The sequence below is a fragment of the Streptomyces sp. NPDC005496 genome, assembly GCF_042872045.1.
Classification (GTDB): Bacteria; Actinomycetota; Actinomycetes; order Streptomycetales; family Streptomycetaceae; genus Streptomyces.
The window spans coordinates 116,042-230,511 of the sequence record NZ_JBIAJQ010000014.1 but is presented as its reverse complement, the minus strand read 5'-3'; the positions used below and the strand labels follow the sequence as shown (position 1 = coordinate 230,511).

101 protein-coding genes, 2 pseudogenes and 1 riboswitch (1 of these 104 cut by a window edge) are annotated in these 114,470 nt (G+C 72.6%); of the genes and pseudogenes, 62 read left to right on the top strand and 41 right to left on the bottom strand.

Annotated elements, in window-relative coordinates; genetic code table 11:
* On the top strand, positions 1-95 hold the 3' portion of the coding sequence (locus ACFYQQ_RS35275; protein WP_388906623.1) for a PLP-dependent aminotransferase family protein. 1,120 nt of this gene lie to the left of the window's left edge; 95 of the gene's 1,215 nt are visible here — the last part of the coding sequence; the start codon falls outside the window, past its left edge; the stop codon is at positions 93-95.
* Positions 96-142: 47 nt separating this feature from the next.
* Here the strand turns inward: ACFYQQ_RS35275 and ACFYQQ_RS35270 are convergent, their stop codons facing one another.
* Positions 143-1,027, bottom strand: a complete 885-nt coding sequence (locus ACFYQQ_RS35270) for a DUF4253 domain-containing protein (protein ID WP_355793548.1) — start codon at positions 1,025-1,027, stop codon at positions 143-145.
* A 179-nt stretch (positions 1,028-1,206) separates the two neighbouring features.
* Here ACFYQQ_RS35270 and ACFYQQ_RS35265 point away from each other — a divergent pair, with 179 nt between their 5' ends.
* On the top strand, positions 1,207-2,154 hold the full coding sequence (locus ACFYQQ_RS35265; protein ID WP_355793546.1) for a hypothetical protein: 948 nt from the start codon (positions 1,207-1,209) through the stop codon (positions 2,152-2,154).
* 93 nt (positions 2,155-2,247) lie between these two features.
* On the opposite strand, the gene argS is transcribed toward ACFYQQ_RS35265, so the two are convergent.
* The gene (argS, locus tag ACFYQQ_RS35260) at positions 2,248-4,017 is read right to left on the bottom strand and encodes an arginine--tRNA ligase (protein ID WP_355779349.1); all 1,770 of its coding nucleotides are present in this window, start codon (positions 4,015-4,017) and stop codon (positions 2,248-2,250) included.
* A gap of 146 nt (positions 4,018-4,163) precedes the next feature.
* On the opposite strand from argS, the gene lysS reads away from it, so the two are divergent.
* Positions 4,164-5,909: a lysine--tRNA ligase gene (lysS, locus tag ACFYQQ_RS35255; RefSeq protein ID WP_355779347.1), complete on the top strand. Its 1,746-nt coding sequence runs from the start codon at positions 4,164-4,166 to the stop codon at positions 5,907-5,909.
* A gap of 63 nt (positions 5,910-5,972) precedes the next feature.
* On the opposite strand, the gene ACFYQQ_RS35250 is transcribed toward lysS, so the two are convergent.
* From ACFYQQ_RS35250 to ACFYQQ_RS35240, 3 genes are all read right to left on the bottom strand, one after another.
* Positions 5,973-7,310 carry a DUF2637 domain-containing protein gene (locus ACFYQQ_RS35250; protein ID WP_355779344.1) on the bottom strand — a complete coding sequence of 446 codons (1,338 nt, stop codon included), beginning with the start codon at positions 7,308-7,310 and terminating at the stop codon, positions 5,973-5,975.
* 190 nt (positions 7,311-7,500) lie between these two features.
* Positions 7,501-8,373 carry a DUF3558 domain-containing protein gene (locus ACFYQQ_RS35245; RefSeq protein ID WP_356175554.1) on the bottom strand — a complete coding sequence of 291 codons (873 nt, stop codon included), beginning with the start codon at positions 8,371-8,373 and terminating at the stop codon, positions 7,501-7,503.
* Positions 8,374-8,518: 145 nt separating this feature from the next.
* Positions 8,519-9,397 carry a DUF3558 domain-containing protein gene (locus tag ACFYQQ_RS35240; RefSeq protein ID WP_355779338.1) on the bottom strand — a complete coding sequence of 293 codons (879 nt, stop codon included), beginning with the start codon at positions 9,395-9,397 and terminating at the stop codon, positions 8,519-8,521.
* A 203-nt stretch (positions 9,398-9,600) separates the two neighbouring features.
* Here ACFYQQ_RS35240 and ACFYQQ_RS35235 point away from each other — a divergent pair, with 203 nt between their 5' ends.
* Complete coding sequence (locus ACFYQQ_RS35235) at positions 9,601-10,794, top strand: RtcB family protein (protein ID WP_355779335.1); 1,194 nt, start codon at positions 9,601-9,603, stop codon at positions 10,792-10,794.
* A 44-nt stretch (positions 10,795-10,838) separates the two neighbouring features.
* On the opposite strand, the gene ACFYQQ_RS35230 is transcribed toward ACFYQQ_RS35235, so the two are convergent.
* The 5 genes from ACFYQQ_RS35230 to ACFYQQ_RS35210 form a co-directional block, all read right to left on the bottom strand.
* Positions 10,839-11,714 (bottom strand): hypothetical protein, encoded by an 876-nt coding sequence (locus ACFYQQ_RS35230; RefSeq protein WP_388906616.1) that lies wholly within the window; start codon positions 11,712-11,714, stop codon positions 10,839-10,841.
* 276 nt (positions 11,715-11,990) lie between these two features.
* Complete coding sequence (locus tag ACFYQQ_RS35225; RefSeq protein ID WP_355779332.1) at positions 11,991-12,743, bottom strand: tyrosine-protein phosphatase; 753 nt, start codon at positions 12,741-12,743, stop codon at positions 11,991-11,993.
* Between the two features lie 60 nt (positions 12,744-12,803).
* Positions 12,804-13,076, bottom strand: a complete 273-nt coding sequence (locus ACFYQQ_RS35220; protein ID WP_355779330.1) for a hypothetical protein — start codon at positions 13,074-13,076, stop codon at positions 12,804-12,806.
* Positions 13,076-13,843 carry an SDR family NAD(P)-dependent oxidoreductase gene (locus ACFYQQ_RS35215; protein WP_355779327.1) on the bottom strand — a complete coding sequence of 256 codons (768 nt, stop codon included), beginning with the start codon at positions 13,841-13,843 and terminating at the stop codon, positions 13,076-13,078. Before ACFYQQ_RS35215 ends, ACFYQQ_RS35220 begins: the two co-directional genes overlap by 1 nt.
* A 134-nt stretch (positions 13,844-13,977) precedes the next feature.
* On the bottom strand, positions 13,978-14,316 hold the full coding sequence (locus ACFYQQ_RS35210) for a YnfA family protein (protein WP_355779324.1): 339 nt from the start codon (positions 14,314-14,316) through the stop codon (positions 13,978-13,980).
* A gap of 218 nt (positions 14,317-14,534) precedes the next feature.
* Here ACFYQQ_RS35210 and ACFYQQ_RS35205 point away from each other — a divergent pair, with 218 nt between their 5' ends.
* Positions 14,535-14,921: a hypothetical protein gene (locus tag ACFYQQ_RS35205; RefSeq protein WP_355779321.1), complete on the top strand. Its 387-nt coding sequence runs from the start codon at positions 14,535-14,537 to the stop codon at positions 14,919-14,921.
* A 622-nt stretch (positions 14,922-15,543) separates the two neighbouring features.
* The gene (locus ACFYQQ_RS35200; protein ID WP_355795541.1) at positions 15,544-16,026 is read left to right on the top strand and encodes a MarR family winged helix-turn-helix transcriptional regulator; all 483 of its coding nucleotides are present in this window, start codon (positions 15,544-15,546) and stop codon (positions 16,024-16,026) included.
* Between the two features lie 6 nt (positions 16,027-16,032).
* Here ACFYQQ_RS35200 and ACFYQQ_RS35195 read toward each other — a convergent pair whose 3' ends face one another.
* Positions 16,033-17,451 (bottom strand): MFS transporter, encoded by a 1,419-nt coding sequence (locus ACFYQQ_RS35195; protein WP_388906611.1) that lies wholly within the window; start codon positions 17,449-17,451, stop codon positions 16,033-16,035.
* Between the two features lie 252 nt (positions 17,452-17,703).
* Positions 17,704-18,510 (bottom strand): helix-turn-helix domain-containing protein, encoded by an 807-nt coding sequence (locus ACFYQQ_RS35190; protein WP_355786865.1) that lies wholly within the window; start codon positions 18,508-18,510, stop codon positions 17,704-17,706.
* A 124-nt stretch (positions 18,511-18,634) separates the two neighbouring features.
* On the opposite strand from ACFYQQ_RS35190, the gene ACFYQQ_RS35185 reads away from it, so the two are divergent.
* The gene (locus tag ACFYQQ_RS35185) at positions 18,635-19,732 is read left to right on the top strand and encodes an LLM class flavin-dependent oxidoreductase (protein ID WP_355786868.1); all 1,098 of its coding nucleotides are present in this window, start codon (positions 18,635-18,637) and stop codon (positions 19,730-19,732) included.
* A complete protein-coding gene (locus ACFYQQ_RS35180) occupies positions 19,729-20,385 on the top strand; it encodes an FMN reductase (RefSeq protein WP_355786871.1) in 657 nt (218 codons plus the stop codon). Before ACFYQQ_RS35185 ends, ACFYQQ_RS35180 begins: the two co-directional genes overlap by 4 nt.
* Before the next feature lie 45 nt (positions 20,386-20,430).
* On the opposite strand, the gene ACFYQQ_RS35175 is transcribed toward ACFYQQ_RS35180, so the two are convergent.
* A complete protein-coding gene (locus ACFYQQ_RS35175) occupies positions 20,431-21,723 on the bottom strand; it encodes a glycosyltransferase family 4 protein (protein WP_355786877.1) in 1,293 nt (430 codons plus the stop codon).
* Between the two features lie 207 nt (positions 21,724-21,930).
* Here ACFYQQ_RS35175 and ACFYQQ_RS35170 point away from each other — a divergent pair, with 207 nt between their 5' ends.
* Both ACFYQQ_RS35170 and ACFYQQ_RS35165 read left to right on the top strand, forming a co-directional pair.
* Positions 21,931-22,650 carry a response regulator transcription factor gene (locus ACFYQQ_RS35170; protein WP_355786874.1) on the top strand — a complete coding sequence of 240 codons (720 nt, stop codon included), beginning with the start codon at positions 21,931-21,933 and terminating at the stop codon, positions 22,648-22,650.
* On the top strand, positions 22,651-24,147 hold the full coding sequence (locus ACFYQQ_RS35165) for a HAMP domain-containing sensor histidine kinase (RefSeq protein ID WP_356242397.1): 1,497 nt from the start codon (positions 22,651-22,653) through the stop codon (positions 24,145-24,147).
* 29 nt (positions 24,148-24,176) lie between these two features.
* On the opposite strand, the gene ACFYQQ_RS35160 is transcribed toward ACFYQQ_RS35165, so the two are convergent.
* Positions 24,177-24,515 carry a MerR family transcriptional regulator gene (locus ACFYQQ_RS35160; protein WP_355795253.1) on the bottom strand — a complete coding sequence of 113 codons (339 nt, stop codon included), beginning with the start codon at positions 24,513-24,515 and terminating at the stop codon, positions 24,177-24,179.
* Positions 24,516-24,999: 484 nt separating this feature from the next.
* Here ACFYQQ_RS35160 and ACFYQQ_RS35155 point away from each other — a divergent pair, with 484 nt between their 5' ends.
* Positions 25,000-25,374, top strand: a complete 375-nt coding sequence (locus ACFYQQ_RS35155; RefSeq protein ID WP_355795252.1) for a hypothetical protein — start codon at positions 25,000-25,002, stop codon at positions 25,372-25,374.
* Positions 25,375-25,453: 79 nt separating this feature from the next.
* Here ACFYQQ_RS35155 and ACFYQQ_RS35150 read toward each other — a convergent pair whose 3' ends face one another.
* The 5 genes from ACFYQQ_RS35150 to ACFYQQ_RS35130 all read right to left on the bottom strand — a co-directional run bounded on the left by ACFYQQ_RS35150 (position 25,454) and on the right by ACFYQQ_RS35130 (position 28,992).
* Entirely contained in the window at positions 25,454-25,765 is a 312-nt protein-coding gene (locus ACFYQQ_RS35150) for an SCO5918 family protein (protein ID WP_356167005.1), read from the bottom strand.
* Between the two features lie 6 nt (positions 25,766-25,771).
* Positions 25,772-26,062 carry a CBS domain-containing protein gene (locus tag ACFYQQ_RS35145; protein WP_388906603.1) on the bottom strand — a complete coding sequence of 97 codons (291 nt, stop codon included), beginning with the start codon at positions 26,060-26,062 and terminating at the stop codon, positions 25,772-25,774.
* Positions 26,063-26,213: 151 nt separating this feature from the next.
* Positions 26,214-27,758, bottom strand: coding sequence for a DEAD/DEAH box helicase (locus ACFYQQ_RS35140; protein WP_388906600.1), 1,545 nt, complete (start codon positions 27,756-27,758; stop codon positions 26,214-26,216).
* 284 nt (positions 27,759-28,042) lie between these two features.
* Positions 28,043-28,246, bottom strand: a complete 204-nt coding sequence (locus tag ACFYQQ_RS35135) for a cold-shock protein (protein ID WP_003974279.1) — start codon at positions 28,244-28,246, stop codon at positions 28,043-28,045.
* Positions 28,247-28,554: 308 nt separating this feature from the next.
* On the bottom strand, positions 28,555-28,992 hold the full coding sequence (locus ACFYQQ_RS35130) for a hypothetical protein (RefSeq protein ID WP_003974483.1): 438 nt from the start codon (positions 28,990-28,992) through the stop codon (positions 28,555-28,557).
* A gap of 364 nt (positions 28,993-29,356) precedes the next feature.
* Here ACFYQQ_RS35130 and hemL point away from each other — a divergent pair, with 364 nt between their 5' ends.
* The 8 genes from hemL to ACFYQQ_RS35090 all read left to right on the top strand — a co-directional run bounded on the left by hemL (position 29,357) and on the right by ACFYQQ_RS35090 (position 37,829).
* Positions 29,357-30,673 (top strand): glutamate-1-semialdehyde 2,1-aminomutase, encoded by a 1,317-nt coding sequence (gene hemL / locus ACFYQQ_RS35125; RefSeq protein WP_356167011.1) that lies wholly within the window; start codon positions 29,357-29,359, stop codon positions 30,671-30,673.
* Entirely contained in the window at positions 30,670-31,383 is a 714-nt protein-coding gene (locus ACFYQQ_RS35120; protein ID WP_355791993.1) for a histidine phosphatase family protein, read from the top strand. The genes hemL and ACFYQQ_RS35120 overlap by 4 nt, the downstream gene beginning before the upstream one ends.
* 202 nt (positions 31,384-31,585) lie before the next feature.
* A complete protein-coding gene (locus tag ACFYQQ_RS35115; protein ID WP_355791990.1) occupies positions 31,586-32,875 on the top strand; it encodes a hypothetical protein in 1,290 nt (429 codons plus the stop codon).
* Positions 32,876-32,941: 66 nt separating this feature from the next.
* Positions 32,942-33,574 carry a TlpA disulfide reductase family protein gene (locus ACFYQQ_RS35110; RefSeq protein WP_355791987.1) on the top strand — a complete coding sequence of 211 codons (633 nt, stop codon included), beginning with the start codon at positions 32,942-32,944 and terminating at the stop codon, positions 33,572-33,574.
* 1 nt (position 33,575) lies between these two features.
* Complete coding sequence (locus ACFYQQ_RS35105) at positions 33,576-34,367, top strand: cytochrome c biogenesis CcdA family protein (protein ID WP_388906595.1); 792 nt, start codon at positions 33,576-33,578, stop codon at positions 34,365-34,367.
* 45 nt (positions 34,368-34,412) lie between these two features.
* Entirely contained in the window at positions 34,413-36,239 is a 1,827-nt protein-coding gene (locus ACFYQQ_RS35100) for a cytochrome c biogenesis protein ResB (RefSeq protein WP_388906592.1), read from the top strand.
* Entirely contained in the window at positions 36,236-37,312 is a 1,077-nt protein-coding gene (gene ccsB / locus ACFYQQ_RS35095) for a c-type cytochrome biogenesis protein CcsB (protein ID WP_356167018.1), read from the top strand. Before ACFYQQ_RS35100 ends, ccsB begins: the two co-directional genes overlap by 4 nt.
* Positions 37,313-37,433: 121 nt before the next feature.
* A complete protein-coding gene (locus ACFYQQ_RS35090; RefSeq protein WP_355795600.1) occupies positions 37,434-37,829 on the top strand; it encodes an SRPBCC domain-containing protein in 396 nt (131 codons plus the stop codon).
* An 18-nt stretch (positions 37,830-37,847) separates the two neighbouring features.
* On the opposite strand, the gene ACFYQQ_RS35085 is transcribed toward ACFYQQ_RS35090, so the two are convergent.
* From ACFYQQ_RS35085 to ACFYQQ_RS35070, 4 genes are all read right to left on the bottom strand, one after another.
* On the bottom strand, positions 37,848-39,992 hold the full coding sequence (locus tag ACFYQQ_RS35085) for a hypothetical protein (protein ID WP_388906588.1): 2,145 nt from the start codon (positions 39,990-39,992) through the stop codon (positions 37,848-37,850).
* A gap of 97 nt (positions 39,993-40,089) precedes the next feature.
* Entirely contained in the window at positions 40,090-41,040 is a 951-nt protein-coding gene (locus ACFYQQ_RS35080; protein WP_356167254.1) for a 2-oxoglutarate and iron-dependent oxygenase domain-containing protein, read from the bottom strand.
* A gap of 85 nt (positions 41,041-41,125) precedes the next feature.
* Positions 41,126-41,584 carry a nucleoside deaminase gene (locus tag ACFYQQ_RS35075; protein ID WP_355783991.1) on the bottom strand — a complete coding sequence of 153 codons (459 nt, stop codon included), beginning with the start codon at positions 41,582-41,584 and terminating at the stop codon, positions 41,126-41,128.
* A gap of 148 nt (positions 41,585-41,732) precedes the next feature.
* Positions 41,733-42,125: a PLD nuclease N-terminal domain-containing protein gene (locus ACFYQQ_RS35070; RefSeq protein ID WP_355783989.1), complete on the bottom strand. Its 393-nt coding sequence runs from the start codon at positions 42,123-42,125 to the stop codon at positions 41,733-41,735.
* Positions 42,126-42,303: 178 nt separating this feature from the next.
* Between ACFYQQ_RS35070 and ACFYQQ_RS35065 the strand changes: the two genes are divergently transcribed.
* From ACFYQQ_RS35065 to ACFYQQ_RS35025, 9 genes and pseudogenes are all read left to right on the top strand, one after another.
* Positions 42,304-43,758 (top strand): menaquinone biosynthesis decarboxylase, encoded by a 1,455-nt coding sequence (locus ACFYQQ_RS35065; protein WP_355783986.1) that lies wholly within the window; start codon positions 42,304-42,306, stop codon positions 43,756-43,758.
* Positions 43,755-44,657: a menaquinone biosynthesis prenyltransferase MqnP gene (gene mqnP, locus ACFYQQ_RS35060; protein WP_355783983.1), complete on the top strand. Its 903-nt coding sequence runs from the start codon at positions 43,755-43,757 to the stop codon at positions 44,655-44,657. Before ACFYQQ_RS35065 ends, mqnP begins: the two co-directional genes overlap by 4 nt.
* Before the next feature lie 27 nt (positions 44,658-44,684).
* A complete protein-coding gene (locus ACFYQQ_RS35055) occupies positions 44,685-44,981 on the top strand; it encodes a Uma2 family endonuclease (RefSeq protein ID WP_355783980.1) in 297 nt (98 codons plus the stop codon).
* Between the two features lie 31 nt (positions 44,982-45,012).
* Positions 45,013-45,699, top strand: a complete 687-nt coding sequence (locus ACFYQQ_RS35050; RefSeq protein WP_355783977.1) for a UbiX family flavin prenyltransferase — start codon at positions 45,013-45,015, stop codon at positions 45,697-45,699.
* A 53-nt stretch (positions 45,700-45,752) separates the two neighbouring features.
* On the top strand, positions 45,753-46,208 hold the full coding sequence (locus ACFYQQ_RS35045; RefSeq protein ID WP_121405402.1) for an Lrp/AsnC family transcriptional regulator: 456 nt from the start codon (positions 45,753-45,755) through the stop codon (positions 46,206-46,208).
* Between the two features lie 88 nt (positions 46,209-46,296).
* Complete coding sequence (gene mqnE / locus ACFYQQ_RS35040; RefSeq protein WP_355783973.1) at positions 46,297-47,460, top strand: aminofutalosine synthase MqnE; 1,164 nt, start codon at positions 46,297-46,299, stop codon at positions 47,458-47,460.
* Between the two features lie 7 nt (positions 47,461-47,467).
* Positions 47,468-47,986, top strand: a pseudogene (locus tag ACFYQQ_RS35035) (GNAT family N-acetyltransferase); the annotation flags it as partial.
* Positions 47,987-48,123: 137 nt separating this feature from the next.
* Positions 48,124-48,426: a DUF4229 domain-containing protein gene (locus ACFYQQ_RS35030; RefSeq protein ID WP_355783970.1), complete on the top strand. Its 303-nt coding sequence runs from the start codon at positions 48,124-48,126 to the stop codon at positions 48,424-48,426.
* Between the two features lie 49 nt (positions 48,427-48,475).
* The gene (locus ACFYQQ_RS35025; protein WP_355783967.1) at positions 48,476-49,123 is read left to right on the top strand and encodes a TetR/AcrR family transcriptional regulator; all 648 of its coding nucleotides are present in this window, start codon (positions 48,476-48,478) and stop codon (positions 49,121-49,123) included.
* Here ACFYQQ_RS35025 and ACFYQQ_RS35020 read toward each other — a convergent pair.
* Positions 49,120-50,022 carry a MaoC/PaaZ C-terminal domain-containing protein gene (locus ACFYQQ_RS35020; RefSeq protein ID WP_355783964.1) on the bottom strand — a complete coding sequence of 301 codons (903 nt, stop codon included), beginning with the start codon at positions 50,020-50,022 and terminating at the stop codon, positions 49,120-49,122. The two genes, ACFYQQ_RS35025 and ACFYQQ_RS35020, sit on opposite strands and share 4 nt — an antisense overlap.
* 756 nt (positions 50,023-50,778) lie before the next feature.
* The gene (locus tag ACFYQQ_RS35015; protein WP_356167039.1) at positions 50,779-52,095 is read right to left on the bottom strand and encodes a 3-oxoacyl-ACP reductase; all 1,317 of its coding nucleotides are present in this window, start codon (positions 52,093-52,095) and stop codon (positions 50,779-50,781) included.
* An 85-nt stretch (positions 52,096-52,180) separates the two neighbouring features.
* Here ACFYQQ_RS35015 and ACFYQQ_RS35010 point away from each other — a divergent pair, with 85 nt between their 5' ends.
* Positions 52,181-53,488 carry an acetyl-CoA C-acetyltransferase gene (locus tag ACFYQQ_RS35010; protein ID WP_388906578.1) on the top strand — a complete coding sequence of 436 codons (1,308 nt, stop codon included), beginning with the start codon at positions 52,181-52,183 and terminating at the stop codon, positions 53,486-53,488.
* A 221-nt stretch (positions 53,489-53,709) separates the two neighbouring features.
* Entirely contained in the window at positions 53,710-55,605 is a 1,896-nt protein-coding gene (locus tag ACFYQQ_RS35005) for an AMP-dependent synthetase/ligase (protein WP_356167044.1), read from the top strand.
* A gap of 96 nt (positions 55,606-55,701) precedes the next feature.
* On the opposite strand, the gene ACFYQQ_RS35000 is transcribed toward ACFYQQ_RS35005, so the two are convergent.
* Positions 55,702-55,905 (bottom strand): cold-shock protein, encoded by a 204-nt coding sequence (locus ACFYQQ_RS35000; RefSeq protein ID WP_010986243.1) that lies wholly within the window; start codon positions 55,903-55,905, stop codon positions 55,702-55,704.
* A 355-nt stretch (positions 55,906-56,260) separates the two neighbouring features.
* Here ACFYQQ_RS35000 and ACFYQQ_RS34995 point away from each other — a divergent pair, with 355 nt between their 5' ends.
* From ACFYQQ_RS34995 to ACFYQQ_RS34960, 8 genes and pseudogenes are all read left to right on the top strand, one after another.
* The gene (locus ACFYQQ_RS34995) at positions 56,261-57,109 is read left to right on the top strand and encodes a menaquinone biosynthesis protein (protein ID WP_355786412.1); all 849 of its coding nucleotides are present in this window, start codon (positions 56,261-56,263) and stop codon (positions 57,107-57,109) included.
* Between the two features lie 66 nt (positions 57,110-57,175).
* On the top strand, positions 57,176-58,969 hold the full coding sequence (locus tag ACFYQQ_RS34990) for a serine/threonine-protein kinase (protein WP_388906574.1): 1,794 nt from the start codon (positions 57,176-57,178) through the stop codon (positions 58,967-58,969).
* Positions 58,970-59,027: 58 nt separating this feature from the next.
* Entirely contained in the window at positions 59,028-59,765 is a 738-nt protein-coding gene (locus ACFYQQ_RS34985) for an A24 family peptidase (RefSeq protein ID WP_355785333.1), read from the top strand.
* Between the two features lie 71 nt (positions 59,766-59,836).
* The gene (gene mqnC / locus ACFYQQ_RS34980) at positions 59,837-61,036 is read left to right on the top strand and encodes a cyclic dehypoxanthinyl futalosine synthase (RefSeq protein WP_355785336.1); all 1,200 of its coding nucleotides are present in this window, start codon (positions 59,837-59,839) and stop codon (positions 61,034-61,036) included.
* 7 nt (positions 61,037-61,043) lie between these two features.
* Positions 61,044-61,643, top strand: coding sequence for a hypothetical protein (locus tag ACFYQQ_RS34975; RefSeq protein WP_355785339.1), 600 nt, complete (start codon positions 61,044-61,046; stop codon positions 61,641-61,643).
* Positions 61,644-61,683: 40 nt separating this feature from the next.
* Positions 61,684-62,163, top strand: a pseudogene (locus ACFYQQ_RS34970) (acyltransferase); the annotation flags it as partial.
* Positions 62,164-62,235: 72 nt separating this feature from the next.
* Positions 62,236-62,931 (top strand): demethylmenaquinone methyltransferase, encoded by a 696-nt coding sequence (locus ACFYQQ_RS34965; RefSeq protein WP_355785342.1) that lies wholly within the window; start codon positions 62,236-62,238, stop codon positions 62,929-62,931.
* Positions 62,932-63,076: 145 nt separating this feature from the next.
* Positions 63,077-65,599 carry a zinc ribbon domain-containing protein gene (locus ACFYQQ_RS34960; protein ID WP_388906568.1) on the top strand — a complete coding sequence of 841 codons (2,523 nt, stop codon included), beginning with the start codon at positions 63,077-63,079 and terminating at the stop codon, positions 65,597-65,599.
* Here ACFYQQ_RS34960 and ACFYQQ_RS34955 read toward each other — a convergent pair.
* Together ACFYQQ_RS34955 and ACFYQQ_RS34950 are read right to left on the bottom strand one after the other, a co-directional pair.
* A complete protein-coding gene (locus ACFYQQ_RS34955) occupies positions 65,592-65,930 on the bottom strand; it encodes a PASTA domain-containing protein (protein WP_356242372.1) in 339 nt (112 codons plus the stop codon). The genes ACFYQQ_RS34960 and ACFYQQ_RS34955 overlap by 8 nt on opposite strands.
* A 104-nt stretch (positions 65,931-66,034) precedes the next feature.
* Positions 66,035-66,541, bottom strand: a complete 507-nt coding sequence (locus ACFYQQ_RS34950) for a GNAT family N-acetyltransferase (protein ID WP_355792547.1) — start codon at positions 66,539-66,541, stop codon at positions 66,035-66,037.
* 47 nt (positions 66,542-66,588) lie between these two features.
* On the opposite strand from ACFYQQ_RS34950, the gene ACFYQQ_RS34945 reads away from it, so the two are divergent.
* Both ACFYQQ_RS34945 and ACFYQQ_RS34940 read left to right on the top strand, forming a co-directional pair.
* Positions 66,589-67,923, top strand: coding sequence for a geranylgeranyl reductase family protein (locus ACFYQQ_RS34945; RefSeq protein ID WP_355792544.1), 1,335 nt, complete (start codon positions 66,589-66,591; stop codon positions 67,921-67,923).
* A 123-nt stretch (positions 67,924-68,046) separates the two neighbouring features.
* On the top strand, positions 68,047-68,607 hold the full coding sequence (locus ACFYQQ_RS34940) for a hypothetical protein (protein ID WP_388906563.1): 561 nt from the start codon (positions 68,047-68,049) through the stop codon (positions 68,605-68,607).
* Between the two features lie 307 nt (positions 68,608-68,914).
* Here the strand turns inward: ACFYQQ_RS34940 and ACFYQQ_RS34935 are convergent, their stop codons facing one another.
* Complete coding sequence (locus ACFYQQ_RS34935; protein WP_121405424.1) at positions 68,915-69,742, bottom strand: C40 family peptidase; 828 nt, start codon at positions 69,740-69,742, stop codon at positions 68,915-68,917.
* 713 nt (positions 69,743-70,455) lie between these two features.
* On the opposite strand from ACFYQQ_RS34935, the gene ACFYQQ_RS34930 reads away from it, so the two are divergent.
* From ACFYQQ_RS34930 to recQ, 15 genes are all read left to right on the top strand, one after another.
* The gene (locus ACFYQQ_RS34930; RefSeq protein ID WP_007383963.1) at positions 70,456-70,815 is read left to right on the top strand and encodes an NADH-quinone oxidoreductase subunit A; all 360 of its coding nucleotides are present in this window, start codon (positions 70,456-70,458) and stop codon (positions 70,813-70,815) included.
* Positions 70,816-70,828: 13 nt separating this feature from the next.
* Complete coding sequence (locus ACFYQQ_RS34925) at positions 70,829-71,383, top strand: NADH-quinone oxidoreductase subunit B family protein (protein WP_355779461.1); 555 nt, start codon at positions 70,829-70,831, stop codon at positions 71,381-71,383.
* The gene (locus ACFYQQ_RS34920) at positions 71,380-72,120 is read left to right on the top strand and encodes an NADH-quinone oxidoreductase subunit C (RefSeq protein WP_355779458.1); all 741 of its coding nucleotides are present in this window, start codon (positions 71,380-71,382) and stop codon (positions 72,118-72,120) included. Before ACFYQQ_RS34925 ends, ACFYQQ_RS34920 begins: the two co-directional genes overlap by 4 nt.
* A complete protein-coding gene (locus ACFYQQ_RS34915; RefSeq protein WP_355779456.1) occupies positions 72,117-73,457 on the top strand; it encodes an NADH-quinone oxidoreductase subunit D in 1,341 nt (446 codons plus the stop codon). The genes ACFYQQ_RS34920 and ACFYQQ_RS34915 overlap by 4 nt, the downstream gene beginning before the upstream one ends.
* A gap of 29 nt (positions 73,458-73,486) precedes the next feature.
* Positions 73,487-74,308, top strand: a complete 822-nt coding sequence (nuoE, locus tag ACFYQQ_RS34910) for an NADH-quinone oxidoreductase subunit NuoE (RefSeq protein ID WP_355779494.1) — start codon at positions 73,487-73,489, stop codon at positions 74,306-74,308.
* Complete coding sequence (gene nuoF / locus ACFYQQ_RS34905; RefSeq protein ID WP_355779453.1) at positions 74,308-75,684, top strand: NADH-quinone oxidoreductase subunit NuoF; 1,377 nt, start codon at positions 74,308-74,310, stop codon at positions 75,682-75,684. Before nuoE ends, nuoF begins: the two co-directional genes overlap by 1 nt.
* Entirely contained in the window at positions 75,681-78,185 is a 2,505-nt protein-coding gene (locus ACFYQQ_RS34900; RefSeq protein ID WP_356167074.1) for an NADH-quinone oxidoreductase subunit G, read from the top strand. The genes nuoF and ACFYQQ_RS34900 overlap by 4 nt, the downstream gene beginning before the upstream one ends.
* Positions 78,182-79,558 carry an NADH-quinone oxidoreductase subunit NuoH gene (gene nuoH / locus ACFYQQ_RS34895; protein ID WP_388906557.1) on the top strand — a complete coding sequence of 459 codons (1,377 nt, stop codon included), beginning with the start codon at positions 78,182-78,184 and terminating at the stop codon, positions 79,556-79,558. The genes ACFYQQ_RS34900 and nuoH overlap by 4 nt, the downstream gene beginning before the upstream one ends.
* Positions 79,551-80,201 (top strand): NADH-quinone oxidoreductase subunit NuoI, encoded by a 651-nt coding sequence (nuoI, locus tag ACFYQQ_RS34890; RefSeq protein WP_355786322.1) that lies wholly within the window; start codon positions 79,551-79,553, stop codon positions 80,199-80,201. Before nuoH ends, nuoI begins: the two co-directional genes overlap by 8 nt.
* Positions 80,198-81,013 (top strand): NADH-quinone oxidoreductase subunit J, encoded by an 816-nt coding sequence (locus ACFYQQ_RS34885; RefSeq protein WP_355786325.1) that lies wholly within the window; start codon positions 80,198-80,200, stop codon positions 81,011-81,013. The genes nuoI and ACFYQQ_RS34885 overlap by 4 nt, the downstream gene beginning before the upstream one ends.
* Positions 81,010-81,309, top strand: a complete 300-nt coding sequence (gene nuoK / locus ACFYQQ_RS34880) for an NADH-quinone oxidoreductase subunit NuoK (RefSeq protein WP_006133113.1) — start codon at positions 81,010-81,012, stop codon at positions 81,307-81,309. Before ACFYQQ_RS34885 ends, nuoK begins: the two co-directional genes overlap by 4 nt.
* A 14-nt stretch (positions 81,310-81,323) precedes the next feature.
* Positions 81,324-83,270 (top strand): NADH-quinone oxidoreductase subunit L, encoded by a 1,947-nt coding sequence (nuoL, locus tag ACFYQQ_RS34875; protein WP_355786329.1) that lies wholly within the window; start codon positions 81,324-81,326, stop codon positions 83,268-83,270.
* Between the two features lie 5 nt (positions 83,271-83,275).
* Entirely contained in the window at positions 83,276-84,847 is a 1,572-nt protein-coding gene (locus tag ACFYQQ_RS34870; protein WP_355786332.1) for an NADH-quinone oxidoreductase subunit M, read from the top strand.
* A complete protein-coding gene (gene nuoN / locus ACFYQQ_RS34865; RefSeq protein WP_356167088.1) occupies positions 84,844-86,493 on the top strand; it encodes an NADH-quinone oxidoreductase subunit NuoN in 1,650 nt (549 codons plus the stop codon). Before ACFYQQ_RS34870 ends, nuoN begins: the two co-directional genes overlap by 4 nt.
* 237 nt (positions 86,494-86,730) lie before the next feature.
* Positions 86,731-88,983 (top strand): DNA helicase RecQ, encoded by a 2,253-nt coding sequence (gene recQ, locus ACFYQQ_RS34860; protein WP_388906551.1) that lies wholly within the window; start codon positions 86,731-86,733, stop codon positions 88,981-88,983.
* A 36-nt stretch (positions 88,984-89,019) separates the two neighbouring features.
* Here recQ and ACFYQQ_RS34855 read toward each other — a convergent pair whose 3' ends face one another.
* The 7 genes from ACFYQQ_RS34855 to fahA form a co-directional block, all read right to left on the bottom strand.
* Positions 89,020-91,872, bottom strand: coding sequence for a fumarate reductase/succinate dehydrogenase flavoprotein subunit (locus ACFYQQ_RS34855; RefSeq protein WP_388906548.1), 2,853 nt, complete (start codon positions 91,870-91,872; stop codon positions 89,020-89,022).
* Between the two features lie 11 nt (positions 91,873-91,883).
* Entirely contained in the window at positions 91,884-92,882 is a 999-nt protein-coding gene (locus ACFYQQ_RS34850) for an ABC transporter ATP-binding protein (protein ID WP_355791373.1), read from the bottom strand.
* A complete protein-coding gene (locus ACFYQQ_RS34845; protein WP_355791371.1) occupies positions 92,866-93,777 on the bottom strand; it encodes an ABC transporter permease in 912 nt (303 codons plus the stop codon). The genes ACFYQQ_RS34850 and ACFYQQ_RS34845 overlap by 17 nt, the downstream gene beginning before the upstream one ends.
* The gene (locus ACFYQQ_RS34840; protein ID WP_388906638.1) at positions 93,774-95,120 is read right to left on the bottom strand and encodes an ABC transporter substrate-binding protein; all 1,347 of its coding nucleotides are present in this window, start codon (positions 95,118-95,120) and stop codon (positions 93,774-93,776) included. Before ACFYQQ_RS34840 ends, ACFYQQ_RS34845 begins: the two co-directional genes overlap by 4 nt.
* Positions 95,121-95,168: 48 nt before the next feature.
* Positions 95,169-95,396 carry a ferredoxin family protein gene (locus ACFYQQ_RS34835; protein ID WP_010986276.1) on the bottom strand — a complete coding sequence of 76 codons (228 nt, stop codon included), beginning with the start codon at positions 95,394-95,396 and terminating at the stop codon, positions 95,169-95,171.
* A gap of 96 nt (positions 95,397-95,492) precedes the next feature.
* Entirely contained in the window at positions 95,493-96,272 is a 780-nt protein-coding gene (locus tag ACFYQQ_RS34830) for a GntR family transcriptional regulator (RefSeq protein WP_355786557.1), read from the bottom strand.
* 311 nt (positions 96,273-96,583) lie between these two features.
* Positions 96,584-97,816: a fumarylacetoacetase gene (gene fahA / locus ACFYQQ_RS34825; protein ID WP_355786554.1), complete on the bottom strand. Its 1,233-nt coding sequence runs from the start codon at positions 97,814-97,816 to the stop codon at positions 96,584-96,586.
* A 275-nt stretch (positions 97,817-98,091) separates the two neighbouring features.
* On the opposite strand from fahA, the gene ACFYQQ_RS34820 reads away from it, so the two are divergent.
* Positions 98,092-98,967 carry an HAD family hydrolase gene (locus ACFYQQ_RS34820; RefSeq protein WP_355786551.1) on the top strand — a complete coding sequence of 292 codons (876 nt, stop codon included), beginning with the start codon at positions 98,092-98,094 and terminating at the stop codon, positions 98,965-98,967.
* Here ACFYQQ_RS34820 and ACFYQQ_RS34815 read toward each other — a convergent pair.
* Together ACFYQQ_RS34815 and ACFYQQ_RS34810 are read right to left on the bottom strand one after the other, a co-directional pair.
* Positions 98,961-99,695, bottom strand: coding sequence for a LysM peptidoglycan-binding domain-containing protein (locus ACFYQQ_RS34815; protein WP_355786548.1), 735 nt, complete (start codon positions 99,693-99,695; stop codon positions 98,961-98,963). The genes ACFYQQ_RS34820 and ACFYQQ_RS34815 overlap by 7 nt on opposite strands.
* Positions 99,696-99,702: 7 nt before the next feature.
* Positions 99,703-99,862: riboswitch (cyclic di-AMP (ydaO/yuaA leader) on the bottom strand.
* 561 nt (positions 99,863-100,423) lie between these two features.
* Complete coding sequence (locus ACFYQQ_RS34810; RefSeq protein WP_388906636.1) at positions 100,424-102,448, bottom strand: CocE/NonD family hydrolase; 2,025 nt, start codon at positions 102,446-102,448, stop codon at positions 100,424-100,426.
* 532 nt (positions 102,449-102,980) lie between these two features.
* Here ACFYQQ_RS34810 and ACFYQQ_RS34805 point away from each other — a divergent pair.
* From ACFYQQ_RS34805 to ACFYQQ_RS34785, 5 genes are all read left to right on the top strand, one after another.
* Positions 102,981-103,991 carry a polyprenyl synthetase family protein gene (locus tag ACFYQQ_RS34805; RefSeq protein ID WP_356167110.1) on the top strand — a complete coding sequence of 337 codons (1,011 nt, stop codon included), beginning with the start codon at positions 102,981-102,983 and terminating at the stop codon, positions 103,989-103,991.
* Between the two features lie 191 nt (positions 103,992-104,182).
* A complete protein-coding gene (locus tag ACFYQQ_RS34800) occupies positions 104,183-105,124 on the top strand; it encodes a CHRD domain-containing protein (protein ID WP_355788658.1) in 942 nt (313 codons plus the stop codon).
* 245 nt (positions 105,125-105,369) lie between these two features.
* Positions 105,370-106,602, top strand: coding sequence for a DUF2092 domain-containing protein (locus tag ACFYQQ_RS34795; RefSeq protein ID WP_355788655.1), 1,233 nt, complete (start codon positions 105,370-105,372; stop codon positions 106,600-106,602).
* A gap of 37 nt (positions 106,603-106,639) precedes the next feature.
* Positions 106,640-107,596 (top strand): ABC transporter ATP-binding protein, encoded by a 957-nt coding sequence (locus ACFYQQ_RS34790; RefSeq protein WP_355788652.1) that lies wholly within the window; start codon positions 106,640-106,642, stop codon positions 107,594-107,596.
* Entirely contained in the window at positions 107,583-108,473 is an 891-nt protein-coding gene (locus tag ACFYQQ_RS34785; RefSeq protein ID WP_355788649.1) for an ABC transporter permease, read from the top strand. The genes ACFYQQ_RS34790 and ACFYQQ_RS34785 overlap by 14 nt, the downstream gene beginning before the upstream one ends.
* 9 nt (positions 108,474-108,482) lie before the next feature.
* On the opposite strand, the gene ACFYQQ_RS34780 is transcribed toward ACFYQQ_RS34785, so the two are convergent.
* The 3 genes from ACFYQQ_RS34780 to ACFYQQ_RS34770 all read right to left on the bottom strand — a co-directional run bounded on the left by ACFYQQ_RS34780 (position 108,483) and on the right by ACFYQQ_RS34770 (position 111,209).
* Positions 108,483-109,082, bottom strand: coding sequence for an NAD(P)H-dependent oxidoreductase (locus ACFYQQ_RS34780; RefSeq protein WP_355788647.1), 600 nt, complete (start codon positions 109,080-109,082; stop codon positions 108,483-108,485).
* A 148-nt stretch (positions 109,083-109,230) separates the two neighbouring features.
* On the bottom strand, positions 109,231-110,577 hold the full coding sequence (locus tag ACFYQQ_RS34775; protein WP_388906537.1) for an amidase family protein: 1,347 nt from the start codon (positions 110,575-110,577) through the stop codon (positions 109,231-109,233).
* Positions 110,578-110,660: 83 nt separating this feature from the next.
* On the bottom strand, positions 110,661-111,209 hold the full coding sequence (locus ACFYQQ_RS34770; protein ID WP_356167121.1) for a DUF6668 family protein: 549 nt from the start codon (positions 111,207-111,209) through the stop codon (positions 110,661-110,663).
* A gap of 2,002 nt (positions 111,210-113,211) precedes the next feature.
* Here ACFYQQ_RS34770 and ACFYQQ_RS34765 point away from each other — a divergent pair.
* Entirely contained in the window at positions 113,212-114,270 is a 1,059-nt protein-coding gene (locus ACFYQQ_RS34765; RefSeq protein ID WP_356242349.1) for a hypothetical protein, read from the top strand.
* The last annotated feature ends 200 nt before the right edge of the window (positions 114,271-114,470 follow it).

Genomic DNA, 114,470 nt, shown 5'->3' with positions numbered 1-114,470 from the left:
CGGACCGGGCGACGCTGCGGCTGTGCTTCGTCACGCAGACCCCGCAGGAGATCGCCGAGGGGCTGCGCAGGCTGGGACGCGCACTGCGGGACTGAGCGGCCGGCGGAAGCGACCGGGGAGGCGCGTCCGCCGGCCGGGCCCGTCAGTCCCACCAGAAGGACCAGACCCGCTTGCCGAGCACCTCGTGCCGCGCGTACGCGCGCAGCGTCTCGTGGCTGCCCTGGGTGATGTTGTCCGGGCAGAAGGCGAGGTGCTCGGCGGCGACCGCCTCGGCCGCGGCCGGGGTGGCGGGCGGGGCGGCCACCGACAGGACCAGCTGGTCGAAGGCGAGCGCGACCACCCGTATGCCGAAGCGGTCCTCCCAGGACCGCAGGACCGACGACAGCCGCGCCACGTCGTCCTCGTGGTTCACCGCTCCCGACCAGCCGACGGCCGCCGGGAGGTCCGCGCTGCGGCGGGCCGGGACCAGGGCGAGGCGGGGCTCCCCGAGCCAGGAGCCGCCGTCGGTCAGGGAGTCGGCGACCTCGGCCGCCCGCGCGTCCGGATCGGCGTCCAGCGGGGCGGCCGGCGCGAGACCGGGCCACAGCGGGCCGAAGGGGGCGACCCGCTCGTCGTACGTCGCGGGGGGACCGAAGACCTCCTCGACCCCGGCCCGGCCGGGGTGGTCGGCGCCCTCGGCGAGTTCGTCCGCCGCGTACTCCTCCCAGGCGTCCGCCAGTACGTCCTCGGCGTCGTGGTCGCCCGCGTACGACGTCCTGCCCGGGCCCAGGTCCCAGTCGGCGGGCCCGTCTCCGTCCTTCTCGCCGGAGGCGATGAGCACGGGGTGCAGTCCCGCCGTCCGCCGCGCGAGCGACAGCCGCAGCCAGTCGCCGGGGGCGGCCGGGCCGTCGGCGCACCACAGCAGCGGTTCGTGCCAGGGGCCGTCGACCGTCGCGTCGACCAGGGTCCCGGGCGGGAGTGCGAGCCCGAGCGCGCCGCCGCTCGGGTCGTCCATCAGCTTCGGCAGCGGGTTCGGAAGTGTCGCCATGCGCAGACTGTAGGGCGAGCCACTGACAGTGAGCCGAGCGCGGTCACGGCACCCCCTCAACGGCGCCTGCGCTGACCGGAGTTGGCTCGATTCCGGCAGTCGGTGGGCGGTGCCGGGAGTTACAACAGGGGAACGGGTGTCCAGCCGGGGCGCCCGTTCTCACGGAGGGGGACACATCCGTGCGCAGCAGCACAGGATGGCGGCGTTTTCTGACCGGCGGTACGGCCGCCCTGACCGCGACGATCGGGCTCGTCACGGCACTGGCCGCACCCGCGCAGGCGGTCACGGGCGTACCGACGCCGGTGACCAGGTACAGCCACACCAGCGAGGCCGGGGACTCCGTCGGACAGGGCGGCAGCGTCGTCTTCACGCCGAGGACGGCCACCATCACCGTGCAGGGGACGGCGGAGTCGGTCCGCGTGCGCGTGTCCGGCGACGCCGGCCGGTGGGAGGTCGAACTCGCCGCGCCCATCGGCGAGAAGCTGCGCCCCGGTGTCTACCGCGACGCCGAGCGGGCCGCGTTCCGCACCGGCCGCGCGCCCGGTCTCGACGTGTCCGGCGACGGGCGCGGCTGCAACGAGGTCCACGGGCAGTTCTCGGTCAACCAGATCGAGACGGACGCGTCGGGCGCCGTCACCGTCCTGGACGCCGGCTACACCCAGCGGTGCGAGCGTGTTGACGCCCCCGCGCTCAAGGGCGTCGTCAAGTACCGTGCCCTGCCGCTGTCCTACGCCTGGACCAGCGATCCCGGTGATTACATCGGCCAGGGAGCGCACCTCACGCACACCGGCGCCAGGAGCACCTTCGCCCTGCGCCCGTGGGGCGACGGCGTCCAGTACGACGTGTCCGGCAGGCGCGAGTACGCCACGGCGCTGCTCACCCCGCCCACCGGCGAGCGGCTGGAGGCGGGCCGCACCTACCGGGCCGAACGCGGCAGCGGGGAGGGCGTCGCCGGACTCGACGTGTACGGCAACGGGCGCGGCTGCAACACCACCACCGGTGAGTTCACCGTCACGAGGCTCGCGCGCGACGACGACGGCACCGTGACGGCGCTCGCGGCGACCTTCGTCCAGCACTGCGAGGGCGCCGAACCCGCCCTGCGGGGGACCATCCACTACTACGCCTGACGCGAAGGCACCCGGCAGGCAAAGACGGCCCCGGCGGGACGGTCATGCCGGCCTGCCGGGGCCGTCACCGTGCGGTGGCCGGGCCCGGGTTGGTCAGAGGCGCTCGGGCGTCCGGATGCCCAGCAGGTCCATGCCCTGGTGCAGCGTGCGGGCCGTGACGGCGCAGTAGAACAGACGGTTCTCCACCTGCGCCGGGGTGTCCGCCTTCAGGACCGGGCACTTGTCGTAGAACGCCGTGTAGAGCGACGCCAGTTGGTACAGGTACGCCGCCAGCTTGTGCGGGGCGTACTCGGCGGCGGCCTCGGCGACCGTCTCCGCGAACCGGTCCACGTGCAGGCCCAGCTCGCGCTCGGCCGGGGCCAGTTCGAGCTCCGGGTGCGCCACCGGGGCGACGTCGCCCGCCTTGCGGATGATCGACTGGATCCGGGCGTACGCGTACTGCAGGTAGACGCTGGTGTCGCCGTTCAGCGAGACCATCTGGTCCAGGTCGAACTTGTAGTCGCGGTTCGCGGACGTCGACAGGTCCGCGTACTTCACCGCGCCGATGCCGACCTGCGTGCCCCGCTCGGCGATGTCCTCCTCGGACAGCTGCCCCAGGGTGTCCTTCTCGCGCACGACGGCCGTCGCCCGCTCGATCGCCTCGTCCAGCAGGTCGACGAGGCGGACCGTCTCGCCCTCACGGGTCTTGAACGGCTTGCCGTCCTTGCCCAGCACGGTGCCGAACGCGAGCTGGTGCGCCTTCACGTCGTCGTTGAGCCAGCCCGCCCTGCGCGCCGTCTCGAAGACCATCTTGAAGTGCAGGGACTGCCGGGCGTCCACCACGTAGATCAGCGTCGACGCCTTCAGGTTGAAGACGCGGTCGCGGATCGCGGACAGGTCGGTCGCCGCGTAGCCGTAGCCGCCGTCCGACTTCTTCACGATCAGCGGCACCGGGTTGCCGTCCGGGCCCTTCACGTCGTCGAAGAACACGCACAGCGCGCCCTCGGAGCGCACGGCGACGCCCGACTCCTCCAGGAGGCGGCACGTCTCGTCCAGCATGTCGTTGTAGCCGGACTCGCCGACCACGTCCGCGTCCTGGATCTCCATGTCGAGCTTGTCGAACACCGAGTAGAAGTAGATCTTCGACTCGTCCACGAACCGCTGCCACAGGGCCAGCGTCTCCGGCTCGCCCGCCTGGAGGTCCACCACCCGGCGCCGCGCCCGCGTCTTGAACTCCTCGTCGGAGTCGAAGAGCGCCCGCGAGGCCTTGTAGAGCCGGTTCAGGTTCGACATGGCCTCCTCGCCGGAGACCTCGCCGCCCTCGTGGTCCAGCTCGTGGGGGTGCTCGATCAGGTACTGGATGAGCATGCCGAACTGCGTGCCCCAGTCGCCGATGTGGTGCCGCCGCACGACGGACTCGCCGGTGAACTCCAGCATCCGCACGACCGCGTCGCCGATCACCGCGGACCGCAGGTGACCGACGTGCATCTCCTTGGCCACGTTCGGCTGCGCGTAGTCGATGACCGTGGTGCCCGGGTGCTCGGCCCGCGGCACGCCGAGGCGGCCCTCGGTGTCGGCGGCCCGCTCCGCGAGGTTCCCGGTGATCGCCGCGTCGGTGACCGTGACGTTCAGGAAGCCGGGTCCGGAGACCTCGATGTCCTTGATCACGGAACCGGACTCGACCCGCGCCACGACCTGCGTCGCCAGCTCGCGCGGGTTGGCCTTCGCCTTCTTCGCGAGCGCCAGGATGCCGTTGGCCTGGAAGTCGGCCCGGTCGCTTCGTCGCAGCAGCGGGTCCGCGGAACCGGCCTCCGGCAGTGCTGCCGAGAGGGCGTCCGCGAGGCGCTGGTGGACGGAAGCGGTGAGGGACGTGACCGAGGCCATGGAGTGATGCCGTTCTGCTCGGGTTCCAGGAGTTGCTGAGGACAGGGAACCCAGTATCCCACGCGGTGAAAAGCCGTTTTCGCGGTTCAGGCCCGAGCTGGGAGAATGGTGCCCGTCAGCCGTACTGGCGTATGAGAAAGAAGGACGTGCCGATCGTGGCTCAGAGCACCGAGACCACCGACTGGGTCTCCCGTTTCGCGGACGAGGTCATCGAGGAGTCGGAGCGCCGGGCCCCGGGCAAACCTGTCGTCGTCGCGTCCGGGCTCTCCCCCTCCGGCCCGATCCACCTCGGCAACCTCCGCGAGGTCATGACCCCGCACCTCGTCGCCGACGAGATCCGCCGCCGCGGGTACACCGTGCGCCACCTGATCTCCTGGGACGACTACGACCGGTACCGCAAGGTCCCGCTCGGCATCCCCGGCGTCGACGACTCGTGGAACGAGCACATCGGCAAGCCGCTGACCTCCGTGCCCGCGCCCGCCGGCTCGCCGTACCCGAACTGGGCCGAGCACTTCAAGGCCGCGATGACCGAGTCGCTGGCCGCGCTCGGCGTCGAGTACGACGGGATCAGCCAGACCGAGCAGTACACCTCGGGCGTCTACCGCGAGCAGGTCCTCTTCGCGATGAAGCACCGCGGGGACATCGACGCGATCCTGGAGCAGTACCGCACCAAGAAGGCCCCGCCGAAGAAGCAGCAGTCGCAGAAGCCCCTCGACGAGGCCGAGCTGGAGGCCGCCGAGGGCTCCGGCGCCGCCGACGAGGACGACGGCAGCGGTTCCGCCGCCGGGTACTTCCCGTACAAGCCCTACTGCGGGCGGTGCGAGAAGGACCTGACCACCGTCACGTCCTACGACGACGACACCACCGAGCTGGCCTACACCTGCTCGGCCTGCGGCTTCTCCGAGACGGTCCGGCTGAACGAGTTCGACCGCGGCAAGCTGGTCTGGAAGGTCGACTGGCCGATGCGCTGGGCGTACGAGGGCGTCGTCTTCGAGCCCAGCGGCGTGGACCACTCCTCCCCGGGGTCCAGCTTCCAGGTCGGCGGGCAGATCGTCGGGATCTTCGGCGGCAAGCAGCCGATCGGCCCGATGTACGCGTTCGTCGGCATCAGCGGCATGGCCAAGATGTCGTCGTCCAAGGGCGGCGTGCCGACCCCGGCCGACGCGCTGCAGATCATGGAACCGCAGCTGCTGCGCTGGCTCTACGCCCGCCGCCGCCCCAACCAGTCCTTCAAGATCGCCTTCGACCAGGAGATCCAGCGGCTCTACGACGAGTGGGACAAGCTGGAGGCCAAGGTCGCGGACGGCTCCGCGCTGCCTGCCGACGCCGCCGCGCACGCCCGGGCCGTCGGCACCGCCGCCGGGGAACTGCCCCGGACCCCGCGCCCGATGCCGTACCGCACCCTCGCTTCCGTCGCCGACATCACCGCCGGCGCCGAGGACCAGACCCTGCGCATCCTCAGCGAGCTCGACCCGCAGAACCCGCTTGCGTCCCTGGACGAGGTCCGGCCCCGGCTCGACCGCGCCGAGGCGTGGATCAACACCCAGGTGCCCGCCGAGCAGCGCACCGTCGTCCGCGCCGAGCCCGACGCCGAACTGCTCGCCTCCCTCGACGACGAGGGCCGCGAGTCCCTGCGGCTGCTCCTGGAGGGCCTCGACGACCACTGGTCGCTGGACGGGCTGACCCACCTCGTCTACGGCGTCCCGAAGGTCCGCGCCGGCTTCTCCGCCGACGCGACCCCGAAGGAACTCCCGCCGGAGATCAAGGTCGCCCAGCGCACCTTCTTCGCGCTCCTGTACCACCTGCTGGTCGGCCGGGACACCGGCCCGCGGCTGCCCACGCTGCTCCTCGCGGTGGGCCAGGACCGGGTGCGCAAGCTGCTCGGGGCCTGACGGCCGGTACGACGAGAGGGGGTGCCCGGTGACCACCGGGCACCCCCTCTCGTCGTAGAGCCTCTAGGCGATGTGGTCCTCCTCCAGCTCCGTGTTGAAACGGTTCTGGAAGCGGTTCATGTAGCGCTTCAGCTCGCTGTCCGTCAGCGTCACGCCGTACGTGGCCTCGACGTTGCCGCCGAACTCGCCCTTCGTCGGCAGCCCCTGGCCCGGCATGATCGACTGCCGGAACACCTGGTAGAAGCTCTCCTCGCGGGACTTCTCGTCGGCGAGCGGCGACTGCTCCTCACGGGGACCGGGGATCGGCAGCTGCTCCGGCTCCGGGGCGCCGCCCTCACCCAGCTGACGGGTGCGGCCCGGGCCCGCCGGGATCGGGAAGCTGCCCGTCTCCTCGGGGCCGGGCTCGTACCGCTGCGACTGCTGCTCCTCGTACCACTGCTCGTACTGCTCCTCGGGGACGTACGTGGGGTCGTAGCCGCCCTCGTAGACGATCTCCGTGGGAGGAGGCGCGGCGAACCACGGGCTCTCCTCGGGCTGGAACTCCTCCTGCCCGTACTCCGGCTCCTCCTCGTACCGGCCGTCCCCGGACTGCCGCTGCGGTCCCGCCCCGGGCCCGTCCTGTCGCGGTGCGGGCGGGGCGACGGCGGGCCGGTGGTCCGCGGCCGGCGCGTCCAGCTGCGGCTGGCGCGGTACCGGCGGCAGCAGCACCGGCTCGATGCCGGCGGCGGCGAGGCCGGCGGGCGCGGTCTCGGCGAGCGGGACGCCGTAGCGCGCCAGGCGCAGCGGCATCAGCGACTCGACGGGGGCCTTGCGGCGCCAGGCGCGGCCGAAGCGGGAGCGCAGGCGGGCCTGGTAGACGAGACGTTCCTGCTCCAGCTTGATCACCTGCTCGTAGGAGCGCAGCTCCCACAGCTTCATCCGCCGCCACAGCAGGAAGGTCGGCAGCGGGGAGAGCAGCCAGCGGGTGAGGCGGACGCCCTCCATGTGCTTGTCGGCGGTGATGTCCGCGATCCGGCCGATGGCGTGCCGGGCCGCCTCCACCGACACGACGAACAGGATCGGGATGACCGCGTGCATGCCGGTGCCCAGCGGGTCCGGCCAGGCCGCGGCGCCGTTGAACGCGATCGTCGCCGCCGTCAGCAGCCATGCCGTCTGGCGCAGCAGCGGGAAGGGGATGCGGATCCAGGTCAGCAGCAGGTCGAGGGCGAGCAGCACGCAGATGCCCGCGTCGATTCCGACCGGGAAGACGTAACTGAAGTTCCCGAAGCCCTTCTGAAGGGCGAGCTCACGGACGGCCGCGTACGAACCGGCGAAGCCGATACCGGCGATGACCACCGCTCCGGCGACGACCACGCCGATGAGAATGCGGTGCATCCGTGTGAGCTGCAGTGGGCCAGCCACCCGTAATCCCCTCCCCTTGCGTGTTGTTGCGCGCAACAGGGTGGCACATGTGTACGCCGGACGGGTGAGCGGTACGGCTGGAGGCCGGCTCGCGCGAGGACCGGACTCCTCCGGCCGGCCGGGCCGGGCGGCGCGCCGGCAGGCGGATCCTCGCTCCGCCGGCCCGGGGCCGCCCGTCCGTCGCGGTGCGTCAGCTCTTCCTGGCGGCGGCCTTGCTCGCGGACTTGGTCGGGGTCTTCGACGCCGTCTTGTCCGGGGTCTTCGACGCGGACTTCGACGGCGACTTGGACGGCGACTTCGACGGGGAGGCGCCCCCGCCGTCCCCGTTCGCGGCGGCCACCGCGGCCACCGCCTCCTTGGCCGCCTTCCGCGCGTCCTTCATCAGGTCACCGGCGTCCGGCGCCTTGTCACCGGCGAGACCCGCGCCGTTGAAGTCGACCGTGACGACGACGTTCTCCACGCGCGTCACGACCGTCTGCTGCCTGAACGAGCCTTCCTTCTTCTTCAGTTCGTACCGCACGGCCGTCGCCTCGTCGCCCGTCCCGGACACCGGCTCCGACTTCGTGTTCTTCGCGCCGGTCACCGCCTGCGCGCCCGCGACCTGCTTCTCGTAGTAGTCGTGCGCGAGCTTGTCGCCCCCGCCCCGCGCGTCCGACTCGAAGCGCAGCATCGCCACGTTCAGCCAGCGGTACTGCGAGCCCTTCACACCGTTGCTGTCGAGGCTGTCCCAGTAGCAGTTGCCACGGATCGACAGATCGTCCGACTTGCCCTCGTTGCCCGACTTCTTCGCCTTCGGGACCAGGTCGCCCAGCGTTTTCTTCGACACCACCGAACACGGTTCGGGCAGCTTCGCGTACGCGGCCGGCTCGATCGCCTCGGCCGTGGCGCTCGCGGACGCCTTCGGGCTCTGCTCGGCGCTCTTCTTCGCGTCGTCGCCGGAGCCGGAGTCCGAGGAACAGCCGGCGGCGACGAGCATCACCGGGACGGCGGCGGCGCACACAAGGATGCGGGGAAGTCGCAGTACTCGCCGGTCTCGCGGGGCTCGCTGTACGGGTCGGTGCATGGTTCCTTCACTCATGACGCTCGTGGTGCGGACGCACATGGGGCGTGCGACCGTCCGGTCCGAGGGGCCACGGTACGCGGTGAGCGCGAGGCACGGTCGGCTTCCGGGGGGACGGCCGGACGGGCCCCGAGCCCCGCGCGGTCCGCTACGAGTTGAGCGATTCGGCGAGGTCCTCCGCCAGATTCCGGGCCCTGTCCTGCATTTCCTCGCTGTCCGGGACCACGCCGACCCGGGCCGGCTGCTCCTCGTACCGGATCGTCACGATCACGTTGGACGTGCGGAACACCACAGTCACCGTGCGCCGCCGGGCCGTCGAACCGGACGCGCTCAGCTCGTCGTCGAGGAACGCCTCGTCGCCGAGCCCGTCGAGCGTACGGGGCTGGAGGGCGGCCGGGGTCCCGCTCTCGCCGGCCGAGCCGGAGGGGCTGACCGCGTCGCCGCCGCCCGCGCCCTCGGCGGAACCCGAGGGGGTCTCCTCGTCGCCCGAACCGGAGTCCTCCGACGGGGAGTCACCGGAGGAGGAACCGTCCGACGGGGAGTCGTCGGACGAGCCGGACGCCTGGTCGCCGGACGGCTCGGGAAGGTCCGCCGCCTCCTCCTGGGTGCCGTAGACGGTCGCCGCCCTGCTGTCGTCGCTGACACCGCCGTCGTAGGACACCACCCGCTCGAAGTCGACCAGGAGGTGGTCCGTCGCGTCCGCCGACTCCACCTTCCAGCGGCAGCCGACCTTGCGGTCCGTGTCGTACGTCAGCGTCGCCTCACCCGCGTACGCCTTCTCACGCTGCCGCTCGTCGGTGATCCCCTCGATCCCCGGGAGCAGTGCGTCGAGGGAGTCCTGGCCGATCGCGCCGCACGGCTCCGGAAGGGTGCGGTACTTGCCGGGACGGGCCGCCGCGGCCGACGTCGTGGAGTTGCCCGGCTTCGAGTCGGGCGGTGTGTCGCCGCCGTCCGAGCTGCCCGTGCAGCCGGCCAGCAGTGCCGCGAGGAGCACGGCGGCGCCCGGTACGTACGCCTTCCGCTGCACGGTCAGACTCCTCTCGACGGGGCCCCGGGTCGGTCCTGGGCGGGTGTCCTGTGGTTATTCGGTTGCCGCCCGGGGGCGGCCGCTGGGAACAATGTGTATCGCACGCAACGCCGTGGACGCCGGTCCGTTGTCTCATACGTCGATCTTGGCGCCGGTTTTGCGATTAAAGACTTCTGTTGGTTTTCCGGGGGAATGAGGACGATATGTCGTACGTGGAAGTGCCGGGCGCGAAGGTTCCGATCCGTATGTGGACCGACCCGGCCTCGGTCGAGGACGTCGCGCTGCGCCAGCTCCAGAACGTGGCGACGCTGCCGTGGATCAAGGGCCTCGCCGTCATGCCGGACGTGCACTACGGCAAGGGGGCGACGGTCGGTTCCGTCATCGCCATGCGGGACGCGGTGTGTCCGGCGGCGGTCGGGGTCGACATCGGCTGCGGGATGTCGGCGGTCCGCACCTCGCTCACCGCCAACGACCTGCCGGGCGACCTCTTCAGGCTCCGCTCGAAGATCGAGCAGGCCATCCCGGTGGGCCGCGGGATGCACGACTCCCCGGTCGAGCCCGGCGGCTTCCACGGCATGGCCACGGCCGGGTGGGACGCGTTCTGGGGCCGGTTCGATGGAGTGGCGGACGCGGTGAAGTTCCGTCAGGACCGGGCGACGAAGCAGATGGGCACGCTCGGCTCCGGCAACCACATGATCGAGACCTGTCTGGACGAGTCGGGCGCGGTCTGGCTGATGCTGCATTCCGGTTCGAGGAACATCGGCAAGGAACTGGCCGAGCACCACATCGGTGTCGCGCAGAAGCTTCCGCACAACCAGGGCCTGGTCGACCGCGACCTTGCCGTGTTCGTCTCCGACACGCCGCAGATGGCCGCCTACCGGAACGACCTCTACTGGGCGCAGGAGTACGCCAGGTACAACCGCGCCCTCATGATGGCGCTCCTGAAGGACGTCATCCGCAAGGAGTTCAAGAAGGCGAAGCCGACCTTCGAGCAGGAGATCTCCTGCCACCACAACTACGTGGCGGAGGAGCGGTACGAGGGTATGGATCTGCTCGTCACGCGGAAGGGCGCCATCCGCGCGGGCAACGGGGAGTTCGGGATCATTCCCGGTTCCATGGGCACCAGTTCGTACATCGTCAAGGGTCTCGGGAACGAGAAGGCCTTCAACTCCGCTTCGCACGGGGCGGGTCGGCGCATGAGCCGGAACGCCGCGAAGCGCCGGTTCACGACGAAGGACCTGGAGGAGCAGACGCGGGGCGTGGAGTGCCGTAAGGACTCGGGCATCGTGGACGAGATCCCGGGTGCGTACAAGCCGATCGAGCAGGTCATGGAGCAGCAGCGTGACCTCGTGGAGGTCGTTGCGAAGCTGAAGCAGTTCATCTGTGTGAAGGGCTGACGCCGCGAGGCCCCGACATGCGGTGGCCTCGCGCGTGTCGTCGGTCAGATGCCGGAGGGCGGGGGCGTCCTGCCGGTGCGCAGTCGCCACAGACGGATGGCGCAACTCTTCTCGGTCCTGCCGAGTCGCTTCGCCGCCGCGGTGACGTCGTCGCCCCACGCCAGCAGCATCCGGTCCTCGGATTCGGTCCAGCGGCGGCGGTCGGGCGCGACGCGCATGCCGACGGGACGTGACCAGGAGCGGAGGGACGCGGCGGCATCTCGCTTGCGGTCCAGCGCGAGACATCCCGGGTAGTACAGGTGGGCTGCCAGTTCCCGGGCGGCTTCCTTCGTGTAAATGAGGTTGTAGATGCCGTCGCGGGCGTTGCGCCTCATCGACCGTTCGGCGCCTGTGAGCTTTCTGACGTAGAAGCACAGATAGGCGCCGATGGCAGTGCTGGCGGTGGTCAGGGAGACGAAGGGGAGACCGTTGCCCGCGAACCCCACCGACCCGTCGGCGTCGATCACACCCCGGAGGTAGTCGCGCCGTGAGAACGCGCCGCGCGGCGGCTTGATGACGGACGACTTGCGTCCATAGGGCAGACCGAGTTCGGCCAGCCGGGTCCGCGCCTCCAGGGCACACAGATTCCAGCTCACCGAATGGTGTGAAGCCGAGAAGTTCGTCGCACGAGTGCGTCCGGTGATGTTGCTGCTGTACGGAGTCAGCCGTTGGAACTCCCGGAGGATCCCGACGTCACGGGCGCTGATCTCGACCGTCAGACGGCCCTTCTGCCCCGTGCCCGCGGCGAGGTGTCCGTCGGCCTGCAGGAAGCCGAACATGTAGGCGTACTGAGGGTTTCGCAAGTCCATGAACTGTGAGGTGCGCACGCCCGCAGCGTCCGCCAGGGCGTCGCTCAGCGTGTCAGGTTCGGGTTCGTCCATGCGTGCGCCGGCCTTTCTGGTCGGTCGGGCCCTCGTGCGGGCGGACGCCCCGGGCGAAGGCGGTCCGTTCCTGTGTGGCGCGAGCCTAGGTCGCCTGTTCTGTGCTTGTCCTGGTGATCGAATCCGTTCACGCGTGTGGGTGACGAGGACGACCTTGCTCGCGGTCCGGCCGGTCACCGATCCGAGGGATCACCCGTTGTGACAACGCCGTCCGGCCGGTCACCGATCTGAGGGATCACCCGTTGTGACAACGCCGTCCGGCGATGGAGCGGGCGTTCAGTCCAGGAGTGTCGCCCGGAGTGACTCCGTGAGGGTGGGGTCCAGGTGCAGGGTGTGGGTGGCGTACGAACGCACCGAGCCGTAGCGGGCGTTCAGGGATGCCAGGAACAGCGTCATCACCTCGGCGGGTGCCCTGCCGTAGCCCGGCCAGGTCAGTGCCCGGTCGGGGTTCGCCGCCCGCCAGTCCGCGATCAGCCGGTCCGTCGCGAGTTCCGTCAGGGCGAAGTCCTCGACGACTGTCTTCTCCGGGACTCCCAGGAGGGACAGGACCAGGGCCGCCACCAGCCCCGTGCGGTCCTTTCCGGACGCGCAGTGGAAGACCAGCGGGGCCTCCGACTCGCCCGCCTCCGCGATCAGTTGGAGCACCTCGCGGAGTTCCCGCGTGCCGTCCTCGGCGACCTCCGCGTAGCGCTCCGCGAGGTACGGGCCGGGGTCGACGGACGCCGCCAGGGACGGCTGGTCGTACGGCCGGTGCTCGATGCTCAGGTTGTGGTAGGTGAGGGACGGGTGCTCCGGGACGCGGCCCTTCGCCTCGATCTCCCAGGGGTAGCGCAGGTCCACGACCGTGCGGATGCCCAGGGAGAGGAAGCGCTCCCGGTCGGCCCGGGTCTCCTCGCCGTCGCCGGCCAGCTTGCCCAGCGAGTCGGCCCGGAAGAGGATGCCGCTGCGTACCGTCCTGCCGTCGGCGGTCGTGTACCCGCCCAGGTCGCGGAAGTTGTGCAGGCGGGCGAAGGGTATGTGTCTGTTCACAACGCGCCAGCGTAGAACGGGGGTTCGCCGTGCCGCGCGGCGATTACCGGCGTGGCGTGCCTACTTGGCGTGCATCACGGCGTAGATCATCACGAACGCGACGATGTGGATGCCGAAGAGGAAGTAGGCGAGGTACCACCAGACGTAGCGCTCGTTCTTCGTCTCCTCGGCCAGGCGGCGCTGTTCGGGGTTGGGTGGGGGCCCCGGGATCGGGTTGGACGTTGGACCCGGGGCCGTGCCGGGCGGTGGACCCGTGGCCGGGTCGGGCGGTGGCCCCGGAGCCGGGGCGTGTGGTGCGCCCGGTTCCGGGGTGGGCCGGTGCTCGTCCGGCATCACGCTTCCCGGTGGACCTTCGTGTTCGACGCCTGGGCCCGGGGGCGGACGACGAGCAGGTCGATGTTCACGTGGCTCGGGCGGGTCACCGCCCAGGTGATGGTCTCCGCCACGTCGTCCGCCGTCAGCGGTTCGGCGACGCCCGCGTACACCTTCGCCGCCTTCTCCGCGTCCCCGCCGAACCGCGTCAGCGCGAACTCGTCCGTCTTCACCATGCCGGGCGCCACCTCGATGACCCGGACCGGCGTGCCGAGGATCTCCAGGCGGAGGGTCTCGGCCAGCACGTGCTCCGCGTGCTTCGCGGCGACGTAGCCGCCGCCGCCCTCGTACGTGCCGTGGCCGGCCGTCGAGGAGAGCACCACGACCGTGCCGTCGCCGCTCGCGGTGAGCGCGGGCAGCAGGGCCTGGGTGACGTTCAGCGTGCCGATCACGTTCGTCTCGTACATCCGGCGCCAGTCCGCGGGGTCGGCGGTGGCCACCGGGTCCGCGCCGAGGGCGCCGCCCGCGTTGTTGACGAGCACGCCGATCGTCTGGAAGGCCGACGCGAACTCGTCGACCGCGGCACGGTCCGTGACGTCCAGCGCGTACGCCGTCGCCTGGCCGCCGGCCGCGCCGATCTCCTCCGCCAGCGCCTCGATGCGGTCCTTGCGGCGGGCGGTCAGCACGACGCGGTAGCCGGCCGCGGCGAGCTGCCGTGCCGTGGCGGCGCCGATGCCGCTGCTCGCACCGGTGACTACGGCGATACGGGATGCGGCGGCGGGGGTCATACGGCTGCTCCTCGGTGCGGTGCGGTGGTCCGCGGTCCTGTGGGCCGCGGTGCGGTGCGTCTGGTGGTGTGCGGGGTGTGCTGGGGTCTGGCGCCAGGATAGGTGGGGGGTGTGGGCGGGCGGCGGGGGCGGGGTCAGTTGCCGCCTCGGGGGGCGTACATGATGATCGCCATGCCGGCGAGGCAGACCAGGGCGCCCGTGATGTCCCAGCGGTCGGGGCGGTAGCCGTCCGCCACCGCGCCCCAGGCCAGCGAGCCGGCGACGAACACGCCGCCGTACGCCGCGAGGATCCTGCCGAACTCCGCGTCCGGCTGGAGCGTGGCGACGAACCCGTAGGCGCCGAGGGCGATCACGCCGGCGCCGATCCACAGGGCGCCGCGGTGCTCCCGTACGCCCTGCCAGACCAGCCAGGCGCCGCCGATCTCGAAGAGCGCGGCGAGGACGAAGAGGGCGGCGGAGCGGAGCACGGACATGCGGTCACTCTGGCATGCGGGGGCTCACCTGATGGGCGGCGTCTCGTTCGGGGGTGCGGGTGGGATGTATGCGGGGGTGCCGAGGTGAGGCGCGCGGGCGAGGTGAGGAGAGTCGGATGCGCGGGGTGCGTGCGTTGTCGTTGGGGTTGGGGCTGGCCTTGGGGGCTCTGCCGGTGGTCGGGGGTGCGGGTGGGTCTGCGGCGGCTGCGGTCCGTGGGGTGCCGGAGGCCGACCTGGCCTATCACGGGTACGTGGAGATGGCGGGCGGGCGCGTCGACGTGCGGATGACTCCGCGGAACCACGGGCCGGCGGATGTCGAGGACGCGACGGTGCGGTTGCGGTGGTCGGTGCCGTTGACGGACCGGCAGGTGCTGCCGGAGGGGTGTGCGCGGGCCGGGGTCCGGGCGGTGGTGTGCCGGACGGGGGCGTTGGCGGCGGACGGGGTGGGGGAGGAGATCCGGCTGGGGGTGCTGCTGAAGGGGGCGCCGACCGAGGTGACGATGGTGATCGACACGGTGTGGAGCGGGGGAGCGGTGGACCGGAACCACCAGAACGACCGCCAACAGGTGCTGGCGTTGGACACGGGGGACTCTTACGTCTTCTGAGGTGTGGGTCCGGTGGGCGTCGGGCGCTTTCGGTCCGGTGGGTGGGTCGGGGCCGTGCCGGTACATCCGGCCGTCGGTAGTGGGTGTCGGCGTCCGTCACCAGCGTTCCTCGGTCGGGTACGTCCCCGTCTCGACGGCCATTTGATGTACCGGCACGGCCCCTTCGGTGCCATGGCGACTTGCGGTCGTGGGTGGCTGAGCTGCGGAGGTCTCGGGCCCGGTGGCCCTAGCTGCGGGCAATCGTGCCGCTCGGGGCGATGGGGGTCCCCCCGCTCGAGCGGAGCCGAGAGTGGGGGAGGGTGGGCGCAGGCGGCAACCCGCTGGCGCCGGGTTCGCCGTCCCACCTCGACGCCGGCCCGAGTGCTGGGTGCTGATGCAGGTGAGGGGGAGTGGGCCCGCCCGGGCGGCACCCCCGTTAGCGCCGGGTTCGCCGTCCCGCGCCGGCCCAGCTCAGGCAGCGGGTGCTGATGTGACCGAGGGGAGTGGGCCCAGCCGGGCCGTACTCCCTGGTGCCGGGGGCTGGTGTGCGTAGGGGAGTGGGCGTCCGCTGCCAGGGGTTCCTTGGGCCGGGGGAGGTGCGGGGCGGGCGCGTAGCATGGGGGTTTTGCGGGAGGTGGGTGTGATGGCCGGGGACGGGCGGGAGCGGCTGACGGCGGAGCTGTCGGTCGAGTCACGGCGCTACATGGCCTCGTACGCCCTGTTCAACCAGGCCGTCGCCGACCACCTGAACCTGCACCCCACGGACCTCCAGTGCCTCAACCTGCTGAGCCTGGAGGAGGCCCCCGTCACGACGGGCCGTATCGCGGAGCTGACGGGGCTGACCACCGGTTCGGCGACGCGGCTCGTGGACCGCCTGGAGCGCGCGGGCTACGTCGTACGGGAGCGGGACGCCGTCGACCGGCGGCGCGTCCTCGTGGTGACGGTGCCCGAGAAGCTCGCGGAGTTCGGGCGGATGTGGGACCGGCTGGGCGCCGGCTGGTACACCCTCTTCGAGGGACTGGACGACGCCGAACTCGCCCTGATCATCGGCCACATGCGCCGTACCGTCGATTTCACGGGCAAGCAGATCGCCCGCCTCAGGGACGGCGCGCTCGACGGCCCGTAGGGGCGCTCAGTGCCGCTGCTCAGGCGCGTTGCGCGGCAGCAGCCGTACGAGGGGGCAGCAGACGAGCGTGACGGCGGCGACCGCGGCGAGGCTCACCACGGTGGCGTGTGCCCGTGTGCCGTCCGTGCCGAAGTAGACGGCGGTGACGGCCGCTGCCCCTGCCGCGTTGGCGAGCTGCTGGACGGCGCCGAGCGAACCGCCCGCGCTGCCCGCCTCGTCGGGGGCGACGTCGCCGATCGCGACGTCGTACACCGTGCCGAAGCAGGTGCCCATGCCGAGCCCCACGACGAGCAGCGGCGGGACGAGCGCCCAGCCGGCGGTGTCCGTGCCGCGGGCGGCGATCAGCGCGAGCAGCCAGGACGTCCCGGTCAGGGTGATCAGCAGTCCGGCGAGGACGAGCCGGCGTCCGAACCTGCCGATCAGGCGGTAGCAGGCGATGGAGGCGACGACGATGCCCGCGGACAGCGGCAGCAGGCCGAGGGCGGCGCCCGTCGGGGAGCGGCCGAGGCCCTGCTGGAGGAAGAGGGAGACGACGTAGAGGAGCCCCGCGACGGCGGCGAAGAAGACGGCGCCGACGACGAGTCCCGAGGTGAAGCCGCGGTTGCGCAGCAGTGAGGGTCGGATCAGCGGGTCGTCGGCGGTGCGCTGACGGTGGCAGAACGCGGCGAAGAGGACGGTGCCGGCGAGGAGCAGCAGGGCGGGGCCCAGGGTCCAGCCGCCGGCCGACCCCTCGATGAGGCCGCCGAGCAGGCCGAGCATCGCGCCGCCGAGGAGTGCGGAGCCCGGTCCGTCGACGGTGACCGTGCGGTCTCCCGTGTCGCGGGGCAGCAGGCGGACGGCGGCGAGGAGGGCGGCGCCGCCGAGCAGCAGGTTGATGAGGAACATCGGCCGCCAGCCGAGCCCGGCGAGGTCGGCGTCGATCAGGAACCCGGCGAGCACCGGGCCGCCGACCGCGGAGAGTCCCATGACCGGTCCGAAGAGGCTGAACGCCTTGCCGATCTGGTCGCGGGGCCAGACGGCGCCGAGGATTCCGAAGCCCTGCGGGATGACGAGCGCCCCGAAGGCTCCCTGCGCGAGCCGGGCGGCGACGAGGACCCCGGGGCTGCCCGCGAGGCCGCAGGCCACGGAGGCGGCGGTGAATCCCGCGAGCCCGGTGAGGAAGAGGCGCCGGCGCCCGTACGCGTCGCCGAGCCGCCCGCCGAGGACGAGCAGGACGCCGAGCGCGAGGGCGTAGGAGGCGCCGAGCCACTGGACGAGGGCCGGGCCGCCGCCGAGGTCCCGGGCGATGGACGGGGCCGCGACGGTGGTGATCGTGGCGTCGAGGAGGTCCAGGACGTCGGCGGCGAGGACGACGGCGAGGATCGCCCACCGGACGCGGGCGGGTGGATGCGCCGACTTGTTTGTGTCATGCAGTATCTGTGTCACGCAGATAAATGTGAAGCATGAGGGCAGGCTCCGTCAACCGGATTGGGAGATGGGGGCAAGAGGGGGCGGGCGCGTCAATCGGATGCGGCGGGCGGGGCGGTGGGCGTCGACCGGATTCGAGGTGAGGGGGGCGGGGGTGTCGGTTGGATTCGGGGCAGGGGGGGGGCGGGCGTGTCGGCCGGTTCTGCGGGTGAGGCCCGCCGCCCGTGCGCCCTCAGCGGGACCCCGGCCGAGATCGGCCGGTTCGGTGGGTCAGCCCCGCCGTGCGTACGCCGTCGGCGGGACCCCGACCGTCGCCGTGAAGTCCCTGACCAGGTGGGCCTGGTCGGCGTAGCCGAGGTCGGCCGCCAGGGTGGCCCAGTCCACCTTCCCCGCGGCCTCCGCGTGCTCCAGGGCCTCGTGGATGCGGTGGCGCAGGATGATCCACTTGGGGCCGACGCCCACGTGGGACGAGAAGAGGCGTTGCAGCGCGCGGACCGACAGACCCTCCGTGCGGGCGAAGTCCGCGACCCGGCGGATGGAGCGGTCGCGCCGGATGCGGTCGGCCAGGGCCATGGCCAGGTCGGCCTGCGGGTCCGGGTGCGGGCCCACGCCCAGGAGGAACGCGTCGAGCGCGGCCACCCGTGCCCGCTCGTCCTCCGGTCCGAGTACCGCCTCGGTGGCGCCCTCCGTCGAGGGGAACACCGCGTCGAGCGCGAGCCGCCGGCCCGTCAGCGAGGTCAGGGAACGGCCGGGCGCGAAGGGGCGGAAGCCGCCGGGCCTGAACTTGATCCCGCAAACCCGCCCGCGCCCCTCCAGCTTCTGTGTGAACAGGTCGAGCCCGATGCCGGAGACCTCGCCGAAGGGCTCCCGGCCCTCGAAGCGCTGGAAGACGACGTTGACCGAGGGGTGCGGGACGACGTGCGAGGCGTACGGCTCGGGGAGGTCCCAGTCGATCAGCCAGTAGTGCTCCAGGTAGGGGCGCAGCGGCTCGGCGGGTTCGTGGCGGCGGAAGCGGACGCGGGCGAGGAGCTCCGCCGCGTCGACGATGCCGCGGGTGTCACGGCGTGGGGCGGCCATGGCGCGATGGTAGGGCGCGGCACCGACAGGCGCCGGTCGGCGGCGCGGGCGTGGAATAGGTGAGGGGGCCCCGTCGTTTGCCGGTATAGTTGAATTATAAACAACCTGTGGAGGGTGAGCGACCATGCAGTTCGGGATCTTCAGCGTCGGCGACGTCACACCGGACCCCACGACCGGGCGGACGCCGAGCGAGCACGAGCGCATCAAGGCCATGGTCGCCATCGCGCAGAAGGCCGAGGAGGTCGGCCTGGACGTCTTCGCGACCGGTGAGCACCACAACCCGCCGTTCGTGCCCTCGTCGCCGACCACGATGCTCGGCTACATCGCGGCGCGCACCGAGAAGCTGGTGCTGTCCACCTCCACCACCCTGATCACCACCAACGACCCGGTGAAGATCGCCGAGGACTTCGCGATGCTCCAGCACCTCGCGGACGGGCGGATGGACCTCATGATGGGGCGCGGCAACACCGGCCCGGTCTACCCCTGGTTCGGCAAGGACATCCGCGAGGGCATCAACCTCGCCGTGGAGAACTACGCGCTGCTGCACCGCCTGTGGCGCGAGGACGTAGTGACCTGGGAGGGCAGGTTCCGCACGCCGCTCCAGTCGTTCACCGCGACCCCGCGCCCGCTGGACGGCATACCGCCGTTCGTCTGGCACGGCTCGATCCGCTCCCCGGAGATCGCCGAGCAGGCCGCGTACTACGGCGACGGTTTCTTCCACAACAACATCTTCTCGCCGGCCGACCACACCAAGCGGATGGTCGAGCTCTACCGGGAGCGGTACGCGCACTACGGGCACGGCACGCCGGAACAGGCGATCGTCGGGCTCGGCGGCCAGGTGTTCATGCGGCACAACTCGCAGGACGCGGTACGGGAGTTCCGCCCGTACTTCGACAACGCGCCGGTGTACGGGCACGGGCCGTCCCTGGAGGACTTCACCGACCAGACGCCGCTGACCGTCGGCTCGCCGCAGCAGGTGATCGAGAAGACGCTGGCCTTCCGCGAGTACGCGGGCGACTACCAGCGCCAGCTGTTCCTGATGGACCACGCCGGGCTGCCGCTCAAGACCGTCCTGGAGCAGCTCGACCTGCTCGGCGAGGAGGTCGTCCCGGTGCTCCGTGAGGAGTTCGCCAAGGGCCGCCCGGCCGACGTGCCGGACGCGCCGACCCACGCCGCGCGTCTCGCCGCGGCCCGCACCCAGGAGGAGGTGCCGAGCGCATGAAGCTCGTCGTCGTCTCGGCGGGACTGAGCGTCCCGTCGTCCACGCGGCTGCTGGCCGACCGGCTGGCCGCCGCGACCGCCGGGCGGACCTCGGCGGAGGTCGAGTTCGTCGAACTGCGCGACCTGGCCGTGGAGATCGCCCACAACTTCACCAACGGCTTCCCCGGCCCGGCGCTCGGCGCCGCCGTCGAAGCGGTGAAGGGGGCGGACGGACTGATCGTCGTCACGCCCGTCTTCTCGGCCTCCTACAGCGGACTGTTCAAGTCCTTCTTCGACGTGCTGAGCGCCGGCGACGCGGAGGCGGTCGCCGGGAAGCCGGTCCTCGTCGCGGCGACCGGCGGCACGGCCCGGCACTCGCTGGTGCTGGACCACGCCCTGCGCCCGCTCTTCGCGTATCTGCGGGCCGTGGTCGTCCCCACCGGGGTCTACGCCGCCTCCGAGGACTGGGGCGCCGAAGGACTGGCCGAGCGGATCGAGCGGGCCGCCGGGGAACTGGCGAGGCTCATGGGCGCGGCCGGCGCGCGCGAGGACGCCGTGCCGGAGTCCGCGGGCCGCGACGGGCACCCGGACGTCGTGCCGGCGACCGGGGCCGTCACCGGGAGGGCGACCGTGATCCCCTTCGAGGAGCGCCTCGCCGCGCTGCGCACCCGGTAGCCCTCCACGTCCGGGGCGGCGGTGGAGCCCTTGGGGGGCGGGGTCTCAGGTCTCCCGGGCCGTGGGCCTGATTCCCGTGCGGGCCGGACTCCGCGGACGTCCGGCCCAGGGCGCGCGCATCCTGTGGCCGGCCGCGCGGAACCGGCGCCGGACCGCGCCCGCGACCCGGGCGCGATTGCGGTCCCAGGCCCGCCGGTGCCGGGTGGCGCGCAGCTCGGCGAAGAGGAGTTCGTAGCGTGCGACGATCCCGGCGGCGTCGTAGCGGCGGGCGCTGCCCAGCGCGGCCCGTCCCATCGCGCGGCGTCGGGGCGCGTCCGCGATCAGGTCCAGCATCGCCTCGGCGAGGGCGCGGGCGTCGCCGACGGGCACCAGCAGCCCGTCCACGCCGTCCGTGACGATCGCGGCCGGGCCCAGCGGGCAGTCCGTGCTGATCACCGGCACCCCGCACCGCATCGCCTCGGCCAGCGTCATCCCGAACGACTCCGCGTCCGAGGCGCTGACCACCAGTGACGCCCGGGCGAACTCCGCCTCGATGGGCGTGACGGGCCCCATCAGAGTGGCCCGCCCGGTCAGCGCGAGCCGGTCGGCCAGGCGGCGCAGGTTCTCCCGCTCGGCCCCGCCGCCGTAGATCCGCAGCCGCCACTCGGGCTCCTTCGCGGCGACCGTCGAGAACGCCTCCAGGAGCAGGTCGAACCGCTTGCCCGCGACGAGCCGTCCGGCCGCCGCGACGACCTTCGCCGAGCCGTCCGACGGCGCGAGTCCCGCGTCCGGCACGATGTTCGGCACCGGCTCCACGCGCACCCCGGGCAGCGCCATCCGCGTCCGGTACACCTCCGCGTCCGCCGCGGTCACCGTCACCAGCGCGTCCAGCCTGCGGTAGTGGCGGGCGAGCACGGCCCGCAGCCGCTTGCCGTGGGCGTCGTGGCGCAGGTGCTCCTGGCCGACGCGCAGGGCCCCGCGCGGGGCGAACCGGGAGACGTAGACGTTGAGGCCGGGGCGGGTGCCGACGACCACGTCCGCGTCGCGGCGCGCGAGCAGGTCGCGGACCCGCAGGTCGTGCAGCCGCGTGTACTGCGGGTGGCGCCGGTCCTCGGCCGGGAAGTCCTCGGCCGGCCGCGCGAACGCCGGGTCGAGCCGGTCCGCACTGCCCTCGCGGGTGTCGACCAGCGGTACGAGCCTGATCCGCGGGTCGACGCCGAAGCGCGGGGTGTCCCGGTGGCGGAACAGGGAGACGACCTCCACGTCGTGCCGGGCGGCCAGCGCCGACGCGAGGTTCAGCGTCGTACGGACCGTGCCTCCGATGGCGTACGCGTTGTGCAGCAGGAACACGATCCTCAGCTGCCGCCCTCGCCCCTCACCCGTCCAGTTCCGCATGTGCTGCCTTTCCCGGCGCGGCACCGGCACGGCCGCCCGTCCCTCACTGACCGCCCACAGTCGTCCGGCGAGGTAAGCCACCGGACCGGCCGGGGTGAGAGGCCGGTAAGAACAGCGCCCGCGCGGGTCACGGCGGGTGGTGGGCGGGCGCGGCCTTGGCAGACTGGGCGGGTGCCCCACACCGTGCTGCTCGCCGAGGACGACCGCGCCATCCGCCACGCCCTGGAACGCGCGCTGACGCTGGAGGGCTACGAGGTGACGGCGGTCGCCGACGGCGTGGCGGCCCTGGCCCAGGCCCACCGCAGGGCCCCGGACGTGCTGGTCCTGGACGTGATGATGCCCGGCATCGACGGCCTCCAGGTGTGCCGTGTGCTGCGCGCCGAGGGCGACCGCACGCCGGTCCTCATGCTCACCGCGCTGGTCGAGACGGCGGACCGCATCGCGGGCCTGGACGCGGGCGCCGACGACTACGTGGTCAAGCCCTTCGACGTCGAGGAGGTCTTCGCCCGGCTCCGCGCCCTGCTGCGCCGCACCGGCTCCGGGGCCCCCGCCGCGCCCGGGGCCGCCGGTGACGTACCGGCGGGGCCGAGGGGGCAGGTGGCGGCGGCCGGGCTGCGCATCGACGCGCAGGCGCGCCGCGCATGGCGCGGGGACCGTGAGCTGGAACTGACCCGCACCGAGTTCGAGCTCCTCGAACTCCTCGTCCGCAACGCGGGCATCGTCCTGGACCACGCCACCATCTACGACCGCATCTGGGGCTACGACTTCGGGCCCGGCTCCAAGAACCTCGCCGTGTACGTGGGCTACCTGCGGCGCAAGCTCGACGAGCCGGGTTCGCCGGCGTTGATCCACACGGTCCGGGGCGTGGGATACGTCCTGAGGGAGGACTGAGTGGCGGGCGCCGCCCCGCGCCGGCCCCGCGGGCGGCCCCTCTCGTCGCTGCGCGCGACCTTCACCGTGTCCTTCGCGGCCGTGGCCGCCGTCGTCACCGTCCTCGTCGGCTTCCTCAGCTACGACGCCGCCGCCCGGCTGGTCCGGGTGGACGAGCAGACCGTGTACACGCAGGTCGTCCAGAACCTGCGCGAGCAGGTGCGGCAGCGGCAGCTGACGGTGGCGGACTTCGCGACCACGGACCCCGACCACGACGGCCCGCGCGACGACCTCATCCGGGCCGGCCGCACGGACGTGCAGGTGCTGGGCCCCGGCGGCACGGTCGCCGACCGGGGCAGCCCGCCGCTGCCCGTGGGACCCGGCGACCGGCTGACCGCCGACGCGGACGCCGCCGGCACCCTGCGCGAGCACCGGGAGGTCGAGGTCGCCGACGACCGCTACCGGCTGGCCACCGTCGCGCTGGGCGGCGGGCGCGGCGCGGTGCAGGTCGCCCAGGAGTTCAGCGACACCGAGGACCTGCTGCGCGAGCTCCAGCAGCGGACCGTACTGCTGGTGTCGGCGGTGGTGGTCGCGGCCGGGGTGTTCGGCTGGTGGCTGGCCCGGCGGATCACCCGGCGGCTGGTGCGGCTCGCGGGGGCCGCCGAGGACGTGGCGCGCACCGGGCGGCTCGGCATCCAGGTGCCGGTCACCGGGCACGACGAGGTGGCCCGGCTCGGGCGCTCCTTCGACCGCATGCTCGGCAGGCTCGCCCGCTCCGAGGAGGACCAGCGCCGTCTGGTCCAGGACGCGGGCCACGAACTGCGTACGCCGCTGACCTCGCTGCGTACGAACATCTCCATGCTCCGCCGCATCGACGAGCTGCCGCCCGCGGCCCGCGAGGAGCTGGTCGCGGACCTGGCGCTGGAGTCACGCGAGCTGACCGACCTGGTCAACGAGCTGGTGGAGCTCGCGGCGGGCCAGTCCGACACCGAGCCGGTACGCGCGCTGGACCTCGCCGAGACGGCCGAGGACGTGGCGGTCCTCGCCCGTCGGCGCACGGGTCGCGACGTCACCGTCCACGCGAGCGGTGACACCCGGATCGGCGGGCGGCCCGCCGCGCTCCAGCGGGCGCTGTCGAATCTGGTCGAGAACGCGGCGAAGTTCGATCCGGACGGCGAGGGGACGATCGAGATCGTGGTGGAGGGGCGCCCGGTCGAGGCGGGCGGCGGTCCGGGAGAGGGGCCCTGGGACTCCGGTGCTCCGCACGGCACGGTGCGGGTGGAGGTGCGGGACCGGGGGCCGGGGATCGCGGAGGGCGACCGGACCCGGGTCTTCGACCGTTTCTACCGCGCCGCGGACGCCCGCAGCCGCCCGGGCTCCGGGCTGGGGCTTTCCATCGTGCGGGAGGTCGCCGCGTCCCACGGCGGTGCGCCCTTCGCCTTCCCGCGGGACGGGGGCGGGGCGGTGATCGGGTTCACGGTGGACGCCGGTGGCTCCGAGGACGACGGCCGTGGCTGAAGCGCCCGCTTCGGCCGGCGGCCCCGGAGTCAGCGTGCGCCGTGCGGCGAGTCGGCCGCGGCGCGGCGGAACTCGGCGTTGATGCGCTGTGCCTCCTCGAGCTGGTCCTCGAGGATGACGATGCGGCAGGCGGCCTCGATCGGCGTGCCCTGGTCGACCAGTTCACGGGCGCGGGCGGCAATCCGCAGCTGGTAGCGCGAGTACCGGCGGTGGCCGCCCTCGGAGCGCAGCGGCGTGATCAGACGGGCCTCCCCGATGGCACGCAGGAAGCCGGGCGTCGTACCGAGCATCTCGGCGGCCCGTCCCATGGTGTACGCGGGATAGTCGTCGTCGTCCAGACGATTGCTGAGCGGGTTATCTGCTGTCATCTCACCTCGTAGTACAACGCCTCGAGGGGCCCTGGTGCCGTACGGCACCAGGGCCCCGAAGGAAATTCAACACCATCTGCCGGCCCTATCGGAGTGCCGACCTTCTGTTTCCGCGGTCCGGCCCGGGAGAGGGGCGGAGCTGCGGGGATCGCGGATGCGTGACCGGGGACCACCTTCCGTTCCGGGGTCTTGCGGTACCCGGGCCGAATCCCTCTCGTGCCCGGGCGATCCTGATGGCGTCAGCTCCTCCGTCCGTCCGCTGGATCCTTCACGTGCTGAAAACCGGTACTACTCCCCGCCAGTTCGTGTCTGGCGGGTCCTGCTCGACTGTGACTACGCGAGAAATCGTAGCCACGCAGCCCGGCAATGTCTACTCCGGCCAGAGTAGATTTTGGAGAGCTCGCGGCCACGGTTTCTTGTCGCGTGCACGTTTTCCCCGGTCCAGGGTGGGGCGCGGCCGGGTCGCTGCATAGAATCCGCACTCATGTCGAACCCTGACGAACTGCTCATCGGCATCGCCGCCCTGGTGGAGGCCGAGAAAAGCACGCAGATGTCCCTGACCGTGGTCGCCGGCGGCACTGTCATCACCGGCCGGCTGGCTCCCGAGGACGTGTGGCGACAGCGGGTCGCCGAGGTGCTGGTGGACTCCGACCAGCTGGGCCCCTTCTCCGGCATCTTCACCGGAAGCCGGGAGCAGGGCCGCTCCGGCGACGGCGGGGCACCCACCCATCTGCACTTCCATGTCGCCCGCATCCTCCAGGGCAGCATGGGGATCCCGGAGACGGGGGGGATGTACCGCGTCGCGATCCAGGACGTCACCGCCTGGACCGTGGGCGACTTCAGCTACTCCGACCACTGAGGCCGAACGGGCCGAACACAGCGAAGAGGGCCCTGCCGGCGCGCGCCGGCAGGGCCCTCTTCGCTGTCGTGGTCCCGGTCTACACCGCCGCGGGGGCGCCCAGCAGCACCGACGCGTTCTCGAACGGGGAGAGGGCCTGGTGGGGCGTGGCCTCGGGGAGGTGGGGACGGCAGGTGAAGCCGAGCTGGGTCATCGCCCGGGTGACCTCGGCGGCGGTGAAGTCGCGGCGGTCCTGCCGGGTGACGACCTGGCCCACCTGCTTGACGGGGTAGTGGCGACGGCCGATGATCACCGATTCACCCGTGATCGGCTCGGGCTTGACGCCCTTCATCGTTTCCAGCACGCCGGCCTTGGTCAGGTCGAACGGGAAGCGGGCGATGATGCAGCGCATGGTGCCTCACAGGGAGTGGGAGAGGGAGAACGGTCCGGCCGGGCGGTGCCGGACGGCCGGGGGCGCCGAGAGCACTCCGCGCTCCGCGCGGTCTCCCTGGCACGTGCGGGCCGAGGGGCCCGCGTCTTCTTCGCAGACGTCCCGCAGACGGACCCGGTCCGTGTAACCGGGGCTGTCGCGGACGGCGGTGAGCCGGGCCCGGGTGACCCGGCCGGTGAGCTGGTCGTCCTCGTCGCAGATCAGCAGATGGCAGGTACGCGCGCTCGCCATGACGGACAGGGCGACCTCTACGGTCATGTCGTCACGGACGTGCGGCGCGGACGCCTCCGGGGAGGCGGCCGTCGGCCTGCCGGCGGGATCCGCCGGCCGCGACTGTGTCTGAACCAGCGTCAAAGGTGCCTCCTGCGAAGAGGGGATGGGGACGACTGCTCCTGCCGGACGGGGACCGTCAGGCCGCCGCGTCGAAGGCGGACGGCGGCCGCTGGGCCGACGTCCGGCGCGGGGCCGAGGCACCGCGGCTCTGGGCGCCGCGGCCGTCCTGGCCGGGGCGGCCACGGCGGCCGCGGGGCGAGGACGAGGTGCCGCGCCGGGAGCGCTCCGACGGCGGCGCCGTGATGGTGACCGGGATGCCGGAGGGGGCCTGGGCGCCGGTGATCCGGCTCAGCTCCTCCTCGCCCGAGCTCACCTGCGCGGTGTGGGCGACGATGCCCGCGGCGGCCACGAGGCGGCTCATCTCGCGGCGCTGGTTGGGCGTCACCAGGGTGACCACGCTGCCGGACTCCCCGGCGCGGGCGGTACGGCCGCCGCGGTGCAGGTAGTCCTTGGGGTCGCTCGGCGGGTCCACGTTCACCACGAGGTCGAGGTCGTCGACGTGGATGCCGCGGGCCGCGACGTTGGTCGCCACCAGCACCGTCACATGCCCGGACTTGAACTGGGCGAGGGTGCGGGTGCGCTGGGGCTGGGACTTGCCGCCGTGCAGGGCCGCGGCGCGGACGCCGTTCTCCAGCAGGTGCCCGGTCAGCCGGTCCACCGCGTGCTTGGTGTCCAGGAACATGATCACCCGGCCGTCGCGGGCGGCGATCTCGGTGGTGGTGCGCTGCTTGTCCGCGCCCTGCACGTGCAGGACGTAGTGCTCCATGGTGGTCACGGCGCCCGCGGAGGGGTCGACGGAGTGGACCACCGGGTCGGACAGGTACTGCCGGACCAGCAGGTCGACGTTGCGGTCCAGGGTCGCCGAGAACAGCATCCGCTGCCCACCGGGACTCACCTGGTCCAGCAGGTCGGTCACCTGCGGCATGAAGCCCATGTCGGTCATCTGGTCGGCCTCGTCGAGGACGGTGACGGCGACCTGGTCCAGGGTGCAGTGCCCGCGGTCGACCATGTCCTTGAGCCGTCCCGGGGTGGCCACGACGATCTCCGCGCCGGAGCGCAGCGCGCCTGCCTGCCGGCCGATCGACATGCCGCCGACGATCGTCGTCAGCCGCAGCCGCACGGCGCGGGCGTACGGGGTCAGGGCGTCGGTCACCTGCTGCGCGAGCTCGCGGGTCGGTACGAGGACCAGGGCCAGCGGGCGGCGGGGCTCGGCGCGCTGTCCGGCGGTGCGGGCCAGCATGGCGAGACCGAAGGCGAGCGTCTTGCCGGAGCCGGTGCGGCCACGGCCGAGCACGTCACGGCCGGCGAGGGAGTTCGGCAGGGTCGCCCCCTGGATGGGGAACGGGGTGGTGACGCCCTCCGCGGTCAGCGCGGCCAGCAGCGCCGCCGGCATGTCGAGGTCGGCGAACGCCTCGACGGCGGGCAGCGCGGGGGTGACGGTGACCGGCAGGGCGAACTCGCCCTGCGGAGCGGAACGCCGTCCGTAGCCGCCGGAGCGGCTGGGAGCGCCCGAGCGGCCGGCGTAGGCCGAGCCGAAGCGCGCACCGCCGCGGCCCGCACCGGAGGCGCCGGCGCGATTGCGGGAGGTGGTGGAGCGGGTGTTCGTACGTGTGCGGTTCAAAGGGGAACCTTCCTCGACGCGGCACGCATCAAGGAATTCCCGGCATGAGAAACAGCACGGAGAATCGCAGGGACGCGCCCAGTGAATACGGAGGCGAATCCAGCCGCGGAGAAAAACCGGGGCCTGCGCCTTTTTGATAACAGTCCTCGGGCCGGGCCGTTGCGGAAAAACTCAGGGCCGGACGGAGGAATCGTGCACGAGCTGTGCCCGCCGGGGGCGAGCGGCAACGAGCTGGGGCCCGCACCCCAAGGTGCGGGCCCCAGCTGCGAAGTTAAGGCGTCGCGTCAGGCGAGAACGATGTTCTCGGCCGTCGGGCCCTTCTGGCCCTGCGCGATGTCGAAGTTCACCTTCTGGCCTTCGAGCAGCTCGCGGAAGCCCTGGGCGGCGATGTTCGAGTAGTGGGCGAAGACGTCGGCGCCGCCGCCGTCCTGCTCGATGAAGCCGAAGCCCTTTTCCGCGTTGAACCACTTCACGGTGCCAGTAGCCATGTCTAATCTCCTTCGGGGGCATTCCCCGGAATCCGCACTGTGCCGATTCCGCGTCGTCGCGATGATCGCCCCGTCCGGAAATGACCGGAAATACACAAGCACTCCCACCCGGCACAGGAGCCGCCGGGGGCGCTTGAAGTTTTGGGAATCACAACTGCAACTTTGACTGACAGTAGCACGCCCGGCCCGGGCGTGCACGGTAAGTAATTCCGTTCAGCCGGGCGGGCGTGAAATTCTCATGGCGTGTTACGGCCATTTCTTATTTCGCGAGCACAGATATTGTCGCGGCGAAGTGCGGCCTTCGCGGCTCAGGGCCAGACCAGGCAGTACGGCTGGTGCCCCGCCTCGTGCAGGCGGTGGGAGAAGTCCTGCCACTCGTGCAGCAGCTGGTAGACGTTGAACGCGTCACGCGGGCCGCCGCGGTCCGGGACCGTCGACCAGATGAAGGCGGCGGCGCCCACCGCTTCCTCTCCTATGCCGCGCAGCGGGTCCACGACCGTCATGGGGAGCTTGACGACCGCGTAGTCGGGGTGCAGGACGACGAGCTCCAGCGGGGGAACCTTGTGCAGCGGGACGCCCTCGATGCCGGTGAGGACCATCGCGGCCATCGTCTCCGGCTTGATCTTGGTGAACATGCCGTTCATCCCGAGCTCGTCGCCGCCGAGCTCCTCGGGGCGCATCGAGATCGGGACCCGCGCTGCCGTCGCGCCGTCGGGCGCGCCGAAGTATTTGTACGTCACCCCCACCCGGCCACCATTCCCGCTCCCTGCCCTGAGCCGGTCTGCTCCACGGTCCGTGTAGTCCATACCGTCCATACGGGCCGACTGCTCGATCCGCTCAGGCTCACCCTGTGAACCCTGCGCCTGCCGTGCCTCTGCGGCTTCCTCCGCCTCGCGTCGGTGCCTCCCCCGCCGGGCACGCCGAGGACCGAGGTCATCGGTCCCCTCGCCCAGTCCGCCACCGCGATGCATATCTCCACCCGACTGCTTTTCTAGGCCGCGCGACCCCCGCCGCGCAACCCGATCATCGTGTCAGTGACCTCCCCCACGGCCGCTCGGCGAAACGTGGGCTGAAACACCTGTCCGCAGGATCTTCGCGGCCTCTGACACCATGGCTTGTGTGAGCTATCCGTACGAAGCCCCAGTTTCGCAGACTCTTTTCGACCGTGCGGCTGCCGTCACACCGGGCGGTGTGAACTCGCCCGTGCGCGCGTTCCGCGCCGTGGGCGGTACGCCCCGTTTCATGGTGTCCGGCAGCGGTCCCTATCTGACCGACGCCGACGGGAGGGAGTACGTCGACCTCGTGTGTTCCTGGGGGCCGATGATCCTCGGGCACTCCCGCCCCGAGGTCATCGCCGCCGTCCAGGAGGCCGTCGGGCGCGGCACGTCCTTCGGCACCCCGGGCGAGGGCGAGGTCGCGCTGGCCGAGGAGATCGTCGCGCGCGTCGAGCCCGTCGAGCAGGTGCGCCTCGTCTCCAGCGGGACCGAGGCGACCATGTCCGCCATCCGTCTGGCGCGCGGCTTCACCCGCCGCGCCAAGGTGATCAAGTTCGCCGGCTGCTACCACGGGCACGTCGACTCCCTGCTGGCCGCCGCGGGCAGCGGGCTGGCGACCTTCGCCCTGCCGGACACCCCCGGCGTCACCGGTGCGCAGGCGGGGGACACCATCGTCCTGCCGTACAACGACCTGGACGCCGTGCACGCCGCGTTCCGGGCGCACCCCGGTGAGATCGCCTGCGTCATCACGGAGGCCTCGCCCGGGAACATGGGTGTCGTGCCGCCGCGGCCCGGGTTCAACCAGGGTCTGAAGGACGCCTGCGCGCAGAACGGCGCGCTGTTCATCTCGGACGAGGTCATGACCGGCTTCCGGACCAGCAGGTCCGGCTGGTACGGGGTGGACGGCGTCCGTCCCGACCTGATGACCTTCGGCAAGGTCATGGGCGGCGGCTTCCCGGCCGCCGCCTTCGGTGGACGGGCCGACGTGATGGGCCACCTCGCGCCCGCGGGGCCGGTCTACCAGGCGGGCACGCTGTCGGGGAACCCGGTGGCGACCGCCGCCGGGCTCGCGCAGCTGCGGCTGCTGGACGACGCCGCGTACGAGACGGTCGACGCGGTGTCCCTGCAGATCCGCACGCTGGTGACCGAGGCGCTCGCCAAGGAGGGCGTGGCGCACCGGCTGCAGAACGCGTCCAACATGTTCTCGGTCTTCTTCACCGAGCGGGAGGTGCGCGACTACGAGGACGCGAAGACGCAGGAGTCCTTCCGGTACACCGCGTTCTTCCACTCGTTGCTCGCGCAGGGCGTCTATCTGCCGCCCTCGTCGTTCGAGTCGTGGTTCGTGTCCACGGCGCACGACGAGCGGGCGGTTCAGCGGATCGCCGACGCCCTTCCGGCGGCGGCACGGGCAGCGGCGGAGGCCACGGCATGACCGGCACGGGAGCCGAGAAGGCACCTGAGAAGAGGGACGACGATCTGACGGTCGTCCATGTGATGCGGCACGGCGAGGTCGAGAACCCGGACGGCGTCCTGTACGGGCGGCTGGCCGGCTATCACCTCTCCGAGCTGGGGCGGCAGATGGCCGACCGGGTCGCGGAGAAGCTGTCCTCACGGGACGTCACGTACGTCGTCGCCTCGCCCCTGGAGCGGGCGCAGGAGACGGCGACGCCCATCGCCAAGGCGCACGGGCTGGACCTCGCGACCGACGGCCGGCTGATCGAGGCGGAGAACGTCTTCCAGGGCAAGACCTTCGGGGTCGGGGACGGCGCGCTGCGCCGCCCGGAGAACTGGAAGCACCTGGTCAACCCGTTCAAGCCGTCCTGGGGCGAGCCGTACGTGGAGCAGGTCGTGCGGATGATGGGGGCGCTGGACGCCGCCAAGGACGCGGCGCGCGGGCACGAAGCGGTGTGCGTGTCCCACCAGTTGCCGATCTGGATCCTACGGTCCTTCGTGGAGCGGCGGCGGCTGTGGCACGACCCGCGCAAGCGGCAGTGCACCCTGGCCTCGCTGACGAGCTTCACCTACCGCGGCGACAAGATCGTCTCGGTGGGCTACAGCGAGCCCGCCCGGGATCTGGTGCCCGCTCATCTCCTCGCCGGTGCCAAGCCGGTGCAAGGCCAGGGCAAGGCGTTCGGGGCCTGATCGAGAGCGGATGGCCTGTGCCCGGGAGGTGTGCGCCGGGCGTACGCATCGTCACAAAGCGTGCACATCCGGGCCATTCGAGCGCATCTTCGTAAAATAATATGAATATGTGCGAGTGAGACGGAACCCCCGTCCTCGTCGCGCCCTCTCATGGGATGCCGGCCGATAGCCGGCTGAGAGGGCGCGACGAAATGGGGACGACATGCGGGACGTCAGCCGACGCGGAGTGATCGGGATGGGGGCGGGCGCCGCCACCGCGCTCGGCCTCACCGCCTGCGGTACCGCTCACCGACAAGAGGGCGCGAGCACCCCGGGCGGTTCCCGCACCGGCGGCCCCGGTGCCCCCAAGACCCCCGTACGCCCCCTCGGTGACGGGTCGACCTCCTTCACGGGCAAGCAGCCCCGGCAGCCCGGACAGCCCGTGCCCCTGGAGCCCGGCGAGACCCCGCCGCAGTTCGTGGTCTTCTCCTGGGACGGCGCGGGCGAGGTCGGGACCGGCCTCTTCGAGCGCTTCCTGGACCTCGCGAAGGACCACGAGGCGCACATGACGTTCTTCCTGTCCGGGGTCTACCTGCTGCCCGAGTCGAAGAAGCGCCTGTACCTCCCGCCGAACAACGCGCCGGGCGCCTCCGACATCGGCTACCTGACCGACGAGCACATCCGGATGACGCTGAAGGGTGTCCGGCGCGCCTGGCTCGACGGCCACGAGATCGGCACGCACTTCAACGGCCACTTCTGCTCCGGCTACGGCAGCGTCGCCAACTGGACGCCCAAGCAGTGGCGCAGCGAGATCCACCAGGCCAAGTCCTTCGTGAAGGAGTGGCGGACCAACACCGGCTGGACCGACCTGCCGTCGCTGCCCTTCGACTACGACAAGGAACTCATCGGCGGCCGCACCCCCTGCCTCCTCGGCCAGGACAACCTGCTGCCGACCGCCCGTGAGCTCGGCTGGCGCTACGACGCCTCCTCGCCCGGCGGCCGCCAGCGCTGGCCGCGGAAGACCGAGGGCGTGTGGGACCTGCCGCTCCAGGCGATCCCGTTCCCGGGCCGCGGCTTCGAGGTGCTCTCGATGGACTACAACATGCTGGCCAACCAGTCGGTGAACTCGACCAAGGCGCCGGCGTACAACTACCCGGGCTGGCGCACCCAGTCCGCCGGGGCGTACATCGCGGGATTCAAGCGGGCATACGAGACGAACCGGGCACCGCTCTTCATCGGCAACCACTTCGAGGAGTGGAACGGCGGCATCTACATGGACGCCGTGGAGCGCGCGATCAAGTACATCGCGCGGCAGAGGGAGAAGGGCGGCGACGTACGCCTCGTCTCCTTCCGGCAGTTCGTGGACTGGATGGACGTGCAGCGGCCCGACGTGCTGGCCGCGCTCCAGTCGCTGGACGTGGGACAGAAACCGGCCGGTGGCTGGAAGGGGCTCTCCGGCGGGACCGGCGGGACCGGCGGAAGCGCCTCGGGCAAGGGCGAAAAGGGCGCCTGATATGCGGGTTTCCGCCCGCGAGGGGGGTGCGCAAGATCCCCGGAACGGACATGCGAAACTTTTCACATGAGTGCCGCCCGCCGCGCCCGCCAGCGCCTCGACCGCGCGAACCGCAGCCGTAGCCGTGCCGCCCTGCTCACCGCCGGGGCCGCGGTCGCGGCACTCGCCCTGACCGCCTGCGGCTCCGGCGGCACGCATGGGGGATCGGGCAACACGAACTTCGTCACCGGCACCGACGGCATCGCCACCGCAGCGAAGGGCGAACGGGCCGACGCCCCCGACCTGTCGGGCCCCACCGTCGACGGCAAGAAGATCGACGTCGCCGACTACAAGGGCAAGGTCGTCGTCCTCAACGTCTGGGGCTCCTGGTGCCCGCCGTGCCGCGCCGAGGCGCCCGGCTTCACCAGGGTCGCCGAGGACCTCGAAGCGCGGGGCGTGCAGTTCGTCGGCATCAACACGCGTGACACCAGCACGGGTCCGGCCAAGGAGTTCGAGAAGGACTACGAGGTGCCCTACCCGAGCCTGTACGACCCCACCGGCAAGCTGATGCTCCGCTTCCCCAAGGGCTCGCTCAACCCCCAGGCCATCCCCTCCACCGTCGTCCTCGACCGGGACGGGAAGATCGCGGCCCGCTCGCTGTCGCCGCTGAGCGAGGACAAGCTGCGCGGCATGCTCAAGCCGATCCTCGCGGAGAAGTGACGTGAGCGACGCCTCCGTGCTCCACGCCACCGCGGTCCTCGCCGCGTCCGACGGGGTGAACCACACCGTGCTGAACGGCGCGCTGCTGCTCGCCGTGCCGGTCGCCGTGCTCGGCGGACTCGTCTCCTTCTTCTCCCCGTGTGTGCTGCCGCTGGTGCCCGGATACCTCTCGTACGTCACCGGGGTCAGCGGCACCGACCTCGCGGACGCGAGGCGCGGGCGGATGGCCGCGGGCGCGTCCCTGTTCGTGCTCGGCTTCACGGCCGTCTTCGTCTCCGGCGGAGCGCTCTTCGGCTACTTCGGCTCGACCCTGCAGGAGTACCAGGACACGCTGACCACCGTGCTCGGCGGACTCATGATCCTCATGGGTGTCTTCTTCCTCGGGCTGATGCCCTGGCTCACCCAGCGCGAGTTCCGCTTCCACCAGCGGCCGGTGGCCGGCCTGGCCGGGGCCCCCGTGCTCGGCGCCCTCTTCGGCATCGGCTGGACCCCCTGCATCGGCCCGACCCTCGCGTCCGTGCAGGCCCTCGCGGTCGACCAGGCGAGCGCCGGGCGCGGGGCCATACTGACGGTCGCGTACTGCGCCGGCCTCGGGGTGCCTTTCGTGCTCGCCGCGGTCGCCTTCCGCAAGGCGCTCGGCGCCTTCGGCTGGGTCAAGCGCCACTACGCGTGGGTGATGCGGATCGGCGGCGGCATGATGATCGTGACCGGCGTGCTGCTGCTGACCGGTGCGTGGGACAGCATGATGCAGCAGATGCAGACCTGGTCCAACGGCTTCGCGGTGGGGATCTGATCCATGCGCAAGGCCGAAACCGACGCCGAGACCGAAACCGGTTCCATGAGCACGACTGACACCAGCACCACGACCGGTCCGGCCGACGGATCCCCCTCCGGGGACGGTCCCGGCGCGGAGGCCGCCCGGGACGCGCGGGAACTCGGCGAGGCCGGCTCGCAGCTGTCCACGGCGCCCACCGAGACGGTCGTCCCCGGCTCCTTCGGCGGCAACCGGGCCCCCGGCGCCGCCGGCTGGCTCGCCTGGACCGGGCGTGAGCTCGTCGGCTGGACCCGCTGGTTCTGGCGCCAGCTCACCTCCATGCGGGTCGCGCTGATCCTGCTCTTCCTGCTGTCGCTCGGGGCGATCCCCGGCTCGCTGATCCCGCAGACCGGGAACGACGCGACGAAGGTCGCCGAGTTCCAGCAGGCGCACACCACGCTCGCGCCCGTCTACGAGAAGCTCGGCCTCTTCCACGTCTACAGCTCGGTGTGGTTCTCCGCGATCTACATCCTGCTGTTCGTCTCGCTCATCGGCTGCATCGTGCCGCGCACCTGGCAGTTCGTGGGGCAGCTGCGCAGCCGTCCGCCGGGCGCCCCGAAGCGGCTGACCCGGCTGCCCGCGTACACCACCTGGCGCACCGGGGCCGAGCCCGAGCAGGTCCGCGAGGCCGCGCTCACGGTGCTCAAGCAGCGCCGCTTCCGGGCGCACGTCGCCGGGGACGCGGTCGCCGCCGAGAAGGGCTACGTGCGCGAGGCGGGCAACCTGCTCTTCCACATCGCCCTGATCGTGATGCTGGTCGCCTTCGCCTGGGGACAGCTCTTCAAGTCCGAGGGCAACAAGCTGGTCGTCGAAGGCGACGGCTTCTCCAACACGCTGCTGCAGTACGACGACTTCAAGTCCGGCAGCCTCTTCGACGTCGACGACCTGACGCCGTTCAGCTTCGACCTGAAGAAGTTCACCGGCACCTACGAGCGGACCGGCCCCAACAAGGGCACCCCGCGCACGTACCAGGCGGACATCACCTACAGCGAGGGCGCCGACGGCACCCCGAAGCGCACGTCCGTCCAGGTCAACGAGCCGCTGGTGATCGGCGACTCCAAGGTCTACCTCGTCAGCCACGGCTACGCGCCCGTCGTCACCGTGCGGGACGGCAAGGGCGACGTCGTCTTCCGCCAGCCCGTGCCGATGCTTCCGCTCGACTCCAACGTGACCTCGCAGGGCGCCATCAAGGTGCTCGACGGCTACCGGAACGCCGCGGGGAAGAAGGAGCAGCTCGGCTTCTCCGCGTTCTTCGTGCCGACCTTCGCGGGCGCCGGCAAGGGCACGATGTTCTCCCAGTTCCCGGCGCTGGACCGGCCGGTGCTCGCGCTGTCCGCGTACCACGGCAGCCTGGGCGTCGACTCGGGCATCCCGCAGAACGTGTACCAGCTCGACACCGCGAAGCTGAAGCAGTTCAAGAACGCCCAGGGCGACATCCTCAAGCAGCGGCTGACCCCCGGCGAGACCATGCAGCTCCCGAACGGCGCCGGCTCGATCACCTTCGAGAAGGACATCAAGGAGTGGGCCGGTTTCCAGGTCACCCAGCAGCCCGGCAGTGACTGGGCGCTGGCCGGTGCCATCGCCGCGATCCTCGGCCTCGCCGCCTCCCTGTTCATCCAGCGCCGCAGGGTCTGGGTGCGCGCCACCACCGGGGCGGACGGGGTGACCGTCGTGGAGATGGCCGGGCTCGGCCGCAGCGAGTCCGCGAAGCTCCCCGAGGAACTCGGCGACCTGGCGGCGCTCGTGCACGACCGGGCACCGAGCGCCCCCGACCCCGACCCGACCGAGCCCGACCCGGACATCCCCGAACCCCACGCCGTACCTGCCGCCGAAGGGGCTGAGAAGCAGTGACTCTCGCCGCCGCAACGAACGAAAACCTCGCCAGTATCAGCAACACGCTGATCTACTCGTCGATGGCCGTCTACACCTTGGCCTTCTTCGCGTACATCGCCGAGTGGCTCTTCGGCAGCCGCAGCAAGGTCGGCCGCACGGCCGCCGCGCTCACGCAGAGCGGTGCCGCGCAGGCGCCGGCGGTCACCGTGCAGCAGGCCGGCGGCACCGCCGTCCTGGAGCGGCCCAAGGTCGTCGTCCGCTCCGCGGCCGGCGCCCGTGACGTGCCGGACGGCCCCGGCGCGCACGGCGGCGACGAGCAGGGCGACCTCTACGGCCGCATCGCCGTCTCCCTCACCGTGCTCGCCTTCGCCGTCGAGGCGGCGGGCGTGCTCGCCCGCGCCCTGTCGGTGCAGCGGGCGCCGTGGGGCAACATGTACGAGTTCAACCTCACCTTCTCCACGGTGGCCGTCGGCGTGTACCTCGCGCTGCTGGCGCTGAAGAAGAACATCCGCTGGCTCGGCCTCCCGCTGGTCACGACGGTCCTGCTCGACCTCGGTCTCGCCGTCACCGTCCTGTACACCGCCAGCGACCAGCTGGTCCCCGCGCTCCACTCGTACTGGCTGTACATCCACGTCTCCACCGCGATCTTCTGCGGCGCCGTCTTCTACGTGGGCGCGGTCGGCACCCTGCTGTACCTCTTCAAGGACTCCTACGAGAACAAGCTGGCGGGCGGCGGGAAGCCCGGCCGGTTCGCGACCTCGGTGCTGGAGCGGCTGCCCGCGGCGGCCTCGCTCGACAAGTTCTCCTACCGCGTGAACGCCGCCGTCTTCCCGCTGTGGACGTTCACGATCATCGCGGGCGCGATCTGGGCGGGCGACGCCTGGGGCCGCTACTGGGGCTGGGACCCCAAGGAGACCTGGTCGTTCATCACCTGGGTCGCGTACGCCGGCTACCTGCATGCCCGGGCCACGGCCGGCTGGAAGGGCCGCAAGGCCGCCTACATCGCGCTGATCGCCTTCGCGTGCTGGCTGTTCAACTACTACGGCGTCAACATCTTCGTCACCGGCAAGCACTCCTACGCCGGCGTCTGATCCGCACGCACGCACGACCGACAGGGCCGGCCGCCCGTGACCCCGACCCGGGGCACGGGCGGCCGGCCCTCGGCGTACGGGCAGGGGTGCGCATCCCTTGGTGCCGCGCCACGCTGGTGTCATGAGCGACGTCATCGAAGAGGGCACCGCCGAGACCCGCGGGGACCTGCGTCTGCTGCACTACCTGCTGCGCCTTCCCCGGCCCGTGGAGGACGTCTGGCCGGCGGTGGCCACCGCCGAGGGCCTGCGGGAATGGCTCGCCGGCGCCGTGGACCTGGAGCCGCGGCTCGGCGGAGCGGCCCGCCTGGGCGAGCTGGGCGAGGGACGGGTCACGGCGTGGGACGTGGAGCGCGTCGCCGAGTACACGGCCGAGGAGCGCGGGCGGATCCGCTTCCACCTGGAGGCCGCGCCGGACGGCGGCACCACGCTCCGCTTCACCCACGAGACGCGGAGCGGCCCGGAGCCCGGCTGGCGCGCCCGCCTGGAGCGGCTCGTGACCGCGCTCGCCCGGGACTGAGCCCGCCCCGGGCCGCGGTCACCGCTCCCCGGCCGTGTCGCCGCTCGCGTCGGGTGTGCGCGGGGGCCGGCCGGCCAGGGCGTCCGCCGGCCAGTCCCGGGCCGCCCGCCGCAGCGCGGCGCCGTCCGCGGGCCGCGCCTGCGACAGCTCCTCCAGCTCGGACCGCACCCGCCTGCCCATCTCGGGGTCCGGCGGTACGAGCGGGTCGGTCAGCCGCCAGAGAGCGTGCAGCAGCCGGCGTGTCCGCAGATGGAGGGCGCCGTGCGTGCCGTCCGGCGGGGGCACGGCCGGGTCCGTACGGCCGAGCGCGACCGGGGTCCGCCGGTCGCGGCCGTCGGGACCGGGGTGGTACGGCGCGGAGGCGATGAACAACAGGGAGGACAGCCAGTCGCCGCAGTCGGCGCGGGCGAAGGTGTCGCGCAGGTGGGCGACCGCGCCCTCGGTGTCGCCCAGGGCCAGTTCGTGGTGCAGGCGCAGGCGGGCGCGCCCGGGGCCGCCCGCGGCCCCGGGAGGGTCGGTGTAGTGGCGGACGAGCGCGCGGTGGGCGGCCCGCCACGCGAGGCGGCCCGGGTCGAGGCGGTGCAGCCGCAGGAGCAGCAGCGCCCGCAGGAACGGGTCCCCGACGAAGTGTCCGCCGGCCGCGGGACGGCCCTCCCGCGCGAGCAGCTCCTCCAGGTCGCGCACTCCCGGGGCGCCCGAGCCGTCGGGCAGCCGTGCCGCGGCGAGGGCGTGGGCCGAGTCGCGGTCGTGGGCGGCGGCGAGCACGGTGAGCGCGTCCAGCACGCCTGCGGGCATCAGCCGGTCGAGCAGTTCCCGGTGGAGGGGGCGCGCTTCGTGGTCCCCGGGCAGCACGAGGGAGGCGGTGAGGAGCGCGCCCGGCGAGGCCGCGGCCGGGTTCTGCCGGGCGCACTCGGCGAACAGCGCGACCCCCAGCGGACTGCCCCCGGTCAGCCGGTGGACGGCGGGCGGGAGGTGCGGCGGCACCGGGACCGGCCGGCACGCGGCGCCCAGGAGGTGCGCGGTGTCGTCGGGGGCCAGCGGCGGCAGCGGGACGAGCAGCGCGCCGGAGGACGGCGAGGTGCCCGGCGTCCAGCCGGTGTGCCGGGCGAGGTCCGGGAGCGTACGGCGGGCGGCGTCGCGCAGGGCCGGGTGCGTGGGGCCGCGCAGGGCGGCGAAGAACACGGCGGGGTCGGGGAAGCCGTCGGCGCGGTCGCGCAGGACCGCCTCCATGAGCGCGAGGCCGGGCGCCGCCTGCACGTCGTCGACGAGGACGAGGGGCCGGCCGGTCCGCCTGGTGCGCTGGAGCGGCCCCGCGTAGGCGTCGTCCAGATCGGCCAGCAGGGCGCGTACGAGGTGGCGTTCGGCCCGGGCGCGGGAGTCGCCGCCCGCCCGGAAGCGGCCGGAGAGCAGGACCAGCCCGAGCTTGGGGCTGCCGCCCGCGTCCGGGCAGTCCCGGTACCAGGTGGCGCCCTTGCGCAGCCGCAGATGGGTGGGCGAGACCCCTTCGGAGAAGGCTTCCAGGGCCGCCTCGATGAGCGGTTCCACCCCCTGGCCGGTGCCGGACACCGTGTCGGTCAGCCGGGTGACGACCCGGCCGACCCAGCGCCCGGCGAGGCCCGGGACCCAGGAGCCGGAGTCGTTGAGCAGCAGGACGCGCTCGGACTCCCGCCGCACGCGGGTCTCGTCGCGGTCGCCCCAGCCGCCCGCCGCGACGGCCAGCAGCCCGCACGCGAGACGCGGGAACTGGAGGCGTCCCGCGCCGCTCACCGGCTCCGCGAGCTGTTCGGCGGCGTCGGCGAGGGCCTGTGCGACCGGCGACCAGGCTTCGGGCGGGCGGGGCGGTCCGGCGGCGCGCCGGCTGTCGGCACCGTCGATCAGCGCGACCGGAACGTGGCCGCGGAAGGACTCGCGCAGTTCGCGCAGGACGGTGGTCCCGCCCAGTCCGCGGGCGCCGGTGAGCACCACGAACGGGGAGGTCCGCGCGTGCTCCTGCGGTACCGGGCGGTGCCGGTAGGGCGTCCGGCCGACCAGCCGGGCCGCGAGTCCGGGCGGATCCGCGCCGAAGAGCGGCCCGCGCCCGCGCAGTCCGGCGCGCAGCGCGTCCTCGTCCGTCGCGGTGCGCGCTCCGCCGGTCGCCGTCGGTCCCGCCGCTGTTCCTGTCATGGCTGAGGTGAGGTGTATCAACAGCGGTGCGCGGCGCGGGGAGTTGCTTCGGAGTAGGGCACGTGCTGTCCGTTCGGCCGCGCAACGCTTTCGCCGGTCAGCCGACTGTGATCGAGTCGAGCTTCTCCCGGAGGTACACGTGGGAGTCGACCGGTTCGTGGGCGACGCGGCCGACGGGGGCGGGCACCGACTCGACCCGCGTGCCGGGGGTGCACTCGCCGAAGTACACCAGGGAGATCAGCTCCTCCGCGGGGGCGTCGGCGGGCGGCGGCAGCACGCGGTGGCGGCCCGAGCGCCAGCGGTCGCCCGTCCAGCGGGCCATCAGGTCACCGATGTTGACGGTGAACGCGGCCGGGTCGTGGGGCGCGTCCTCCCAGCCGCCGTCGTCGGTGAAGACCTGGAGGCCCCCCTTGCCCGTCTGGCGGTCGAGGATCGTCACGGTGCCGAAGTCGGTGTGCGGGCCGATGCGGAACTGGCCGGGCTCGGGGGCGCCGACGACCTCGGTGCCCGGATACCAGTTGATGTTGAAGCCGTACGTCGGGTGGGCCATGTGCCGGGTGAAGAAGTCGGGTTCCAGGCCCAGGGCCTCGCCGAGGAGGGCGAGGAGATGGTGCTGGAGGCCGCTCATCCGCGTGAGGTACTCCTCGCACGGGCCGCGCAGTCCGGGGACCTCGGCGGGCCAGACGTTGGGGGCGTACCACCGCGCGTCGAGTTCGGGGTCGCCGAAGGGCTCGTCGGTGGCGAAGGTCAGCGACTCCTTCAGGTCGGGCGGGGTCGGGGTGCCCTCGGCGCCGCCGTTGGCCTCGGCTCCCCGGCCCAGCCAGCCCCGGCCGCCGACCCGGGTGGCGTAGCGCTGCTTCACCTCGGCCGGCAGCGCGAAGAAGGCGCGGGCCTCCGCGCGGACGCGGGTGCGCAGGCCGGGGTCCACGCCGTGGCCGGTGACGAGCAGGAACCCGGCGGTGCGCAGGGCGTCGTCGACGGTGCGGGCGATACCGGCGCGGGCGTCGGCGTCCCCGGTGAGCCAGGGGCGCAGGTCGATCGTGGGGATGCGCGGGCCGGTCCGGGCCCCGGGCGCGGTGGCCGGCTCGGTGGCGTGCGCGGCGGGGTCGCGGGGGACGAGCGGGGGCCGGGGGTCACTCACCGATGTCCTCGTTCCACAGGGCCGGTTCGCGGCGGACGAAGTCGCGCATGAGGGCGACGCATTCGGGATCGTCGAGGAGGACCACCCGCACGCCGTGCTCCGCGAGCCAGTCGTGGCCGCCGTGGAAGGTCCCGGACTCCCCGATCACGACCCGGGAGATGCCGAACTGGCGCACCAGGCCGCTGCAGTACCAGCACGGCGACAGGGTCGTCACCATCGTCGTGCCGCGGTACGTCCGCTGCCGTCCGGCGGCCCGGAAGGCCGCGGTCTCGGCGTGCACGGAGGGGTCGTCGTCCTGGACGCGGCGGTTGCGGCCGCGGCCGAGGAGGGTGCCGTCCGCGCCGTACAGCGCCGCCCCGACAGGGATGCCGCCCTCGGCGAGCCCGGCGCGGGCCTCGGCGACGGCGGTGGCGAGCCACGCGCGGGCCTGTGCCTGGTCGATGGGCTCCATGCCCCCACTCTGCTGCGGCCGGACGGTCGGGGCAACGCGCGACGGGCTTCCCGTCCTCCCGGGGCTGCTCGCACCCGTGCCGGCCGTGGAGCCCTGAACCGGCGTCAGGGACGTGGGCGGCCGGGCGCGGGCCGCTCGCGGGGAGCCGTCACTCCTTGGCGTCCTCGCCCCGCTCGCGCCGCCGCAGCTCCTCCTCGCGGCGCCGCAGGCCGGCCTCCCAGTCCTTGAGGAGCGACTCGTCCTTGCGGTTCTCGGCCTTGAGGGAGTTCAGGAACTCCGGGTCGTCGTCGGGCGCGAGCTGCCGGGTGCCGTGGTTGCGGTGCCACTGGGAGGGCGTGGAGCCGTTCGCCGGGGTGTGGCGGACCTTGCCGGCCACCAGCCAGGCGATCGGACCGACCAGCACCTCGCCGAAGAGCAGGATGATGATTACCCAGACGACCTTGGGCAGGCCGCGGACCTCTTCCTCCGGCGTGTTCAGGCAGTCGATGAACGCGTAGATCCACAGTGCCAGAACCAACAGGAACGGCAGATACCTCAGCATGGCCGGACGATCCCCCACTGAACGACGGCGGGGCGACGCGGGGCCCCGGTGACGGCCACAGGGTAGCGGGTGCGGATGTCGGCCAAGGGGGCGCTGCCCGGCCCCGGACCCGGGCCGCCCGCGTCCGCCGGGTGGGGCGCGCGCGGGCGGACGGGGTGCCTCGGCGATACTGGGACGCATGGCTTACGACGATCTTCGCTCCCTGCTCCGGGCGCTGGAGCGCGAGGGCGACCTCAAGCGCATCAAGGCCGAGGTCGACCCGTATCTGGAGGTCGGGGAGATCGTCGACCGGGTCCAGAAGGCCCAGGGCCCGGCGCTCCTCTTCGAGAACGTGCGCGGCTCCTCCATGCCGCTCGCGATGAACGTGTTCGGCACCGACCGCCGCCTCCTCAAGGCGCTCGGCCTGAAGTCGTACGGCGACATCAGCGACAAGATCGGCGGCCTGCTCAGGCCCGAGCTGCCGCACGGGTTCGTCGGGGTGCGCGAGGCTTTCGGCAAGCTCGGCGCGATGACCCACGTACCGCCGAAGAAGGTGAAGGACGCCCCCGTCCAGGAGGTCGTCCTGCGCGGTGACGACGTCGACCTCGACGCGCTGCCCGCCCTCTTCACCTGGCCGAAGGACGGCGGCTCCTTCTTCAACCTCGGGCTGACCCACACCAAGGACCCCGAGAGCGGCATCCGCAACCTCGGGCTCTACCGCCTCCAGCGCCACGACAAGCGGACCATCGGCATGCACTGGCAGATCCACAAGGACAGCCGCAACCACTACCAGGTGGCGGCCCGCCGGGGTGAGCGGCTGCCGGTCGCGATCGCCTTCGGCTGCCCGCCCGCCGTCACGTACGCCTCCACCGCCCCGCTGCCCGGCGACATCGACGAGTACCTGTTCGCCGGGTTCGTGCAGGGCAAGCGGATCGAGATGGTCGACTGCAAGACGGTGCCGCTCCAGGTGCCGGCGAACGCCGAGGTCGTCCTGGAGGGCTGGCTGGAGCCCGGCGAGATGCTGCCCGAAGGCCCGTTCGGCGACCACACCGGGTTCTACACCCCGCAGGAGCCGTTCCCGGCGCTGACCATCGACTGCGTCACCATGCGCAAGCGGCCGTTGCTCCAGTCGATCGTCGTCGGCCGCCCGCCGACCGAGGACGGCCCGCTGGGCCGCGCGACGGAGAGGTTCTTCCTCCCCCTCCTCAAGATCATCGTCCCGGACATCGTGGACTACCACCTCCCCGAGGCCGGCGGCTTCCACAACTGCGCGATCGTCTCGATCGACAAGAAGTACCCCAAGCACGCCCAGAAGGTCATGCACGCCGTGTGGGGCGCCCACATGATGTCCCTGACCAAACTGATCGTCGTCGTCGACTCCGACTGTGACGTCCACGATCTGCACGAGGTCGCCTGGCGTGCCCTCGGCAACACCGACTACGCCCGCGATCTCACCGTCGTCGAGGGCCCGGTCGACCACCTCGACCACGCCTCCTACCAGCAGTTCTGGGGCGGCAAGGCGGGCATCGACGCGACGCGGAAGTGGCCCGAGGAGGGCTACACCCGGGACGGCGGCTGGCCCGACATGGTGCTGTCGGACCCGGAGACGGCGGCGAAGGTCGACCGCCGCTGGAAGGAGTACGGACTCTCGTGAGCAGCGCATCAGCGGCGATCCCGCAGCCGGGGCGCACCAAGGCGTTCCTGCGCCTCGTCATGATCGAGCACTCCGTCTTCGCGCTGCCCTTCGCGTACATCGCGGCGCTGACGGCGATGTTCGAGCTCGACGGGAACATCCACTGGGGACGGCTGCTGCTCGTCACGGTCGCGATGGTCGGGCTGCGGACGTTCGCCATGGCCGCGAACCGGATCATCGACCGCGAGATCGACGCCCGCAACCCCCGCACCGCCCACCGCGAACTGGTCACCGGCGCCATGTCGGTGAAGCACGCCTGGACCGGCGCCCTGGTCGCCCTCGTCTTCTTCCTGGGCGCGGCGGCGCTGCTCAACCCGCTGTGCCTCGCCCTCGCGCCCATCGCCGTCGTCCCGATGGTGGTCTATCCGTACGGCAAGCGGTTCACGAACTTCCCCCAGGCCATCCTCGGTCTGGCCCAGGCCATGGGCCCGATCGGCGGCTGGCTCGCGATCACCGGCGAGTGGTCCTGGGACGCGGTGATCCTCGGCCTCGCGGTCGGCGTCTGGATCGGCGGCTTCGACCTGATCTACGCCTGCCAGGACGTCGAGACCGACCGCGAGGTCGGCGTGAAGTCGGTCCCGGCCCGCTTCGGCATCCCCGCCGCGATCCGGGGAGCGCGCGTCTGTCACGCCGTCACCACCGGCCTGTTCGTCTGGTACGGGGCGGCCACCGGCGCCGGCGCGTTCTTCTGGCTCGGCCTGGTGATCGTCGCGGGCGCGTTCCTCTACGAGCACTCCATCGTGCGCCCGCACGACCTCTCCCGGCTCAACCGGGCGTTCTTCCAGGTCAACGGCTTCATCGGCATCGCGCTCTTCGTCTGCGCCCTGCTGGACCTGCTGGTGCGCGGGCTGACGGTCTAGCCGCCGGCCCGCGTCGGCGTCGTCGGCGTGAGTGCCTACCCCGCCGACGTGATCGAGTTCGTCGTCGAGGTGGTCTCGCCGAGCAGCGTCCGCCGTGACCACGAGGTCAAACCCTGGTGGTACGCCTCCCGAGGCATCGCCAACTATCTCGTCGTCGACCCGCTCGAAGGCCACTGCGTGACGATGTGGAACCCGGGCCCCGACGGCTACCGCGGGCGGGACGTCGTCCCGTACGGCGTCGATCTGACCGTGGACTCGCCCCTGGGCGAGCTGACGCTGCGCACGGACCGGCTGCCCGTGGACCCAAAGGCCCGCCGGTCCTGAGTCGATGCCGCGACGCCGGTAGGCTCGGGGTGTGAACGCAGGAGAAACACAGCGGCGGCCTTGGATCGTGGGGGTGTCCGGCGCGTCCGGAACCCCGTATGCGGCGGCCGTGCTGCGCGCCCTCCTGGACGCCGAGGAGAGCGTCGACCTGGTCGTCAGCCGGGCCTCCCGCCTCACCCTGCTCGACGAGACCGGGATCAGCTTCCGGGACGCGCACTGGCGGGACGACCTGCGCGCCTGGCTGGCCCGCGGGGCCGACGGCAAGCCCGGCACCTTCGACGCCTTCGAGGACCGGATCGACGCCGTACGCCACTGGAGCGCCGGGGACCTGGCGGCCGGGCCGTCCTCCGGCTCGTACCCCGTGAAGGGCATGATCATCGTGCCCGCCTCCACCGCCTGTGTCGCCGGAGTCGCCCTCGGCCTCTCCAAGGACCTGCTCCAGCGGGCGGCGAGCGTGACCCTCAAGGAGGGGCGCCCGCTCGTCGTCGCCGTCCGCGAGACCCCGCTGAACGGGCAGACGCTGCGTCACCTCGTCACGCTGGACGACGCGGGCGCGGCCGTCGTCCCCGCCTCACCCGCGTTCTACGCGGGCGCCACGCACATCCAGGACCTGGTGGACTTCGTCGCCGGACGGGTCCTCGACGCGGCGGGCGTCGAGCACCGGCTCTACCGCCGCTGGAAGGGCGAACTCGGCGGCGGTTCCCACGGCACCACCTGAGCACAGCACGTCATCAACTTTCAGGATCTCTTCAGCGGAAGGCTATCGATCGCATGGACGCGGTGGACAGGCAGCTCATCCAGGCCCTGAGGGAGAACGGCCGGGCCTCCTACGCGGAGCTGGGACGCCTCGTCGGACTGTCGGGACCCAGTGTCACCGACCGGATCAACCGGCTGGAGGCCGCCGGGGTCATCACCGGTTACCGCGCGACGGTCGACTCCGCCTCGCTCGGTCTCGGCGTCACCGCCCTGATCGGCATCTCGCTCTCCGACGCCGCCGACCACGAGGACGTGGCGCGCCGGCTGAAGGACCTCACCGAGATCGAGGACTGCTGGTTCATCGCCGGCGACGACTCGTTCATGCTCAAGGTGCGCTCCAGCGACGTGGACGGACTGGAGAAGACCATCCGCCGGCTGTCCGGCACCAAGGGCGTCTCCCGGACCCGTACGACGATCGTGCTCTCCACGAAGTGGGAGAACCGCGTCGGCGAGCTGCCGGAAGAGGAGTAGGGCGCCGAAAGCGCCTGATGGGGGCCGCTCGCCCGCGATCCGCGGGGGAGTACCGTGGACTCGGTTCGTCACAGGGAGAGGTACACGCATGGATGTCGGGCTCAAGCGCGAGCTGGAGGACAAGGTCCGGGCCGGTGAGCGGCTGACCCGCGAGGACGGCATCGCGCTGTACGAGTCGGACGACCTCGCCTGGCTCGGCGGTCTCGCGCACGAGGTGCGGACGCGCAAGAACGGCGACGTCGTCCACTTCAACGTCAACCGTCACCTGAACATGACGAACGTGTGCACCGCCTCCTGCGCGTACTGCTCGTTCCAGCGCAAGCCGGGCGAGAAGGACGCGTACACGATGCGCATCGAGGAGGCCGTCCGGCTCGCCAAGGCGATGGAGGGCGAGAACCTCACCGAGCTGCACATCGTCAACGGCCTGCACCCGAACCTGCCGTGGCGCTACTACCCGCGGTCGCTCAGCGAGCTGAAGAAGGCCCTCCCGGACGTCTCGCTGAAGGCGTTCACCGCGACGGAGATCCACCACTTCGAGACCATCTCCGGGCTGAGCGCCTCCGAGATCCTCGACGAGCTGATCGACGCCGGTCTGGAGTCGCTGACCGGCGGCGGCGCCGAGATCTTCGACTGGGAGGTCCGCCAGCACATCGTGGACCACCGCACGCACTGGGAGGACTGGTCGCGCATCCACCGCCTCGCGCACGAGAAGGGTCTCAAGACCCCGTGCACGATGCTGTACGGCCACATCGAGGAGCCGCGCCACCGCGTGGACCACGTGCTGCGGCTGCGCGAACTCCAGGACGAGACCGGCGGGTTCCAGGTCTTCATCCCGCTGCGCTACCAGCACGACTTCGTGGACGTGAAGGACGGCAAGGTCCGCAACCGGCTCCAGGCGCGCACGCAGATGGCGACCGGCGCCGAGGCCCTCAAGACCTTCGCGGTCTCCCGGCTGCTCTTCGACAACGTGCCGCACGTGAAGGTGTTCTGGGTCATGCACGGCGTGCAGACCGCCCAGCTCGCCCTCCAGCACGGCGCGGACGACATGGACGGCTCGGTCGTCGAGTACAAGATCACGCACGACGCGGACAACTACGGCACGCCGAACAAGCTGACCCGCGAGGACCTGCTCGACCTGATCCGCGACGCCGGTTTCCGCCCGGTCGAGCGCAACACCCGGTACGAGATCATCCGCGAGTACGACGGTCCCGACCCGGCGCGCCGCGAGTCCCCCCAGCCGATGCGGGTCTGACCCTCCGATGGGACTGACCTTCCGCCTGGACCCGCCCGTGGGCCCGGAGCTCCGTGACGGCGTGCTAGCGCTGTGGACGGACGTCTCCAACGCGGGCGGTTCCGTCGGCTTCGTACCGCCCGTGACGGCCGAGGACATCCGGCCCGAGTGGCTCAAGCACCTCGCCGCGATGACCGAGCGGCGCACCCGCCTCCTCGTCGGTCACGACGAGGACGGCGCGGTCGCCGCCACCGCCTTCCTCGCCCTCAACACGCACCGGCTGATGCGGCACTGGCTGTGGCTCTACACGGTGATGGTGCACCCCCGGCACCAGGGCCGCGGCTACGGCCGTGACCTGCTCGCCGCCGCCGCGGAGGCCGCCGCCACCCTGCCCGGTATCGAGGCGGTACGGCTCACCTGCCGCGGCGGCGAGGGCCTGGAGCGCTTCTACGCCTCCTGCGGCTACCAGGAGGTCGGCCGGGTGCCCGGCGCGATCCGGGTCGCGCCCGGCGACGACCGCGACGACGTCACGATGCTGCTGCCGCTGGCCGCCCCCGGCGAGCGAGCCCCCGGCGAAAGATCCGCTTTGGGGCGTGCTTCACTGGAGAGTGCCCCTTCGGGACCTCCCCGCGCCCCCGGGAACGCGGGAGGGGAGATCCCCACGGAACGGAAGAGTGGATTGAGATGCTCCGCTACACACTGATGCGCCTCGGTGTCTTCGTGGCTTGCTTCGTGGTCGTCTGGGGCCTCGTCTACTCCGGCATCGCCCCGCGCGGCCTCGGCGACTCCAACTACATGTGGGTCGTCCTGCTCGCCCTGGTGATCTCCGCACCCATCAGCTTCGTCGTGCTGCGCGGCGAGCGCGACCGCGCCTCCGCGCAGGTCGTGGCCCGGGTCGACCGCGCCAAGGCCAACCTGGAGCGCAACCGCTCCCAGGAGGACGTCGTCGACGACGCCGCCCGGGGCGCGCACGGCGGCGCTTCCTGACGTTCCGCTCCGCCCCCGGGCGCGAGCGGCCGATCGTACGCTTGCCCGTATGGGTGCTGTGAAGAACAAGCGGATGCCGCGTGCGGTGCGGGAGCAGCAGATGCTCGACGCCGCCGTACAGACCTTCGGGCAACGGGGGTACCGGGCCGCGTCGATGGACGAGATCGCCGATCTGGCGGGCGTGTCCAAGCCGTTGGTGTACCTGTACCTGAACTCCAAGGAAGACCTGTTCACGGCATGCATTCGGCGTGAGGCGAAGGCGCTGACCGCGGCGGTGCGGGCGGGGGTGCGGGCGGGGCTGCCCGCCGACCGCCAACTCTGGGAAGGGCTGCGGGCGTTCTTCGAGCACACCGCGCGCAACCCCGACGGGTGGGCGGTGTTGCACCGGCAGGCCCGTACGCACGGGGAGCCGTTCGCCGCCGAGGTCACCGCGATGCGGGAGGAACTCGTCGCGTTCGTCACCCAGTTGATCGTCATCGCGGCCCGTGAGGCGCACCGGGATCCCTCGCTCGCCGAGCGCGAGGTCGCCGGGCTCGCGGAGGCCCTCGTCGGTGCCGCCGAGTCGCTCGCCGCATGGGCCAACGCGACGCCGGGCGTCTCCGCCAAGCAGGCGTCGGCGACCCTCATGAACTTCGCCTGGGCGGGGCTCGGAGAGCTGATGGCGGGGCGTCCCTGGTCGCCGCCGGCGGAGCACTAGCCGTCCGCCGGGAGGGCGCCGAGGTCGCGGGCCTCGCCCGTCAGGTGCAGGCGGTCGCCCTCGCCCCGGAGCGCGAAGGACGTCCCCTCGGACGTGTACGTCACCGTGCCCGGGAGCAGGACCGGGGCCTTGAACTCGGCGCGCACGTGCACCGGACCGTCGCTGGGGTGCTCCGCCAGACAGCGGGCGACCGTCCACATGCCGTGGGCGATGGCCCGGGGGAAGCCGAAGGGGCGGGCGGTGAGGGGGTGCAGGTGGATCGGGTTGCGGTCGCCGGAGACGGCGGCGTAGCGCCGGCCGGTGTCGGCTCCGACCCGCCAGGTCGCCATGACGGGCGGGCGCCCGGCCTCGGACGACGTGGGGTTCTGCTCCCTGGGCGCCGTCGGTGGTGGGGTGGGACCGGTCTGGCGGGGTGTGCGGTGGCGGGCCAGGTAGGTGCTGCGGGACTCCCACACGACGGTGCCGTCGGTGCCGGCCTTGGTCACGACGACCGCCTGCGTGCCCCGGTGATGGGGCGTCAACTCCTCCACGTACGTGGTGAGTTCGTACTCCGACGTGGTGCCGAGGGGCTGGTGCCGGGTGATCTCTATCGAGGTGTGCACCAGGCCGAGGAGCGGTAGCGGGAACGAGCGGGCCGCCATGAGCCGCATGGCGAGCGGGAAGCCCAGGACGTGCGGGTACGTCACCGGGAGGGCGTCGGCGCCGGTCACGAAACCGCACACGCGCTCGTAGGCCGCGAGCCGGGCCAGGTCGATGCGGACGCCGGGCAGGGTGAGGCGCGTCGGCGTGTGAACGACCCCGGGGCGGGGCCGCCGCTTCAACAGGGAGAGGGCGGCACCACGGGCGAGAAGGGGAGTGAGCGCGGGGGGCGCGTCGAGGACGGTGGTGCGGTTGTGCACGGGGGCTCCTGGCGTGGGTGCGGTGTGGTGGGCGTCGGGGCGCTGGCCGTCCGGTGGGTGGGTCGGGGCCGTGCCGGTACATCCGGCCGTCGGTAGGTGGTGTCGGCGTCCGTCACCAGCGTTCCTCGGTTGCGTACGTCCCCGTCTCGACGGCCATTTGATGTACCGGCACGGCCCCTTCGGTGCGATGGCGACTGCGGGCCGTGGGGGCTGAGCCGAGGGGGCGCCGGCCCGGTGGCTCGGGTGCGGGCCGGTGGGCGACGCCAACCTGGCGGACGGGCATGCGGCGTGGGGTGGCGCCCACCCACCCGGCTGGCGCCGGCGGACCGGCCCCCTCCAGCGCGCCAGGCGTGCGGCGTGGGGCGGCAGTCTGCCGCATGAGCTGCGGGCAATCGTGCCGCTGGGGCGATGGGGGTCCCCCCGCTCGAGCGGAGCCGAGAGTGGGGGAGGGTGGGCGCAGGCGGTGCCCCGTAGGCGCCGGGCTCGCCGACCCACCTCGACGTGGAACGCTGGTGCTGATGCAGGAGAAGGGGAGTTGGCCCGCTCGGGCGGTGCGATGGGGTGCCGGGTTCGCCGACCCGCCCGCACGTCCACGGCGGCGCCGGGTGCTGATGCGGACGAGGGGAGTTGGCCTGTCCGGGCGGTGCGGCGGGGGCGCCGGGTGCGTCGAACCGCCGGCGCGTCCACGGCGGCGCCGGGTGCCGGTGTGGGCGAGGGGAGCGGGCCGGCCTCTCCGGTGGGCCGGGCGCGTCAGCCCTACGCTCCTAGGAGGCTCTGGCCACACACCCGTAGCACCTGCCCGTTCACGGCCCCGGACGCCGGATGGGCGAAGTAGGCCGTGGTCTCGGCGACGTCGACCGGCAGGCCGCCCTGCCCGAGGGAGTTCATCCGGCGCCCCGCCTCCCGGATGAACAGCGGCACCGCGGCGGTCATGCGGGTCTCGACGAATCCGGGGGCGACCGCGTTGACCGTGATCCCGTGCTCGGCCAGGGCCCGCGGCGCCAGTGACCGGACGAGTCCGGCCACACCCGCCTTGGCGGCGGCGTAGTTCGTCTGCCCCGCGTTCCCGGCGAGCCCCGCGATGGACGCGGTGGCCACGATCCGCCCGCCCCGCCGCAGCGCCCCGGCGTCCAGCAGCGCGTCGGTCGTGCGCAGCACGCTCGCGAGGTTCACGTCGAGGACCGGACTCCACCGCTCGGCGGGCATGTTGACGAGCCGCCGGTCCCGGGTGATGCCCGCGTTGTGGACGAGGACGTCGAGCCCGCCGGGCAGCGCGTCCGCGATCCGGGCGCCCGCGTCGACCGCGGTGATGTCGAGCGCGAGCGCGCTGCCGCCGAGCCGCTCGGCGACCGCCGTCAGCTCGGCGCCCGCCGAAGGCACGTCCAGGCAGACCACCGTGGCCCCGTCCCGGGCCAGCGTCGCGGCGACCGCCTCACCGATGCCGCGCGCGGCTCCCGTGACGAGCGCGGTCCGCCCGGCGAGCGGCCGCGACCAGTCCTCGGGCGCCGTCACCTCGCCGCCGCCGACCTCGATCACCTGCCCGCTGACGTACGCCGACTTGGGGGAGAGGAGGAAGCGCAGCGTCGATTCGAGGGCGGCGGCGGTCGCGGTGCCGGTGACGCGCACCAGCGTGACCGTGCGGCCGCGTCCGATCTCCTTGCCCAGCGAGCGGACGAACCCCTCCAGCGCCTGCTGGGCCGCGGCCCGGTGATGGTCGGCGGGGTCGGGCGGCGTCCCGAGGACCACGACCCGCCCGCTCGCGGCGACCGAACCGACCACGGGGTGCAGCGCGGCGTGGACCTCGGCGAGTGCGTCGACGTCGGCGACCCCGGTGGCGTCGAGCAGCACGGCCGCCGGCCGGGCGGCCTCCGTGCGCACCTCCAGACCCGTGCGCGCCGGCACGTCCGCGAGGTCGAAGCCCGGTTTCCCCGCCGTCAGATGCAGCAACGGCCCTTCCAGCGTGGGCCTTTCGGCCGACCAGCGGTGCAGCGCGGCGGGCTGCGGCAGCCCGAGTCCGCGGGTCAGGAAGCGGCCCGGCGCGGTGCCGGCGAAGCGCAGATAGCGGTCGGCCATTGTCCAACTCCCGGCTAGGACGTTACTTTACTCCGGAGTAAGGTTACCGCTGGTAAGGCTACGGCAGGGTCAGGAGCAGGTCGAGATGAACCCCATCGGTCCGGCACGGGCGCCCCTCGGCGCGGCGGCCGCACGCCCCGTCGCGGTCGTCGGCGGCACCCGCATCCCCTTCGCCCGCTCCGACGGCCCGTACGCGACGGCCTCCGTCCAGGAGATGCTGACCGCCGCCGTCGACGGCCTCGTGGAGCGCTTCGGCCTCCAGGAGCCGGGCGCCGTCGGGGAGTTGGTCGCCGGCGCCGTCCTCAAGCACAGCCGCGACTTCAACCTCGCCCGCGAGACCGTGCTCGGCTCGCTGCTGGACGCCCGCACCCCCGCGTACGACATCCAGCAGGCCTGCGGCACCGGCCTCCAGGCGGTCGTCGCCGCCGCCAACAAGATCACCCTCGGCCAGACCGAGTCCGCCGTCGCGGGCGGCGCCGACACCGCGAGCGACGCGCCCCTCGGCGTCAACGACTCGCTGCGCCGCATCCTCCTCGAAGCGCGCCGCGCCAAGTCGCCCGGCGCGCGCCTGAAGGCCCTGGCCCGGATCCGGCCCTCGCACGTCGTCCCCGACATCCCCCGCAACGCCGAACCGCGCACCGGCCTGTCCATGGGCGAGCACGCCGCCGTCACCGCCCGCGCCTGGGGCGTCCCGCGCGAGGCGCAGGACGAACTCGCGGCGACGAGCCACCGGCGGCTGGCGGCCGCGTACGACCGGGGCCTGCTCGACGGCCTGGTGGTCCCCTTCCGCGGGCTCACCCGGGACCAGAACCTGCGGCCGGGGTCCACGGTGGAGAAACTCGCCACGCTCAAGCCGGTGTTCGGCACCGGCGCCCCCGGCCCGACCATGACGGCGGGCAACTCGACGCCGCTCACGGACGGCGCGGCCGTCGTCCTGCTGGCGAGCGAGGAGTGGGCGGAGGCCCGGGACCTGGAGCCGCTCGCGTACCTGACGGCGTACGAGACCGCCGCGGTCGACTTCGTCGGCGGCGACGTCGCGGGCGGCGAGGACGGGCTGCTGATGGCACCGGCGTACGCGGTGCCGCGCATGCTGGAGCGGGCCGGACTCGGCATCGAGGACTTCGACTTCGTCGAGATCCACGAGGCGTTCGCCTCCCAGGTCCTCGCCACGCTGGCCGCCTGGGAGAAGCGCGGACTCGCCCCCGTCGACCGCGCCCGCCTCAACGTCGCCGGCTCGTCCCTGGCCACCGGTCACCCCTTCGCCGCGACCGGCGCCCGCATCGTCGCCACCCTCGCCGCGCTCCTCGCCGAGCGGGGCACGCCGGGCCGCGGACTCATCTCCGTCTGCGCGGCCGGCGGCCAGGGGGTGACGGCGATCCTGGAGCGCCCCTGACGGACGCGGGCGCCCGACGCCGCGACGCCCGCGCCTACCGGCGGTAACAACTCGCACGCCGCCCGCCCCGGAGCCCCACAAGCCCCACACGCGGGCGCCGTACGATCCCCGTCTCACCCGGCGCGGCGGACGCCGCCCGGCTGAACTTCCCGACCCCCGGCGCCGTACGAGGGAGCGCGACCCTCGTCCCTCCCGGGTCCCCGCAGCCAAGGAGCCGCCCCGTGTCCAGCCTGTACGCGTCCCCGCCCCCGCCGGCGGAACCGGAGATCAAGCGGCTGGACGGCGTCGTGCGCGAGGTGTCCCTGCCGCCCCTCGTCGCACCGGTCACCCACGGCTCGCTCGCGGACATCCCCTTCGACAACGCGACGGCCGCTCCCGGGGACCCCGTCCTCAGCCGCAAGGACCAGGACGGCCGCTGGCACGACGTGAGCGCCGCCGAGTTCGCGGCCGAGGTGCTCGCGGTCGCCAAGGGCCTGATAGCCGAGGGCCTGATGCCGGGCGACCGCATCGCCATCATGTCGCGGACCACGTACGAGTGGACGCTCCTGGACTTCGCCGCCTGGGCGGCCGGCCTGGTCACCGTCCCCGTCTACCCGACCTCCTCCGTCTTCCAGACCCGCTGGATCCTCCAGGACTCGGGAGCCGTCGCCCTCGCCGCGGAGTCCGTCGCCCAGGCCGCCGCCCTCGGCCCCGAGCGCGACCGCATCCCGGACCTGCGGCACATGTGGGTCTTCGAGAAGGGCCACCTGGAGCGGCTCGCCGAGCTGGGCCGCGAGATCCCGGACCAGGAGGTCGCCGTACGCCGGGGCGTGCTCGGCCCCGACACCCTCGCCACCCTCATCTACACCTCGGGCACCACCGGCCGCCCCAAGGGCTGCGCCCTCACCCACGGCAACTTCTTCGCCGAGATCGACAACGCGATCGAACTGCTCTACCCGATCTTCAAGGCGCGGACCTCGGAAGCCGCCTCCACGCTGCTCTTCCTGCCGCTGTCGCACGTCTTCGGCAGGATGGTCGCCATCGCCTGTCTGCGCGCCCGGGTCAAACTGGGCCACGCCCCGAGCCTGCGCACCGACGATCTCCTCGCCGACCTGGCCGGCTTCCGGCCCACCTTCCTGCTGGCCATCCCCTACGTCCTGGAGAAGGTCTTCAACACCGGCCGCGCGACGGCCGAGAAGCTGGGCCGCGCCTCCTCCTTCGACCGCGCGGCCGGCATCGCGCGCCGCTACGGCGAGGCCCTGGAGGCCCGTCAGCACGGCACCGGCCCGGGCCCCGGCCGCAGCCTGCGGGCGGCCCGCGCCCTCTACGACCCGCTGGTCTACCGCCGGATCCGCAACGCCCTCGGCGGCCGGGTGCGCTACGCGATCTGTGGCGGCTCCCCGCTCGGCCGCCGCATGGCCGCCTTCTACGCCGGCGCCGGCATCGAGATCTACGAGGGCTACGGCCTCACCGAGACCACCGCCGCCGCCACCGTCACCCCGCCGGCCAAGCCCCGGCTGGGCACCGTCGGCCTGCCCCTGCCGGGCACCCGGGTGCGCGTCGCCGCCGACGGCGAGGTGCTGCTGAGCGGCGGACAGGTCTTCCGCGGCTACTGGGACCCGCACGCGGGCGGCGTCGTCGACGCGGCTCCGGACGGCTGGTTCGCCACGGGCGACCTCGGCGAGCTGGACGACGACGGCTATCTGACCATCACCGGCCGCAAGAAGGAGATCCTGATCACCGCCGGCGGGAAGAACGTGGCCCCGGCCCCGCTGGAGGACTGGCTCCGCGCCCACCCCCTGATCGCCCAGTGCATGGTCCTCGGCGACCGCCGCCCCTACATCACGGCCCTCATCACCCTGGACCCCGAGGGCATCACCCACTGGCGCCAGATGAACGGCAAGCACGGCGTGCCGCCGCAGCTCCTGCTGGACGACCCGGACCTGCACGCCGTCCTCCAGCGCGCCGTCGACGAGGCCAACAAGCTCGTCTCCCGCCCGGAGTCCATCCGCCGCTACGCCATCCTGCCCGGCGCCTTCACCGAGGAGGCCGGCCAGCTGACCCCGTCGATGAAGCTGCGCCGCGAGGTGATCCTGCGGGACTTCTCCCGCCAGGTGGAGGCGATGTACGAGCGGTGACGGGAAAGGCAGGAGCCCCGCACCGGGCTGGTGCGGGGCTCCTTGGGTACTACTGATCGTTCCGGATCAAAGCACTGGGCTCTTGGAGCCGAAGGCTTAGAGCGGGGTGACGTTCTCCGCCTGAGGACCCTTCGGGCCCTGGGTGACGTCGAAGGAAACCGACTGGTTCTCTTCGAGAGAGCGGAAACCGCTCGCGTTGATGGCGGAGTAGTGGACGAAGACGTCCGGGCCGCCGCCTTCTTGGGCAATGAAGCCAAAGCCCTTTTCGGCGTTGAACCACTTCACGGTTCCGGTAGCCATAAGCCCTCCTTGGGCCCAAAGGGTTGCCCTGCTCCAGAACCTGCAAGGTGTAAACAACTGCGTGTTGACAACTGCATTCGTCTGAAAACGACGAGAGCCCGCGGTCACATGCTCCGCAGGCTCTGTACTGCAAGGGAAACCAAACTGCAACTTGCGGCGAGCCTAGCATGCGGGCAGCCGAAAGCAACAGAGGGAAAGATCACGTCACCCGGATGTCCGACCAGCCTCTGGCCGGGGTTGACGTAGCGGTGCCGACTCGCTGTCACGAGGGTTGACACAAGAGGTCGGGAGGGTTTCTCGAACCACTCGGGGACCCGGAACCTGCACCGTACCGCATGGGGGCTAGCCTCGCGTTGTGGACAATTCTCGCACCCGGCCGCGCGTCGGCCACATCCAGTTCCTGAACTGCCTGCCCTTGTACTGGGGGCTCGCGAGAACGGGCACGCTCCTCGACTTCGAGCTCACGAAGGACACCCCGGAGAAGCTCAGCGAGAAGCTGGTGCAGGGAGATCTCGACATCGGGCCGATCACGCTCGTCGAGTTCCTCAAGCACGCCGACGACCTGGTCGCCTTCCCCGACATCGCGGTCGGCTGCGACGGCCCGGTGATGTCGTGCGTGATCGTCTCGCAGGTCCCGCTGGACCGGCTGGACGGCGCCCGGGTCGCCCTCGGCTCGACCTCGCGCACCTCCGTGCGCCTGGCCCAGCTGCTGCTGGCGGAGAAGGTCGGGGTCCAGCCCTCGTACTACACGTGCCCGCCGGATCTCAGCCTGATGATGCAGGAGGCCGACGCCGCCGTCCTCATCGGCGACGCGGCGCTGCGGGCCAACCTCCTGGACGGCCCGAAGTTCGGCCTGGAGGTGCACGACCTGGGCACGCTGTGGAAGGAGTGGACGGGCCTGCCGTTCGTCTTCGCGGTGTGGGCGGCCCGGCGCGACTACCTGGAGCGCGAGCCCGTCGTCACCCGCAAGGTCCACGAGGCCTTCCTCGCCTCCCGGGACCTCTCGCTCGACGAGGTCGCCAAGGTCGCCGAGCAGGCGGCCCGCTGGGAGGCCTTCGACGAGCGGGTCCTGGAGCGGTACTTCACGACGCTCGACTTCCGCTTCGGCGGCCCGCAGCTGGAGGCCGTCACGGAGTTCGCCCGCCGCGTCGGGCCCACGACCGGGTTCCCGGCCGACGTCGAGGTGCGGCTGCTGAAGCCCTGAGGCTCCCGGCCCCGGCGGCACTACCCTGCTGGGGGAACGCACGCGTACGGGGGAGAGGTGGGCGCGATGCAGCCGCTGGAATCCGGCGAACCCACCGTCGTGGGGCCCTACCGGCTGCTCGGCCGGCTCGGCTCCGGCGGTATGGGCCGGGTCTATCTGGGACGCAGCGCGGGCGGGCGCACGGTCGCGGTCAAGATGGTGCACCCGCACTTCGCGCTGGACGAGGAGTTCCGGGCCCGCTTCCGGCGCGAGGTGGACGCCGCGCGCCGGGTCGGCGGCGCCTGGACGGCCCCCGTGCTGGACGCCGACCCGCAGGCCCCGGTGCCCTGGGTCGCCACCGGATACGCGGCGGGCCCCTCGCTGGCGGGCGCGGTCGCGGACGGCGGAGAGCTGCCCGAGCACTCCGTACGGGTGCTCGGCGCGGGCCTCGGCGAGGCGCTCGCGGCGGTGCACGCGCTCGGGCTGGTCCACCGCGACGTCAAGCCGTCCAACGTCCTGCTGACCCTGGACGGCCCGCTGCTGATCGACTTCGGCATCGCCCGGGCCACGGACGGCACGGCCTCCCTGACCTCGACGGGCGTGTCGATCGGCTCGCCCGGCTACATGGCGCCCGAACAGATCCTCGGCAGGGGCGTCGCCGCCGCCGCGGACGTCTTCTCCCTGGGCGCGGTGCTGGCGTACGCGGCGACGGGCCGGTCCCCCTTCCCCGGCGACTCCTCCGCCTCGCTCCTCTACAAGGTGGTGCACGAGGAGCCCGAACTCGGCGAACTGGCGGGCGAGCTGCGGGAGCTGGTGTCCCGCTGCCTGGCGAAGGACCCCGGCGCCCGGCCCGCCCCGGAGGAGGTCGCCCGGCGGCTGGCCCCGCAGGGCGCGGCCCGGCTGGTCGCGGCGGGCTGGCTGCCGGGGCCGCTGGTGGAGCAGGTCAGCCGCAGCGCCGTACAACTGCTGAACCTGGAGGCGGGCGAGGCGGCGCCCTCGGGGCCGGTCGGGTTCACCAGTCCCTCGGTGGCCGGGGCGCCGGGGCCGCTGTCCGCGGGCGCCGGGTCCGCCCGGGAGGCCGTGCCGGCCGAGGGGGCCCTCGCGGCGGGAGGCTCCGGCGGGCGGTCCGGGCCGCCGACGGGGGTGTTCGGGCCGCCGCCCGCGATGCCGTCCGCGTCCCTGCCGGTGCCCCGCGTCCCCGGCGGTCCGCCGCGTTCCTCCCCGGGGACCGGGGGCGCCGTGCCCGAGGACTCCGTACCGCACCGCGAGGATGCCGGACCGGACGAGGGCGGACGGCCCGGCAGACTCTCCGTGAGCGTGGCCGCGACCTCCGGGCCCGGGGCGAACGGGCGTGGCAGGAAGCTGAGTTGCACGGTCGCACTCGCGGTCGTCGGTGCGCTGGCCGCGGTGACGGTGGGGTCGGTGTCCCTCTTCCGCCTCTTCCAGGGCGAGGACTCGGGCGGCAACGACACGGCGGGCGGGCGCCCCTCGGTCTCGGCGAGCACTCCCGAGCCCGGCAGCGACGCGTCCGGCATCCCGGCGTCCTACCTCGGCACCTGGGAGGGGGACGCCCTCGCGCTCGACGGCGCCCTCCCCGCCGGCACGATCCGCGTCACCGTGCGCCAGGCCGCGCCCGGAAAGGAGTTCGGCACGTTCCGGCAGACCGACCAGCTCGGCGGGGTCTGCGACGACGTCCTCGTCCTGAAGAAGGTCACCGCCAAGCAGCTCGTCGCCACCAGCGTGGCCGAGAAGTCCAACGGCTCGCAGTGCACGACGGGCCGGCACGAGGTGCGGCTCACCCCGACCGGCGGCGATCTCGCCTACGAGACGGACAACCAGGCGGCCGGCAACCCGACCGCGAAGATGTCCCGGGTCAAGTAGCGGGCCCGGGGCCGCTGTCGGGGTTCATCCGCGCGGCCCGCCCTCGTAGGGTGGGCGCGTGGATCTCGTCGTGTGGCTCACCGCGCTCGCCGCCGGATGGGGCGCGGCCGTCGGGCTGCTGGTGCCGCGGGCGGCGTACCGCTTCGCCGTCGCGCCGGACGAGCCGTGGCGGGACCGCTGCCCCGACGGCCACGCGATCACCGGTGTCGCGGGCGGCTGGCTCGGCCCGGCGCGCTGCCCGGACGGCGACCGCTACGGGCCCGCGACCGCCGCCGTCTGCCTGGCCACCGCCCTCGTCTGCGCCGCCCTGGCGCTCGCCACCGGGACGCGGCCCGAACTGTTCGCCTGGCTGCTGCTCGCGCCGCTCGCGGTGCTGCTCGCCCTCGTCGACTTCCGGGTGCAGCGGCTGCCCGACGCGCTCACCCTGCCGCTCGCGGCCGCCGCGCTCGCCCTGCTCGGGGTGGCCGCGCTGGCGCCGGAGCACGCGGGGGACTGGCCGACCGCGCTCCTCGGTTCGCTCGCCCTCGGCGGCGCCTACTTCGTCCTGTTCCTCATCAGCCCCCGGGGGATGGGCTTCGGGGACGTGAAGCTGGCCCTCGGACTCGGCGCCGTCCTCGGCTGGTACGGGTGGAGCGTGCTGTTCCTCGGGACCTTCGCCGGGTTCCTGTTCGGGGGTCTCTACGGGCTGGCGCTCGTCGTGGCGCGGCGCGCCGGACGCCGGACGTCGATCCCCTTCGGCCCGTTCCTGCTCGCGGGAGCCTTCGCGGGCCTGCTGGTCGGGGCGTACGCGGCCTGACGTCGGGGCGCCCGAAGCGCTGGCGTAGGCTGGTTCGGTCCGTCCACACCCTTACGAAAGGGACACACCCGGTGACCGAGAAGGCCGACCTCCAGTCCGTCCTCGACCGTGCCGCCGAGGGTGGGCGGATCACCCCCGAAGAGGCGCTCGACCTCTACCGCGACGCCCCGCTGCACGCGCTGGGCGCCGCCGCCGACGCCGTACGCCGCCGCCGGTACGCCGGCACCGAGCACATCGCGACGTACATCATCGAGCGCAACATCAACTACACGAACGTGTGCGTCACGGCGTGCAAGTTCTGCGCGTTCTACGCGGCCCCCAAGGACACCGCCAAGGGCTGGACGCGCAACCTCGACGACATCCTGCGCCGCTGCGCGGAGACGGTCGAACTCGGCGGCACGCAGATCATGTTCCAGGGCGGCCACCACCCGGACTACGGCGTCGAGTACTACGAGAAGCACTTCGCCGCGATCAAGCAGGCGTACCCGCAGCTCGTCATCCACAGCCTGGGGGCCAGCGAGGTCGAGCACATGGCCCGCATCTCCGGTGTCTCCGTGGAGGAGGCGATCCAGCGCATCCACGCCGCCGGGCTCGACTCCTTCGCCGGTGCCGGCGCCGAGCTGCTGCCCGCGCGGCCCCGCAAGGCGATCGCCCCGCTGAAGGAGAGCGGCGAGCGCTGGCTGGAGATCATGGAGATCGCGCACGGGCTGGGAGTGGAGTCGACGTCCACCATGCTGATGGGCACCGGCGAGACGAACGCCGAGCGCATCGAGCACCTGCGGATGATCCGGGACGTGCAGGACCGCACCGGCGGCTTCCGCGCCTTCATCCCGTACACCTACCAGCCCGAGAACAACCACCTCAAGGGCCGGACGCAGGCCACGCTCTTCGAGTACCTGCGCATGATCGCCATCGCCCGGCTGTTCCTCGACAACGTCGCCCACATCCAGGGCTCGTGGCTGACCACCGGCAAGGAGGTCGGCCAGCTGTCGCTGCACTACGGCGCGGACGACCTCGGCTCGATCATGCTGGAGGAGAACGTGGTCTCCTCGGCCGGCGCCAAGCACCGCTCCAACCGCATGGAGATCATCGACCTGATCCGCAAGGCGGGCCGGGTCCCGGCGCAGCGGACCACGACGTACGAGCACATCGTCGTGCACGACGACCCGGCGGACGACCCGGTCGACGAGCGCGTCGTCTCGCACATCTCGTCCACCGCGATCGAGGGCGGCACGGCTCACCCCGAGCTGAAGCTGCTGGCCTCCAACTAGGCCCCTGGTGCTGACACTTCACGTAGCCGAGCATTCGCCCGAGGCGGCGGTCCTGGTCGACGGGGCAGTCGTCGCCGCCGTCGGCCCGTACGAGGAACTGGCCGCCGCCCACCCGGACGCGAAGGTGCGGCGGTGGCCCGGCATCCTGACGCCGGGACTGCTCAACCCGTACGGCCCGGAGCTCCTGGAAGCCATGTACCACCCGGACCCGCGCGAGGCCGACGGCTTCGGCACCGAGCCCATCGGCGGGGAGCGGGCCCGGCGGATCTTCCGCGCCGATCCCGCACGCGTCGGCGCGAGCGCGCGGCGCGGGATCCAACGCCTGCTGGCGCACGGCACGGTGGCGGTGGCCGGGGAGCTGCGGTCGCGGGCCGTGGCCGACGCGGTGCGCAGGGTGGGCCTCGCGGTGGGACGGCGGCCGGACCGGCTCCCGGGTCCGCCGGCACTGTCCCCGAGCCCGCTGATCGTGCTGCCGGCGCTGGTGCCCGGCGGCCCCGCCCGATTCGCCGTGTTCGACGTCGCGGACCGCGCCGAACTGGTCCGGCGTGGTGCGGGGACCTGCGTGGCGACCGTGATCGGCGGGCGGCTGGTGTACCGGGGCCGCTGATCACGGCACCCGGCGACCTCTCAGCCCGTGAATGCCTTGGCGAAAGAGCGTCCTCCGGCGGTTCAGGCCCGCCGCGGTGATCGTGCCGGCGGCCGCCGCCCTGGCCTACGGGGGCTGGTTCGCGCTCGCGCGCCGGGCTGAGTTCGGCACGTACGACCTGGACGACATCCCGCTCGCGCAGGCGTTCTGGTCCGGCGCGTTCGTGACGCTGCTCCTGTACTGCAAGGCGTACCGCGGTGTGGACTTCGCGTGGCTCGCCCGCCGCGAGCGGCTCGACCGGATCGTGACGGTCTTCAACGCACGCGCGGTGACGATCTACCTCTGGCACGAGATCGCGCTGGTGCTCGCGGTCCCGCTGGTCGACCGGTGCTGGCAGGTGCCAGCCTTCGAGGCGTACCTGCCGCTGAAGAGCCAGTGGTTCTTGTTCGCCGTCGGCTGGGTGCTGATCGGGATCGCCCTTCCGCTCGCCGGGTGGGTCGAGGACGTCGCGGCGCGCAGGAGACCGCGGCTGCTGCCCTGAGCGGTTGCCGATCGACCGGCGTACGGGCCGGGCGCCTGGGACGCGCCCGGCCCGTACTGCCACAATGGGCCCGTGACCCGCGCATCCCTGGACAAGCAGCCGCACGAAGTCGCCTCGATGTTCGACGACGTGGCGGAACGGTACGACCTGACGAACGACGTGCTGTCACTCGGTCAGGCCCGGCTCTGGCGGAAAGAGGTCGCGAAGGCGGTCGACGCCCGGCCCGCCCAGAAGGTCCTGGACCTGGCGGCCGGCACCGCCACCTCCTCCCTCCCCTTCGCCCGCACCGGCGCCTACGTGGTGCCCTGCGACTTCTCGCTCGGCATGCTCCAGGTCGGCAAGCGGCGCAACCCCTGGCTGCCGCTGACGGCGGGCGACGCGACGAAGCTGCCCTTCCGGGACGACACCTTCGACGCGGTGACGATCTCCTTCGGGCTGCGCAACGTGCAGGACACGGACGCCGCCCTGAGCGAGCTGTACCGGGTGACCAAGCCCGGCGGGCGGGTCGTGATCTGCGAGTTCTCGCACCCGACCTGGGCGCCCTTCCGGACCGTCTACACCGAGTACCTGATGCGCGCGCTGCCGCCGGTCGCCCGCTCGGTGTCCTCGAACCCGGACGCGTACGTCTACCTCGCCGAGTCCATCCGCGCCTGGCCCGACCAGCCGGCCCTGGCCCAGCGCCTGCAGAAGGCGGGCTGGTCGAAGGTGGCCTGGCGGAACCTGACGGGCGGGGTCGTGGCGCTGCACCGGGGCTACAAGCAGGGCTGAGCGCGGCCGACGGTCCGACGCGGCGTCAATTCACCCGTACGAGGGGGGCGTTGTCGGGAACCGGTCAATGGGAAACTCGTGTCCGTTCATAACGCCTGACTTCGTCCGGTCACGGCACGAGTTCTCTGAATGACGGAGCGTTCCCATGGCGTCGTACTGCCCGCACTGCGGTGCACCCGCTCCCGAGGAGGCGCGCTTCTGCATGAAGTGCGGCCGTGAGCGGCCGGCGGTACCCGCCGCGGATCCGCCGCCCGGGCCGCCGGCCGCCGCGCCCGCTCCCGGGGCGTTCGCCGCGCCCGGTGCTCCGCCCCTCCCGGGAGCCGTGCCGCCCGGACCGCCGCCACCCCCGCACCCGCCCGCGCCCGCCGGGCCGTCGCCCGTCGGCGCCTTCCTCGGCCGCGCGCTGCGGGGCGACTGGGCGGGGGCCGCGCAGGCCGCGCTGTGGCCGGTCGGACTGCTGCTCGTCGCGGCCGTGGCCCTGGCGATCCCCTCTTACGGGCAGGGCGACGACGTCGTCGTCGGGTTCGGCGACCGGATGCGGATCGCCCTGGCCGTGCTGCTCCAGGCGCTCGGCGGCGGATTCGAGGTGAAGGAGGCCACCGACTCGGTCTTCGGCACCGACGGCGGCAGCGGCCTCGGCTCCGAACTCGGCGGCGGGGCGGAGCTGTCGCTGATCCCGCTGACCGTCACCGCGCTGTGGCTCGCCGCGTACGCGGTCGGCGTGCGGATGCTGCGCACGCGACTCGCCGTGCGCACGGAGCGCGGCGTCACCGCCGGACTGGAGGCGGCCCTGCGGGTGGCGCTCCTGGTGACCGGCGCCGTGCTCGTGCTCGGGCTGTTCGCGCAGCCGACCGTGGCCGACGAGGTCGAGATCTCGACGTCGCCGTGGCTCGCCGCGCTCGGCGCCCTGCTGCTCGGCCTCGTCGTCGGCGCCGGGATGCTGCACCGCGACGGCCTCGCCCAGTGGCTCGCCGTCCGGCCGGGGGCGCGGGCGTTCGTCCGCGCGACCGGCACGGCCCTGCGGGCGCTCGCCGTCGTCCTGGTCCTGTGCTCCCTCGTCGTCCTCGTCCGGCTGGCGCAGGCCGACGACCTCGGTGAGGGGTCCGAGCTCGACGGCTCCGGCGTCTCCCCGTTCCTGATCGCGCTGCTCCTGCTGCCCAACCTCGCGGTGCTGGTCCTCGGCCTGTCCTGGGGCGCGCCCGTCGAGGTGGAGGCCCGCGGCAGCACACCGTACGGCGGCGGGCACGAGCACCGCGCCTTCGGTCTCTCGGACCTCGGTGACGCCGTCAACTCCTGGGCCGTAGTGGGCGCGCTGGCCCTCGGCCTGGTCTGCGCGCTGACCCTGGGGGTCCTGGCCGCGCGGCGCTCCGGCGACCGGCGCGAGCAACTGCTGTCGGCCGGTGTCCTCCTCGGGCTGTTCCTGCTGCTGGCCGGGACCGGGGGCCTGGGCGTGGAGGCCGCGGGCGGTCTGTCCGACAGCTCGGACCAGGGCTCGGGCTTCGGCTCCGGCGACGCGCTCGCGGGCGGCTTCGGCATCGGGGTGAGCGTCCCGGACGCGCTGCTCTTCGGGCTGCTCTGGATCTTCGGGGCGGCCCTCCTGGCGCCGTACCTCCTGCGGATGACCGGGACGCGGACGGCCCCGGCCGTGCCGCCGCCACCCCCGCCGCTCGTCGGCCCCACCGGCCCCACAGGCCCCGCCGGATTCGAGGCTCCCGCCTCCGCTCCCGCCTCCGCTCCCGGCGACCCGCACACCGTACGGCTCGGCCACCAGACCCCGCCCGACCCGGCCCCGCACGACCGGACCCAGGCGGACCAGGCTCCGCACGACCAGGGCCCGCCCGCCCCGCCGGTCCCCTTCGTCCCCGCCGTCCCGGCGCTCCCCGCGGCCCCGGCGCTCCCCGCGCTCCCCGTCGCGCCGGCGGGCCCCGCCGCCTACGACCCGTCCACCCTCTCCACGGCACCCGTCACCCCGAAGCCGCGGAGCAGGGCACTCGTCTGGGTGGTCACCCTCGTCGTGGCGTTCGTCGTCGGGGGAGGCGCCGCGGCCGGCGTGCTCGTGTGGCAGGACATGGAGTCGGAAGGCACCTCGGACAAGGGGAGCACGAAGGTGACGCCCACGCCCGCGAACGAGAGCGCCCCCGCCCCATCCGCGGAGACCGGCGACTCGCCCAAGCCGTCCCCGCCGGACGAGACCACGGAGGGGCCCGCGGCGGCCTCCGGACTCCCCGACGGCTACCACCGGCTGACCGACCCGATGGGCTTCTCCTTCGGCGTCCCCGAGGTGTGGGGCCGCGAGGGCGTCAAGAACGGCACGCAGGTGACGTACGCGGGATCGACCGGGTCCTCCCACCTCCAGGTCGGGGTGATCGCGAACGCGGGCTACACCTCGTACGACAACTTCGTGACCCTGGAGAAGACCGCCAAGCGCAAGGACACCGACTACCGGCGCGTCAAGCTGGAGCGGAACACCTTCCAGGGGCGCGCGGGAGCGATCTGGGAGTACACGTACACGGACGAGTCCGGCCGGACCGTCCACGCGAAGGACCAGGGCTACGTCGCCGACAACGGCACCGAGTACGCGATCATGATCGTCGGCCCCGGCGAGCTGTGGGACAGCGACCTCTCGGAGACCTTCCGGGTCGCCCTGGAGTCCTGGCGACTCACCTGAGCAGCTCGAACGGGTCGCCCGGTTCGTCCAGTTCGCGGCGCAGGCCGCCGGGTGGCGGACCGGGCGTGCGCGGCTCGCGCACGCCCGAGCCCCCGCCGCCCTCGCCGTCGGTGAACTCGCACCACACGGTGACCGCGGCGCCGCGCGGGATCTCGGAACCCGGCGGAGGGTACTGGCGTACGACGTAGTCGACGACGGCGAGGTGGAAGTCCGGCCGGTCGGGCGCGACGAGCACGATGCCCTGCGTCTCGGCGGTCTCGCGCGCGTCCACGGCCATCAGGCCGACCAGCCGCGGTACGCGCACCTCGGGTGTCCTGGGTGTCAAGCGCACGGACGTCACCCCCCAGCGGTACCGGAAGGGTAAGCCCGGCCCCGGCGCCGGGGAAAGGCGTCGGAGGCGGCGGCGCCCGGCCGGGACGGGCACCGCCGGAGCCGTCAGAGGGCCAGCCGGTAGCAGTGGCCCTCCTGTTGCGAGGCCGGGGTCGTGAACCGCTCGGCCAGCTCCATGCCGAGGCGTCTGGTCACCGAGATGGACCGCTCGTTGCGGGCGTGGACCATGGCCACGACACTCGGTACGCCCGCCGAGCGCACCCGCTCCAGCGTCGTGCGGGCGGCGGCGGTGACGTATCCCCGGCCCCAGAACCGGCGCCCGAGCCGCCAGCCGATCTCGACCTCGCCCCGCGGGCCCCACTCGTGCGGCCAGGGCTGGGCGCCGGTGAAGCCGAGCACCTCGCCGTCGGCGCCGGTCATCGTCCACAGGCAGAAGCCGCGCTCGGCGTCGTGCCGGCGCTGCCGCGCGGTCAGCTCCTCGTACACGGACAGTTCGGCCGGCGCGCCCCCGTGGAACTCCATCACCTCCGGGTCGGCGAAGAGCCGGTGCCAGGCGAAGGCGTCCTCGTCGGTGGGCACACGAAGCTGTACTACGGGGAGAGCTCGGTTCACGGGGCAGCCCTTCAGCCGGGTGATCAGTACCGCTGCATAGACTGCCCATGTCCAGTGCCCGTCAGCACGCACATTCCGAACCTTGGGGAGAACCCGCCGTGACCGAGCCCCTCTCCGAAAACACCGCCGATGTGATCGTCGTCGGTGCCGGGCCAGCCGGTTCCGCGACCGCGTACCACCTGGCGAAGGCCGGACTCGACGTCCTGCTGCTCGAGAAGACCGCCTTCCCGCGGGAGAAGGTGTGCGGCGACGGCCTCACCCCGCGCGCCACCAAGCAGCTCGTCGCGATGGGCATCGACATCTCGGAAGAGGCCGGCTGGCTGCGGAACAAGGGCCTGCGCATCATCGGTGGCGGCGTCCGGCTCCAGCTGGACTGGCCGGATCTCGCCTCCTTCCCCGACTACGGACTCGTCCGCAAGCGCGACGACTTCGACGAGCAGCTGGCCCGGCAGGCGCAGAAGGCGGGCGCCCGGCTGTACGAGCGCTGCAACGTCGGCGCCCCGATCCTGGACGACCGCACCGGCCGCATCACGGGCGTCAACGCCAAGCTCGGCGAGGAGAAGCGCGAGGTCACCTTCCACGCGCCGCTCGTCGTGGCGGCCGACGGCAACTCGACCCGGCTGTCGCTGGCGATGGGCCTGCACCGCCGCGAGGACCGTCCGATGGGCGTCGCGGTGCGCACGTACTTCACCAGCCCCCGGCACGAGGACGACTACCTGGAGTCCTGGCTGGAACTGTGGGACCGCCGGGGCGCCGAGGACCGGCTGCTGCCCGGCTACGGCTGGATCTTCGGGATGGGCGACGGCACGTCGAACGTCGGCCTCGGTGTGCTGAACACCTCCGACTCCTTCAAGGAGCTGGACTGGCGCGAGGTCCTCAAGGCGTGGTGCGCCTCGATGCCGGAGGACTGGGGCTACACCCCGGAGAACATGACCGGCCCGATCCGCGGCGCCGCGCTCCCCATGGCCTTCAACCGCCAGCCCCACTACACCAAGGGCCTGCTGCTCGTCGGCGACGCGGGCGGCCTGGTGAACCCGTTCAACGGCGAGGGCATCGCGTACGCCATGGAGTCCGGCCAGATCGCCGCGGACGTCATCGTCCAGGCGCACGTCCGCTCGACGCCGGGCCAGCGCGAACTGGCGCTCCAGCGCTACCCGCGCGTCCTGAAGGACACCTACGGCGGCTACTACACGCTCGGCCGCGCCTTCGTGAAGCTCATCGGCAACCCGAAGGTCATGAAGATCGCGACGCAGCGAGGGCTGAGCCACCCGATGCTGATGAAGTTCACGCTGAAGATGCTCGCGAACCTCACCGACCCGACGGGCGGCGACGCGATGGACCGCATCATCAACGGCCTGTCGAAGGTCGCACCGAAGGCGTGACCATGCGAGGTGGTCGGGACCCGCTTCGCCGATGCGGCGGGTCCCCGTCCACGGAGTGACGGCTGTCGCTCCCGCCAAGTCCGTGGTCGGCAGGTTCGACGCGATCATTTTGGGGGCGTCTCGATGAGGTGGACTCCAGGAGTCGTCGTGCTCGCGGCCGGGGCTCTGCTCCTGGCCGGATGTGGCTCGTCGGACGGCTCCACCGGGCGGGAGAAGTCGATGATGGACATGCAAGAGGCGGCAGACCGTGCCGACGCCGTCCTCGACGGAACGTTCCAGGTCATCAAGCCGCCGGTGCACTGGACGCACGGAGAGTCGACCGAGGGCGAGTGCGACGTTCAACGGCGCCGTACCGTCATGACGATCATTTCCGAGGAGCGCAGAGGGAGCTTCCTCGGAGTGATCGAGCGGCACTGGAAGAGCGAGGGCTACAAGCGGCTCGCCGTGAACAACTCGAAGACTCCGGCCGTGTACTACAGGACGCCGGACGGGTTCGACGTGCGGGTGCTTGTCGGCGCCGACGGGCAAGCCTCCTTCGAGGTTGCGACGCCGTGCGTGAAGACGTCCGAGGTCTCCCCGCCCAAGGCCGAGACGGTCGGCCCCGACTATGCGGGGAAGGAAATTCCTGCCCCCGACGTCTGGTCGGGTTTCTGGTCCGCGCAGAGTCCTGCTTCGGCGAAGTAACCCCGCAGACCCGGCATTCGGTCCTTACCCGTGCGTGCGCGGCCGGCGATCGGCTCGGCGTCCGGCTCCCGGTCGGGCGGGATGCGGAACGGGCGGAGTCAGCCCCCCGACGGCACGGACCGCCCGCCGGCCCCAGGGGGCGGTGTCCGCCCGGTAGGGCGGTCTCGTCCCCTTTCCGGCTCTCGGAGGGCGCTGAGCGGCCGCTGAGGGGCGTCTGTGGCCCCCGGGGCGGGTGGGGCGGGTGTGTCGGGAGCGCGCGAAGGCCACCTTCCCGCCCGGAAGGTGGCCTTCGGTGAAACGCTCTCGGCTACAGCACCCGCACCGCGCCGGTGGCCGGATAGCCCGAAAGATCCTGGATCACCACGCCCTTGGAGGGGTTGGCGGCGTCCAGGTACTGGCCGTTGCCGATGTAGACGCCGACGTGGTACGCCGATCCGGCCGAGCCCCAGTACAGGATGTCCCCCACCTGCACGTTGGAGAGCGACACGGGGGTGCCGGCGGTGGACTGGGCCTCCGAGACGCGCGGCAGGTCGACGCCGACCTGCTTGAACGCGGCCTGGACGAGCCCGGAGCAATCCCAGGCGTTGGGGCCGGTGCCGCCCATGACGTAGGCGTCACCGACCTGTGCCTTCAGGAAGGCGATGACGGTGGCGACGCTGCCGCTGGCGGCGACGGGGACGTCGGCGTCCGCCGAGGCCGCGAGGGTGGTGCGCTGGGACGACCGCGAGGCGGCCTGGGTGGCGGCGGCCTTGCGCTCGGCCTCGGCCTTCTTCCGGGCCTCCGCCTTCTTCTTGGCGTCGGCGAGGTCGGCCTTGGCCTGCTTCGCCGCCTTGGCCGCGGCCGCGTCGCGCTCCGCCTGCAGCTCGTAGTTGGCCGCCGCCTGCTGGGTGGCGTCCGCGGACTGGGCGACCTGAGTGGACAGGTCGGCCGTCAGGGTCGGCAGTTCGATGGTCTGCGTCACGGGCTCGGCGGCGCTCGCCGCACCGGACGCCCCGGCCACTGCCAGGGTGCTGAGAACGCCACCGGCAACTCCGGCGCGCATCGCGAGACTCGACGCGTTGCGGCGGGGCTTCCGGTGGCTGCGTATGTGAGCGGTGTGGGACATGGGTACAAGCGGTACCAGGGGCTCCTCCATACCTTCAAGAAACGTGTGGTGCGCCACAGTTGTTCAACGGACGGCCGAAAAGCGGGCGCTGCGCCCCTCATTGACGCCGTAACGGGCATTGCGGACAGAGTCGATCACGCCTGTGATCATGGGCTTTCGGAATTACGCCCGAATTGCCCCGCGCCTACCACTGGTTGAGGCCAGTGGCCAAGCCCCGTTTATCCGGAGCCGACGCCGGTGTGACGCACGTCACGGAACGGCGGCCCCGGCCGACGCGTCCCGCGCGAAAACGCGACCGCCCTCCGCTCGTGAACGGGCGCACGTGTCCACATCCGTCCACACCGGTCCCCCTGATGTGTGAACGGGCCCCTCTATCAAGGGATCTGGTCCAGCGCCAATTTGCCTGCGCTCACGGTGGCTTGATAATGCGCCAGGGCTCCGACCAGCGGCGACGAGCGAAAATGTCACCTCTTGGTGATCACTTGACTGCTTCGCGTACGAAGATCACCGCTCATCCGACTTCATGATCCTTCGACTGGTGGTGGAGATCACAAAGTCCTTCCCCACCCCCGTGTCGCAGATCACAGACCGGCAGGCATAAGATGCGGGGCAGTTGGGCTTGTGACCTGCTTCACATGTACGCGATCTTCGTCGGGACGCACGGGGCTCGTGGGACGGGTGGGGCGGTGACTCGTCCGGCACAACCGCCAGCAGTCAGTGCCGACTGAGAGGAGCGAGGAGCGGTGAACGCGTATGCGCCCATCCTCGTACTGGGAGCCCTCGGGGCAGGCTTTGCGATCTTCTCCGTGGTCATGGCCACGCTGATCGGTCCGAAGCGGTACAACCGGGCCAAGCTCGAGGCCTACGAGTGCGGCATCGAGCCGACCCCCACGCCGGCCGGCGGCGGGCGTTTCCCCATCAAGTACTACCTGACGGCGATGCTCTTCATCGTCTTCGACATCGAGATCGTCTTCCTCTACCCCTGGGCCGTCACCTTCGACGCCCTGGGTGTTTTCGGGCTCGTGGAGATGCTGCTCTTCGTGCTCACCGTCTTTGTCGCGTACGCGTACGTATGGCGGCGCGGCGGCTTGGAATGGGACTGAGGGGCCTTAAGCCATGGGACTCGAAGAAAAGCTGCCGAGCGGCTTCCTGCTGACCACCGTCGAGCAGGCCGCGGGCTGGGTGCGCAAGTCGTCCGTCTTCCCCGCCACGTTCGGACTCGCCTGCTGCGCCATCGAGATGATGACGACCGGCGCGGGCCGCTACGACCTGGCGCGCTTCGGCATGGAGGTCTTTCGCGGATCTCCGCGCCAGGCGGACCTGATGATCGTCGCCGGCCGGGTCAGCCAGAAGATGGCGCCGGTGCTGCGGCAGGTCTACGACCAGATGCCCGATCCCAAGTGGGTGATCTCCATGGGGGTGTGCGCCTCGTCGGGCGGAATGTTCAACAACTACGCCATCGTGCAGGGCGTCGACCACATCGTCCCGGTCGACATCTATCTGCCCGGCTGCCCGCCGCGGCCCGAGATGCTGATGGACGCGATCCTCAAGCTCCACCAGAAGATCCAGACCTCCAAGCTCGGCGTGAACGCCGAGGAGGCGGCCCGCGAGGCGGAGGAAGCGGCGCTCAAGGCGCTTCCCACCATCGAGATGAAGGGCCTGCTGCGGTGAGCGACGCGAACGGCAACGGGGTGAACCCCGAGAAGGACCTCGGCGCCTCCAACCTCCCGGGCCAGCGGGGCGACCAGGGCGAGGAGATCCGCGTCCAGCGCGGCATGTTCGGCGCGAACAACGGCGGCGACACCTCCGGCTACGGCGGCCTGGTCCGCTCCATCCGGCTGCCCGGCCCGGCCACCCGCCCCTACGGCGGCTGGTTCGACGAGGTCGCCGACGAGCTGGAGGGCGCCCTGGAGGAACAGGGCCTCGTCCCGGAGAACGCGATCGGCAAGACGGTCGTGGACCGCGACGAGCTGACCTTCCACATCGAGCGCGAGCACCTGGTCCAGGTCGCGCGGACCCTGCGCGACGACCCGGCCCTGCGGTTCGAGCTGTGCACCGGCGTCTCCGGCGTGCACTACCCCGAGGACAAGGGCCGCGAGCTGCACGCCGTCTACCACCTGCGCTCGATCACCCACAACCGGCTGATCCGCCTGGAAGTCAGCGCCCCGGACGCCGACCCGCACGTCCCCTCGCTGGTCGCCGTCTACCCGACGAACGACTGGCACGAGCGCGAGACGTACGACTTCTTCGGGCTGGTCTTCGACGGCCACCCGGCACTGACGCGGATCATGATGCCGGACGACTGGCCGGGCTTCCCGCAGCGCAAGGACTATCCCCTCGGCGGCATCCCCGTCGAGTACAAGGGCGCCCAGATCCCGGCTCCGGACCAGCGGAGGTCGTACTCATGAGCACGCAGACCCCTTCCGGGGCATCGGCCGCCTCGGCCCGCGAGACGACCGAGGGCACCGTCTACACCGTCACCGGCGGCGACTGGGACGAGATCGCCCAGGCCGCGGCCAAGTCCGACGACGAGCGCATCATCGTCAACATGGGGCCGCAGCACCCCTCCACGCACGGCGTGCTCCGGCTCATCCTGGAGATCGACGGCGAGACCGTCACCGAGGCCCGCTGCGGCATCGGCTACCTGCACACCGGCATCGAGAAGAACCTCGAGTACCGGACGTGGACGCAGGGCACGACGTTCGTGACGCGCATGGACTACCTGACGCCGTTCTTCAACGAGACGGCGTACTGCCTCGCGGTGGAGAAGCTCCTCGGCATCGAGGACCAGATCCCCGACCGCGCCACGATCATCCGGGTGCTCCTGATGGAGCTCAACCGGCTCTCCTCCCACCTGGTGTGCATCGCCACCGGCGGCATGGAGCTCGGCGCCACGACGATCATGATCTACGGCTTCCGCGACCGCGAGCTCATCCTCGACATCTACGAGCTGATCACCGGCCTGCGGATGAACCACGCGTACATCCGGCCCGGCGGACTCGCCCAGGACCTGCCGCCCGGCGCGGTGGACCAGATCCGCGAGTTCGTGAAGAAGATGCACAAGAACCTTCCCGAGTACGACAAGCTCGCCACCGGGAACCCCATCTTCAAGGCCCGTATGCAGGACGTCGGCTACCTCGACCTCGCCGGCTGCATGGCCCTCGGCGCCACCGGGCCCGTCCTGCGCTCGGCGGGCCTGCCGCACGACCTGCGCAAGGCCCAGCCGTACTGCGGCTACGAGACCTACGACTTCGAGGTCCCGACCGCCGACACCTGCGACTCCTACGGGCGCTTCCTGATCCGCCTGGAGGAGATGCGCCAGTCGCTGCGGATCATCGAGCAGTGCCTGGACCGGCTCCAGCCCGGCCCGGTCATGGTCGCCGACAAGAAGATCGCCTGGCCCGCCCAGCTCGCGCTCGGCCCCGACGGTCTCGGCAACTCGCTCGACCACATCAAGAAGATCATGGGCACCTCCATGGAGGCCCTCATCCACCACTTCAAGCTGGTGACCGAGGGCTTCCGCGTCCCGCCGGGACAGACGTACGCGGCCGTCGAGTCGCCCAAGGGCGAACTGGGCGTGCACGCCGTGTCCGACGGAGGCACCCGCCCCTACCGGGTCCACTTCCGCGACCCGTCCTTCACCAACCTCCAGGCCATGGCGGCGATGTGCGAGGGCGGCCAGGTCGCCGACGTCATCGTCGCCGTCGCGTCCATCGACCCCGTGATGGGAGGCGTCGACCGGTGACCACCACTCCCGAGGGTGTCAGCCTGGGCATGCCGCAACTGCCCGCGCCCGACTACCCGGACGACGTCCGGACCCGGCTGGAGACGGACGCGCGCGAGATCATCGCCCGCTACCCGGACTCCCGCTCCGCGCTCCTGCCGCTGCTGCACCTCGTGCAGTCCGAGGAGGGCCACGTCACGCGCACCGGACAGCGGTTCTGCGCCGAGATGCTCGGCCTGACCACCGCCGAGGTCACCGCGGTCGCCACCTTCTACTCCATGTACCGCCGCAGGCCCAGCGGCGACTACCAGGTCGGCGTCTGCACCAACACCCTGTGCGCGGTGATGGGCGGCGACGCCATCTTCGAGGCGCTCCAGGACCACCTGGGCGTCGGCAACGGCGAGACCACCGGCGACGGCAAGGTCACCCTGGAGCACATCGAGTGCAACGCGGCCTGCGACTTCGCCCCGGTCGTGATGGTCAACTGGGAGTTCTTCGACAACCAGACCGTCGACTCCGCCAAGCGGCTCGTCGACGACCTGCGCACCGGAGCCCGGGTCGAGCCGACTCGCGGCGCCCCCCTGTGCACGTTCAAGGACACCGCCCGGATCCTGGCGGGCTTCCCCGACGAGCGCGAGGGCGCCGTGGAGGCCGGCGGCAGCGCGGGCCCCGCCTCGCTGACCGGTCTGCGGCTGGCCAAGGGCGAGACCGGCGCCGCACGGGTGGTCCACCCGCGGGGCTCCGGCCCCCAGGACGGGACCCCGCACGAGCCGTCGCCTGCCGAACACCTCAGCTCGCACGACGCGCCGCAGGACACGTCGGCCTCCGACCCGTCCCACCCGGCGGGTCCCGCAGCCGAGGAGGGGGAGTGATGACCTTGTCCACTCAATACGGAGGCACCTCCCAGCCGGAGGCCGGCGGGGGGAGCAGCCCCGAGAAGCTGCTCGCGCCCGTGCTGTCGGCGTTCTGGGACGAGGAGAAGTCCTGGACCCTGGACGTCTACCGCAGGCACGAGGGGTACGAGGGGCTGCGCAAGGCGCTCGCCATGTCGCCGGACGACCTCATCGCGTACGTCAAGGACTCCGGTCTGCGCGGCCGCGGCGGCGCCGGCTTCCCCACCGGGATGAAGTGGCAGTTCATCCCCCAGGGCGACGGCAAGCCGCACTACCTGGTCGTCAACGCCGACGAGTCGGAGCCGGGGACCTGCAAGGACATCCCCCTCCTCTACGCGAACCCGCACAGCCTCATCGAGGGCATCGTCATCGCCTGCTACGCGATCAGGTCCTCGCACGCCTTCATCTACCTGCGCGGCGAGGTCGTCCCCGTCCTGCGCCGGCTGCACGAGGCGGTCCGCGAGGCCTACGCCGCCGGGTACCTCGGCGAGAACATCCTCGGCAGCGGACTCGACCTCGAACTCACCGTGCACGCCGGAGCGGGCGCGTACATCTGCGGTGAGGAGACCGCGCTGCTCGACTCGCTGGAGGGGCGCCGCGGCCAGCCGCGCCTGCGTCCCCCCTTCCCCGCGGTCGCGGGCCTCTACGCCTGCCCCACCGTGGTGAACAACGTCGAGTCGATCGCGTCGGTTCCCGCCATCCTGAACAAGGGCAAGGAGTGGTTCCGGTCGATGGGCAGCGAGAAGTCCCCGGGCTTCACGCTGTACTCGCTCAGCGGCCACGTCGCGAGCCCCGGCCAGTACGAGGCGCCGCTCGGCATCACCCTGCGCCAGCTGCTCGACATGAGCGGCGGGATGCGCCCCGGACACCGGCTGAAGTTCTGGACCCCGGGCGGCTCCTCCACCCCGATGTTCACCGACGAGCACCTCGACGTCCCGCTGGACTACGAGGGAGTCGGCGCCGCGGGCTCCATGCTCGGCACCAAGGCGCTCCAGTGCTTCGACGAGACCACCTGCGTCGTCCGCGCGGTCACCCGCTGGACCGAGTTCTACGCCCACGAGTCCTGCGGCAAGTGCACCCCGTGCCGTGAGGGCACGTACTGGCTCGTCCAGCTGCTGCGCGACATCGAGGCCGGCAAGGGCGCGATGTCCGACCTCGACAAGCTGAACGACATCGCCGACAACATCAACGGCAAGTCCTTCTGCGCCCTCGGCGACGGCGCGGCCTCGCCGATCTTCTCCTCGCTCAAGTACTTCCGCGAGGAGTACGAGCAGCACATCACGGGCCGGGGCTGCCCCTTCGACCCGGCCAAGTCGACCGCCTGGGCGGACAAGCACGCGGAGGTGAACGCATGACAGTGACCACCAGCGCTCCCTCCGGAGGCGGCGAGGCGGCGATCCCGCCGGAGGACCTGGTCTCGCTGACGATCGACGGCGTGGAGATCAGCGTGCCCAAGGGCACCCTGGTCATCCGGGCCGCCGAACAGCTCGGCATCGAGATCCCCAGGTTCTGCGACCACCCCCTCCTCGCCCCGGCCGGCGCCTGCCGCCAGTGCATCGTCGAGGTCGAGGGCCAGCGCAAGCCCATGGCGTCCTGCACCATCACCTGCACCGACGGGATGGTCGTCAAGACGCAGCTCACCTCGCCCGTCGCCGAGAAGGCGCAGCACGGGGTGATGGAGCTGCTGCTCATCAACCACCCGCTGGACTGCCCGGTCTGCGACAAGGGCGGCGAGTGCCCGCTGCAGAACCAGGCCATGTCCCACGGACAGGCCGACTCCCGCTTCGAGGGCCGCAAGCGGACCTACGAGAAGCCGGTCCCGATCTCCACCCAGGTGCTGCTGGACCGCGAGCGGTGCGTGCTGTGCGCACGCTGCACCCGCTTCTCCAACCAGATCGCCGGCGACCCGATGATCGAGCTGATCGAGCGCGGCGCGCTCCAGCAGGTCGGCACCGGCGAGGGCGACCCCTTCGAGTCGTACTTCTCCGGGAACACGATCCAGATCTGCCCGGTCGGCGCGCTCACCTCGGCGGCGTACCGCTTCCGCTCGCGGCCCTTCGACCTGATCTCCTCGCCGTCGGTGTGCGAGCACTGCTCCGGCGGCTGCGCGACCCGCACCGACCACCGGCGCGGCAAGGTCATGCGGCGCCTCGCCGCCGAGGACCCCGAGGTCAACGAGGAGTGGCTGTGCGACAAGGGGCGGTTCGGCTTCCGCTACGCGCAGCGGCCGGACCGGATCGGCACCCCGCTGGTGCGCGGCGCGTCCGGTGAGCTGGAGCCCGCCTCCTGGCCGGAGGCGCTGGAGGCGGCGGCCCGCGGGCTGTCGGCCGCGCGCGGCCGGGCCGGGGTGCTGACCGGCGGCCGGCTGACCGTCGAGGACGCCTACGCGTACAGCAAGTTCGCGCGGGTGGCCCTCGACACGAACGACATCGACTTCCGCGCGCGCGTGCACAGCAGCGAGGAGGCCGACTTCCTGGCGGCCCGGGTCGCCGGCCGCGGCCTGGACCTCGACGGCACGGGCGTCACGTACACCTCCCTGGAGAAGGCGCCCGCCGTGCTGCTCGCGGGCTTCGAGTCCGAGGAGGAGGCGCCCGGCGTCTTCCTGCGGCTGCGCAAGGCCTGGCGGGGACACGGCCAGCGGACCTTCTCGCTCGCCACGCACGCCACCCGGGGCCTGGAGAAGGCGGGCGGCACGCTGCTGCCCGCCGCGCCCGGCACCGAGACCGAGTGGCTGGACGCCCTCGCGAGCGGCGTCGGCCTGGAGGGCGACGGGGCCCGGGCGGCCGAGGCGCTGCGCACCGAGGGCGCGGTCATCGCGGTCGGCGAGCGGCTCGCCGCCGTCGCGGGCGGTCTGACCGCCGCCGTACGGGCCGCGACCGCGACCGGGGCCCGGCTGGTGTGGATCCCGCGCCGGGCCGGGGAGCGCGGCGCGATCGAGGCGGGCGCGCTGCCGTCGCTGCTGCCGGGCGGCCGCCCGGCCACCGACCCGCGCGCGCGGGACGAGGTCGCCGCCGTCTGGGGCGTCGCCGAACTCCCGCACCGCTACGGCCGCGACACCGGCCAGATCGTGGACGCCGCCGCCGGCGGTGAGCTGCAGGCGCTGGTGGTGGCGGGCGTCGAGGTCAACGACCTCCCCGACCCGGTACGCGCGCGTGCCGCCCTCGCCGAGGTGCCCTTCCTGGTCTCGCTCGAACTGCGTCCCAGTGAGGTCACCGACCACGCCGACGTCGTCCTGCCGGTCGCCGCGGTCGCCGAGAAGTCGGGCACGTTCCTCAACTGGGAGGGCAGGGTGCGGCTCTTCGAGGCGGCGCTCAAGCCCGACCAGATGACCCGCCGTCTCGCGCCCACCGACGCGCGCGTCCTGCAGATGCTGGCTGACGCGATGGATGTCCACCTGGGCCTGCCGGACCTGCGCACCGCGCGCGCCGAGCTGGACCGGCTCGGCGCCTGGGACGGGCCGCGCGCCGACGACCCGCTGGAGACGTCTGCGCTGCTGCCGCGGCCCGCCGCCGGCGAGGCCGTGCTCGCGGGCCACCGGCTGCTGCTCGACCTCGGCCGCCTCCAGGAGGGCGACGAGGCGCTGGCCGGGACCCGGCACGCCGCACACGCGCGGGTGTCGGCCGCCACGGCCGCCGAGGCGGGCGTCGAGGAGGGCGGTCTCCTCGCCGTCACCGGCCCCGCCGGAGTCGTCGAACTGCCGCTGCGGATCACCGAGATGCCCGACCGGGTCGTCTGGCTCCCGCTGAACTCCACCGGAGGGGGCGTCGCCTCCGACACCGGGGCGCTGCCCGGCGCACTCGTCCACATCGGCCCGGCGACGCACGCTGCCGAGGCCCCCAAGGAGGTGGAGGCATGACTCCGTACCTCGCCGCTGAAGACCTCTCGATGTTCGGCCGCGACCCCTGGTGGCTGGTCGTCGTCAAGGCGGTCTTCTGCTTCGCCTTCCTGATGATCACCGTGCTCTTCTCCATCGTGTGGGAGCGCAAGGTCGTCGCCTGGATGCAGCTGCGCATCGGCCCCAACCGGCACGGCCCCTGGGGCATGCTCCAGTCGCTCGCCGACGGCATCAAGCTGATGCTCAAGGAAGACGTCATCGTCAAACGCGCGGACAAGGTGGTCTACGTCCTCGCGCCGATCGTCGCGGCCATCCCGGCGTTCATGGCGATCGCGGTGATCCCCTTCGGGCCGGCCGGCAACGAGGTCTCGATCTTCGGCCACCGCACCACGATGCAGCTCACCGACCTGCCGATCGCGATGCTCTACATCCTCGCGGTCGCCTCGGTGGGCATCTACGGCATCGTCCTCGCGGGCTGGTCCTCCGGGTCGACGTACCCGCTGCTCGGCGGTCTGCGCTCCTGCGCCCAGATGATCTCCTACGAGATCGCCATGGGCGCCGCGTTCGCCTCGGTCTTCCTCTACTCCGGGTCGATGTCGACGTCCACGATCGTGGAGCAGCAGCACGACCGCTGGTACATCGTGCTGCTGCCGGTCTCCTTCGTCATCTACGTCGTGACGATGATCGGCGAGACCAACCGCGCCCCGTTCGACATGCCGGAGTCCGAGGGCGACCTGGTCGGCGGCTTCAACACCGAGTACTCGTCGATCAAGTTCGCGATGTTCATGCTCGCCGAGTACGTGAACATGGTGACGGTCTCGGCCGTCTCCACGACGCTCTTCCTGGGCGGCTGGCGGGCCCCGTGGCCGGTCAGCACCTTCTGGGAGGGCGCCAACCACGGCTGGTGGCCGATGCTCTGGTTCACGGTGAAGGTGCAGCTGCTGCTGTTCTTCTTCATCTGGCTGCGCGGCACGCTGCCCCGGGTCCGCTACGACCAGCTGATGAAGCTCGGCTGGAAGGTCCTGATCCCGGTCTCCGTGGTCTGGCTGATGCTCGTCGCGACCGTCCGGACCCTGCGCAACGAGAACTACGACTTCGCCGACATCGCCCTGTACGTGGGCGGCGGTGTCCTCGCCCTGCTGCTGCTCTCGTTCGTCGTGGACATCTTCCGCGACCGGGGATCCAAGGAGCAGGAGGCACCCGCCGAGCCGGCCGCCTTCGACCCGATGGCCGGCGGCTTCCCCGTGCCGCCGCTGCCCGGCCAGGAACTGCCGCCGGTCCCGCGGCGCCGCCCGCGCCGCGAGCGGGAGTTGATTGTCAGTGGTGGGTCCGATACTGCGAGTGACGGATCACTCGGCGGGACTCGTGACGGAAAGGAGGGGTCCGATGGCTGAGGAGCCGAAGGAGACCGGGCAGACGAAACCCGGCTTCCAGAACCCCGTCGCCGGCTTCGGCGTGACCTTCAAGGCCATGTTCAAGAAGCGGCTGACCGAGCAGTACCCGGAGCAGCCGAAGACCACCGCCCCGCGGTTCCACGGCCGGCACCAGCTCAACCGCCATCCGGACGGCCTGGAGAAGTGCGTCGGCTGCGAGCTGTGCGCCTGGGCCTGCCCCGCCGACGCGATCTACGTGGAGGGCGCGGACAACACCGACGAGGAGCGCTACTCGCCGGGCGAGCGGTACGGCCGCGTCTACCAGATCAACTACGCCCGCTGCATCCTGTGCGGACTGTGCATCGAGGCGTGCCCCACGCGCGCGCTGACGATGACGAACGAGTTCGAGCTGGCCGACAGCAGCCGCGCCAATCTGATCTACACCAAGGAGCAGCTGCTCGCCGGACTGGAGGAGGGCATGGTCGACAGCCCGCACTCGATCTTCCCCGGCACGGACGAGCAGGACTACTACCGCGGACTGGTCACCGAGGCCGCGCCGGGCACGGAGCGCCAGGTGGCCGTCTCCCAGGGCGAGGTGCCGCAGGAGGCCGCGTCCACCTTCGGCGAGGACGAACCGGCGTCGGAGAAGGTGATCCGCCGATGATGCCGCTCGCCGCCTACTCCACCTCCACCGGAGAGGCTGTCCAGTTCTGGGTCCTCGGCACCGTCGCCGTGATCGGCGCCCTGTGCACCGTCTTCATGAAGAAGGCCGTGCACAGCGCGCTCTGTCTCGCCGGGACCATGATCATCCTGGCGGTCTTCTACCTCGCCAACGGCGCGTACTTCCTGGGCGTCGTGCAGATCGTCGTCTACACGGGCGCGATCATGATGCTGTTCCTCTTCGTGGTCATGCTCGTCGGCGTCACGGCGGCGGACTCGCTGAAGGAGACCATCAAGGGCCAGCGCTGGCTGGCCCTGCTCTGCGGTCTCGGCTTCGGCATCCTGCTGTTCGCCGGCATCGGCAACGCGTCGGTGAAGGACTTCAACGGCCTCGCCCAGGCGAACGCGAACGGGAACGTGGAAGGCCTCGCCTCCCTCATCTTCACGAAGTACGTGTTCGCCTTCGAGATCACCGGCGCGCTGCTCATCACCGCCACCGTCGGCGCCATGGTGCTGACGCACCGCGAGCGCACCGAGCGGGCCAAGACCCAGCGCCAGCTGTCCGAGGAGCGCGTCCGCGAGGGCAAGCACCTGCCGCCGCTGCCGGCGCCCGGTGTCTACGCCCGGCACAACGCGGTGGACATCGCCGGCCTGCTGCCCGACGGCACGCCGTCGGAGCTGACGGTCAACAAGACGCTGCGCGAGCGCGGCCAGATCCGTGACGTGTCGACCGAGGCACTGAACGACCTGAAGGCCCTGGAGCAGCGCGCCGAGGAGCGCCTGGAGCGCACGAAGACAGGGGAGGGTCCCAAGTGAACCCGGTCAACTACCTGTATCTCGCCGCCCTGTTGTTCACGATCGGCGCCACCGGTGTGCTCATCAGGCGGAACGCGATCGTGGTGTTCATGTGCGTCGAGCTGATGCTCAACGCCTGCAACCTCGCGTTCGTCGCCTTCTCCCGCCTGCACGGCAATCTCGACGGCCAGATCATCGCCTTCTTCACGATGGTCGTCGCCGCCGCGGAGGTCGTGGTCGGACTCGCGATCATCGTGTCGCTGTTCCGTTCCCGCCACTCGGCCTCGGTCGACGACGCCAGCCTGATGAAGCTGTAAGGGGTCGCTGAATCGTGGGTAACTTGATTGCGCTGCTGGTGGCGGCGCCTCTGCTCGGAGCGGCCGTACTGCTGTGCGGCGGCCGCCGGCTGGACGCCGTCGGGCACTGGATCGGCACGATCCTCGCGTCCGCGTCCTTCGTGATCGGCGCGGTCCTCTTCGCCGACATGCTGGGCAAGGACGCCGAGCACCGGACCCTGACGCAGTACCTGTTCAGCTGGGTGCCCGTCGAGGGCTTCCAGGCGGACGTCGCCTTCCAGCTCGACCAGCTGTCGATGACGTTCGTGCTGCTGATCACCGGCGTCGGCTCGCTGATCCACGTGTACTCGATCGGGTACATGGAGCACGACGAGCGGCGCCGCCGCTTCTTCGGCTATCTGAACCTGTTCCTCGCGGCGATGCTGCTGCTCGTCCTCGCCGACAACTACCTCCTGCTGTACGTCGGCTGGGAGGGCGTCGGCCTCGCCTCGTACCTGCTGATCGGCTTCTGGCAGCACAAGTCGAGCGCCGCCACCGCCGCGAAGAAGGCCTTCCTGGTCAACCGCGTCGGCGACGTCGGCCTGTCGATCGCCATCATGCTGATGTTCACGACCTTCGGGACCTTCGCCTTCGGGCCGGTGCTGAGCAGCGTGGACGACTCCGGTGAGGGCAAGCTGACGGCCATCGGCCTGATGCTGCTGCTGGCCGCCTGCGGCAAGTCGGCCCAGGTGCCGCTGCAGTCCTGGCTCGGCGACGCGATGGAGGGCCCGACCCCGGTCTCGGCCCTCATCCACGCCGCGACCATGGTGACCGCGGGCGTCTACCTGATCGTCCGCTCCGGCGAGATCTTCAACGCCGCGCCGGACGCGCAGCTGGTCGTCACCGTCGTCGGCGCCGTCACGCTCCTCTTCGGTGCGATCGTCGGTTGCGCGAAGGACGACATCAAGAAGGCGCTGGCCGGCTCGACCATGTCGCAGATCGGCTACATGGTGCTGGCGGCCGGACTCGGCCCCATCGGCTACGTCTTCGCGATCATGCACCTGGTCACGCACGGCTTCTTCAAGGCCGGGCTCTTCCTCGGCGCCGGTTCGGTCATGCACGGCATGAACGACGAGGTCGACATGCGCCGGTACGGCGGCCTGCGGAAGTACATGCCGGTCACCTTCGTGACCTTCGGCCTCGGCTACCTGGCCATCATCGGCTTCCCGGGCCTGTCCGGCTTCTTCTCCAAGGACAAGATCATCGAGGCGGCCTTCGCCAAGGGCGGCACCGAGGGCTGGATCCTCGGCGGCACGGCCCTGCTGGGCGCCGCGATCACCGCGTACTACATGACGCGCGTGATGCTGATGACGTTCTTCGGCGAGGAGCGCTGGCGGAACACGCCGACGCCCTCCCCGGCCGAGCCGAGCGTGGAGCCCGCGGCGGAGCAGCACGGCGAGCACGCGGAACCGCACCCCCACGAGTCGCCGAAGTCCATGACGATCCCCATGATCGTGCTGGCCTTCGGATCGGTCTTCGCGGGCGGGTTCTTCAGCATCGGCGACCGCTTCCTGCACTGGCTGGAGCCGGTCACGGGGCACGAGCACGGCGACTCGCCGCTCAGCGCCCTGACGGTCACGCTCGCCACGATGGTGGTCCTCGTCGTCGGTGTCGCCGTCGCCTACGCCCAGTACGGGCGCCGCCCCGTCCCGGTGGTCGCCCCGCGCGGCTCCCTGCTCACCCGGGCCGCCCGGCGCGACCTGCTCCAGGACGACTTCAACCACGTCGTGCTGGTGCGCGGCGGGGAGCACCTCACCCGCTCCCTGGTGTACGTCGACCACACCCTGGTCGACGGCGTGGTCAACGGCACGGCGGCCTCGGTCGGCGGGCTCTCCGGGCGCCTGCGCAAGCTGCAGAACGGCTACGCGCGCTCGTACGCGGTCTCGATGTTCGGCGGTGCGGCGGTCCTCATCGCCGCGACCCTGCTGATGAGGGCGGTCTGATACCGATGTCCTTTCCCCTGCTGACAGCGACGGCGGCGCTCCCGGCCCTCGGGGCGATCGCCACGGCCGCGGTGCCGGCCGCGCGACGCGTCGCAGCCAAATGGCTGGCGCTGCTGATCTCGCTCGCCACCCTGGTCCTCGCCGCGGTCGTCCTGGTCCGCTTCGAACCGGGCGGCGACCGTTACCAGCTCACCGAATCCCACTCCTGGATCGCGGACTTCGGGGTCCGGTACGAACTGGGCGTGGACGGCATCGGGGTGGCGCTCGTCGCGCTGACCGCCCTGCTGATCCCGTTCGTGATCCTCGCGGGCTGGCACGACGCCGACCCGCACGAGACCGGAAGCAGCCGCTGGCGGCCGACCCAGGGCTTCTTCGCCCTGATCCTGGCCGTCGAGGCGATGGTGATCATCTCCTTCGAGGCCACCGACGTCTTCCTCTTCTACATCTTCTTCGAAGCCATGCTCATCCCGATGTACTTCCTCATCGGCGGCTTCGGGGACCGTGCGCACGAGCACGGGGACGCGGTGGCGGCGACACAACGCTCGTACGCCGCCGTGAAGTTCCTCCTCTACAACCTGGCGGGCGGCCTGATCATGCTGGCCGCCGTCATCGGCCTCTACGTGGTCGCCGGGAACTTCTCGCTCCAGGAGATCGCCGAGGCCCGGGCCAACGGCTCGCTGGACATGGCGACCAGCACGGAGCGGTGGCTCTTCCTCGGCTTCTTCTTCGCCTTCGCGGTGAAGGCGCCGCTGTGGCCGCTGCACACCTGGCTGCCGAACGCGATGGGTGAGGCCACGGCCCCGGTCGCCGTCCTGATCACCGCGGTGGTCGACAAGGTCGGCACCTTCGCGATGCTGCGCTTCTGCCTCCAGCTGTTCCCGGAGGCCTCGAAGTGGGCGACGCCCGTCATCCTCGTACTGGCGCTGATCAGCATCATCTACGGGGCGCTGCTCGCGGTCGGCCAGCGCGACATCAAGCGGCTGGTGGCCTACGCGTCCATCTCGCACTTCGGGTTCATCATCCTCGGCATCTTCGCGATGACCAGCCAGGGCCAGTCCGGCGCGACGCTGTACATGGTCAACCACGGGATCTCGACGGCCGCCCTGATGCTGGTGGCCGGCTTCCTGATCTCGCGGCGCGGCTCGCGTCTGATCGCCGACTACGGAGGGGTGCAGAAGGTCGCGCCGGTGCTCGCCGGCACGCTCCTGATCGGCGGTCTCGCGACCCTCTCGCTGCCCGGACTCGCGCCGTTCGTCAGCGAGTTCCTGGTGCTGGTCGGCACGTTCTCGCGCTACCCGGCCATCGGCATCATCGCCACCTTCGGCATCGTCCTCGCCGCGCTCTACACGCTCGTCCTCTACCAGCGGACGATGACGGGCCCGGTGAAGTCGGAAGTCTCGGAGATGCCCGACCTCAGGGTGCGTGAGCTCCTGGTCGTCGCCCCGCTGATCGCGCTGCTGATCTTCCTGGGCGTCTACCCGAAGCCGCTCACCGACATCGTCAACCCGGCGGTCCAGCAGACCATGTCAGACGTACACAAGAAGGACCCCAAGCCCGAGGTGGAGGCGGCCAAGTGAGCGCAGTAGCCGTCCACAGCCTGTGGACAAACGCGGCCGACCCGATCTCGAAGATCGACGCGCCGAAGATCGAATACGGGCAGTTGTCGCCCACCCTGATCGTCATCGGGGCGGCGGTCATCGGGGTCCTGATCGAGGCGTTCGTGCCTCGCAAGTCCCGTTACTACGCCCAGGTGTTCGTGTCCGTCGTCGCGCTCGCCGCCGCGTTCGCCGCGGTCGTGGCGCTCGCCGCCGGCGGATACGGCACGACGAAGGCGCACATCGCGGCCATGGGCGCCATCGCCGTGGACGGACCCGCGCTCTTCCTGCAGGGCACGATCCTGCTCGCCGCGGTGCTCGGCGTCTTCACCTTCGCCGAGCGCCGGCTCGACCCGGAGGCGCACGGCAACCGCGTCGACTCCTTCGCCGCACAGGCCGCGTCCGTGCCCGGCAGCGACAGCGAGAAGGCCGCCGTCAAGGCGGGCTTCACCACCACCGAGGTGTTCCCGCTGCTGCTCTTCGCGGTCGGCGGCATGCTGGTCTTCCCCGCGGCGAACGACCTGCTGACGCTGTTCATCGCGCTGGAGGTCTTCTCCCTCCCGCTGTACCTGCTGTGCGCCGTGGCCCGCCGCAAGCGGCTCATGTCGCAGGAGGCCGCCGTCAAGTACTTCCTGCTCGGCGCCTTCGCCTCCGCGTTCACCCTGTTCGGCATCGCCCTGCTGTACGGGTACGCGGGCTCGGTGTCGTACGCGACGGTCGCCCAGGTCGTCGACGGCACCGTGCAGAACGTGGACCCGGCGCTCGCCGGCACCATGGGCAACGACGCGCTGCTGCTGATCGGCGTCGCGATGGTCGTCATGGGCCTGCTGTTCAAGGTCGGCGCCGTGCCGTTCCACATGTGGACCCCGGACGTCTACCAGGGCGCGCCCACCCCGGTCACCGGCTTCATGGCCGCGGCGACGAAGGTGGCCGCCTTCGGCGCCCTGCTCCGCCTGCTGTACGTCGTCCTGCCCGGCCTGCGCTGGGACTGGCGGCCGGTCATGTGGGCCGTCGCGATCGTCACCATGCTGGGCGGCGCGATCGTCGCGATCACCCAGACCGACATCAAGCGGCTCCTGGCGTACTCGTCCATCGCGCACGCGGGCTTCATCCTCGCGGGTGTCATCGCCACGACGCCCGACGGGGTCTCGTCCGTGCTGTTCTACCTGGGCGCGTACTCCTTCGTCACGATCGGCGCCTTCGCGGTCGTGACCCTGGTCAGGGACGCGGGCGGCGAGGCCACCCACCTGTCCAAGTGGGCGGGGCTCGGACGCAGGTCCCCGCTGGTGGCGGCCGTGTTCGCGGTCTTCCTGCTGGCCTTCGCGGGCATCCCGCTGACCTCCGGGTTCGCGGGCAAGTTCGCCGTGTTCAAGGCGGCGGCGGAAGGCGGTGCGGGTGCGCTGGTCGTCGTCGGTGTGATCTCGTCGGCGATCGCGGCCTTCTTCTACATCCGCGTCATCGTGCTCATGTTCTTCAGCGAGCCGCGCCCCGAGGGCCCCACGGTCGCCGTGCCGTCGCCGCTGACCATGACGGCGATCGCGGTCGGCGTGGCCGTCACGCTGGTGCTGGGTGTGGCGCCCCAGTACTTCCTTGACCTGGCCGGCCAGGCGGGGGTCTTCGTCCGCTGACGCCGACCGTGTACGTGTGCCGGGCCCCGGCCTCCGCAGGGAGGACCGGGGCCCGCGCGCGTTCCGGACTCGGCGCCGGGTCGGACACCTGTACGGATGTGCGGGCCGCGGGAGCGTGGCGCAACGGAACGGGACGGTCGCAGCCTGTGGACAACTCCCGGGGCTGTCGGTGCGGAGCCCTATGGTGGCTGTCGTGGGCGAAGCACGGCATACGGGGGACGACGGGCGATGAGCGGGATGGGCGGGACAGCTGTGGTGACCGGAGCGGACGCGATGACGGGACCGGCACAGAGCGAGGCGCTGGCCACGCTGCACCGAGTCTTCGGGTACGAGGCCTTCCGCGGCGAGCAGGGAGCCGTCATCGACCACGTGGTCGACGGGGGCGACGCCGTCGTCCTCATGCCGACCGGCGGCGGCAAGTCCCTCTGCTACCAGATCCCGGCCCTGGTCAGACCCGGCACGGGCGTCGTCGTCTCGCCGCTCATCGCGCTGATGCAGGACCAGGTGGACGCGCTGCGGGCGCTCGGCGTGCGCGCGGGCTTCATGAACTCCACGCAGGACTTCGACGAGCGGCGGACGGTCGAGGCGGAGTTCCTGGCCGGCGAGCTGGACCTGCTCTATCTGGCCCCGGAGCGGCTGCGCCTTCAGGGCACGCTGGACCTGCTCTCGCGCGCCAAGATCTCGGTCTTCGCCATCGACGAGGCGCACTGCGTCGCCCAGTGGGGCCACGACTTCCGCCCGGACTACCTGGCCCTGTCCCTCCTCGGCGAGCGCTGGCCCGACGTCCCCCGCATCGCCCTCACCGCGACCGCCACGCACGCGACGCACAAGGAGATCACCCAGCGCCTCGGCATGCCGGACGCCCGCCACTTCGTGGCCAGCTTCGACCGGCCCAACATCCAGTACCGCATCGTCCCGAAGGCCGACCCCAAGAAGCAGCTGCTGTCCTTCCTGCGTGAGGAGCACGCGGGCGACGCGGGCATCGTGTACTGCCTCTCGCGCAACTCGGTCGACAAGACCGCCGAGTTCCTCTCGCGCAACGGCATCGAGGCCGTGCCGTACCACGCGGGGCTGGACGCGGGCACCCGCGCGGCCCACCAGTCGCGCTTCCTGCGGGAGGAGGGGCTGGTCGTCGTCGCGACCATCGCCTTCGGCATGGGCATCGACAAGCCGGACGTGCGGTTCGTCGCCCACCTCGACCTCCCCAAGTCCGTCGAGGGCTACTACCAGGAGACCGGCCGCGCGGGACGCGACGGACTGCCGTCCACGGCCTGGATGGCCTACGGGCTGCAGGACGTGGTGCAGCAGCGCAAGCTCATCCAGGGCAGCGAGGGCGACGAGGCGTTCCGCCGCCGGGCCGCCGCCCACCTGGACTCGATGCTGGCGCTGTGCGAGACGGTCCAGTGCCGCCGCTCGCAGCTCCTCGCCTACTTCGGCCAGGACCCGCAGGCCGACCGCTGCGGCAACTGCGACACGTGCCTGGCCCCGCCGGAGACCTGGGACGGCACGGTCGCCGCCCAGAAGCTGCTCTCGACGATCGTCCGGCTCCAGCGGGAGCGGGGGCAGAAGTTCGGCGCGGTCCAGATCGTCGACATCCTGCTCGGCCGGCGCACGGCCAAGGTGATCCAGTTCGACCACGACCAGCTGTCCGTGTTCGGCATCGGCGAGGAGCTGTCGGAGTCCGAATGGCGCGGTGTGGTCCGGCAGTTGCTGGCCCAGGGCCTGCTCGCGGTGGAGGGGGACTACGGCACGCTGGTGCTGACCGAGGCCAGCGGGACGGTGCTGCGGCGCGAGCGCCAGGTGCCGTTGCGCAAGGAGTCGGCGAAGCCGGTCACCTCCCGGTCGGGTTCCGGCCGGGGCGAGAAGCGGACCAAGGCCGCCGTGGCCGAGCTGCCCGCCGAGCTGGTCCCCGTCTTCGAGGCCCTGCGCTCCTGGCGCGCGGCCCAGGCCAAGGAGCAGGGCGTCCCCGCGTACGTCATCTTCCACGACGCCACCCTCCGGGAGATCGCCACCGCGGCGCCGGCCTCGGTGGCGGAGCTGGGCCGGATCGGCGGCGTGGGCGAGAAGAAGCTGGCGACGTACGGGGAGGGAGTCCTCGCGGCACTCGCCGAGGCGGGCGCCACGACAGCGGCCCCGGCCGCCGGGGACAGCCCGACCTCTGGTTCCGGCGACGGCGCCGCCCGCGGCTCCGGCCAGAGCCCCGCTTCCGGCTCCGATGAGGGACTGACCCGCAGGTCCAGTGAAGTCCCCGCTTCCCGTTCCGGTGCCGACAGCAGCCCCGGGTCCGGTGAGGGCTCCGGCGCCCGTTCCGGTGGGGGCCGTAGCTCAGGCTCCGGTGGCGGCCGTACGACTGGGCACGCCTCCGCCTCCGCCTCCGCTTCCGTCTCCGACGACACGGGGCGTACCTCCGGCTCCGGTTCCGCTCATGTCCCGGACCCGGACTGGCCCGAGCTGGACGGACCCGAGCCGGAGCCCGAGGACTGGATGTAGGGCGCGGCGCCCTCGGGCCCGCTCATCTCGCCGGTCTCACAGGGCGCGTGCGGCATACGCCCTGACGTCCGCGTCGGTGTCCGAGGTGGCCGTGGCGAGGGCGGCGCGGGCGTCCTCGTGGGACCCGGTGTGCCGGACCAGTGCGAGGACGGCTGCCTTGCGGACGTCGGCGTTCGGGTCCCGGAGTGCACCGGCCAGGGCGGGGACGGCGACCTCGGGGTCGGCGCCGGACAGCGCGGTGGCGGCGCCCGACCTGACCTGCCAGGCCGGATCGGTACCGGCGGCGACGGCACGGGCGGCGAGCGCGGGCGGGCAGCCGGTGGTGGCCAGCGCCTCGTAGGCGGCGGCGCGGACGAGGGCGTCGGAGTCCCCGGTGAGCCGGCCGAGCGCGCCCTCGACGGCGCCCGACGGGCTCACCCCGGCGAGGGCCTTGGCCACGGTGACGCGGACCTCGCGGGACGGGTCCCCCGCGGCGGCGAGCAGCGGCCCCGCCGCGTCCACCGAGACCAGGCCCCGGACGCCCGCGATGCGGACGGCGGTGTCGGGGTCGTCCAGGGCATCGGCGTAGACGCCGGGGGAGCCGAGGCGCAGGGCGCGCAGGACGTCGAGCGCCGTGGTGCGGACGAGGGGGTCCTCCCCGGCGAGGGCGTGCACCAGGGTGTCGTGCAGGGCCGGTTCGGGGGTGAGGGTCTCGACGAGTTCGCGCAGCGACGCGGCGGCGGTGGCGCGGACGTCGCCGTCGGGGTCGCGCAGGGCGGCGCCGACGGCGGGACCGGTGCCGGGCGGGGTCGTCTCGGTGAGGAGGGCGACGGCGGCACGGCGCACGGCGGGCTCGGGGTCGGCCAGATAGGGCCGTACGGCGGAGAGCTCGGGCTCGTCCTCGGTGAGGGCGACTAGTTCCAGCAGCCGGGGTGAGGCCGCCGCGCGCGCGTCACCGGCGCGACCCTCGGCGCCCGCGCTCCCCGCGTCACCGTCGAGGCGGAGGGAGTCGTCCGACGCCGACTGTTCCGTCCCCGTCGCCCCCGGAGCCGCCCCGGGAGTTGACGCCGCCACCGGTGCCGCGTCGCGTGGCCCGGCGGTGGCGACGCCCTCCGGGTGGACCTCGCCGAGGTGGCGGGACGGGCCCCCGGAGGGGGTGAAGCCCTCGACGGGGACCAGATAAGGGGCCACGGGGCGGGCCGTGAACTCCATCGCGCCGGAGGGGGACTTGCGCAGGTCGAGATGGTGGAACCAGGCGTCGTCGTCCCGCGCGGGGTGGTCCGTGCGGTCGTGGTAGAGACCCCAGCGGGACTCCGTGCGGGCGAGCGAGGCACGGGCGGCCATCTCCGCGCAGTCACGGATGAAGGTGACCTCGGCGCACCGCATGAGCTCGTGCGGGGTGCGGGCGCCCATGGCGGCGACGTCCGCGCGCATCCGCTCGAAGGCGTCGAGGGCGAGCGAGAGACGGGCGCCGGACTTCGGCGGGGCGACGTAGTCGTTGACGAAGCGGCGGAGCTTGTACTCGACCTGGGGCTGCGGCGGGCCGTCCGGGTTGCGCAGCGGGCGGTAGATCAGCTCGTGCGCCTCCCGCAGCTGGTCCTGCGGCAGTGTGCCCTCGTAGGCGCGGTGGCGGGCGGCGTCCGCGCCGGCCAGGTCGCCGAAGACGAACGCGCCGATCATGTAGTTGTGGGGGACGCAGGCCAGGTCCCCGGCGGCGTACAGGCGCGGCACGGTCGTGCGGGCGTGCTCGTCGACCCGTACGCCGGACGCGGAGTGGCCACCGCACAGGCCGATCTCGGAGATGTGCATCTCGATGTCGTGGGTGCGGTAGTCGTGGCCGCGGCCCGCGTGGAAGGTGCCGCGGGTGGGGCGCTCGGTCGTGTGCAGGATGGATTCGAGCGCGCTGACCGACTCCTCGGGGAGGTGGCTCAGCTTGAGGTACACCGGGCCCCGGTCGCTCGCGACCTCCGCGGCGAACTCGGCCATCATCTGGCCCGACCAGTAGTCGGAGTCGACGAAGCGTTCACCGTGCCGGTTGACCTGGTAGCCGCCGAAGGGGTTGGCGACGTAGGCGCAGGCGGGGCCGTTGTAGTCCTTGATGAGCGGGTTGATCTGGAAGCACTCGATGCCGGTGAGCTCGGCGCCCGCGTGATAGGCCATGGCGTAGCCGTCACCGGCGTTGGTGGGGTTCTCGTAGGTGCCGTAGAGGTAGCCGGAGGCGGGCAGCCCGAGACGGCCGCAGGCGCCGGTCGCGAGGACGACCGCCCCGGCGCGCACGGTGACGAACCGCCCGGTGCGGGTGTCGAAGCCCGCCGCGCCCACCGCGCGTCCCTCGGCGGTGAGCACCCGGACCGGCATGACGCGGTTCTCGATGCGGATCCGCTCGCGCATCTCGCGGCGCCGCAGCTGCCGGTAGAGGACCTTCTTGACGTCCTTGCCCTCGGGCATCGGCAGCACGTACGAGCCGGAGCGGTGCACCTGTCGGACCGCGTACTCGCCGTGCTCGTCCTTCTCGAACTTGACGCCGTAGGACTCCAGCCGCTGGACCATCGCGAAGCCGCGGGTCGCGGTCTGGCGGACGGTGGACTGGTCGACGATGCCGTCGTTGGCGCGGGTGATCTCGGCGACGTAGTCGTCCGGCTCGGCACGGCCGGGGACGACCGCGTTGTTGACGCCGTCCATGCCCATGGCGAGGGCGCCGGAGTGGCGGACGTGCGCCTTCTCCAGGAGGAGGACGTCCGCGCCGTGCTCGGCGGCGGTCAGTGCCGCCATGGTGCCGGCCGTGCCGCCGCCGATGACGAGGACGTCGCAGGTCAGCTCCTCGGCGTCCGCGAGGGAGGGGATCGCCGGGAGGGTGTCCGCGAGGGACCGGCGGCCGGTGTCCGCAGGGGTGTCCACGGGGGTCTGCACGGGCGTGCCTTTCAGTTGCCGAGTGACGTGAGGACCTCGCGCCGCAGGGCGAGCCGCGCCGGGTCGTCGTGTGCGGAGCGTTCGCGGGGCCGTGGTACCGGGCGTACGGCGAGGAGGCCGCCCGCGGTGCCGGACCCGCCGGTGTCGCCCCCACCGGCGCGGGTGGAGCCGAGCAGGGCGACCCGGTCGCCGAGGAACAGGGCCTCGTCCACGTCGTGGGTGACGAAGACGACGGTGGCGCCGGTGCCGTGCAGCACCTCGACGAGGAGGTCCTGCATGCCGGCCCTGGTCTGGGCGTCGAGGGCGCCGAAGGGTTCGTCCATCAGGACGGCACGGGGGCGTCCGGCCAGGGCGCGGGCGAGCTGGACGCGCTGGCGCTGGCCCCCGGAGACGCGGTGCGGCAGATGCCGCGCACGGTCGCCGAGGCCGACGCGGGCGAGCCAGGCGTCGGCCTGGGACCTGCGGTCGGCGCGGGACGAGCCTTGAATGGCCAGCGGGAGTTCGATGTTGGCGCGCAGGGTGCGCCAGGGCAGGAGGGCGTCCTCCTGGAAGACGAGGGCGCGGTCGGCGGAGGGGGCCACCAGGGGGCGGCCGTCCTCGGTGACCGTGCCGGCGAGGGCGGGCAGCAGCCCGGCGAGGGTGCGCAGCAGGGTCGACTTGCCGCAGCCCGAGGGGCCGACGACGGTCAGGATCTCGCCGGGGGCGACGTCCAGGCCGACGTCTTCGAGGACCGGGGCGCCGGGGCGGCCCAGCGCGGCGCCGGTGAGGGTCAGCCGGGTTCCGTGCGGCGGGGCGAGGAACCCGGCGACCGAGGCGCCGGACGCCCCGGCCGCCTCGGACGCGGCGGCACCGGACGCCCCGGCGGCATCGGACGCACCGGAAGCACCGGTGGCACCGGTGGCACCGGACACCCCGGACGCCTCGGCGGCACTGAAAGTCCCGGACTCCTCGGCCGGGTCGGTCGCCGGGTATGCCCCGGACGGGCCGGTCGCCCTAGACGAGGTGTTCATCCCGGGCCTCCTTCGCGGGTACGGGTGCGGTCGTCCGCGCGGGCGGGGGGACGGGGGCCGGCGCGGGAGTGCGCACCCGGGCTCCGGGGACGTATTCCGTGCGGGGCAGCCACCGGGTGGACCAGCGGCCGACCTGTTCGACGGCCGTGGAGGTGAGCCAGCCGAGCAGACCGATCGTCACCATGCCGACGAAGACGCCGGGGTAGTCGACGACCGTGTAGTCCTGCCAGGTGCGGTAGCCGACGCCGTACTCGCCGGAGATCATCTCGGCGGAGATCACGCAGATCCACGAGACGCCGATGCCGACGGACAGCCCGCCGAAGATCCCGGGCAGCGCGCCCGGCAGCACCACGGAGCGCAGGATCCGCCACCGGCCGCCGCCCATGGTGCGCACGGCCTCCTCCCAGACGGGGGCCAGCGCGCGCACCGCGTGCCGGGTGGAGACCAGGACGGGGAAGAACGCGGCGGCGCAGGTGATGAAGACGATGCCCTGCTCGTTGCTGGGGAACAGCAGGATGGCGACGGGGACCAGCGCGATGGCCGGGATGGGGCGGACCACCTCCAGGACGGGACCGAGCAGGTCCTCGGCGACGCGGGAGCGGGCCACCGCCACGCCCGTGGCGACACCCAGGACGGCGGCCAGGAGGAAGCCGGTGAGGATGCGGGTGAGGCTGTCGGTGAGGTCCGTCCAGTAGTCGTCCCCGCCGAGCCGGCCGCCGAAGGCGCGCGCCACGTCGGCGACGGTGGGGAACTGCGAGAAACGCAGCCAGAGATCGACGTCGAGGCTGGTCAGCAGCTGCCAGGCGGTGAGGGCGGCGGCGAGGGAGACGGCGCGCAGCGCGTACCGGCCGGCCCGGCCGCGGGCCCCGGTGCCGTACTCGGGGTGCCCGGTCACGACGCCCGCTCCAGGGCCTCGGCGTACGTGAGGGTGCGGGCGCCCGGGTGACCGGTGACGTACGCCCGGGCGGTCGCGGCCGTGACGAACGGCCGCAGGTCGTCGCCGTCCGCCACCCACACCGCCTTGTCCGCGAACCAGGGGGTGCCGGTCGTGGCGTCGGCGACGTACGCGGCGCGGACGGCGTCGCGGTGCCGGGCGACGTGCCGCAGGAGGGCGCCGGCGGAGGCGAACGTACGCGTCGTGCTGGCGCCCTTCGGCCACACCTCGCCCGCGGCCGGCGAGGGTCCGGCGGCGAGGGCGTCGGCGTACGCGGCGGACCCCAGTGCCTTCTTCACGTACCGGTCGTCGACGAAGGCGTCCACGTCGACGTCCCCGACGAGCTTCGCCGACCTCAGGACGGAGACGTCCTTCTTGAGCGCGGCGACGAGCGGGGGCTTGAGGGCGGGGCCGAAGGTGGCGATGCCGTGCGCGCCGTTGTAGAGGTAGACGACCTCGGCGGGCAGGCCGGTGGCCTTCGCGACCTTCTCCGCAGCGGTCACCGGATGGCCGTGCAGGTAGTCCGTCGCCTTCGACTGGGCCTTGAGGAAGGCCTCCAGCACGGCGGGGCGCCGCCGCGCGAAGTCCTCGCGGGCGGTGACGCCGTGGAACGTCGGCAGCTTCAGCGCGGCGCCGTCGTACAGGGCCTTCGCCTTGCCCTGGTGGGCGAGCAGGCCGGGCCAGGCGACGAACTGGGAGAGGGCGTCGGCACTGCCGGCGGAGAGCGCGGAAGCGCCCACCGCGGGCTGCTGGTTGAGCTTGCGGATGCCCTTCTCGGGGTCGATCCCGGCGCGCCGCAGCGCCCGGACGAGGGTGCCGTCGGCGGCCGAGCCGACACTCGTCGACACCTTCTTGCCGCGCAGGTCGGCGAGGGAGTCCAGCTTGGAGTCCGGCGCGGTGACGATGGTGTTGAGGCCGCCGCTCAGGTTGTAGCCGGTGACGGAGACGAGCCGCGTCGGGCGGTCGAGCTGCCGTCCGCGCGCGGCGTTGATGAGCAGCGGGAAGTCGCCCATCGAGCCGATGTCGATCTTCCCGGCGGTCATCTGGGCGGTGATCGGGGCGCCGGTCGCGTAGTCCTGCCAGGCCACCTTGTAGGTGGTGCCGTCGCCGAGGGCGTTCAGCTCCCGCTCGAAGTAGCCGAGGGAGCGGAGCAGGGTGCCCGCCGTGACGGTGTTGATCGTCTTGGACTGGTAGCCGACGGTGACGGTGACGGTGGAGCCGTCGCCGGCCTCGGCGTCACCGCCGCAGCCGGCGAGGGGGAGCAGGATCAGGGCGGCGGTCGCCGCGGCCGCGGTGCGCTTCAGGGGAGTTCGCATGGGAGTCGGGGCCTTCCACCGGTGCGGTTCGAGGGGTCAGCGGAGCAGGTAGGGCATGTTGACCGTGACGGCGCCGGTGGGGCAGCGGGCCGCGCACGGGCCGCAGTACCAGCACTCGTCGACGTGCATGTACGCCTTGCCGTTGCTCTCGTCGATGGCGAGGGAGTCCAGCGGGCACATGTCGACGCAGAGGGTGCAGCCGTCGATGCACTTCGACTCGTCGATGGTCACGGGCACGTCGGCCCGCTGGGGCGCCAAAGGCATGGCTGTCTCCAGGAATCGGTACGCGGGAAGGTGGCCGCGGGACGGCGCGGCACCGGAGCGGGGGCGCCGCGGCGGGGCCGCCCGCGGCGGGCGGGACTACAGCAGGCGGCGCAACTGACCGCTCATGGTGATGCGGTCGCCGCGGAAGCGGATGAACTCCAGGTCGACGGGGCGGCCGTCACAGAGATGGGTGAGGCGTTCCAGCATCAGCACGGCCGTGCCGCGCGGTGCCTCCAGTACGGCCGCGGAGTGCGCGTCCGCGTTCACGGCCTCCAGGGTGATCTCGGCGTGCCCGAGCGGCCGGCCGGTGATCGACTCCAGGAGCCGGAAGACGTCCGTGTTCTCCAGGTCGGCGCCGAGCAGGGCGGTGCCGATGTCGAGGGGGATGTAGGTGAGGTCGAGGGAGAGGGGCAGACCGTCCAGGCGGCGCAGGCGCTCGATGTAGAGGACGTCGGAGCCGGACGGCACGCCCAGGCGTTCGGCGACCGGGGCCGGTGCGGCGACCGGGCCGGCGGTCCGCACCTCGTTGCTGACCTGGCCGTGTTCGCGCAGGGTCTCCGCGAGTCCCATCAGCCGGTCGAGTCCGTGCGCGTACTTCTGGGCGGCGACGACCGTGCCGACGCCGGGCACCCGGGTGACCAGGCCCTCGGCGCGCAGCAGGTCCAGGGCCTGGCGGACGGTGTTGCGGGAGGCGCGGTAGTCGTCACCGATCGCCGCCTCGTGCGGGAGCGTGCCGTCCGGGAAGCCGCCGGCCAGCACCTGATGGCGCAGCAGGTCGGCGAGCTGCCTCGCCCGGTCCGCACGCAGCCGCCGCCGGCGGGCGGCGACGGTGGTCGCGCCTGCTCCGGCGTGCTCTCGGATACGTTCGGTGGGCATGCGAGGGACCATACCCACGGGGTGCGGGCCGTGGTGTTGCCGCAGTGTTGCGCCACCTGCGCCATGGAGCGGGACCGGTCTGACCTGCGGTTCTTTCATCCACCGGGCAAGATCTGCCACCGGCACGGCCACTGCCGGCGCCACCGGCACAGCCACCGCCGGTGCCACCCCGCAGGCCCCGCCCGGTCCGCGCCGTCGCCGGGTGCACCGCCGCCCCCGTCACCGTCACCGTCGCCGTCACCCTCCGTCCCGGCGCCGGTGGAGCGCGCAGCGGTTCGCGTGTGTGCGTCACCGCCGCGGCCCGGCGGTGGTCAGCCCCTCGGGACGATCCTGCCGGTCACCTCGCCCAGTCCGACCCGGGTGCCGCCCGGACCGGGGGCCCAGGCCGTGAGGGTGACCTCGTCGCCGTCCTCCAGGAACGTCCGCTTGCCGTCGGGGAGTTCGAGGGCGTCGCGGCCGTTCCAGGTGAGCTCCAGCAGGGAACCGCGTTCACCCTCGGTGGGACCGCTGACCGTCCCCGACCCGTACAGGTCGCCGGTCCGCAGGGACGCCCCGTTGACCGTCATGTGCGTCAACTGCTGTGCCGCGGTCCAGTACATGGTGGAGAAGGGCGGCTCGGACACCGTGTGGCCGTTGATGGCCACGGAGATCCGCAGGTCGTAGCCGCCGGGGTCCTCGGCGGAGTCGTCCAGGTAGGGCAGCAGCGGGTGGGTGCGCGCGGGCGGCGCGACCCGGGCGTCCTCCAGCGCGTCGAGCGGGGTGATCCAGGCCGACACCGAGGTGGCGAAGGACTTGCCGAGGAAGGGCCCGAGCGGGACGTACTCCCAGGCCTGGATGTCGCGCGCCGACCAGTCGTTGAGGAGGCAGAGGCCGAACACGTGGTCGCGGAAGGCCGACAGGGGGACCGGGGCGCCCGGCGCGGAGGGGGCGCCGACGACGAAGCCGACCTCCGCCTCGATGTCCAGGCGCACCGACGGGCCGAACACCGGGGCCGCGTCCGCGGGGGCCTTGCGCTGGCCCGACGGCCGGATCACGTCGGTCCCCGACACCACGACGGTGCCGGACCGGCCGTGGTAACCGATCGGCAGGTGCTTCCAGTTGGGCGTGAGGGAGTCCTCGGCGTCCGGGCGGAAGATCTGCCCGACGTTGCGGGCGTGGTTCTCGGAGGCGTAGAAGTCGACGTAGTCCGCGACCTCGAACGGCAGGTGCAGGGTCACCTCGGAGAGCGGGTGCAGCAGGGGCTCGATCGTCTCCCGGTGGGCCGGGACCGTCACCCACGCGGTGAGGGCGCGCCGTACGTCGGACCAGGCCGTGGGGCCCGCCGCCAGCAGGGGGTTCAGGCTCGGCTGCGCGAGCAGGGCCTCGTAGGGGGAGCCGAGGGCCCGCGCCGCGGCGCCCGCGTCGAGCACGCGGTCCCCGAGCCGGACCCCCACCCGCCGCGCGCCGGGAGCCGCCGGGTCGCCGGAACCCGCCGGGGAGAACACGCCGTACGGAAGGTTGTGCGGACCGAAGGGGTCGCCCTCGGGGACATCGAAGGGGGGCATCGGGTGCTGCCTCGCTTTCGTGCTCGCCTGTGATCCATGTGTTCCACGCGTTCCATGTGGTCGCGGCACACGTTACGTGGGAGAGACGACCGGAGACAGGTCCCGTGGCGCTCGGCTCACCGTGCCTGAAGAGTGCGCAATGTCCGTTCAGGCCGTACCGGTGTCCTGTGGTCCCCGTCGATCCCCGTACCGGTGAAGGGCGTTGCTGTCGGGATACCGGACGTCGTCCGGTTCACGCCGGGCCGTTGGGGCGGCGGGTCCGTATTCTTCGGATCATGGCCGCTCCGACTGCATATTCACTCATCGCCACTGACCTGGACGGAACGCTGCTGCGCGGCGACGACACCCTCTCCGGGAGGACGCGGGCCGCGCTGGCGCGGGTGGCCGGGGCGGGCGGCCGGCATCTGGTGGTGACGGGGCGCCCGGCGCCGAGAGTGCGCCCGCTGCTGGAGCAACTCGGCGGCGAGGGGCTCGCGGTGTGCGGTCAGGGCGCGCAGCTGTACGACGCCGGCACCGGCCGTCTGCTGTGGTCGGTGACCCTGGACCGGGAGCTGGCCGAGACCGCGCTCGGCAAGATCGAGGCCGAGGTCGGGGAGGTCTACGCGGCCGTGGACCAGGACGGGGTGGACGGGCTCACCCTCATCGAGCCGGGCTATCTGATGCCGCACCCGACGCTGCCCGCGGTGCGGGTGCGGCGCCGTGACGACCTGTGGACGCGGCCCATCAGCAAGGTGCTGCTCCGCCACCCCTCGCTGTCCGACGACGAGTTGGCGTCGGTGGCGCGAATGACGGTCGATTCGCTGGCGACGGTCACCATGTCGGGTCCGGGCACCGTCGAACTCCAGCCATACGGCGTGACCAAGGCGACGGGCCTCGCGCTCGCCGCCGGTCATCTCGGCCTGTCGCCGTCGGACACGATCGCGTTCGGGGACATGCCGAACGACATCCCGATGTTCGACTGGGCCGCCCACGGCGTCGCCATGGCCAACGCCCACCCCGAACTCAGGGCGGTTGCCGACGAGATCGCCCTCTCGAACGAGGACGACGGCATCGCGGTCGTCCTGGAACGGCTGTTCCCCGGCCCTGGGGACCGGGGAACAGCGGGCCTCGCGGTCCGGGGGGCCGCCGCCGCCCCGGGCCCGGCTCAGTAGGCGCCGAAGACGTTGTCGATCGAGCCGTACTTGTCGGCGGCGTAGTTGCAGGCGGCGGTGATGTTCGCGACCGGGTCGTACGGGTCCATCGACGTGCCGTCCACGTGGTAGGCGGCGAAGGTCGGGTCGATGACCTGGAGGAGGCCCTTGGACGGCGTGCCGGCCACGGCGTTGGAGTCCCAGTTGTTGATCGCCTGGGGGTTGCCCGAGGACTCCCGGATGATGTTGCGGTGGATGCCGTCGTAGCTGCCCGGTATGCCCTTCTGGGCCATGATGTCCAGGGCTTCCTTGATCCAGCCGTCCAGGTCGTTCGTGTACGTCTTCGCGGTCGCGGGCGCGGCGGCGGTCTTGGCCGTCGCGGCGGCCGTCGTCGCCGTCCCCTTCACGGTCTTCGTGCCCACCGTCAGCTTCAGGCCCGGCCGGATCATCGACGGGTTGCTGCCGATGACGGCGCGGTTGGCGTCGTACAGCTTCTTCCAGTCGCCGGTCTTGGCGTGCTCACGGGCGATCTTGGACAGGGTGTCGCCCAAGGCCACCTTGTAGGTGACGAGCTGGACCTGCGGGACGGCGGCCGGCACGGACTGCGCGGCCTGGGCCGGCTGTGCCGCCTGGGCGCCGGTGGCGCCGATCAGGGGGAGTACGAGTGCGGCTCCGCCCGCTCCCGCGGCGATGAACCCGCGGGTGAGGACGGTGTTTCGGGGACGACGGTGCTTGCCTCGAACGGCCATGGCGCGTTTTTTTCCTCTCCGGTGCCTGCGAGGTGAGCTGTCGGGTTCGGGCTGGGAGGTGCCCGGCCGCACATGACGTGCGACTTGACCCCAAGCCGTTCCGGGTGTCGCCGGACCGGCGCTTTCGTGGGTCCCCCGCTCCTGCCGTGCGTGGGTGGGTGGGGTCACCGAGCGGCGGCAGGATTAGGCGGGTCCGCTCGGATCGACGTGAACGTATGCGAGAGCACATGTCCGAAACAAGGCCCGATTTCCCGTGCCAAGGCATTTGATCTACCTCTGAACAGGGTGGAAATAGTCCGATTAGACCGGAACGTGAAACTCAACTTGCCTTTAGCAAAGGGAGACTTGTCGACTCGGGGTGGCCGAAAGATCGATTCGGGCGTGACCCATTTCACGCGACTAAGACATGTCAAAGCGTAAGCAAGGCAGGCAAGTCGGGCATTAACGGGCGACCGGGAGGCGCCGCCGGGTCACACCGGCCCGGGCGCGACGCGCGCCGCGCGCCTCGGGGCGGACGTGGCGCGGACCCCGGGGCGGACGGTGGCGCGTGCCCGGGCGGGCGGCGATGCGGGCCCCGGCACGGATGGTGGCGCGGACCCGGACGGGCGGCGACGCGGACCCGGGGCGGGCGGTGGCGGGTCCCCCGGCGCGGACCGCGGCGCGGGCGCGCGCGCCGGCCCCCGCCGCGTCCCTGACCTGGACGGCGGGGGCCGAACCGCCGGGTGTGGCTAGCCCGCCGTGCGCGGGATGCGCCGCTCCCACGTCCGGTGGAAGACGACCTCGTCCCCGTCGGTGCAGATCACCTCGTTCGAGGTGATGAACTCGCCCGCGTCGCAGCTGACTTCGGAGTGCGTCTCCACGTGGGCGTCCCACCCGGCGTCCGGCCGGTGCAGCCGGATCGACCAGTCCGAACGGGTCCGCGCGGACAGCGGATCCCACTCGCCGGTCGTGTATGTCTCCAGGGCGTCCTCCGTGACCTCCAGGCCGTCCGGGTACACCCGGGTGTCGCCGTGGCGCGGGTCGACCTCCAGGCGCCAGACGCCCGCGGCGACATCGCGCACGACCAGCCGCTCCGGGCGGGGCTCGTCCAGGGTCGCCGGGACGACCGCGCCCAGCGGCTCCGCCTCCTCCGGTTCGCCGAAGGTGATGGAGGGGTCCGACTCCCGTACGCGCACCGGCAGTTCGAGGGAGCTGCCCTCCGGGTGCAGGGTGAAACCGGTGTCCGAATCCGGCTGCGGCCAGATCCAGGGCCAGTACGCCGAGGAGACGGCGAGCCGGATGCGGTGGCCCGGCGGGAAGGCGTAGCCGATGGCGCTCAGCTCGAACGTCACGTCCTCGGTGGCGCCCGGCGGCCACTCCACCACCCGGTCCGTGCCCTCCCGGGCGCCGAGGTTGAGCACGCCCCGGGTGACGAGCGTGGACGCCCCGTCCGGGAACACGTCGCAGACCCGGGCGACGACCTGCCCGCGCGGCACGGGCGACGTCAGCCGCAGCCGGACCCGGGGCCGCCCGAGCACCCAGGTCTCCTCCCGCACCTCGAACTCGAAGCACGCCGACTTCGCGTCCTCGTCCCGCTGGTCCGGCGGGAGGTCCCCGTCGTCCCCGACGGGCAGGAAGCGGCCGGCGTCCAGCCCGGTGTGCAGCGGGGAGCGCACCGGCACGGGCACGCCCCGCAGCGCGTACGTCACCGGCGTCACCGTCGGCGCGGGCCAGGCGTCGTCACCCACCCAGCGGCCGGGCAGCACCGGGTGGACGGTGGCCGGAACGTGCGAGTCGCAGACGTACGCCCGCAGGAGCGGCTCGGACATCACACCGGTGCCCGAGGCGTCACCGGCCCCGGAGCCGGGCCGCAGCCAGTGGTCCCACCAGCGCAGCGTCTCCTGGAGGAAGCCGATCGCGGGGCCCGGCGGCAGCCCCCGGTCCGGGTACTGGTGCGACCAGGGCCCGATCAGCCCCCGTACCCGGTCGGCCGGGAGGTGCTCGACCAGCCGCAGGACCGTGTCCCGGTACGGGTCGTGCCAGCCGCCGACCGCCAGCACCGCGGCCCGCACCGAGCCGTAGTCCTCGCGCACGCTGCCGCGCCGCCAGTACGCGTCACGCGTCTGGTGCGCCAGCCAGGTGTGGACGAAGGGCTCCACGGCCTCCAGCCGCCGCACCCACATGTCGCGCCACATCACCTGGCCGACGTACCGGGGGTCCGGCGGCCGGCAGGCGAAGGCGAGCAGCGCCGCCGCGCGGGCCGGCATGTCGCCGGCCAGCACGGAACCGCCCAGGTAGTGCCGGTCGTTGTCGTAGCGGTCGTCCGTCGCGCAGACCGTGACGACGGCCTTCAGCGGCTCGGGTGCCAGGACCGCGACCTGGAGCGCGTCGAAGCCGCCCCAGGACAGCCCGAACATGCCGACCCGCCCGCTGCACCAGGGCTGGGCCGCGAGCCAGTTCACGACCTCGACGCCGTCGTCCGCCTCCACGCGCGCGTGCTCGTCCGCCGGCAGCCCCTCGGAGTTGCCGTGGCCGCGCACGTCCACCCGGACCGAGGCGTAGCCGTGGCCCGCGTACCAGGGGTGGCGCTGCCAGTCGCGCGGCGCGGTCCAGTCCGTCAGCCGGTACGGGAGGTACTCCAGGAGCGCCGCGACCGGCTCGTCGGTGACCGGGCGCCACACGCGCGCGTACAGGCGCGTCCCGTCCCGCAGCGGGATCAGGACGTCCTCGTGCGTCGTCCGGTAGGGGAACGACGTACGGATGCGGGTGCTCATCGCGCCGGCCCCGGGGGGCAGGCGGCCCGGCGGCCGGGCCGGACACGCGGTGCGCCGGACGTGTGCGCCCGGCCAGGTGACGGAGACGGTGCCGTCCGTGCCGGACACGCCGGGACACTCCGTACGCGCCCGGTCCCGCGCCGCACCCGTCCGCCCTCCCGCGGCGGACGGCCGCCGGGACCGGACCCCCCGGGGCGGGTACGGGGTCCCGGACCGGGCTCCGGGCCCGGCCCGCGGCCCGGTCCGGCGGTGACGCTGCGTCGAGACACGAGAGCCTTCCGGTGGAGTCGGTACATGTCCGGTCATATCAGGTGATCAAGAACATACCGCTCGTGGTGCCGCGCCGCCCGGCCATGAGTGCGCCCCCTGGGGGAGGGAAGTCGTAGGTGGGGGCGGTGGGCGCTCGTGGTGATCGAAACGTGACCGGATACGCTGACTTGAGTGATGGCAGCGACACATCGACAAACCGTGTCATCGACCGAATGATCGACCGAGTTCGCCATGTGATCGTCAGCAGACAGGAGAACCTCTCGTGACCGTCGTCGGGCCGTTCGGGCTGAGCGTGCGGGACCAGGCTCTCGAAGCCGATGTCCAGGCCGGATTGGCGGCTGTCGAGGAGGGTTTGCTCGAAGCCACCAAGAGCGAGGTCCCTTTCATCACGGAGGCCGCCCAGCACCTCGTGCGGGCCGGCGGCAAGCGGTTCAGGCCGCTGCTGGTGATGCTCGCGGCGCAGTTCGGGGACCGCCACGCGCCGGGCATCGTGCCCTCGGCCGTCGTCGTCGAACTGACCCACCTCGCGACGCTGTACCACGACGACGTGATGGACGAGGCCGAGGTGCGCCGCGGGGTGCCCAGCGCCAACACCCGCTGGAACAACTCGATCGCCGTCCTCACCGGCGACTTCCTCTTCGCCCGCGCCTCGCACATCCTGGCCGACCTCGGCCCCGAGGCCGTCCGCGTCCAGGCCGAGGCGTTCGAGCGGCTGGTCACCGGCCAGATCCTGGAGACCGCGGGACCCCGCGACGAGCGCGACCCGATCGACCACTACCTCGACGTGCTCAGCGGCAAGACCGGCTCCCTGGTCGCAGTGGCCTGCCGCTTCGGGGCGATGATGTCGGGCGCCGACGAGACGGTCGTCGACGTGCTCACGCAGTACGGCGAGCGGCTCGGCGTCGCCTTCCAGCTCGCCGACGACGTCCTGGACATCGCCTCCGACTCGCACGAGTCGGGCAAGACGCCGGGGACGGACCTGCGCGAGGGCATCCCGACGCTGCCGGTGCTGCGGCTGCGCGAGCGGGTGGCCCGCCTCGGGCTCGCCGAGGACATCGCGCTGTGCGAGCTGCTCGACTCCGACCTGACGGACGACGCCCGGCACGCCGAGGCGCTGTCCCGGCTGCGGGCGCACCCCGCGCTGGAGCAGGCCCGCCGGGACACCGTGCGGTACGCGGAGGACGCGCGGGCCGCGCTGGCGCCGCTGGTCGAGTGCGACGCCAAGGCGGCCCTGCTGGAGCTGTGCGACGCGGTGGTCCACCGGGCCGGATGACGCCGGGCGGCCGTCCGGCGACCGCACCCCGCGCAGTCTCCCCTCGCCCGGCCCGTGTACGCCGTACGAGGCATCTCGGTGTGGCGCAGGTCACATCGCTCACCTTGAGTCCGCTCTCGTATCCGCTCCGTAGCTCTCTGTGGAGGCCGGCGCAGGGGGTGTCGGCCGGGACACGGGGAGACAGCGGAATCATGGGACCGAACCTCACGCCCGCGGGGCGTCGCACGAAGCTGGTCATCGGCGGAGCCGCACTGGCGGCGGCCGCCGGGATCGCCGTCGCCGCCGCCCCGGGGGTCGCCGCGCAAGGAGTCGCACCCGAGAGCGCGCAGGAGGGTGCGACCGTCCTGGCGGCCGCGCTGCGCGGCGCCGACGAGGTGCCCGCCGACGGAGACGAGAACGGCTCGGCCCTGGAGTTCATCAGGATCGACGGCGACCGGGTGTCCGTCGCCGTGAGCTGGCGCGGCATCGGCAAACCGACCCGGCTGCACCTGCACGAGGGCGCCAAGGGCACCTCCGGCGGCGTCGCGGTGGACTTCACCCGGCTGCTCGACAAGGGCGGCCTTCACCGCGCCGCCGGCACGGTGAAGGTCGAGGACGCGGCCCTGCTCCAGCGGCTGCGGAGCGCCCCCGGCGGGTTCTACGCCAACCTGCACACCGCCGCGTTTCCGGGCGGCGCCGTCCGCGGTCAGCTCCACCAGGTCACCACCGACGTCGACTTCCGCCACGTGTTCGCCAACTTCCGGGCGTCCGTGGTCGAGGGCCGCCAGATCTACGAGTGCAAGCCCGCCGAGGGCGGCGGACACGCCTTCGCCCAGCGCGACGTCGGCGCCGTGCTCGACCGGCACATCGCGCACTCCTTCGTGGCGCCCAACTCCGGTACGCCGCAGTGGATCGCGCCCGACGGCAGCGCCGTCACCGGGGCGGTGCTCTCCAGGACCCCGAACGGCGCCGGGAACATCCCCGAACTGGACCTGAAGGCAACGGCGTCCGGGAAACCCCGCGGGCTGCTGGCCGGGACGGCGGAGATCCTGCGGCTCAACACCGTGGGCGGAGTGGCCCCGGCCGGGCCCTGCACCCCGGGCGCGACCGTGGGCGTCCCCTACCAGGCCGACTACGTGTTCGTGCAGCGCTGACGCCTTCCGCAGGCCGCCAGGGCGGTGTCTGCCCCATACGACCCCTACGGGTCGGGGGAGACACCGCCCGTTTGTGTCATACCGCAGCAGTACACGGAGTTGAGCCCGGGGTCTGACGCTTCTTCCCGGCGGATTTGGTCAGATGGAAAGCACCACTCCTCATCAATTCGGGTGAGAATGGCGGCGCAGGGGTGGACGAGGACAGTGACTGAAGGCCGCCGCCGATGACGGAGGTAAGGGCAGACATGGCACCGTACGAATCCGAGAACCCGTCGGCCGACGAAGCCGACGACGTGCGCGTGGGCCGGCGCAAGGCCGCCCGCTACGTCGTCCCGGTCGCGGTCGTGGGGGTGGCGGCGGCGACCATCGGGCTCGTCCCGGCACTCGCCGACTCCGGCGACCCCGACCTGCCGAAGATCACCGCGCAGCAACTCGTCGAGAAGATCGCGAAGTCGGACACCCAGCAGCTGTCCGGCACGGTGAAGATCAGCACCGATCTGGGGCTGCCCGACCTGGGCGGCCTGGCGGACAGCTTCGCCCCCGGCGCGGCCGGCAAGGGCGGTGACTCCTCCGCCGACCCGTCGTCCAAGCTCATGGAACTGGCCTCCGGCACGCACACCCTGCGCGTCGCCGCCGACGGCCCCGACAAGGGCAAGGTCTCGCTGCTGGACAAGGCCGCCGAGTACAGCGTCATCCACAACGGCGCGGACGTCTGGGCCTACGACAGCAAGTCGAACGAGGTGTACCACTCGACGGCTCCCGAGGGCTCGAAGAAGCCCGGGGCGCACGAGGACGTCCACGGCACGCCCCAGGAGCTGGCCGAGGAGGCGCTGAAGGCGGTCGACGACACGACGTCCGTGACCGTCGACGGCACCGCGCAGGTCGCGGGCCGCGACGCCTACCGGCTCGTCGTCAAGCCGAAGCAGTCCGGCTCCACCGTCGGCGCGATCACCATCGCCGTGGACGCGAAGACCGGGACGCCGCTGAAGTTCACGCTCACCCCCTCCAGCGGCGGTGCCGCGGTCGTGGACGCGGGCTTCACCCAGGTCGACTTCGCCCGGCCGGCGGCGAAGACCTTCGACTTCACCCCGCCGAAGGGCGCGAAGGTCACCGAGGAGGGCGCCGGGGAGGGCGCCGGGGCCGAGGGCCCGAAGTCCCTGCCCGGGTCCGGGTCCGTCCACAAGGGCGACGAGGACTTCGCCAAGGGGCCGGACGGGCTGAAGACCATCGGCGAGGGCTGGGACACGATCGCCCACTTCGACACGGGCGGCCAGGGCCTGCCGTCGGAGTCCTCCGGCAACAGCGACGTCTCCGGGTTCCTGAACTCCCTCGGGGACCAGGTCAGCGGGAAGTTCGGCTCCGGCACGGTCTTCTCGACGCGCCTGGTCAACGCGCTGATCACGGACGACGGCCAGGTGTACGCCGGTGCCGTCACCAAGGAAGCGCTGGTGAAGGCGGCCGACGCCGCCGCGAAGTAGGCCCGCGCGGCCGAGGCCCGACGAATCGAGGGAACGCATGGAGGAGCCGTCCGCCGCGGAGCCGGACACGGTGATCGCCACACGCGCGCTCACCAAGCGCTACCGCGGCGGACAGCTCGCCGTCGACGGCCTCGATCTGACGGTCCCGGCGGGCAGCGTCTTCGGTTTCCTCGGGCCGAACGGCTCGGGCAAGACCACCACCATCCGCATGCTGATGGGCCTGATCGAGCCGACGTCCGGCACCGCGCGCGTACTGGGGCAGCCGATGCCCCGGTCCGCGCGCGCCGTGCTCCCGCACGTCGGCGCCCTCATCGAGGGCCCCGCCCTCTACGGCTTCCTCTCCGGTCGGGACAACCTCCTGCGGTACGACGCCGCCGACCCGACCGCCGATCCGCGCACCCGGCGCGCCCGCGTCGCCGCCGCCCTCGACCGGGTCGGCCTCGCCGCCGCCGCGGGCAAGAAGGCGAAGGCGTACTCCCTGGGCATGAAGCAGCGGCTGGGGCTCGCCGCCGCGCTCCTTCAGCCCCGGCACCTGCTCGTCCTCGACGAGCCGACCAACGGCCTGGACCCGCAGGGGATGCGCGAGATCCGTTCCCTGGTGCGGGAGTTGGCCTCGGACGGCGCCACCGTCTTCCTCTCCTCCCATCTGCTGGACGAGATCGAGCAGGTCTGCACGCACGCCGCGGTGATGGCGCGGGGCCGGCTGATCACCCAGGGGCCGGTGGCGGAGCTGGCGGCGGGGGCGCGCGGGCGGCTCGTGGTGACGACGCCCGACCCCGGTGAGGCGGCGCGCGTGCTGAAGGAGCAGGGGGTCGCCGACCTCGTGGTGACGGAGTCCGGGGTGAGCGCGGAGCCACCGGACCGCGATCCGGCCGAGCTGAACGCCGCGCTGGTGGCGGCGGGCGTGCGGGTGCGCGGCTTCGGGGTGCAGCGGGCGTCCCTGGAGGACGCGTTCGTGGCACTCACCGGGGAGGGCTTCGATGTCGCGGGCTGAGGCACCCACCGCTCCGGCCGGCACCGTACGCCGGCCGGGACCGCTGTGGACGCTCGGACTGTTCCGCAGCGAGCTGGTCACGACCTTCCGGCGCTGGCGCACCCTCGCGCTCCTGGCCGTGCTGGCCGCCGTGCCCGTCCTCATCGGCATCGCCATCAGGATCGAGACCGGCGACGGCTCGGCGGCCGGCGGCGGAGGCGGTGAGGGACCGGCGTTCATCTCGCAGATCACCAACAACGGCCTGTTCCTGGTGTTCACCGCGCTCGCCGCGACCCTGCCCTTCTTCCTGCCGATGGCGATCGGCGTCGTCGCGGGCGACGCGATCGCCGGCGAGGCCAACGCGGGCACCCTGCGCTACCTGCTGGTCGCCCCCGCCGGCCGCACCCGCCTGCTGGTCACCAAGTACGCGGCCGTACTGACCTTCTGTCTGGCCGCGACGCTCGTGGTGGCGGTCTCGGCGCTCGCGACCGGCGCCCTGCTGTTCCCGCTCGGTGAGCTGACGACGATCTCCGGGACCCGCATCGGCCTCGCCGAGGGGTTCGGCAGGGCCCTGCTCATCGCGCTGGCCGTCGCCGCCTCACTGATCGGCGTGGCGGCGCTCGGCCTGTTCGTCTCGACGCTGACCAACAGCGGCATCGCGGCGATGGCGACGACCGTCGGCCTGCTCATCACCGTGCAGATCCTCGACCAGATCCCCCAACTGCACGCCCTCCAGCCGTACTTCTTCTCCCACTACTGGCTGTCCTTCGCCGACCTCATGCGCGAGCCCGTCTACTGGGACGACCTGGTCCGCAACCTCGAACTCCAGGCCCTGTACGCGGCCGTGTTCGGCTCCGCGGCCTGGGCCCGGTTCACCGCGAAGGACATCACGGCGTAGCGCGTCGGCTCACACGCCCGCCGTCTCGGAGACCTCGTACGGGAAGCGGGCGAACGGCGCCTCGCCCGCGAAGAAGGTCTTGGCTCGGGCCAGCGCGGCCGAGTCGGCCAGTACGTCACCGGGCTTGCTGCCGTTGCCGAGGAGGACCCCGCCGAAGCGCATGCCCAGGTAGGCGGCCGAGTTGTTCAGCGCGCCGATCAGCGGGGCCGCCACCTCCTCCTCCGTGTGCGCCAGCGCCGTGACGCCCCACAGGGTGCGGCCGGCCATCGTCGCCTTGAAGTCGACGCCGGGCGTGCGCAGCCAGCCCGACCAGTGGTCCAGGTAGCGCTTCACGGGCGCGGACAGCGAGTACCAGTACAGCGGCGAGACGATCACGAGGTCGGTCGCCGCGAGGGTCGCGTCCAGCAGCGTGCCCGCCGGGCCCTCGGTGGGCCGGACGTGGTCGCTGTCGTGCCGCAGGTCCTCGAAGTCGGGGAGCGGATGGTCGGCCAGGCTCAGCCAGCGCTGCTCCACGTCGGCGGGCAACTGCTCGGCGGCGCGGCGGGCCAGCAGTTCCGTGTTGCCCTCGGTGCGGCTGCTGCCCAGGACGAAGAGGAAGGAACGGGACACGGCAAGCCCTCCGAATGCTCGGCGTACGACAATTACCTGCGTACGCAGTATATGCGCACGCATGCATCTCTGTCATCGGGAGCGGGGAACTGGGAGCCGGCCCTCCGGAACCCGCCTGCGGCCTGTCGGACGCCGGGGGCACGAGGGGTCACGCGGCCCCCGGGGGTTCCGGGGGCACGGGGGAGCGGAGTCCGGCGCGGCTCTCGGCGGCCCGCGCGACGGCCAGCAGCAGGGGTTCGGCGCCGTGCCGGGCCACCAGCTGGAGGCCGACCGGGCACCCGTCGGGCCCGAAGCCCGCAGGGACGCTCGCCGCGGGGTGTCCGCTGAGGTTGAACGCCCAGGTGAGCGCGGTGGAGTAACGGTCACCCGGACCGGCGTGGCCGTGCGGCGCGTTCGGCGTGACCGGCGTCAGCAGCAGCTCACAGCGGGCGAAGACCCCGGCGAGCCGCCGGTCGTTCTCGTCCCGGACGGGCCCCGCGGCGTCCGGACCCGCCCCGGGGGTGCGCAGGGCCAGCCAGGCGGGACCGGGGTCGACCAGCCGGACGTCCCCGGGAACGAGCCGTACGACCCCGGCACGCACGAGCCGCTCCACGGCGCCGTACGCGACGGCCGCCAGGGCCTCCGCCTCGGCGTCCCCACCGGCGAAGCCGAGACCGGACGACCAGAGGGCGGCGACGGGAACGGGCGCTCCGGCCGGGATGGCCTCCGGAACCGAGCCGGGGCGGACGGCGGGGGATGCCGGGCCCCTGTCCGGGAAGTTGGCCGGATCCGGGCCCTGGGTGGCGTACAGGGCGTCGGCGCGGGTCGGCGCGGGGGAGGGGGCCGGCGACGGGACGCCGCCGACGGGCGTGGTCCCCGTGCGGGCGCCGGACACCACGTGCCAGTACGCCGCGAGATCCGACGCGTGCCGGGCGACGGCGCCGGCCGCGGCCAGTCCCGTACGGTCCGACGACGGGAGGCGGCCGTTGGTGGTCTTCAGGCCGAGGACACCGCACCAGGCGGCGGGGATACGGACGGACCCGGCGCCGTCGGTGCCGGTCGCGACCGGCACCACGCCCGCGGCCACCGCGGCGGCGGCCCCGGCCGACGAACCGCCCGGACTCCGGTCGCCGCGCCAGGGGTTGACGGTCCGCCCGTGCGCGCCCAGCCCCCACGTCTGCCAGGGCGTGCCCGGGCCGGGCACGGACGTCGCCCCCACCGGCACGCAGCCCGCGTCGATCAGCGCGGCCGCCGCGCGCAGCCCGTGACGTCCCTTCACCGCGACCGGGACGCCCGCGAGCGCCGGACGTCCGCCCGCGGCCACCCACGCGTCCACCTCGCGGGCCCGGCGCAGCGCCCGCGTGCCCCAGACCTCGGTGAACGCGTGCAGGTACGGTTCCACCGCGTCGAGCCGTGCGAGGCAGACCGTGACCACGTCGACGGCGCTCACCTCGCGCGCACGTACGGCGGCGGCGATCTCCTCGGCCGACAGGGACCGGTAGACATCGGGGTCCATGCGTCCGCGTTCCTCCGGTCCGTCGGGCAGTTCTGCGGCGGGCGCCTCCCGGGGCGCCGCCGAGGGCAGGTCCGGGCGTGGGCTCAGCGCAGGCCGCGTCGTCCGGAGGGCGCGGCCGGTGCCCCGGTCAGCCGGGCCAGCGGCTCGCACTCGCGCGGTGGCTCCCCGCCCAGGTCGCCCACCCGCCACGCGGGCACCCACGGCACCTGGTAGACGTCGATCATCGCGCCGATCGCCTTCACGTGCTGGGCGAGGGGGCGCGGCAGACGGCCGGGCGCGTCGGCGACCAGGACGACGGCGTCGAGGTCGAGCCCCGGCGGTACGTCCCCGCGCCGGAAGGTGTCCAGGGTGTGCGAGACGGCCTCCAGCCCGGTGGCGTGCGTCCGCGCCACGAGGAGCAGCGAACCGGGCTCCCCCTGGTCGGGACGCGGCCAGTTGCGGCCCGCGTCGTGGCCGCCGAAAACCGTCGCGAGGGTCGTGGCGCCCGCCCCGCCGTGGGTGGCCACCCAGGCGAACCGGCGTGCGGTGACCGTGCCCGGTGCCCCCTGCGGCCGCTCCTGGTCCGGTCCGGTGACCGGCCCGCGTATCCAGACCTCGGGGCCCTGCGGCCCCTGCCCTGCGTTCCCCTGCATCGCTGTTCCCCCTCCGTCGGCGTCCGTCGATCTTCCCGGCCCCCCGGGGCGGTCCGGTACCGGGGGGAGCGGGTTCCTGGGACGAGCCTGTGACGCCCTGGTGACCCAGGAAACGGGAGGGAGGCTGGAGACTCAACTACAGGGGTGCGATCGGGCCTTGAGGTGACCGGTTCCCTCCCGGCCCACAACCGCGCACCGGCGACCGGCGTCCATGTCGGTCAGAGGGCCTTCACGACGGGGGACTTACCCCGGACCGGCTCGAAGTGAGCGTGTGAGGAGGGGTGTTGATGCACACGAGCGCGGTACCGGCCGCGGCCCCGCCCGCCGCGGGGACGGCTCGGCGTGCCGGCCCCCTTTTGAAAACGGTGTGTTCGGGTACGGGCAGGTCGAGGTGCGTGGCGGAGGTGACGTCGGTGGCGGTGCCCCTGTCGTCGGCGCCGTCGCCGGACCCGGCTGCCGGCCCTTCCTCCACTGACCGACCCGAGTGAGGGAACCGATGTCTCGATTCAGCCGCGAACACAAGCGGGAGCCCAAGCGGGGGCGGCAGGCACCCGTGGCGTCGGTTCCGGGGGCGAGGTCCGGGTCGGGCCTCACACCGATCGAGGTCCGCGTGACGGCGCGGGCCGGCGCGGGCGTGCCCGGCGACAGGAGTGCGGCGGCGCCCGCCTCGCGTGCGACGGTCGGCGGGATGCCGGTCGTCGTGAACGCCGGGGAGAGCGCCCAGGACGCCGTCCTGAACTACCTCCACCGGATCGCCCTCGCCACCGGCCACCCCGTCCTCGCCATGGTCCACGACGAGAGCATCGGCTACGTCGTCCCGCTCCAGGTGTACGTCGACGGCTCCAGCGAGTACGCGGGCAACCCGGTCCGCGTGGGCCCCCCGCCGGCCCCGCCCCAGGCCCCCGTCCCGGCTCCCCGGGAGGCGGCCACCGCGTCTCCGTCGCCCGTCCCGGCACCGGCGCGCATCCCGGGGTCACCCGAGGTGCCCGCACCGACGCCGTCGCCCGGCCCGGCGCCGGCTCACGGCCCCGGGTCACCTGAGGCGCCCGCGCCGACGTCGGCCGAGGCGCGCGTACCGGCGCCTGCGGCTGACGGTTCCTCTACGCCGGGCAGTGCCCGTCCGCCCGTTGCCGGGCCGGTTCCGGGACCCGCGCCCGCCCCGGCGCGCGTACCGGCGCCTGCGGCTGACGGTTCCTCTGCGCCGGGCAGTGCCCGTCCGCCCGTTGCCGGGCCGGTTCCGGGACCCGCGCCCGCCCCGGCGCGCGTACCGGCGCCTGCGGCTGACGGTTCCTCTGCGCCGGGCAGTGCCCGTCCGCCCGTTGCCGGGCCGGTCCCGGGACCCGCGCCCGCCCCGGCGCGCGTTCCGGCGCCTGCGGCCGACGGTGCCGCTACGCCGGGTGCTGCCCGTACGCACGGCACCGCGCCCGTGCCTGTGCCGGGCGCCACCCCCGGCACCGAGCCCAGCCCGATCCCCGCGCCCGCCGCGAACCCGGCCTCCCAGCCTCCCACCCGGGACAAGGCGACCCACCGGCTGAGGGCGGTCCCGGAGCCGGTGTCGGGGCCGCTCGCGCCGGGCACCCCGGCGTCCGAGCCGACGCCGAGGCCGCAGACCCCGGACCCGGCCGGACGCCCGTCCGCCCCCGCCGCCCCGAGCTCCCCGGCCCCGTCGCCCTCGGCCGCTCCCGCTCCCGCCCCGAGTCCGTCGGCACCCGCCGCTCCAGGCACCCCCGCGCCCAGCCCGTTGGCCCCGGCCGCGCCGTCGGCGTCCCCCGCGGACCCCTCACGTCCCGTGAGCCCCGCAGCCGCGGCGGCCCACGCGGCTCCCGCAGACCGGGCCCCCGCGAGTCACGTAACGTCCGCCACGCCCGGCGCCAAGCCGGGATCGCTCATACCGCCCGCTCCCGCCGCTCCCGGCGCGCCCGCTGCCGGGGCGCCCGTGCCGGACGGGCCGGTTCCCGCTGGTGCGGGACTGGAGGACGCCCCTGGGGCGAGCGCCACGAACGTGCCGACGTTCCCCCTGCGGGCCGTGCCCGAACCGGCCGCCGGCCCGGTGGCCGAGGGGACCCCCGCGACGTACGTGCTGCGGGCGGTCCCGGAGTCCGCCGGGAGCGTCTCCGGCACCGCGGGCCCCGCCCAGCTGCTCCCCGGCGCCTCCGGGCCGGAGCCCGCCGCCCCGGCCCCCGGCACCGTCTCCGCCCCGACCGGCGAGTTCGGCCCGGCACCGGAATCGGTCCCCGAGGCCCCCTCGGACGCGCCCGTGCCCGGGGAGGACCCGGCCCCCCTCACCGCTTTCGAGCGGGAGGACGAGCCCTACTCCGCGCCCGAGTGGAAGGTGATCCCCTCCTCCGGGCTCATCCCGATGGTGGAGACGGAGACGGAGATCGAGCCGCAGCCCGCGCCGGACTGGAAGCCGACCCCCACCCCGATCCCCGCGCGGCGCCCCGCCGGTCTCCCGGTCCTGGAGCCCGAGCCGGAGCAGGACCCCAGGCCCACGCCCGCCCGCGGTTTCGACGCCGTGGCCGAAGCCGTCCTCGCCCCGGCGACGGAGGGCGGCGGGACGGACACGGCGTCCCCCTTCGAGGCGGACGTGGCCCGGGTCAACGAAGCCGTGAAGCAGGGCCGGATAGAGGAAGCCGCCGGCATGGCCGAGCGCACCGTCGCCCAGGCGTCGGCGTCCTGGGGACCCGAACACCCCGAGGTGCTGAAGCTGCGCGAACTGACCTCGTACATCGCCTACTTGGCGGGTGACCCGCTCAGGTCGTTCCACCTGTCCCTCGACCTGGCCAGGCTGCACAGGCGGCTCGGCGACCCGGGTGCCGCGTACGGCAACGTGCAGAGCGCCGCGGCGGCCTGGCGCGCCGTCCGCGACCCGCTTCAGGGGCTGCACCTCGGACGGGACCTGATCGGCGTGTGGACGGAGCTCACGGCCGACGAGGGTCCGGCCGCGGAGGACCTGGAGCAACTGGAGAGCGCCCGCAACCGCATGGGCCGTCTCGCGGAGCGCGCCCGCTCCCTCCCGGACAACCCCTACACGCGCAGCCCGCGGCCCCCGGCCCCCTGAGCCGGCTCGCGGCACCTGGGTGACGCCGGGCGGGGGGGGGGGGGGCGCCCCCCCCCCCCCGGCCCCCCCCCCCCCCCCCGGCGCGCCCCCCCCCCCCCCCCCCCCCCCCCCCCCCCCCCCCCCCCCCCGCCGCCCCACCCCCCCCCCCCCCCCCCCCCCCCGCCCGCCCCCGCCCCCCCCCCCCCCCCCCCGCCCCCCCC

Coding starts and splice junctions, on each gene's coding strand:
- ACFYQQ_RS35270 (WP_355793548.1), bottom strand. CDS start 1,027: ATGGCGACACTTCCGAACCCGCTGCCGAAGCTGATGGACGACCCGAGC.
- argS (WP_355779349.1), bottom strand. CDS start 4,017: ATGGCCTCGGTCACGTCCCTCACCGCTTCCGTCCACCAGCGCCTCGCG.
- ACFYQQ_RS35245 (WP_356175554.1), bottom strand. CDS start 8,373: ATGCACCGACCCGTACAGCGAGCCCCGCGAGACCGGCGAGTACTGCGA.
- ACFYQQ_RS35235 (WP_355779335.1), top strand. CDS start 9,601: ATGTCGTACGTGGAAGTGCCGGGCGCGAAGGTTCCGATCCGTATGTGG.
- ACFYQQ_RS35230 (WP_388906616.1), bottom strand. CDS start 11,714: ATGGACGAACCCGAACCTGACACGCTGAGCGACGCCCTGGCGGACGCT.
- ACFYQQ_RS35220 (WP_355779330.1), bottom strand. CDS start 13,076: ATGCCGGACGAGCACCGGCCCACCCCGGAACCGGGCGCACCACACGCC.
- ACFYQQ_RS35215 (WP_355779327.1), bottom strand. CDS start 13,843: ATGACCCCCGCCGCCGCATCCCGTATCGCCGTAGTCACCGGTGCGAGC.
- ACFYQQ_RS35210 (WP_355779324.1), bottom strand. CDS start 14,316: ATGTCCGTGCTCCGCTCCGCCGCCCTCTTCGTCCTCGCCGCGCTCTTC.
- ACFYQQ_RS35200 (WP_355795541.1), top strand. CDS start 15,544: ATGGCCGGGGACGGGCGGGAGCGGCTGACGGCGGAGCTGTCGGTCGAG.
- ACFYQQ_RS35190 (WP_355786865.1), bottom strand. CDS start 18,510: ATGGCCGCCCCACGCCGTGACACCCGCGGCATCGTCGACGCGGCGGAG.
- ACFYQQ_RS35185 (WP_355786868.1), top strand. CDS start 18,635: ATGCAGTTCGGGATCTTCAGCGTCGGCGACGTCACACCGGACCCCACG.
- ACFYQQ_RS35180 (WP_355786871.1), top strand. CDS start 19,729: ATGAAGCTCGTCGTCGTCTCGGCGGGACTGAGCGTCCCGTCGTCCACG.
- ACFYQQ_RS35160 (WP_355795253.1), bottom strand. CDS start 24,515: ATGACAGCAGATAACCCGCTCAGCAATCGTCTGGACGACGACGACTAT.
- ACFYQQ_RS35155 (WP_355795252.1), top strand. CDS start 25,000: ATGTCGAACCCTGACGAACTGCTCATCGGCATCGCCGCCCTGGTGGAG.
- ACFYQQ_RS35150 (WP_356167005.1), bottom strand. CDS start 25,765: ATGCGCTGCATCATCGCCCGCTTCCCGTTCGACCTGACCAAGGCCGGC.
- ACFYQQ_RS35145 (WP_388906603.1), bottom strand. CDS start 26,062: ATGACCGTAGAGGTCGCCCTGTCCGTCATGGCGAGCGCGCGTACCTGC.
- ACFYQQ_RS35135 (WP_003974279.1), bottom strand. CDS start 28,246: ATGGCTACTGGCACCGTGAAGTGGTTCAACGCGGAAAAGGGCTTCGGC.
- hemL (WP_356167011.1), top strand. CDS start 29,357: ATGGCTTGTGTGAGCTATCCGTACGAAGCCCCAGTTTCGCAGACTCTT.
- ACFYQQ_RS35120 (WP_355791993.1), top strand. CDS start 30,670: ATGACCGGCACGGGAGCCGAGAAGGCACCTGAGAAGAGGGACGACGAT.
- ACFYQQ_RS35115 (WP_355791990.1), top strand. CDS start 31,586: ATGCGGGACGTCAGCCGACGCGGAGTGATCGGGATGGGGGCGGGCGCC.
- ACFYQQ_RS35110 (WP_355791987.1), top strand. CDS start 32,942: ATGAGTGCCGCCCGCCGCGCCCGCCAGCGCCTCGACCGCGCGAACCGC.
- ACFYQQ_RS35100 (WP_388906592.1), top strand. CDS start 34,413: ATGAGCACGACTGACACCAGCACCACGACCGGTCCGGCCGACGGATCC.
- ACFYQQ_RS35090 (WP_355795600.1), top strand. CDS start 37,434: ATGAGCGACGTCATCGAAGAGGGCACCGCCGAGACCCGCGGGGACCTG.
- ACFYQQ_RS35085 (WP_388906588.1), bottom strand. CDS start 39,992: ATGACAGGAACAGCGGCGGGACCGACGGCGACCGGCGGAGCGCGCACC.
- ACFYQQ_RS35075 (WP_355783991.1), bottom strand. CDS start 41,584: ATGGAGCCCATCGACCAGGCACAGGCCCGCGCGTGGCTCGCCACCGCC.
- ACFYQQ_RS35070 (WP_355783989.1), bottom strand. CDS start 42,125: ATGCTGAGGTATCTGCCGTTCCTGTTGGTTCTGGCACTGTGGATCTAC.
- ACFYQQ_RS35065 (WP_355783986.1), top strand. CDS start 42,304: ATGGCTTACGACGATCTTCGCTCCCTGCTCCGGGCGCTGGAGCGCGAG.
- ACFYQQ_RS35045 (WP_121405402.1), top strand. CDS start 45,753: ATGGACGCGGTGGACAGGCAGCTCATCCAGGCCCTGAGGGAGAACGGC.
- mqnE (WP_355783973.1), top strand. CDS start 46,297: ATGGATGTCGGGCTCAAGCGCGAGCTGGAGGACAAGGTCCGGGCCGGT.
- ACFYQQ_RS35030 (WP_355783970.1), top strand. CDS start 48,124: ATGCTCCGCTACACACTGATGCGCCTCGGTGTCTTCGTGGCTTGCTTC.
- ACFYQQ_RS35025 (WP_355783967.1), top strand. CDS start 48,476: ATGGGTGCTGTGAAGAACAAGCGGATGCCGCGTGCGGTGCGGGAGCAG.
- ACFYQQ_RS35015 (WP_356167039.1), bottom strand. CDS start 52,095: ATGGCCGACCGCTATCTGCGCTTCGCCGGCACCGCGCCGGGCCGCTTC.
- ACFYQQ_RS35010 (WP_388906578.1), top strand. CDS start 52,181: ATGAACCCCATCGGTCCGGCACGGGCGCCCCTCGGCGCGGCGGCCGCA.
- ACFYQQ_RS35000 (WP_010986243.1), bottom strand. CDS start 55,905: ATGGCTACCGGAACCGTGAAGTGGTTCAACGCCGAAAAGGGCTTTGGC.
- ACFYQQ_RS34990 (WP_388906574.1), top strand. CDS start 57,176: ATGCAGCCGCTGGAATCCGGCGAACCCACCGTCGTGGGGCCCTACCGG.
- ACFYQQ_RS34960 (WP_388906568.1), top strand. CDS start 63,077: ATGGCGTCGTACTGCCCGCACTGCGGTGCACCCGCTCCCGAGGAGGCG.
- ACFYQQ_RS34945 (WP_355792544.1), top strand. CDS start 66,589: ATGTCCAGTGCCCGTCAGCACGCACATTCCGAACCTTGGGGAGAACCC.
- ACFYQQ_RS34940 (WP_388906563.1), top strand. CDS start 68,047: ATGAGGTGGACTCCAGGAGTCGTCGTGCTCGCGGCCGGGGCTCTGCTC.
- ACFYQQ_RS34935 (WP_121405424.1), bottom strand. CDS start 69,742: ATGGAGGAGCCCCTGGTACCGCTTGTACCCATGTCCCACACCGCTCAC.
- ACFYQQ_RS34925 (WP_355779461.1), top strand. CDS start 70,829: ATGGGACTCGAAGAAAAGCTGCCGAGCGGCTTCCTGCTGACCACCGTC.
- ACFYQQ_RS34915 (WP_355779456.1), top strand. CDS start 72,117: ATGAGCACGCAGACCCCTTCCGGGGCATCGGCCGCCTCGGCCCGCGAG.
- nuoE (WP_355779494.1), top strand. CDS start 73,487: ATGCCGCAACTGCCCGCGCCCGACTACCCGGACGACGTCCGGACCCGG.
- nuoF (WP_355779453.1), top strand. CDS start 74,308: ATGACCTTGTCCACTCAATACGGAGGCACCTCCCAGCCGGAGGCCGGC.
- ACFYQQ_RS34900 (WP_356167074.1), top strand. CDS start 75,681: ATGACAGTGACCACCAGCGCTCCCTCCGGAGGCGGCGAGGCGGCGATC.
- nuoH (WP_388906557.1), top strand. CDS start 78,182: ATGACTCCGTACCTCGCCGCTGAAGACCTCTCGATGTTCGGCCGCGAC.
- nuoI (WP_355786322.1), top strand. CDS start 79,551: ATGGCTGAGGAGCCGAAGGAGACCGGGCAGACGAAACCCGGCTTCCAG.
- ACFYQQ_RS34885 (WP_355786325.1), top strand. CDS start 80,198: ATGATGCCGCTCGCCGCCTACTCCACCTCCACCGGAGAGGCTGTCCAG.
- ACFYQQ_RS34870 (WP_355786332.1), top strand. CDS start 83,276: ATGTCCTTTCCCCTGCTGACAGCGACGGCGGCGCTCCCGGCCCTCGGG.
- recQ (WP_388906551.1), top strand. CDS start 86,731: ATGGGCGGGACAGCTGTGGTGACCGGAGCGGACGCGATGACGGGACCG.
- ACFYQQ_RS34850 (WP_355791373.1), bottom strand. CDS start 92,882: ATGAACACCTCGTCTAGGGCGACCGGCCCGTCCGGGGCATACCCGGCG.
- ACFYQQ_RS34835 (WP_010986276.1), bottom strand. CDS start 95,396: ATGCCTTTGGCGCCCCAGCGGGCCGACGTGCCCGTGACCATCGACGAG.
- ACFYQQ_RS34830 (WP_355786557.1), bottom strand. CDS start 96,272: ATGCCCACCGAACGTATCCGAGAGCACGCCGGAGCAGGCGCGACCACC.
- fahA (WP_355786554.1), bottom strand. CDS start 97,816: ATGCCCCCCTTCGATGTCCCCGAGGGCGACCCCTTCGGTCCGCACAAC.
- ACFYQQ_RS34820 (WP_355786551.1), top strand. CDS start 98,092: ATGGCCGCTCCGACTGCATATTCACTCATCGCCACTGACCTGGACGGA.
- ACFYQQ_RS34815 (WP_355786548.1), bottom strand. CDS start 99,695: ATGGCCGTTCGAGGCAAGCACCGTCGTCCCCGAAACACCGTCCTCACC.
- ACFYQQ_RS34810 (WP_388906636.1), bottom strand. CDS start 102,448: ATGAGCACCCGCATCCGTACGTCGTTCCCCTACCGGACGACGCACGAG.
- ACFYQQ_RS34800 (WP_355788658.1), top strand. CDS start 104,183: ATGGGACCGAACCTCACGCCCGCGGGGCGTCGCACGAAGCTGGTCATC.
- ACFYQQ_RS34795 (WP_355788655.1), top strand. CDS start 105,370: ATGGCACCGTACGAATCCGAGAACCCGTCGGCCGACGAAGCCGACGAC.
- ACFYQQ_RS34790 (WP_355788652.1), top strand. CDS start 106,640: ATGGAGGAGCCGTCCGCCGCGGAGCCGGACACGGTGATCGCCACACGC.
- ACFYQQ_RS34785 (WP_355788649.1), top strand. CDS start 107,583: ATGTCGCGGGCTGAGGCACCCACCGCTCCGGCCGGCACCGTACGCCGG.
- ACFYQQ_RS34775 (WP_388906537.1), bottom strand. CDS start 110,577: ATGGACCCCGATGTCTACCGGTCCCTGTCGGCCGAGGAGATCGCCGCC.
- ACFYQQ_RS34770 (WP_356167121.1), bottom strand. CDS start 111,209: ATGCAGGGGAACGCAGGGCAGGGGCCGCAGGGCCCCGAGGTCTGGATA.